General features: G+C 62.2%; 105 protein-coding genes (1 of these 105 running past the window's edge). 44 read left to right on the top strand and 61 right to left on the bottom strand.

Annotated elements, in window-relative coordinates; translation table 11 throughout:
* Positions 1-232: 232 nt before the first annotated feature.
* Genes msrQ through pssA form a run of 3 tightly spaced genes read right to left on the bottom strand, consistent with a single transcriptional unit; the run spans position 233 to position 2781 of the window.
* Positions 233-853: a protein-methionine-sulfoxide reductase heme-binding subunit MsrQ gene (gene msrQ / locus F474_RS17380; protein ID WP_097087652.1), complete on the bottom strand. Its 621-nt coding sequence runs from the start codon at positions 851-853 to the stop codon at positions 233-235.
* Positions 853-1866, bottom strand: coding sequence for a protein-methionine-sulfoxide reductase catalytic subunit MsrP (gene msrP / locus F474_RS17385; protein WP_097087650.1), 1014 nt, complete (start codon positions 1864-1866; stop codon positions 853-855). The genes msrQ and msrP overlap by 1 nt, the downstream gene beginning before the upstream one ends.
* Before the next feature lie 60 nt (positions 1867-1926).
* Positions 1927-2781: a CDP-diacylglycerol--serine O-phosphatidyltransferase gene (gene pssA / locus F474_RS17390; protein WP_097087647.1), complete on the bottom strand. Its 855-nt coding sequence runs from the start codon at positions 2779-2781 to the stop codon at positions 1927-1929.
* A gap of 286 nt (positions 2782-3067) precedes the next feature.
* On the opposite strand from pssA, the gene F474_RS17395 reads away from it, so the two are divergent.
* Positions 3068-4339 (top strand): aromatic amino acid transport family protein, encoded by a 1272-nt coding sequence (locus F474_RS17395; protein ID WP_097087644.1) that lies wholly within the window; start codon positions 3068-3070, stop codon positions 4337-4339.
* A 40-nt stretch (positions 4340-4379) separates the two neighbouring features.
* Here the strand turns inward: F474_RS17395 and pcaC are convergent, their stop codons facing one another.
* From pcaC to F474_RS17435, 8 genes are all read right to left on the bottom strand, one after another.
* On the bottom strand, positions 4380-4769 hold the full coding sequence (pcaC, locus tag F474_RS17400) for a 4-carboxymuconolactone decarboxylase (RefSeq protein WP_097087642.1): 390 nt from the start codon (positions 4767-4769) through the stop codon (positions 4380-4382).
* Positions 4770-4771: 2 nt separating this feature from the next.
* Positions 4772-5563 (bottom strand): 3-oxoadipate enol-lactonase, encoded by a 792-nt coding sequence (gene pcaD, locus F474_RS17405; protein WP_097087639.1) that lies wholly within the window; start codon positions 5561-5563, stop codon positions 4772-4774.
* A 10-nt stretch (positions 5564-5573) separates the two neighbouring features.
* Entirely contained in the window at positions 5574-6941 is a 1368-nt protein-coding gene (locus tag F474_RS17410; RefSeq protein ID WP_097087637.1) for a 3-carboxy-cis,cis-muconate cycloisomerase, read from the bottom strand.
* An 18-nt stretch (positions 6942-6959) separates the two neighbouring features.
* Positions 6960-8249, bottom strand: coding sequence for an MFS family transporter (locus F474_RS17415; protein ID WP_097087635.1), 1290 nt, complete (start codon positions 8247-8249; stop codon positions 6960-6962).
* Between the two features lie 205 nt (positions 8250-8454).
* Positions 8455-9660, bottom strand: coding sequence for a 3-oxoadipyl-CoA thiolase (gene pcaF / locus F474_RS17420; protein ID WP_176510735.1), 1206 nt, complete (start codon positions 9658-9660; stop codon positions 8455-8457).
* On the bottom strand, positions 9657-10442 hold the full coding sequence (locus tag F474_RS17425) for a CoA-transferase subunit beta (protein ID WP_097087696.1): 786 nt from the start codon (positions 10440-10442) through the stop codon (positions 9657-9659). The genes pcaF and F474_RS17425 overlap by 4 nt, the downstream gene beginning before the upstream one ends.
* An 8-nt stretch (positions 10443-10450) precedes the next feature.
* Positions 10451-11299: a CoA transferase subunit A gene (locus tag F474_RS17430; protein WP_097087631.1), complete on the bottom strand. Its 849-nt coding sequence runs from the start codon at positions 11297-11299 to the stop codon at positions 10451-10453.
* 157 nt (positions 11300-11456) lie between these two features.
* The gene (locus tag F474_RS17435; RefSeq protein ID WP_097087628.1) at positions 11457-12299 is read right to left on the bottom strand and encodes an IclR family transcriptional regulator; all 843 of its coding nucleotides are present in this window, start codon (positions 12297-12299) and stop codon (positions 11457-11459) included.
* 447 nt (positions 12300-12746) lie between these two features.
* On the opposite strand from F474_RS17435, the gene F474_RS17440 reads away from it, so the two are divergent.
* The 4 genes from F474_RS17440 to mvaT all read left to right on the top strand — a co-directional run bounded on the left by F474_RS17440 (position 12747) and on the right by mvaT (position 16367).
* The gene (locus F474_RS17440) at positions 12747-12947 is read left to right on the top strand and encodes a hypothetical protein (RefSeq protein WP_097087626.1); all 201 of its coding nucleotides are present in this window, start codon (positions 12747-12749) and stop codon (positions 12945-12947) included.
* Between the two features lie 136 nt (positions 12948-13083).
* Positions 13084-14556, top strand: coding sequence for an inorganic phosphate transporter (locus F474_RS17445; RefSeq protein WP_097087623.1), 1473 nt, complete (start codon positions 13084-13086; stop codon positions 14554-14556).
* Between the two features lie 176 nt (positions 14557-14732).
* Positions 14733-15731, top strand: a complete 999-nt coding sequence (locus F474_RS17450; protein ID WP_097087621.1) for a lysylphosphatidylglycerol synthase transmembrane domain-containing protein — start codon at positions 14733-14735, stop codon at positions 15729-15731.
* A 261-nt stretch (positions 15732-15992) separates the two neighbouring features.
* On the top strand, positions 15993-16367 hold the full coding sequence (mvaT, locus tag F474_RS17455) for a histone-like nucleoid-structuring protein MvaT (RefSeq protein WP_097087618.1): 375 nt from the start codon (positions 15993-15995) through the stop codon (positions 16365-16367).
* A gap of 47 nt (positions 16368-16414) precedes the next feature.
* Here the strand turns inward: mvaT and sbcB are convergent, their stop codons facing one another.
* On the bottom strand, positions 16415-17833 hold the full coding sequence (gene sbcB, locus F474_RS17460) for an exodeoxyribonuclease I (protein WP_097087616.1): 1419 nt from the start codon (positions 17831-17833) through the stop codon (positions 16415-16417).
* A 139-nt stretch (positions 17834-17972) separates the two neighbouring features.
* Between sbcB and F474_RS17465 the strand changes: the two genes are divergently transcribed.
* Genes F474_RS17465 through F474_RS17490 form a run of 6 tightly spaced genes read left to right on the top strand, consistent with a single transcriptional unit; the run spans position 17973 to position 24659 of the window.
* Positions 17973-18701, top strand: a complete 729-nt coding sequence (locus tag F474_RS17465) for an RDD family protein (RefSeq protein WP_097087614.1) — start codon at positions 17973-17975, stop codon at positions 18699-18701.
* A complete protein-coding gene (locus F474_RS17470) occupies positions 18698-19678 on the top strand; it encodes a stage II sporulation protein M (protein WP_097087612.1) in 981 nt (326 codons plus the stop codon). Before F474_RS17465 ends, F474_RS17470 begins: the two co-directional genes overlap by 4 nt.
* Positions 19665-21176, top strand: a complete 1512-nt coding sequence (locus F474_RS17475; RefSeq protein WP_097087610.1) for a DUF4129 domain-containing protein — start codon at positions 19665-19667, stop codon at positions 21174-21176. The genes F474_RS17470 and F474_RS17475 overlap by 14 nt, the downstream gene beginning before the upstream one ends.
* Positions 21173-22357 carry a DUF4350 domain-containing protein gene (locus tag F474_RS17480; RefSeq protein WP_097087607.1) on the top strand — a complete coding sequence of 395 codons (1185 nt, stop codon included), beginning with the start codon at positions 21173-21175 and terminating at the stop codon, positions 22355-22357. Before F474_RS17475 ends, F474_RS17480 begins: the two co-directional genes overlap by 4 nt.
* A complete protein-coding gene (locus F474_RS17485; protein ID WP_097087604.1) occupies positions 22354-23331 on the top strand; it encodes a MoxR family ATPase in 978 nt (325 codons plus the stop codon). Before F474_RS17480 ends, F474_RS17485 begins: the two co-directional genes overlap by 4 nt.
* A 2-nt stretch (positions 23332-23333) precedes the next feature.
* Positions 23334-24659, top strand: a complete 1326-nt coding sequence (locus F474_RS17490) for a DUF58 domain-containing protein (RefSeq protein ID WP_256577817.1) — start codon at positions 23334-23336, stop codon at positions 24657-24659.
* Between the two features lie 9 nt (positions 24660-24668).
* On the opposite strand, the gene F474_RS17495 is transcribed toward F474_RS17490, so the two are convergent.
* Together F474_RS17495 and F474_RS17500 are read right to left on the bottom strand one after the other, a co-directional pair.
* Positions 24669-25034 carry a PilZ domain-containing protein gene (locus F474_RS17495; RefSeq protein WP_097087600.1) on the bottom strand — a complete coding sequence of 122 codons (366 nt, stop codon included), beginning with the start codon at positions 25032-25034 and terminating at the stop codon, positions 24669-24671.
* Between the two features lie 136 nt (positions 25035-25170).
* Entirely contained in the window at positions 25171-25545 is a 375-nt protein-coding gene (locus F474_RS17500; RefSeq protein ID WP_097087597.1) for a tol-pal system YbgF family protein, read from the bottom strand.
* Positions 25546-25698: 153 nt separating this feature from the next.
* On the opposite strand from F474_RS17500, the gene pyk reads away from it, so the two are divergent.
* The gene (pyk, locus tag F474_RS17505) at positions 25699-27150 is read left to right on the top strand and encodes a pyruvate kinase (protein WP_097087595.1); all 1452 of its coding nucleotides are present in this window, start codon (positions 25699-25701) and stop codon (positions 27148-27150) included.
* Between the two features lie 78 nt (positions 27151-27228).
* Here pyk and hemB read toward each other — a convergent pair whose 3' ends face one another.
* The 10 genes from hemB to hmpA all read right to left on the bottom strand — a co-directional run bounded on the left by hemB (position 27229) and on the right by hmpA (position 38224).
* The gene (hemB, locus tag F474_RS17510) at positions 27229-28203 is read right to left on the bottom strand and encodes a porphobilinogen synthase (RefSeq protein ID WP_097087592.1); all 975 of its coding nucleotides are present in this window, start codon (positions 28201-28203) and stop codon (positions 27229-27231) included.
* Between the two features lie 19 nt (positions 28204-28222).
* On the bottom strand, positions 28223-29383 hold the full coding sequence (gene cfa / locus F474_RS17515; RefSeq protein WP_097087589.1) for a cyclopropane fatty acyl phospholipid synthase: 1161 nt from the start codon (positions 29381-29383) through the stop codon (positions 28223-28225).
* A gap of 266 nt (positions 29384-29649) precedes the next feature.
* Positions 29650-30894, bottom strand: a complete 1245-nt coding sequence (alaC, locus tag F474_RS17520) for an alanine transaminase (RefSeq protein ID WP_097087694.1) — start codon at positions 30892-30894, stop codon at positions 29650-29652.
* A gap of 154 nt (positions 30895-31048) precedes the next feature.
* A complete protein-coding gene (gene cyoE / locus F474_RS17525; protein WP_097087587.1) occupies positions 31049-31939 on the bottom strand; it encodes a heme o synthase in 891 nt (296 codons plus the stop codon).
* A gap of 11 nt (positions 31940-31950) precedes the next feature.
* The gene (gene cyoD, locus F474_RS17530; RefSeq protein ID WP_097087584.1) at positions 31951-32286 is read right to left on the bottom strand and encodes a cytochrome o ubiquinol oxidase subunit IV; all 336 of its coding nucleotides are present in this window, start codon (positions 32284-32286) and stop codon (positions 31951-31953) included.
* Positions 32286-32912: a cytochrome o ubiquinol oxidase subunit III gene (locus F474_RS17535; RefSeq protein ID WP_097087582.1), complete on the bottom strand. Its 627-nt coding sequence runs from the start codon at positions 32910-32912 to the stop codon at positions 32286-32288. Before F474_RS17535 ends, cyoD begins: the two co-directional genes overlap by 1 nt.
* A 4-nt stretch (positions 32913-32916) precedes the next feature.
* Positions 32917-34920 carry a cytochrome o ubiquinol oxidase subunit I gene (gene cyoB, locus F474_RS17540; RefSeq protein WP_097087580.1) on the bottom strand — a complete coding sequence of 668 codons (2004 nt, stop codon included), beginning with the start codon at positions 34918-34920 and terminating at the stop codon, positions 32917-32919.
* A gap of 3 nt (positions 34921-34923) precedes the next feature.
* Positions 34924-35877: a ubiquinol oxidase subunit II gene (gene cyoA / locus F474_RS17545; protein WP_097087577.1), complete on the bottom strand. Its 954-nt coding sequence runs from the start codon at positions 35875-35877 to the stop codon at positions 34924-34926.
* Between the two features lie 561 nt (positions 35878-36438).
* Entirely contained in the window at positions 36439-36951 is a 513-nt protein-coding gene (locus F474_RS17550) for a disulfide bond formation protein B (protein ID WP_097087574.1), read from the bottom strand.
* Between the two features lie 97 nt (positions 36952-37048).
* Positions 37049-38224, bottom strand: coding sequence for an NO-inducible flavohemoprotein (gene hmpA / locus F474_RS17555; protein ID WP_097087572.1), 1176 nt, complete (start codon positions 38222-38224; stop codon positions 37049-37051).
* Positions 38225-38367: 143 nt separating this feature from the next.
* On the opposite strand from hmpA, the gene norR reads away from it, so the two are divergent.
* Both norR and F474_RS17565 read left to right on the top strand, forming a co-directional pair.
* Positions 38368-39927, top strand: a complete 1560-nt coding sequence (gene norR / locus F474_RS17560; protein ID WP_097087570.1) for a nitric oxide reductase transcriptional regulator NorR — start codon at positions 38368-38370, stop codon at positions 39925-39927.
* Positions 39928-39999: 72 nt separating this feature from the next.
* On the top strand, positions 40000-40896 hold the full coding sequence (locus F474_RS17565; protein WP_097087569.1) for a chemotaxis protein: 897 nt from the start codon (positions 40000-40002) through the stop codon (positions 40894-40896).
* Here the strand turns inward: F474_RS17565 and F474_RS17570 are convergent.
* Complete coding sequence (locus F474_RS17570; protein WP_097087567.1) at positions 40886-41155, bottom strand: hypothetical protein; 270 nt, start codon at positions 41153-41155, stop codon at positions 40886-40888. The two genes, F474_RS17565 and F474_RS17570, sit on opposite strands and share 11 nt — an antisense overlap.
* A 221-nt stretch (positions 41156-41376) precedes the next feature.
* Between F474_RS17570 and F474_RS17575 the strand changes: the two genes are divergently transcribed.
* The 3 genes from F474_RS17575 (at position 41377) to F474_RS17585 (ending at position 47416) form a co-directional block, all read left to right on the top strand.
* Positions 41377-42537 carry an efflux RND transporter periplasmic adaptor subunit gene (locus F474_RS17575; protein WP_097087564.1) on the top strand — a complete coding sequence of 387 codons (1161 nt, stop codon included), beginning with the start codon at positions 41377-41379 and terminating at the stop codon, positions 42535-42537.
* Positions 42534-45599, top strand: coding sequence for a multidrug efflux RND transporter permease subunit (locus F474_RS17580; RefSeq protein WP_097087561.1), 3066 nt, complete (start codon positions 42534-42536; stop codon positions 45597-45599). Before F474_RS17575 ends, F474_RS17580 begins: the two co-directional genes overlap by 4 nt.
* Before the next feature lie 275 nt (positions 45600-45874).
* Positions 45875-47416: a diguanylate cyclase gene (locus tag F474_RS17585; RefSeq protein WP_097087559.1), complete on the top strand. Its 1542-nt coding sequence runs from the start codon at positions 45875-45877 to the stop codon at positions 47414-47416.
* 46 nt (positions 47417-47462) lie between these two features.
* On the opposite strand, the gene F474_RS17590 is transcribed toward F474_RS17585, so the two are convergent.
* The gene (locus tag F474_RS17590) at positions 47463-47918 is read right to left on the bottom strand and encodes a PA2169 family four-helix-bundle protein (protein WP_097087556.1); all 456 of its coding nucleotides are present in this window, start codon (positions 47916-47918) and stop codon (positions 47463-47465) included.
* Between F474_RS17590 and F474_RS22560 the strand changes: the two genes are divergently transcribed.
* On the top strand, positions 47917-48141 hold the full coding sequence (locus F474_RS22560) for a hypothetical protein (protein WP_125483386.1): 225 nt from the start codon (positions 47917-47919) through the stop codon (positions 48139-48141). The two genes, F474_RS17590 and F474_RS22560, sit on opposite strands and share 2 nt — an antisense overlap.
* On the top strand, positions 48122-48361 hold the full coding sequence (locus F474_RS17595; protein WP_097087553.1) for a DUF3820 family protein: 240 nt from the start codon (positions 48122-48124) through the stop codon (positions 48359-48361). Before F474_RS22560 ends, F474_RS17595 begins: the two co-directional genes overlap by 20 nt.
* 19 nt (positions 48362-48380) lie before the next feature.
* Here F474_RS17595 and F474_RS17600 read toward each other — a convergent pair whose 3' ends face one another.
* The 3 genes from F474_RS17600 to zwf are packed head-to-tail and all read right to left on the bottom strand — an operon-like array spanning position 48381 to position 51228.
* Entirely contained in the window at positions 48381-49043 is a 663-nt protein-coding gene (locus F474_RS17600) for a bifunctional 4-hydroxy-2-oxoglutarate aldolase/2-dehydro-3-deoxy-phosphogluconate aldolase (RefSeq protein ID WP_097087552.1), read from the bottom strand.
* Between the two features lie 18 nt (positions 49044-49061).
* Complete coding sequence (gene pgl / locus F474_RS17605; protein WP_097087550.1) at positions 49062-49775, bottom strand: 6-phosphogluconolactonase; 714 nt, start codon at positions 49773-49775, stop codon at positions 49062-49064.
* On the bottom strand, positions 49762-51228 hold the full coding sequence (gene zwf, locus F474_RS17610; RefSeq protein ID WP_097087547.1) for a glucose-6-phosphate dehydrogenase: 1467 nt from the start codon (positions 51226-51228) through the stop codon (positions 49762-49764). Before zwf ends, pgl begins: the two co-directional genes overlap by 14 nt.
* A 190-nt stretch (positions 51229-51418) precedes the next feature.
* Here zwf and F474_RS17615 point away from each other — a divergent pair, with 190 nt between their 5' ends.
* Both F474_RS17615 and F474_RS17620 read left to right on the top strand, forming a co-directional pair.
* The gene (locus F474_RS17615) at positions 51419-52273 is read left to right on the top strand and encodes a MurR/RpiR family transcriptional regulator (RefSeq protein WP_218191668.1); all 855 of its coding nucleotides are present in this window, start codon (positions 51419-51421) and stop codon (positions 52271-52273) included.
* Positions 52274-52384: 111 nt separating this feature from the next.
* Positions 52385-52837 (top strand): SgcJ/EcaC family oxidoreductase, encoded by a 453-nt coding sequence (locus F474_RS17620; protein WP_097087542.1) that lies wholly within the window; start codon positions 52385-52387, stop codon positions 52835-52837.
* 43 nt (positions 52838-52880) lie between these two features.
* Here F474_RS17620 and F474_RS17625 read toward each other — a convergent pair whose 3' ends face one another.
* From F474_RS17625 to edd, 9 genes are all read right to left on the bottom strand, one after another.
* Entirely contained in the window at positions 52881-54242 is a 1362-nt protein-coding gene (locus F474_RS17625) for a carbohydrate porin (protein WP_256577812.1), read from the bottom strand.
* Positions 54243-54308: 66 nt separating this feature from the next.
* Complete coding sequence (locus F474_RS17630) at positions 54309-55463, bottom strand: ABC transporter ATP-binding protein (RefSeq protein WP_097087537.1); 1155 nt, start codon at positions 55461-55463, stop codon at positions 54309-54311.
* Positions 55464-55467: 4 nt separating this feature from the next.
* On the bottom strand, positions 55468-56313 hold the full coding sequence (locus F474_RS17635; RefSeq protein WP_097087535.1) for a carbohydrate ABC transporter permease: 846 nt from the start codon (positions 56311-56313) through the stop codon (positions 55468-55470).
* Positions 56306-57217: a carbohydrate ABC transporter permease gene (locus tag F474_RS17640; protein WP_097087532.1), complete on the bottom strand. Its 912-nt coding sequence runs from the start codon at positions 57215-57217 to the stop codon at positions 56306-56308. The genes F474_RS17635 and F474_RS17640 overlap by 8 nt, the downstream gene beginning before the upstream one ends.
* Before the next feature lie 63 nt (positions 57218-57280).
* Positions 57281-58555 carry an ABC transporter substrate-binding protein gene (locus tag F474_RS17645; RefSeq protein ID WP_097087530.1) on the bottom strand — a complete coding sequence of 425 codons (1275 nt, stop codon included), beginning with the start codon at positions 58553-58555 and terminating at the stop codon, positions 57281-57283.
* Between the two features lie 160 nt (positions 58556-58715).
* Complete coding sequence (locus F474_RS17650) at positions 58716-60185, bottom strand: ATP-binding protein (RefSeq protein ID WP_097087528.1); 1470 nt, start codon at positions 60183-60185, stop codon at positions 58716-58718.
* On the bottom strand, positions 60154-60873 hold the full coding sequence (locus tag F474_RS17655) for a response regulator (RefSeq protein WP_097087527.1): 720 nt from the start codon (positions 60871-60873) through the stop codon (positions 60154-60156). Before F474_RS17655 ends, F474_RS17650 begins: the two co-directional genes overlap by 32 nt.
* A 94-nt stretch (positions 60874-60967) precedes the next feature.
* Positions 60968-61924, bottom strand: a complete 957-nt coding sequence (locus F474_RS17660) for a glucokinase (protein WP_097087524.1) — start codon at positions 61922-61924, stop codon at positions 60968-60970.
* Positions 61921-63750, bottom strand: coding sequence for a phosphogluconate dehydratase (gene edd / locus F474_RS17665; protein WP_097087522.1), 1830 nt, complete (start codon positions 63748-63750; stop codon positions 61921-61923). The genes F474_RS17660 and edd overlap by 4 nt, the downstream gene beginning before the upstream one ends.
* Before the next feature lie 251 nt (positions 63751-64001).
* Between edd and gap the strand changes: the two genes are divergently transcribed.
* The 10 genes from gap (at position 64002) to F474_RS17715 (ending at position 74411) form a co-directional block, all read left to right on the top strand.
* Positions 64002-65003, top strand: a complete 1002-nt coding sequence (gene gap, locus F474_RS17670; protein WP_097087520.1) for a type I glyceraldehyde-3-phosphate dehydrogenase — start codon at positions 64002-64004, stop codon at positions 65001-65003.
* A gap of 78 nt (positions 65004-65081) precedes the next feature.
* Positions 65082-65411, top strand: coding sequence for a DUF4880 domain-containing protein (locus F474_RS17675; RefSeq protein WP_097087518.1), 330 nt, complete (start codon positions 65082-65084; stop codon positions 65409-65411).
* 99 nt (positions 65412-65510) lie between these two features.
* The gene (locus F474_RS17680; RefSeq protein WP_097087517.1) at positions 65511-65906 is read left to right on the top strand and encodes a YbaN family protein; all 396 of its coding nucleotides are present in this window, start codon (positions 65511-65513) and stop codon (positions 65904-65906) included.
* A 49-nt stretch (positions 65907-65955) separates the two neighbouring features.
* Positions 65956-66315, top strand: a complete 360-nt coding sequence (locus F474_RS17685; RefSeq protein WP_097087515.1) for a DUF5064 family protein — start codon at positions 65956-65958, stop codon at positions 66313-66315.
* Positions 66316-66369: 54 nt separating this feature from the next.
* The gene (locus tag F474_RS17690) at positions 66370-67878 is read left to right on the top strand and encodes a sigma-54-dependent transcriptional regulator (protein WP_097087513.1); all 1509 of its coding nucleotides are present in this window, start codon (positions 66370-66372) and stop codon (positions 67876-67878) included.
* 234 nt (positions 67879-68112) lie between these two features.
* Positions 68113-68490 (top strand): glycine cleavage system protein GcvH, encoded by a 378-nt coding sequence (gcvH, locus tag F474_RS17695; protein WP_097087511.1) that lies wholly within the window; start codon positions 68113-68115, stop codon positions 68488-68490.
* 11 nt (positions 68491-68501) lie between these two features.
* The gene (gene gcvP / locus F474_RS17700) at positions 68502-71360 is read left to right on the top strand and encodes an aminomethyl-transferring glycine dehydrogenase (RefSeq protein WP_097087509.1); all 2859 of its coding nucleotides are present in this window, start codon (positions 68502-68504) and stop codon (positions 71358-71360) included.
* A 17-nt stretch (positions 71361-71377) separates the two neighbouring features.
* Positions 71378-72754 (top strand): L-serine ammonia-lyase, encoded by a 1377-nt coding sequence (locus F474_RS17705; protein WP_097087507.1) that lies wholly within the window; start codon positions 71378-71380, stop codon positions 72752-72754.
* A gap of 24 nt (positions 72755-72778) precedes the next feature.
* Positions 72779-73894: a glycine cleavage system aminomethyltransferase GcvT gene (gene gcvT / locus F474_RS17710; RefSeq protein ID WP_097087504.1), complete on the top strand. Its 1116-nt coding sequence runs from the start codon at positions 72779-72781 to the stop codon at positions 73892-73894.
* A 304-nt stretch (positions 73895-74198) separates the two neighbouring features.
* Positions 74199-74411: a cold-shock protein gene (locus F474_RS17715; RefSeq protein ID WP_097087502.1), complete on the top strand. Its 213-nt coding sequence runs from the start codon at positions 74199-74201 to the stop codon at positions 74409-74411.
* Positions 74412-74548: 137 nt separating this feature from the next.
* Here F474_RS17715 and lptG read toward each other — a convergent pair whose 3' ends face one another.
* Together lptG and lptF are read right to left on the bottom strand one after the other, a co-directional pair.
* Positions 74549-75610: an LPS export ABC transporter permease LptG gene (gene lptG, locus F474_RS17720; RefSeq protein WP_097087500.1), complete on the bottom strand. Its 1062-nt coding sequence runs from the start codon at positions 75608-75610 to the stop codon at positions 74549-74551.
* Complete coding sequence (gene lptF / locus F474_RS17725; RefSeq protein WP_097087498.1) at positions 75607-76719, bottom strand: LPS export ABC transporter permease LptF; 1113 nt, start codon at positions 76717-76719, stop codon at positions 75607-75609. Before lptF ends, lptG begins: the two co-directional genes overlap by 4 nt.
* Positions 76720-76991: 272 nt before the next feature.
* On the opposite strand from lptF, the gene F474_RS17730 reads away from it, so the two are divergent.
* The 5 genes from F474_RS17730 to rlmF all read left to right on the top strand — a co-directional run bounded on the left by F474_RS17730 (position 76992) and on the right by rlmF (position 83405).
* A complete protein-coding gene (locus F474_RS17730) occupies positions 76992-78491 on the top strand; it encodes a leucyl aminopeptidase (protein ID WP_097087496.1) in 1500 nt (499 codons plus the stop codon).
* A 34-nt stretch (positions 78492-78525) separates the two neighbouring features.
* A complete protein-coding gene (locus tag F474_RS17735; protein WP_097087495.1) occupies positions 78526-78954 on the top strand; it encodes a DNA polymerase III subunit chi in 429 nt (142 codons plus the stop codon).
* A 10-nt stretch (positions 78955-78964) separates the two neighbouring features.
* Entirely contained in the window at positions 78965-79354 is a 390-nt protein-coding gene (locus tag F474_RS17740; protein WP_097087492.1) for a DNA polymerase III subunit chi, read from the top strand.
* A 248-nt stretch (positions 79355-79602) separates the two neighbouring features.
* The gene (locus F474_RS17745) at positions 79603-82449 is read left to right on the top strand and encodes a valine--tRNA ligase (RefSeq protein ID WP_097087692.1); all 2847 of its coding nucleotides are present in this window, start codon (positions 79603-79605) and stop codon (positions 82447-82449) included.
* Between the two features lie 47 nt (positions 82450-82496).
* Positions 82497-83405, top strand: a complete 909-nt coding sequence (rlmF, locus tag F474_RS17750; protein ID WP_097087489.1) for a 23S rRNA (adenine(1618)-N(6))-methyltransferase RlmF — start codon at positions 82497-82499, stop codon at positions 83403-83405.
* 76 nt (positions 83406-83481) lie between these two features.
* Here the strand turns inward: rlmF and F474_RS17755 are convergent, their stop codons facing one another.
* Complete coding sequence (locus F474_RS17755; protein ID WP_097087486.1) at positions 83482-83763, bottom strand: HU family DNA-binding protein; 282 nt, start codon at positions 83761-83763, stop codon at positions 83482-83484.
* Positions 83764-84142: 379 nt separating this feature from the next.
* On the opposite strand from F474_RS17755, the gene yejK reads away from it, so the two are divergent.
* Positions 84143-85150 carry a nucleoid-associated protein YejK gene (yejK, locus tag F474_RS17760; RefSeq protein WP_097087484.1) on the top strand — a complete coding sequence of 336 codons (1008 nt, stop codon included), beginning with the start codon at positions 84143-84145 and terminating at the stop codon, positions 85148-85150.
* On the opposite strand, the gene F474_RS17765 is transcribed toward yejK, so the two are convergent.
* The 8 genes from F474_RS17765 to F474_RS17800 form a co-directional block, all read right to left on the bottom strand.
* A complete protein-coding gene (locus F474_RS17765) occupies positions 85131-86066 on the bottom strand; it encodes a glutathione S-transferase family protein (protein ID WP_097087481.1) in 936 nt (311 codons plus the stop codon). The genes yejK and F474_RS17765 overlap by 20 nt on opposite strands.
* A gap of 41 nt (positions 86067-86107) precedes the next feature.
* A complete protein-coding gene (locus tag F474_RS17770; protein WP_097087478.1) occupies positions 86108-86413 on the bottom strand; it encodes a GIY-YIG nuclease family protein in 306 nt (101 codons plus the stop codon).
* Positions 86379-87608 (bottom strand): MFS transporter, encoded by a 1230-nt coding sequence (locus F474_RS17775; RefSeq protein ID WP_097087476.1) that lies wholly within the window; start codon positions 87606-87608, stop codon positions 86379-86381. The genes F474_RS17770 and F474_RS17775 overlap by 35 nt, the downstream gene beginning before the upstream one ends.
* Before the next feature lie 26 nt (positions 87609-87634).
* The gene (locus F474_RS17780) at positions 87635-88297 is read right to left on the bottom strand and encodes a FadR/GntR family transcriptional regulator (RefSeq protein WP_097087474.1); all 663 of its coding nucleotides are present in this window, start codon (positions 88295-88297) and stop codon (positions 87635-87637) included.
* 84 nt (positions 88298-88381) lie between these two features.
* A complete protein-coding gene (locus F474_RS17785) occupies positions 88382-89140 on the bottom strand; it encodes an amino acid ABC transporter ATP-binding protein (protein WP_097087472.1) in 759 nt (252 codons plus the stop codon).
* A gap of 12 nt (positions 89141-89152) precedes the next feature.
* A complete protein-coding gene (locus tag F474_RS17790; RefSeq protein WP_097087470.1) occupies positions 89153-90250 on the bottom strand; it encodes an amino acid ABC transporter permease in 1098 nt (365 codons plus the stop codon).
* Between the two features lie 10 nt (positions 90251-90260).
* Positions 90261-91439, bottom strand: coding sequence for an amino acid ABC transporter permease (locus F474_RS17795; RefSeq protein ID WP_097087468.1), 1179 nt, complete (start codon positions 91437-91439; stop codon positions 90261-90263).
* Between the two features lie 148 nt (positions 91440-91587).
* Positions 91588-92616, bottom strand: coding sequence for an amino acid ABC transporter substrate-binding protein (locus F474_RS17800; protein ID WP_097087467.1), 1029 nt, complete (start codon positions 92614-92616; stop codon positions 91588-91590).
* Between the two features lie 465 nt (positions 92617-93081).
* On the opposite strand from F474_RS17800, the gene F474_RS17805 reads away from it, so the two are divergent.
* Together F474_RS17805 and rhlB are read left to right on the top strand one after the other, a co-directional pair.
* Positions 93082-93738 carry an alpha/beta hydrolase gene (locus F474_RS17805; protein ID WP_097087465.1) on the top strand — a complete coding sequence of 219 codons (657 nt, stop codon included), beginning with the start codon at positions 93082-93084 and terminating at the stop codon, positions 93736-93738.
* Positions 93739-93825: 87 nt separating this feature from the next.
* A complete protein-coding gene (gene rhlB, locus F474_RS17810; protein WP_097087463.1) occupies positions 93826-95250 on the top strand; it encodes an ATP-dependent RNA helicase RhlB in 1425 nt (474 codons plus the stop codon).
* A gap of 16 nt (positions 95251-95266) precedes the next feature.
* On the opposite strand, the gene F474_RS17815 is transcribed toward rhlB, so the two are convergent.
* The 4 genes from F474_RS17815 to F474_RS17830 all read right to left on the bottom strand — a co-directional run bounded on the left by F474_RS17815 (position 95267) and on the right by F474_RS17830 (position 99431).
* A complete protein-coding gene (locus F474_RS17815; protein ID WP_097087461.1) occupies positions 95267-95707 on the bottom strand; it encodes a thiol-disulfide oxidoreductase DCC family protein in 441 nt (146 codons plus the stop codon).
* A gap of 43 nt (positions 95708-95750) precedes the next feature.
* On the bottom strand, positions 95751-96575 hold the full coding sequence (ampE, locus tag F474_RS17820) for a regulatory signaling modulator protein AmpE (RefSeq protein WP_097087459.1): 825 nt from the start codon (positions 96573-96575) through the stop codon (positions 95751-95753).
* Positions 96572-97132 (bottom strand): 1,6-anhydro-N-acetylmuramyl-L-alanine amidase AmpD, encoded by a 561-nt coding sequence (ampD, locus tag F474_RS17825; protein ID WP_097087690.1) that lies wholly within the window; start codon positions 97130-97132, stop codon positions 96572-96574. Before ampD ends, ampE begins: the two co-directional genes overlap by 4 nt.
* An 82-nt stretch (positions 97133-97214) precedes the next feature.
* Positions 97215-99431 (bottom strand): DUF1631 domain-containing protein, encoded by a 2217-nt coding sequence (locus tag F474_RS17830; protein ID WP_097087457.1) that lies wholly within the window; start codon positions 99429-99431, stop codon positions 97215-97217.
* Positions 99432-99769: 338 nt separating this feature from the next.
* Here F474_RS17830 and nadC point away from each other — a divergent pair, with 338 nt between their 5' ends.
* Together nadC and F474_RS17840 are read left to right on the top strand one after the other, a co-directional pair.
* Positions 99770-100618 (top strand): carboxylating nicotinate-nucleotide diphosphorylase, encoded by an 849-nt coding sequence (nadC, locus tag F474_RS17835; RefSeq protein ID WP_097087455.1) that lies wholly within the window; start codon positions 99770-99772, stop codon positions 100616-100618.
* A gap of 33 nt (positions 100619-100651) precedes the next feature.
* The gene (locus tag F474_RS17840) at positions 100652-101197 is read left to right on the top strand and encodes a cupin domain-containing protein (protein WP_097087453.1); all 546 of its coding nucleotides are present in this window, start codon (positions 100652-100654) and stop codon (positions 101195-101197) included.
* 62 nt (positions 101198-101259) lie between these two features.
* Here F474_RS17840 and F474_RS17845 read toward each other — a convergent pair whose 3' ends face one another.
* The 8 genes from F474_RS17845 to F474_RS17880 all read right to left on the bottom strand — a co-directional run bounded on the left by F474_RS17845 (position 101260) and on the right by F474_RS17880 (position 110429).
* Complete coding sequence (locus F474_RS17845; RefSeq protein ID WP_097087450.1) at positions 101260-102270, bottom strand: GlxA family transcriptional regulator; 1011 nt, start codon at positions 102268-102270, stop codon at positions 101260-101262.
* A gap of 104 nt (positions 102271-102374) precedes the next feature.
* Positions 102375-103865 (bottom strand): aldehyde dehydrogenase, encoded by a 1491-nt coding sequence (locus F474_RS17850; protein WP_097087448.1) that lies wholly within the window; start codon positions 103863-103865, stop codon positions 102375-102377.
* Positions 103866-103867: 2 nt separating this feature from the next.
* Positions 103868-104770 carry a dihydrodipicolinate synthase family protein gene (locus F474_RS17855; protein WP_097087447.1) on the bottom strand — a complete coding sequence of 301 codons (903 nt, stop codon included), beginning with the start codon at positions 104768-104770 and terminating at the stop codon, positions 103868-103870.
* 68 nt (positions 104771-104838) lie between these two features.
* Complete coding sequence (locus F474_RS17860) at positions 104839-106158, bottom strand: FAD-binding oxidoreductase (RefSeq protein ID WP_097087445.1); 1320 nt, start codon at positions 106156-106158, stop codon at positions 104839-104841.
* Between the two features lie 94 nt (positions 106159-106252).
* The gene (locus tag F474_RS17865; RefSeq protein ID WP_097087443.1) at positions 106253-107293 is read right to left on the bottom strand and encodes a GlxA family transcriptional regulator; all 1041 of its coding nucleotides are present in this window, start codon (positions 107291-107293) and stop codon (positions 106253-106255) included.
* A 31-nt stretch (positions 107294-107324) separates the two neighbouring features.
* Positions 107325-108347, bottom strand: a complete 1023-nt coding sequence (gene proX / locus F474_RS17870; RefSeq protein ID WP_097087441.1) for a glycine betaine/L-proline ABC transporter substrate-binding protein ProX — start codon at positions 108345-108347, stop codon at positions 107325-107327.
* A gap of 42 nt (positions 108348-108389) precedes the next feature.
* Positions 108390-109346: a glycine betaine/L-proline ABC transporter permease ProW gene (gene proW / locus F474_RS17875; RefSeq protein WP_097087439.1), complete on the bottom strand. Its 957-nt coding sequence runs from the start codon at positions 109344-109346 to the stop codon at positions 108390-108392.
* 48 nt (positions 109347-109394) lie between these two features.
* Complete coding sequence (locus tag F474_RS17880) at positions 109395-110429, bottom strand: glycine betaine/L-proline ABC transporter ATP-binding protein (RefSeq protein WP_097087437.1); 1035 nt, start codon at positions 110427-110429, stop codon at positions 109395-109397.
* Between the two features lie 325 nt (positions 110430-110754).
* Between F474_RS17880 and F474_RS17885 the strand changes: the two genes are divergently transcribed.
* From F474_RS17885 to F474_RS17895, 3 genes are all read left to right on the top strand, one after another.
* Complete coding sequence (locus F474_RS17885; RefSeq protein ID WP_097087435.1) at positions 110755-111720, top strand: LysR substrate-binding domain-containing protein; 966 nt, start codon at positions 110755-110757, stop codon at positions 111718-111720.
* Between the two features lie 113 nt (positions 111721-111833).
* The gene (locus F474_RS17890) at positions 111834-113177 is read left to right on the top strand and encodes an MmgE/PrpD family protein (RefSeq protein WP_097087434.1); all 1344 of its coding nucleotides are present in this window, start codon (positions 111834-111836) and stop codon (positions 113175-113177) included.
* Positions 113178-113205: 28 nt separating this feature from the next.
* A protein-coding gene (locus tag F474_RS17895; RefSeq protein WP_097087431.1) for an aromatic ring-hydroxylating dioxygenase subunit alpha crosses the window boundary here: on the top strand, positions 113206-114047 show its 5' portion. Its footprint extends 394 nt past the window's final position; only the first 842 of its 1236 coding nucleotides appear in the window; the start codon lies at positions 113206-113208; its stop codon lies beyond the right edge, outside the window.

The raw sequence follows: 114047 nt of genomic DNA on the forward strand, positions 1-114047 counted from the left end.
TTTCGTTAAACTCTTGAAACATCAACCACTTGACTCGCTTCGCTGCCTCTTGAAGCGGGAGGCGAATTCTACAGCGTTACAACCTGCTGTCAACCACCTTTTTCACCGCGTTCAATCCGGAGACTGAAGCACTTCCAACCTCTTCAAAATCGCTAACTCGTTGAATCTCAAGGAGTTTAGCGTTCCGTTGTCGCTGGAAGTGGGGCGCATTATAAGGGGCTCAGAACAGGCGTCAACCTTTATTTTGAAGATTCGCCGTTTTCCTTCGCAAGCGTGGAAGGCGACGCACCACGGCAGGAATGCGCAGGGCCATCAACAGTGCACCTGCCAGCGCATATATAGACCACTCTTCGAGGTCCGCGCGGACGATCCATAGAAAATGGAGCAACCCAAGCCCCAGCACTGCGTAGGCAAGCTTGTGCAGCGTCTTCCATCGCTTGCCCAGCCGCCGCTGGCTGTATCGGTTTGAAGTGACCGCCAAGGCCAGCAACATCAACAAGGCCAGCGCCCCAACGATAATGTATGGCCTTTTGCTCAACTCTATGCCCAATTGGTCCCAGGCAAGGCCGAGCACAAAGAATAGATAAGCCGCCAGGTGCAGCACTACCCAGGCAAAACACCACAACCCCAGCTGGCGCCGGACAAACACCCAGCCTGCCCAACTCGTCATGCGCTGCAAGGGTGTCAGTGACAGAGTCACCATTAGAATGATCAGCGCACCCAGCCCTAGACGATCAACCAGCACCTTGCCGGGGTCGGGCCCGAGTGCGAAGATCCAAGCCTGATACAACCAATAGATCGGCCAGACGGCAACCACCAGGAATACGGCGCAGCGAAACCCTGCGTAACGCATCAGTAATTCACCCGCAGGTCCATGCCTGCATAAAGCGATGCCACTTCATCTGCATAGCCATTGAACATGAGCGTCTGCCGCACATTGGGGCTGAATAGGCTGCTGGGCAGGCGCCGCTCCCTCGCTTGGCTCCACCGAGGGTGGTCCACAGTGGGGTTAACGTTGGCGAAGAAACCGTACTCGCTGGGTGCGATGCGCTGCCAGGTGGTCTCTGGCTGCTTTTCGACGAGGCTGATCCGAACGATCGATTTGACCCCCTTGAACCCATATTTCCACGGGACGATCAACCGCAGCGGCGCGCCATTCTGGTTAGGCAGTTCCCGCCCATACATCCCCACCGCCAAGATGGCCAGCGGGTGCATGGCTTCATCCATACGCAGGCCTTCTACATACGGCCAGTCGATAAGCGCGAACGAGGAACGCTGGCCAGGCATCTGTGCCGGGTCGTGCAAGGTTTCGAAGCGGATATACCGAGCCTTGGAGGTAGGCTCAACTTGCTTGAGCAGATCGGCGAGTGGAAACCCCAGCCACGGGATAACCATCGACCACGCCTCCACGCACCTCAGCCGGTAGATGCGCTCCTGAAGTTGGTAAGGTTTGATGAAGTCTTCGAGGGCATACTTCCCGGGTTTGCCCACCTCCCCGTCGACTACCACGGACCAGGGCTCCGTCTTAAGCCCACCGGCGTTCTGGGCGGGGTCACCCTTGTCGGTGCCGAACTCATAGAAGTTGTTGTAGTGAGTTGCATCCCGCCAGGGTGTGATGCTCTCACCCGTCACGGTCATCGCCTGCCATTGCGTGGCAGGTAGCTTGCCAGTAAACCAGGCCGGGGGTTGGCTCGCGTCCACACCCTCGTAGCGAGACACTTCCCCCGCTCTGGCCCAGCCAGGCATCGAGGCCGCGAGCCCGCCGGCCGCCGCCGCGCCAAGCAGGTGCCGACGGGACAGGTAGGCAGATTCAGAGGTGACTTCCGATTCAAGGCAGTCGGAAGATTTGCGAGACTTGATGATCATGGGGGACTCCACAAGGCAGCAGAACGGCCGTTCAAGAAGTGTGACGCCCCCGCGCCGGTTTTATTTCCCTTGCCGGCGCTGCATTCGAATCAAATGCTGGATCGGCCCGGAGGCGGCATAACACACGAAAATGATCAACAGAATGCGCGGTGGGTCGCTGAAGACAACGGCGAAAACCAACACCACAGCCAGGATCGCCACGAAGGGTACACGTCCTTTGAGGTCGAGTTCCTTAAAGCTGTTGTACTTGATGTTGCTGACCATCAGCATGCCCGCCGCTGCCACCAGCAGGGCTACCAGAAACGACAGTTTCGAACCGGGTATGTCGAAATCGCTCAACGCCCATACCGTACCGGCCACCACCCCGGCCGCCGCTGGGCTGGCCAGGCCGATGAAATAACGCTTGTCGGCCTTGCCTACCTGGGTATTGAAACGCGCCAGGCGCAATGCGGCACCGGCCACATAGATGAAGGCCACCATCCAGCCGACCTTGCCCATATCGCCCAGTGCCCAACCAAAGGCTAGCAGCGCCGGCGCCATGCCGAACGCGATCATGTCGGACAGCGAGTCATACTCGGCACCAAAGGCGCTTTGAGTATTGGTCATCCGTGCGACTCGACCGTCGAGGCCGTCGAGCACCATGGCTACGAAGATCGCGATGGCCGCAAAGGAAAAGTACCGGGAGGCCTCGGCAGCATTGCCAGCGCTCAGCGCGCTCTGGGCGCTGATCGAGTTGATGATCGAATAGAAGCCGGCGAACAGGTTGGCGGTGGTGAACAGGTTCGGCAGCAGGTAGATCCCGCGGTGGCGCACCTTGCGCCCTTCGGCATCGTGGCCTTCCTCGATGTGCTCATCGACGGGCAGCAGGCTATCGGCGTCGGGTGCCTTGCCGGGCTCTTCGGGACGTTCGCTCATTCTCTGAATACCTTGCACAAACATGTGAAAAATTCGACAGGTGCCTACCGCCAGCGTTCGGCCACAGGCATGGCTGCTTTATACCAGATCAGTGCCTCGGCGAACGAGCGGGCGTTCATTTGGGCGCGAAGGTAACGCTCAGCATAGCCCGCCATCGGGCGACAAACGCTTTGCAAGTGCGTCCGAACAGTCCAGAATCCCCGCTTTTTTTACTGGCCGAGGCGTGAGCTGCCCGCTACATCCTCGCCGAGGCCGCGTTCCAGAGCCCTGCATACGGAGCCCCCGAATGAACAAGCAGGCCACCGGCGCCACCGCGCGCCTGGATCAAACCGCCACCTCCCAAGGGTGGGGCCGCGAAGACACCACCTGGATGCTGGGCCTGTTCGGCACAGCGATCGGTGCCGGTACTCTATTCCTGCCGATCAACGCCGGCCTTGGCGGTTTCTGGCCGCTGCTGGTGCTTGCCGTGCTGGCCTTCCCGATGACCTACTACGCTCACCGAGGCCTTACCCGCTTCGTGCTCTCCGGCAGGGGTGACGAGGACATTACCGGTGTGGTCACCGAGCACTTCGGGGCAAAGGCCGGTGCACTGATCACTCTGCTTTATTTTTTCGCGATCTTTCCGATCTTGCTGATCTACAGCGTGGCCCTGACCAACACCGTCGGCAGCTTCCTTGAGCATCAACTTCATGTGAGCGCCCCGCCTCGCGCCGCGTTGGCAGCCTTGCTGATCGTCGGCCTGATGATTGTCGTGCGGTGCGGCGAGCGAGCCACGGTCAGGGTGATGAGTTGGCTGGTCTATCCCTTCATCACAGCGCTGGTGCTGCTGGGCGTGTTCCTGGTGCCGCACTGGACTGGCGGCATTCTTTCCACCGCCACCGAACCGCCCTCCCCTTCCGGCCTGCTGGGCACTCTCTGGCTGGCGATTCCGGTCATGGTGTTCTCGTTCAACCACTCGCCGATCATTTCGGCCTTTGCAGTAGACGCCAAGCGCCGCCACGGCGAAGAGGCCGAGCCCTGCAGCAGCCAGGTTCTGGCCCGCGCACATGGCCTTATGGTGATCACGGTACTGTTCTTCGTGTTCAGCTGCGTGCTTACCCTTTCTCCAGGCCAATTGGCCGAGGCGAAGGCGCAGAACCTTTCGATCCTGTCCTACCTGGCCAACCATTTCAGCAACCCCATGATCGCCTTTGCCGCGCCACTGATTGCCTTCGTGGCGATCGCCAAATCGTTTCTTGGCCATTACATCGGCGCCAGCGAAGGCCTCAAGGGGTTGATCGTGAAAAGCGGCCTTCGGCCGGGTGAAAGAGCCCTGAACCGGGTGGTTGCCGTGGCCATGGCAGTAGTGTGCTGGGTCGTCGCTACCCTCAACCCCAGCATCCTGGGCATGATTGAAACGCTCGGCGGCCCGGTGATAGCGGCCATCTTGTTCTTGATGCCTATGTATGCCGTGCACAAGGTGCCGGCCATGCGCAGGTATGCGGGGCAATGGTCGAACGTATTCGTGGTTCTCGTAGGCCTTGTTGCCATTTCAGCCCTACTGTATTCGCTGATCTGAACCGCTACGGGCCGCGCCTGGCGCGGCCCCTTCGATCAGCCTACAGCGACTCTGTACCGAGCTCGTCCCAAACCGCTTCAGCTAGGTGAAAAGTGGCGTTGGCGGCCGGAATGCCGCAGTAGATCGCGCTCTGCAGCAGCACTTCCTTGATTTCTTCCCGTGTCACACCATTATTGCGCGCAGCACGCAGGTGCAGCTTCAACTCCCCCTCTCGGTTCATACCGATCAACATCGCGATGGTCACCAGGCTACGGGTATGGCGCGGCAGGCCCGGGCGCGTCCAGATGTCGCCCCATGCATGGCGGGTGATCATTTCCTGAAATTCGCCGTTGAACTCGGTGATGTTGCTCAGGCTGCGCTCTACGTGGGCGTCGCCGAGCACTGCACGGCGCACCTGCATGCCGGCTTCATAGCGTTGCTTCTCGTCCATGTTCAAGCCTCTTTCAAAAAGTCGATGATCGCTTGGGTGAAGGCTTCGCCTACCTCGACATTGGACAGGTGAGCGGCATCGAACTGGATATGCCGGGCGCCAGCCACACGCGTGCTGATGAAGTCGCCGTCCACCGGCGTGGTTACAGGGTCCTGGGTGCCGGAAACCACCAGCAGTGGCGCGCGAATCTGCCCCAATTGCTCGCGCAGGTCGGCATCACGAACCGCCGCACAACTGGCGGCGTAGCCTTCGGGAGAGGTGGCAGCGAGCATATCGGTGATGCGCTTGGCCGCTGCGGGGTTGGCCTGAGCAAAACCGGGGGTGAACCAGCGCGCAATGGACGCTTCACCCAGGCCCACCATGGCCGCCTCGCCCTCGCGCAGAACCGTTTCGATGCGCGGGTTCCAGACTTGCTCGCTGCCGATCTTGGCGCCGGTATTGCACAGGACCAGTTTGGCAATGCGTTCAGGCGCGTTGATTCCCAGCCACTGGCCGATCTGCCCGCCCATCGACAGCCCGCAGAAATGCACCTTGCTCAGGCCCAGTGCGTCCAGCAGCGCCAGCACGTCGCGCCCCAGTTGCTCCAACCGGTAAGGCCCAGGGGCGACCAGAGAGTTGCCATGGCCCCGGGTATCGTAGCGCAGCACCTGAAAGTGCTCTGCAAGGCCGGGAACCTGGGCATCCCACATGTGCAGGTTGGTGCCCAGTGAGTTGGAGAGCACCAACACCGGCTGGCCCTGGCGGCCATCGAGCTGGTAATAGAGTTCGCCATCGGCGAGTTTGACGCTAGCCACAAATAGCCTCCTATCGAGCGTTGAGCAGGGAATGCTCTGCCACCGCTCGATCCACCCATGCCTGGGCCAGGCCCAGGTAATGCGCAGGGTCGAGCAAGTGGTCCAATTCATCGGCACTTAATTGCGCTGCCACTTGCGGCTCATCGCCGAGCACCGCGCGCAGATGCCGCTGCTCGGCCACCGCACGCTTGCAGCATTGCTCTACCAGATGGTGAGCGGCGTCGCGGCCGATGCGTTGAGCCAGCGCAATGCTGACAGCCTCGGCCAGGACCAGGCCTTGGGTGAGCTGCAGGTTGCAAGCCATGCGCGCGGCGTCTACCTCAAGGCCATCGGCGATGACCTGTGCCTGCGCCAGGCTCCCGGCTGCCAGGCAGCACAGCTCGGGCAGCGTGTCCCATTCGGCGTGCCACAAGCCCAGGCTGCGTTCATGCTCTTGCGGCATTGCACTCAGGAGTGTCGACACCAGCCCCGGCGCGCGGGTTGCCGCGCTTATAAGGGCGGCAGCGCCCACCGGATTGCGCTTGTGCGGCATGGTCGAAGACCCCCCTTTGCCTGGCGCCGACGGCTCGAACACCTCGCCGGCCTCGGTCTGCATCAGCAGGCTGATATCGCGACCGAACTTGCCCAGGGTGCCGGCAACCAGGCCAAGCCAGGCGCCGAACTCAACAATGCGATCGCGATGCGTGTGCCATGGCTGCTCCGCAAGCGCCAGCCCCAGCTCCTGGGCCAGCGCATCGGCAACCGGCAGCGCTTGGGCGCCCAGAGCAGCGAGGGTGCCGGCAGCGCCGCCGAATTGCAGCACCAGCAAGCGAGGCTTGATCTCCTGCAAGCGTTGGCGATGCCGATTCAGCGCCCCCAGCGTGCCGGCCAGTTTCATCCCGAGAGTGACCGGCGTGGCGTGCTGCAGCCAGGTACGCCCCGGCATGGGGGTGCTTGCATGTTCAGAGGCCCGCTGCGCCACACCCGCGGCCAATTGCGCAAGCCCGGCGTCCAGTAACTCGATCGCCTGCCGCAGTTGCAGCACCAGCCCGGTGTCCATGGCGTCCTGGCTGGTGGCACCCAGGTGCACATAGCGTTCGGCCTCGGCACTGCGCAAAGCCACGCGCTTGCCCAGTGCTTTGACCAGTGGAATGGCAGAGTTGCCCGCGCTGGCGATCGCAACCGTTAACGCGTCGAAGTCATACAGCTGGGCGTTGCAAGCGGCTTCTATCGGTTCAACGCAGGCCACCGGCAACAACCCGGCCCGCGCCTCGGCGCGAGCCAGCCCGGCTTCGAAATCGAGCATGCCCTGTACACGCCCCCGGTCGCAGAACACCTCGCGCATGGCGGAGGTGGTGAAGTAGGCGTCGAACAAGCCGTTGCGGGGGCGATCAGTCATGGCAGAACCTTAGTGGCTTCAGTGGTCTTCGTGCAGGTATGAAGGTTTTTTCGGCAAGCGCAGGCTGAACAGAAACGCGATCACCATCATCACCGTCACGTACCAGTAAAAGGCGTTTTCATTGCCGGCGGATTTAAGGCTGAGCGCCACGAATTCGGCCGAGCCTCCAAAGATCGCATTGGCCACCGCATAAGAGAGGCCTACACCCAGCGCACGCACTTCCGGCGGGAACATTTCAGCCTTCACCAAGCCGCTGATGGAGGTGTAGAAGCTCACGATCGCCAAAGCGGCGACGATCAGCAGGAAGGCCAGAAACGGGCTGGTAACGGTCTTTAGGGTCAGCAGGATCGGCAGCGTGAACACTGCGCCCAGCACGCCAAACGACATCATTGAGGCACGGCGGCCAATCCGGTCGGCCAGCATGCCGAACAGCGGCTGCATGCACATGTACAGAAACAGGGCACCCGTCATGATGAAACTGGCCGTTTCCGGGGTCATCTTGGCGGTGTTGACCAGGTATTTCTGCATATAGGTAGTAAAGGTGTAGAAGATCAGCGAGCCGCCAGCGGTGTAGCCAAGCACGGTAACGAAGGCTGCGCTGTGATGCTTGAACAAGCTCGCCAGGCTGCCGGCGTTCTTGTCGTTGCGGGTCTGCGCCGTGCTGGTTTCTTCGAGCGAGCGACGCAGGAACAACGAGATCACGGCAGCCACGGCGCCGATGACGAACGGGATGCGCCAGCCGAATTCAGTCAACTCTTGCTTGGTGAAGACCTGCTGCAGGATCACCACCACCAGCACCGCCAGCAACTGCCCTCCGATCAACGTGACGTATTGGAACGAGGCAAGGAAACCACGCTGGCCGCGCAGAGCGACCTCACTCATGTACGTTGCGGTGGTGCCGTACTCGCCGCCCACCGACAACCCCTGCAGCAGGCGCGCCAGCAACAGCAGCACCGGCGCTGCCGTGCCGATGCTTGCGTAGGTCGGGAGGAAGGCGATGATCAGCGAGCCACCGCACATCATCAGCACCGAAATCATCATTGACTTGCGCCGCCCAAGCCGGTCGGCAACCCGGCCGAACAGCCAGCCACCGATCGGTCGCATCAAAAAGCCCGCCGCGAAAACCCCGGCCGTATTGACCAGCTGAACCGTGGGGTTATCAGAAGGGAAGAAAGAGGGCGCGAAGTAAAGGGCAAAGAATGCATAGACATAGAAGTCGAACCACTCCACCAGGTTGCCCGATGAAGCGCCCACGATGGCAAAGATCCGTTTACGCCGTTCTTCACTCGTGTAATGAGTCGTTGTCATGTGTTATTTCTCATTAGAGGTGACAAGGGAAACATAACGTAACACTGTGACAACGCTCTCGGGCATTCAAATTGCCATCTATGGCCGCCCGCCATCACGCCGGGGCAACAGCACTGCCAGATGGCAGCCGAACAGGGGCCGATCGTGGCATCGTCCACTGTTCGGCACTTATCGCTATCAAGCAGTGCCGGTATCCCGAACTCAGTTAGACACGTTCGACCGCCAGTGCAAGGCCTTGGCCCACCCCGACGCACATGGTCGCCAAACCCAGGCGGCCACCGGTCTTTTCAAGATGATGCACAGCCGTCAGCACCAGCCGCGCGCCGCTCATGCCCAGCGGGTGGCCGAGCGCGATTGCGCCCCCGTTAGGGTTTACTCGGTGATCGTCATCGGCCACGCCTAGGTCACGCAGCACCGCGAGGCCTTGAGCTGCGAATGCTTCATTGAGCTCGATCACATCGAAATCGCTCACCGCGATGCCCAACCGTGCTGAAAGCTTGCGCACCGCGGGCGTCGGCCCAACGCCCATCACCCGTGGCGCTACGCCGGCGCTGGCCATGCCAAGCACCTTCGCACGGGGCTTTAGGCCATGTTTCTTGACCGCGTCGGCGCTGGCCAGAATCAAGGCCGCAGCGCCGTCATTCACACCTGATGCGTTGCCGGCAGTTACCGTCTTGCCAGCACCGTTGACCGGTTTGAGCTTGGCCAGGGTTTCCAGGGTGGTATCGGCACGCGGGTGTTCATCCTGCTCCACCAGCACCTCGCCCTTCTTATTGGCGATCCGCACCGGGACAATCTCTTCGGCAAAGAACCCGGCGGCCTGTGCGGCGGCAGCACGCTGTTGGCTGCGCACGGCAAAGGCGTCCTGATCCTCACGGGATACATTCCAGTCATCGGCAACGTTGTCGGCGGTCTGCGGCATGGCGTCCACGCCGTACTGCGCTTTCATCAGCGGGTTGATGAAGCGCCAGCCGATGGTGGTGTCTTCCATTTTCATATCGCGCGAGAACGCCGTAGCGGCCTTGCCCATCACGAAAGGCGCACGCGACATCGATTCCACGCCACCGGCAATGGCCAGTTCCATTTCACCACTGGCAATGGCCCGGAACGCGGTGCCGACGGCGTCCATGCCCGAGGCGCAGAGGCGATTGAGCGTGACGCCAGGAACGCTGTCCGGCAGCCCCGCCAGCAACAATGCCATGCGCGCCACGTTGCGGTTGTCTTCGCCGGCCTGATTGGCACAGCCTAGAAAAACCTCGTCAAGCTGTGCCCAATCAACCTGTGGGTTGCGGCTGATCAGTGCCTGCAGCGGCACCGCGGCCAGGTCATCGGCGCGCGCCGCCGACAAAGCCCCTCCGAAACGGCCAATGGGCGTGCGAACGGCATCGCAGATATAAACTTCGCGCATCATGCTTCTCCCGGCGCTTGGCCATGGGCCTTGGCAGTACGTGCTTCCAGATCGCGCAGCGCCTCCAGTTCGGCTTCGCTCGGCGCCTGTGTGGTGGTCACGTGCTCGGCGAAGCGAATCGCCCAGCCGGTGGCTTCGACGATCTGCTCACGGGTGACCCCGGGGTGAATCGACGTCACGATGAACTCGTTGCTGCCTTCCTCCGGTTGCATGATGCACAGGTCGGTAATGATCGCTACCGGCCCCGCGCCCGGCAGGCCAAGGCGTTTGCGCGAGTCACCGCCTTCCCCATGCCCCACCGAGGTGATGAAGTCGAGCTTGTCGACGAAACTGCGATGCGATTGCTTGAGAATGATCAGGCAGCGCTTGGCCGACCCTGCGATTTCCGGTGCGCCGCCGGCGCCGGGCAATCGCACTTTGGGGTGGTGATAATCGCCTACCACGGTGGTGTTGATGTTGCCGAAACGGTCCACTTGAGCGGCCCCTAAAAACCCGACATCGATCCGGCCGCCCTGTAGCCAATAACGGAAAATCTCACCGGTGGGCACAACGGTGTCAGCGGTTTCCGCCAGCTCACCATCACCGATGGACAGGGGCAACACTGTAGGTTTGGCGCCAATCGGCCCGGATTCATAGATCAGCGTCACATCCGGGGAGTGGGTCAGCCGCGCCAGGTTCGCTGCCTTGGAGGGCAGGCCGATACCTACGAAGCAGACCGCTTTGTTGTCTAGCCAGCGCGAGGCGGCTACGGTCATCATTTCAGAGGTGTTGTAGTCTGTGCTCATGCTCATGCTCATGCCTCCGCCGCCAGCGATGCCTTGAATGCGTTGAAATCTTCGGTGCCACGCACGTGCTTGTCGATCCAGGCGGTGAATGCCTCGCGGGAGCGGCCGATCGGGTCCCAATCCTGGTAAAAGCGGTTGTCCCGCTCGTAGTACCCATGGGCGTAGGAAGGGTGAGCGCCGCCGGGCACCAGGCATACCGCAGCCAAAGCCCAGGTCGGCAACACGCATGCATTCATCGGGGCGTTGAGGTCATCGACCACTTCTTCCACGGTGACGATGCAACGCTTCGCCGCCAGTGCGGCTTCTTTCTGTACGCCCAGAATGCCCCACAGCAGTACGTTGCCTTTACGGTCGGCTTTCTGAGCATGAATGACGGTGACATCCGGCCGCACGGACGGCACGGCCGCCAGCACTTCGCCGGTAAAGGGGCAAGTTACGCTTTTGATCAGCGGGTTGACCTTGGGCAGGTCAGAGCCAGCATAAGCGCGCAATACCGCGAACGGTAGGCCCGAAGCCCCGGCCACATAGGCGTTGGCGAGGTCAGCATGGCTGTGCTCTTCAATTTCCATCGCATGCGGCCACTGTTTCTCAACAGCATCGCGCAGCCGGTGCAGCGACCCGACACCCGGGTTACCCCCCCACGAAAACACCAGCCGGCGTGCGCAGCCGGCGCCAATCAGCTGGTCGTAGATCAGGTCGGGGGTCATCCGCACCAGGGTCAGGTCTTTCTTGCCTTGGCGGATGATTTCATGGCCGGCGGCCGTAGGGATCAGGTGGGTGAAGCCTTCCAGGGAAACGGTATCGCCATCGTGGACGAACTGCTTCACCGCGTCGTGCAGCGAGATTATGTCAGCCATCTTGTGGACTCCAGGGCATGAGTCATTCTTGTAAGCATCGTTCAAGCGCTGTACGTGCGGCTTGAACAGCGATGGCTGAAGATTAAGGTGATGCCCCGGAGCAAAACAATTCGATAATCGACTAAGCGTTCGATAATCGAACGCATAACGCGACCCGTTAACTGAACAGCTGCGCGCTCAAGTTGCGGCTGGCAGTCAGCATACTGGGCAAAAACTTCTGCTCCAGGTCCGTGCGGCTGACCCTACCGGCGTGAGTACTGATGTTCAGCGCAGCGAGCACCTGGCCGGAGGCGTCGTAGACCGGAACGGCGATCGAGCGCAAACCTTGCTCAAGCTCTTGGTCGACGATGCACCACCCCTGTTGCCGGACACCCTGCAGGCACTCGAGCAAGGCAGCTTTGGAGGTAATGGTCTTGCTGGTCTTGGGTTGCAGCTCGACACTCTCCAGGTATTCGCTCAGGCTGGCATCGTCGAGCGCCGAGAGCAGGATGCGCCCCATCGAAGTGCAATAGGCCGGCAACCGGCCGCCGACATTCAGGTCAACGGAAATCAACCGCTGCGTTACCGCCGAACGGGCGATGTAAAGGATGTCCTCACCTTCCAGGGTTGCCATATTGCAGGCCTCATGCAGTTGTTCGCTCATGTGGTCCAGATACGGCTGCGCCGAAACCGCCAAGGGTGTGGACGACAGATACGCATGCCCCAGCGTGAGCACTTTAGGCAGTAACGAATAAGTGCGCCCGTCGGTCGTGGCATAACCCAACTTGATCAGCGTATGCAGGCAGCGCCTCACGGCGGCACGGGGAATCTCGGTACGGTGGCTGATTTGCGCGATGGTCAAGTGCCGCTTGCGTTCCTGGAATGCCTGCACCACAGCCAGGCCGCGAGCCAGCGAGGTCATGAAATCGGGGTCGCCGGCGAATGCCTGAATACGCTTGGCGGGCGAGGCCACGATGGGAGGGGCCAACGAGGCGAAGGAGTTACGCAGTTGATCGTTCATGGAACGGGCCTCCAGGCGGTGAAGAACGCCCCAAGTCGCGAGGGGCCTGCGGGCGATTATCGGACCACTGGCCGATAATCGCAATTGACCCTGATGGCCGACCGCTATACCTTTTGCCTTGCCAATCGCCCTCTGGGGCTACGGATTTCCTGGGAGAGACTGGTCAGGTACCCACCAGGGAAGTCCAAGGCAAGGCCTTGCTGGTTCAGCGAGGCCTTTTTCTTACCCGCCTTAACATTAAAGTTGGTTTCAGGTTCCAACTTGCATCTCTTCCAAGTGCGGGTGATAAAACTTTTACAGCGCTTATCGGAAACCTCTGGCAGCGTTGACGAGTCATAGATAACGCGGATAACGTTTACACCGGCCGCCCTGGCCGCCTCGCCTGCACGGGCCTATCCTGGTAGTGCGCGGCTTATTCGATATACCTCAATACCAACAGGTAAGCATGTGACCAAAGACGAACTGCGCGCGGAACTCGAGCGTCAGGAACAACGCTTCAAGGATATTTACGGTGGTGAAATCACTACCTATGCCGCCCAACCTGAGCCTGAACGCAAGCGCTGGCGCAAGCGCGCCACCGTTCAAGACAAAGCGTTCGCCCAAGAGCTGCAGAAGATGGAAAAAGAGCTGCACGAGACGGCCGAATAGCCGCTGGCACGGGCCAAATCAATGCGGGGGCTTACGCCTCTGGTCAACCGTTCGTGACTTATCGGAATGCGGGCGCTTCGGCGCAGCCACTTTTCTGTCATAATCGCGCCCCCCAAAGAACGGTCACACCACCTTCATGATTGATCTATTCAGCGGATTGGACGCCTGGGTCATCGTCAGCTTGCTGCTGGCACTGGGCTTCGTCCTGGCCTTCGAGTTCATCAACGGCTTTCACGACACCGCCAATGCGGTGGCTACTGTCATCTATACCAAGGCCATGCCGCCTCACTTGGCGGTGATCCTCTCGGGCCTGTTCAACTTCCTTGGCGTGTTGCTGGGAGGTGTGGGCGTGGCGTATGCCATCGTTCACCTGCTTCCGGTCGAGTTGTTGATCAATGTGAATACCGGCCACGGCCTGGCGATGGTGTTCTCGTTGCTGGCGGCGGCCATTGCCTGGAACCTGGGCACCTGGTACTTCGGGATACCGGCCTCCAGCTCCCATACGCTGATAGGGTCCATTCTCGGGGTGGGCCTGGCCAATGCGATGATCAATCACATCCCCTTGGGCGATGGGGTCAACTGGCAGAAGGCAATCGACATCGGCGCCTCGTTGGTAGTCTCCCCCCTGGTGGGCTTCGCAATGGCAGGCCTGTTGCTGATCGGCATGAAGAAGCTGCGCCCAGCTTCGAAGATGCACAAGACCCCAGAGCAGCGCCGGCAGATCGACGACAAGAAGCATCCGCCCTTCTGGGGCCGGCTGGGCCTGGTGTTGTCGGCGCTTGGCATGAGTTTCGTGCATGGCTCCAATGACGGGCAGAAAGGCATCGGCCTGATCATGCTGGTACTGATCGGCATCGTGCCGAGCCAGTTCGTGCTCGACCTGTCGAGCACCACCTACCAGATTGAGCGCACCCGCGATGCGACCGTGCATTTGAGCCAGTTCTACCAGCGCAACGCCTCCTCGCTCGGCGATTACCTTGCCCTGGGCAAGGCCCGCGCCAACGATCTACCGGGGCAGTTCCAGTGCGACCCCAGCCAGACCGAGCCGACCATCGCTGCACTGTTGGGCAATCTCAACAACATCAGCGACTACCACAGCATGCCACCGGAGCGCCGTATCGAAACGCGCCGCTACTTGCTGTGCCTGGACGACACCGCCCGCAAGGTTGGCAAGCTGCCTGCACTGGATGGCCGTGAAAAGGCCGACCTCGACAAGCTGCGCAAGGACCTGACCAGCACCACCGAATACTCCCCGTTCTGGGTGATCCTGGCCGTAGCCCTGGCGCTGGGCATCGGCACCATGGTTGGCTGGAAACGCGTGGTCAAGACCATCGGCGAGAAAATCGGCAAGCAAGGCATGACTTACGCTCAGGGCGTTTCGGCCCAGGTAACCGCTGTCACTGCCATCGGCCTGGCCAACGTGTTCGCCCTGCCCGTATCGACCACGCATGTGCTGTCATCCGGTGTGGCGGGCACCATGGTCGCCAACCGCAGCGGCTTGCAGGGCAGCACGGTAAAAAACATCCTCCTGGCCTGGGTGCTCACCCTGCCTGTCGCCATGTTGCTTGCGGCAAGCCTATTCTGGCTGGCGTCTCGCTTCGTTTCCTGATTATCATCGGCCCCGCCAGGCCAAGCCTGGCCGGGCTGCCGCTGATACGGCCGCCCGTGGTTGGCCCTGCCCTAGAACCTCCGTGCGCGACCAGGGTCCATGTGTGATTCCGAATCCTGAGGCACTTGGCCCGTGAAACCTGATCCATCCGGCCCTACCTGTTCACGAGGTGCACGTTGAAACGCGCCTTGTGGCTCATCCTGGCTATCGTGGCCGCCATCGGCATTCCCCTGGCTTTAGGCGGCAAGGAACTCTTCGGGCGCCTGCTGGACTTCCCTCCACACCTGCTACTGGGCATGTTCGCCATGATCCTGCTGTGCTGGGTGATCAACAGCACCCGCACTCGCCTGCTGCTGGGTGATCAGGCTCGCAACGTCGGGCCCGTGCGCTGCCTTGGCCTGGTGATGGCCACCGAGTTCGCGTACTGCGCTACCCCGGGAGGCAGTGGAGCCCCGCTGACGTTCATGGCTTTGCTTAGGCGCCATGGCATTCACCCAGCACGCGCCGGTGCGGTGTTCGCCATGGACCAGATCAATGACCTGCTGTTCTTTCTGTGCGCACTGATCGGGGTGCTGTGCTACGCCCTGCTGCATCACTTGAGCGAGCACATGCGCGGGCTGCTGGTCAGCAGCGCGGTGCTGATCGTCGCTGCACTGGTGGGCTGCGGCTTCCTTGCCCGGTACCACAGGCGCATGCTGAGCCTTTCAGGCAAGCTGCTGGCCAAGCTGCGGGTACGCCACGCCACACGCTGGCGCTGGGCACGCCGCACGTTGCATTTCAGCGCCCAGCTGGCCGACACGCTGCGCCAGCCAAAACGGCGCCTATTGTTGGCGTTCGTACTGACCTGCATACACTGGAGCCTGCGCTACAGCGTTCTGTATATCACCCTCATCGGCCTAGGTGCGGAACTCGACTGGGCCTGGAGTTTCCTGGTTCAGATGCTCGCCCTGTGTGCGGGGCAATTCAGCCTGTTGCCAGGTGGTGCGGGCGCAGCAGAACTAACCTCTGCGGCGTTGTTGGCACCGATGGTTGGCAAGGGCACTGCTGCAGCGGCGATCGTCATCTGGCGCATAGTGACTTTTTATTTCTACCTTATTGCCGGCGGCCCACTGTTCCTACTTCTGGTAGGCAAACCGCTCCTCAAACGGTTACTCCGGTGGCGTCAGGACTCATAACCGCGAGCCGCGTGGCGCAGGATGTATAACAGGCAACGGCGGATCAAACCTCAAACGCCGCTGAAAATAATTGCACCTGCAATCAAAGCATTCATCTAAGTGAACCCGGTAGCGGGGACTGCCTTTTGTGAAGATTCCGAAACATTCCCATATTCTCGGAGACTGTTTTCACCTGATTCACATTACTTGTGTTTACTCTCCCTCTCTCACTGACTATTATTGCCGCTATTGTTAAGCAACGCTCACTTCAAAAGGCCATTTATGTCGCTGATCAACGATTACCGCACCACAGAAGAAACCATCCGCGAACTACAGGCACGCCTGGCCGCTCTCAAGGAAGACAAAAACCTGCAAAGCGAACTGGAATTTGAATCCAAGCTGCGTGCGCTGATGGGTGAATATTCCAAGTCCCTGCGGGATATCGTCGCCATTCTCGATCCCAATGCGTACCCGGCCAAAGCGCCGCGCACTGCTAAAGTCGCGACCCCGAAACGCGCCCGCAAGGTCAAGCAATACAAGAACCCGCACAACGGTGAAGTCGTCGAAACCAAAGGCGGCAACCATAAAACGCTGAAAGAGTGGAAAGCCAAGTGGGGCCCGGAAGAAGTCGAGAGCTGGGCTACCCTGCTCGACTGATGCACCGCTGCAACACCGATAACGCCAGCACTGCTGGCGTTTTTCGTTTATAGCCCGAAGCGTTCACGTAGGCCGTGCACATACTCAGCCCATTGCTGCAGCACCGGCTCGGCCTCCATGTCATAGTCGGCAAGCGCGGCCTCGAACTGCGCCACGGTATGAGGCGCCCCATGCTTGGGCTCGCTCAGCCTCGCACGGCAGAAGCTCTGCCACCGTTGCCGCTCAAGCGCGTCCAGGGCTTCGGGGAAGTTTCGAGCGCGATATCGCCACAGCAACTCGGTAAGCCGGGCATCATCGAATATCCATTCAGAATTGCCCAGCGCTGACGCCGATGCACTGCGCACTTGATCACACAGGCGCCGATCCCGTTCTGCGATAAAGCCATTGTAGAGTTGCTGCTCTGGGTCTTCGCTGGTTGCGAAGTCGCTGTCTCGATACACCTGCGCCAGCAAGGAGGGCCAATCGCACGCAGCCTCCGCTAGCGCTTGGGCATGTTGTTTCAACTGCTCCATATCCAGGCCCAGGCGGCGACGATCTTGTTCGCGCAATACACTCATCGGTGCTATCACCGGGCATCGGTTTACATGAATCAACTTCAGCGGCACAGGCCGTTCGCCCTCCGCCAACTCTTCACGGCGGGTGTATAACCGCTTCGCCAGCGCCTCAGGGGTAAGTTCCCACAACACAGCGGGGTCCAGATGCAGATCGCACACAATCAGCGCATTGCGATTGACCGGGTGCCAGGCCAACGGCAGCACAACGCCCAAATAAGAGCGCGCCGCCGAGAATCGCCCGGAAATATGCACCAGCGGCTGCATCAGATGAATCTGTTGAGTAACGGCGCGCTTGCCTCGCAATTGAAAAAACCAGTCGAATAATTTGGGCTGGCGCGCTCGAATCAACTTGGCCAACGCAATCGTTGCGTATACATCGGAAAGTGCATCGTGGGCCTGGCCGTGTTCCAAGCGGTTGGCAGCAGTGAGCGCTTCCAGTTTCAGGCTCACTTGCCCATCACGTTCTGGCCACTCAATCCCGTCAGGGCGCAGGGCATAGGCGGCGCGCACGATATCGATCAAATCCCAACGGCTATTGCCCCCTTGCCACTCCCGGGCATAGGGGTCATAGAAGTTTCTGTACAAGCTGTAGCGCGTCACCTCATCGTCGAAACGCAGGGTGTTGTACCCCGCCCCGCAGGTGCCTGGCCGCGACAGCTGTTCGTGCACGCGGGCCATGAAGGCCGCTTCGCTGAGGCCGCGTGCCTGCAGTATTTGCGGGGTGATGCCGGTGATGCGGCAGGCTGCCGGATGCGGGAGGATATCGTCGCTAGGCCGGCAATAAAGGTTCAACGGCTCGTCAATCACATTGAGCTGGTGATCGGTACGCAGCCCCGCGACTTGCAGCGGGCGGTCGCAGCGAGGGTCGATGCCTGTGGTTTCATAGTCGTACCAGAAGATACTTGCGGTCACCTGGGGCTCCTGTGCACGAGGTCAAGGTGCTTATTCTGCCCCATTGCGCCGTGGCTGTGCGCCAGAAGGCACGGCTGTGCTTGCCGTGGCGAGCCGCCGCCGATAGCATCGGCGCTTTCCCAGCCTACCGACGGCCGCAATGTCTTACGTACACGCAACGCCAGGGACCGGAACGCTGCTACGCCCCCTCGACACCCTGCTGCGGGTCGAAACGCCGGAGGGCATCGACCTGTTTCTTCGCCCGGCGGGCCTTGTGCCTCGCGCATTAGCCTTCGCCATAGACTTGGCCATTCGGGGAAGCGTCCTGGGCGTGCTGGGTGCCATTTTGCTGTTTCAGGGCGACCTGGGTGTGGGCGCGCTGATGATGCTGTTCTTTCTGTTCAACTGGCTGTACATGGCGCTTTTCGAGGGCCTGCGCCAGGGCCGGTCGCCAGGCAAACAACTGATGGGCTTGCAAGTGGTGCATCGTGACGGCACACCAATCGGCTGGCCGGCGGCGCTGCTGCGCAACCTGCTACGCGCCGTTGATGCACTGCCCTTCGGCTATGCGCTGGGATTGACCTGCTGCCTGCTCGATTCGAGCTTCAGGCGCCTGGGGGACCTGGCCGCCGGCACGCAGGTGGTCTACCGGGAAGCCACACCGAAAGCACCCGACCTGCCTCAGGTACCCGCAGAACCCGCACCCTTCCCCTTGAGTGTGCAGGAGCAGCGGGCCCTGATTGAGCTGGCCGAGCGGCAGGCCAGCCTGGCCCCGGCCCGGGTTCAGGAGCTGGCGGCCCTGATGGCACCGGCTCTGGGCGTGGCTGACGACCAAGCCATGCCGCGCATTGAACGGGTAGCGCGCGCATTGGTGGGGCCAGCAGTATGAAGCAGAGCCAATTCGAGGCGCGTCATCAGGAGCAGTGGGCGGCGTTCGAAGCCACGCTTGAGCAACTGGAGCGTCGAGACCGTTCCAGCGCCGCACACGGGCACTTCAGCCAACGCTACCGGCGCCTGTGCACTGACCTGGCCTTGGCCCAGGAACGTCATTATTCAAGCCATCTGATCGAGCGCCTGCGCCACCTCGCACTGCGTGGGCATCAGCAGCTATACCGCCCCCGTAACCGCTATGCCGGCCCTATTGCGGCGTTCATCCTTCGCGGTTTTCCGCGTCAGGTTCGCGCCAACCGCGGCATCGTGCTCGGGGCCTGTGCCACCTTGTTCGGCACGCTGGCGTTGGTAGCACTGCTGGTGGCGGTGTGGCCCGATCTGGTGTACAGCGTGCTGGCGCCAGACAAAGTCAGTGAGATGGAGCAGATGTACGATGCCGGCCAGAGCCACCTGGGCCGCGCCGCAGACCGGGCCAGCACCGAAGACTGGATGATGTTCGGCTTCTACATCATGAACAACATCGGCATTGCCTTTCAGACGTTCGCCAGCGGCTTGCTGCTTGGCCTGGGCAGCTTGTTCTACCTGTTCTACAACGGCCTGCAGATTGGCGCAGTAGCCGGGCACCTGTCGGGTACACCGGCTGCCACGCCGTTCTGGTCATTCGTGATCGGCCACGGCGCCTTCGAGCTTACCGCCATTGCCCTGGCGGGTGCCGCCGGCTTGCGCCTGGGCTGGGCCCTGGTGGCGCCGGGGCGCCTCTCTCGCGGCGAGGCGTTGCGCCAGGCGGCAAGCCAGGCGTTGCAGCTGGTCTATGGCGTAGCAATGTTCCTGTTGATCGCGGCATTTCTGGAAGCCTACTGGTCATCCAAAGGCAGCATCGCACCAGCAATCAAGTTCGCCGTCGGTGCATTGCTGTGGGCATTGGTGATCGCTTATCTGTGCCTGGCGGGCCGAGGTGAACATGAACCTGACTGACGCCTCTGTCTCTATTCGCCCGCGCTCGCGGTGGGAGGCCATCGACCTGGGTTTACGCCTGGCAGGTCACCATCGACGGCTTCTGGTGGTGAGCTGGCTGTGGCTGACGATACCGACGTTGCTGCTGCTCACCGCCCTGAGCTGGCGCAGCCCCACGGTAGCGGTGGTGGTGTTCTGGTGGCTAAAGCCGGCGTTCGACGAACTGCCCCTGCACATCCTGGCGCAGGGCCTGTTCACACAGCCTCCTACCGTGCGCCAAGCTCTGCGCGCCTGGCCCCGCCTGCTGGGTAGGCACACGCTCGCCAACCTGACCTGGCGGCGCTTCAACCCCCTGCGCAGCTTTGACCTTCCGGTGGCGCAACTGGAAGGCCTACGCGGGGCCGCCTATCGCGATCGCCTGGCCCTGCTGCATCGCCAACAGGGCCGCGCTGCGAGCTGGCTTACCCTGGTAGGGATGCACGTGGAAGCCGTGTTGCTGATGGGCATCAGCACAGTCTTGCTGCTGATGATTCCCCTCAGCGATAACAGCGACTGGGAATGGTTCGACACCTTGCGCGGCATCGCCAGCCAGGAGGCCAACTGGGCTAGCCACCTTTCGAACCTGCTGTATGGGCTGGTGGTTGCGTTCTGGGAGCCTATGTATGTGGCCTGCGGTTTCACTCTCTACCTGAACCGACGCACGTGGCTTGAAGCTTGGGACCTGGAGTTGATCCTGCGCAGCCTTGGCCGAAGGCTGACGCCGGCTTTGGCCTTGGTGCTGTGGCTTGCAGCGCCCTGGGCCAGCCCGCCAGCCCAGGCCACGCAGCCCGAGCCTGCGCGCCTCACACATCAACGCCTCGACAGCGGGCAATCGCGCCAGGCGATCGATGCAATCCTTCATCAGCCACCGTTCAGCAACCCACGCACAGAGACGCGCTGGCACTGGCGTGGCGAAAAAGCGGCCCATGACAAACCCGAACCCAAGGCCGAAACGGCACCCCGCGACAAATCAGATGCAGCGTACCTTCAGGTCGTCGCACAGATGCTGCAGGCGCTGCTTTGGCTTGCACTGGTGGCTGCAATCGGCTGGCTAGCCTGGCACTACCGGCGCCTGCTGCACGGTGTTGGCCAGCGCATCACGCGCCGTCGGCCGCGTGCACCGGCAGGCCCACAGCAGCTATTTGGCCTGGACCTGGCCCCGGAGAGCCTGCCCGATGATCTGGCAAGCCATGCCGAGCGGCTCTGGCAACAAGACGCCCGCCAAGCGCTAGGCCTGCTCTATCGGGGCCTGCTCAGCCGGTTGCTCAACGACTACCACGTCCCCTTGCACGCAGCCGATACCGAGGGCCAGGTACTGCGTAGGGTCGAGCAGTTGCAACTGTCGGGGCTGGAAGACTTCAGCCAGAAACTGACCCGCCACTGGCAAGCTTTGGCATACGGCCACCAATCACCGCCCCCGCAGGTCGGTGCGGAGCTTTGCCAAGGCTGGCGAAGGCTGTTTTCGGAAGGTGAAGCATGACGCTTAAACGGGCGCTGTTCGTCCTGGCTGCGCTGGTGTGTGCCGCGTTGGGCTTCATGCTGTGGCAGCAATTGGAGCGCGTCGAAGAAGTGGTCGACCCGGGCCCCTCGGCCGAAGCCCTGGCCGACCCATACCTGGCGGCCCGCCGCTTCCTGCAGGCCCAGCGGCTCAACGTGTCGCTCACCAGCAAGCTTTCGACCTACCAAGAGCTCGCCCCCGCCGACAGCAGCCTGATGATCCTCGGCAGCCGCCGTCGTATGACACCCGGGCAAGTCCAGGGCCTGTTGGGCTGGGTGCGCAAGGGCGGCAGGCTGGTGATCGTTGGCGAGGGCTACTGGAACGCTGCCAAGGGCAGCAGCGGTGACCGGCTGCTCGATACCCTGAACATCCGCCGTGTGTACGCTGCGGGCCTGCCCGACGCCGGCAAGGCCGATAAACAGGCCCAGCCCGCCAACCGGCGCAAGCCCCCGCAGCAGGACCTCACCGAGTTGTTCATCGAAAACGAACAAGCGCCGGCCAGGCTCGGTTTCGAGCCACACAATCACCTGGAAGACCCCACCGACAAGGCCATGGCCTGGGCCAACAGCGCCCGGGCCACGCACCTGATGCAGCTGGACTGGGGCGATGGTGTGATCACCGTGCTCAGCGACGCCAACCTGTGGACCAACGCGCATGTGGGCGAACAGGATAACGCCTGGTTGCTGTGGTACCTGAACCAGGACCGCAATGTGACATTGCTGCAACGGGGCCAGAACGACTCCTGGGCCACCCTGCTCTTGCGGCATTTCCCCCAGGCCCTGTTGGCTCTGTTGCTGCTGGCCTTGGCCTGGTGCGCCTACCATGGCGTGCGGCGTGGCCCTACGGTACCGGCACCTCTGCCAAACCGCCGGAGCCTGCTGGAGCACCTTCGCGCCAGCGCCGCGTTCATGCTCCGGCATCATGGCCAGCAGTCTTTGCTGCGCACCCTGCGACAGGACCTGCATCAGCGCGCGAACCTCGTGCATCCAGGGTTCAATCAACTGCCTGTGGCCGACCAATGGCAGGTGCTTGCGCGCCTGACTCGCCACTCCACTTCCAGCATTGCGCAGGCCATGGCGCCGGGTGAAGCCGGCAAGCGCTTGCCCTTGCACCAGTTCACCCAGCAGGTAGCCCAGCTGCAAACTCTCAGGAATGCCCTATGAGCGAAAACACTTCATTGGATCTCACCTCCGCCAGCGCGCTGGCCCAGACCCTGCGCAAACAACTGCGCCAGGCGCTGATCGGCCAGGATGCGGTGATCGACGAAATCATTACCGCTTTGATCGCCGGGGGCCATGTGCTGCTCGAAGGCGTCCCGGGCCTGGGCAAAACCTTGCTGATTCGGGCGTTGGCACGCTGTTTCGGAGGTGAGTTTGCGCGTATCCAGTTCACACCTGACCTGATGCCCAGTGACGTCACCGGCCACGCGGTGTTCGACTTGCAGACCGAGCAGTTCAAGCTGCGTCGCGGGCCGATCTTCACCCACCTGTTGCTGGCCGACGAAATCAACCGCGCCCCGGCCAAAACACAGGCTGCACTGCTAGAAGCCATGCAGGAGCGCCAGGTGACGCTCGAAGGCCGTGCTTTGCCCCTGCCACAGCCCTTCATGGTGATGGCCACGCAGAACCCTATCGAGCAGGAAGGCACCTACCCCTTGCCTGAAGCTGAGCTCGACCGGTTCATGCTCAAGGTGCACATCGGCTACCCTGCCGCAGCAGATGAGCTCGAACTGGTCCGTCAGGTAAGCCGGTCTGCACGTGCCGACATGCTTGATGTGCAACCTCTGCAACGGGTACTGGACGCGCAGCAGGTCAGTAGCCTGCAGCAAGTGGCGAGCACCCTGCCAGTGGATGACCAAGTGCTCGACTACGCCGTGCGCCTGGCGCGCGCCACCCGAGAATGGCCAGGCCTGGCCGTCGGCGCCGGGCCACGTGCCTCCATTGCCCTGATCCGTTGCGGCCGTGCGCGCGCGCTGCTACGCGGGGGCGAGTTCGTCACCCCGGACGACATCAAAGGCGGTGCGCTGGCCGTGCTACGCCACCGTATCCGGTTGGCCCCGGAGCTGGACATCGACGGGCTGAGCGCCGACCAGGTGCTGGCACAGTTGCTTGACCAGATCCCGGCGCCGCGCCACTGATGCTGCGCCCGACCCGTTTGGCCCTGTGCTGGCTCGGCGTGCTGGCGCTGCTGGGCTTCGCCCAGGGCCTGCTGGCGCTCGCCGGCGTCTTCGGCGCCGCCCTGGCCCAGGTAGGCTGGGCACTGTTGGCGGCGGTGCTGATACTGATGCTGCTCGATGCGCTCCTGCTGACCCGGCGCCTGGCGCCTGAGGTCACCCGCCAGCTGCCCGGTAACCTTGCCATAGGCAACAGCAGCGAGGTGTGGCTGCATATTCGCCAGCGCAGCGCGCGTCCGCTCACTCTGGAGGTGTTTGACCACCCCCCGGCAGGGCTTGAGTTCGACCAGCTGCCGCAACAGGTCACGCTGCAACCCGGGCAGCACGTGCGCCTGGCCTATCGCCTGCGACCGCTGCGGCGTGGGCGATTTGTGTTCGAGCGCTGCGAGCTGGGGTTGCGCAGCGCACTCGGGCTCTGGAGCCAGCGCCGGTATCTGCCGGTGAGCAGTGAAGGCCGAGTGTTCCCGGATTTTGCCCGCCTCTATGGGGCTGAGCTCCGAATGATGGACGCGTGGTTGGGGAGGCTGGGAGTGCGCCAACGCCAGCGCCGCGGCGAAGGCCAGGCGTTTCATCAGTTACGGGAGTTCACAGAGGGGGACAGCCTGCGCCAGATCGACTGGAAAGCCACGGCGCGCAAACGCTCGCCCATCGTGCGCGAATACCAGGACGAACGCGACCAGCAGATCGTACTGTGGCTCGACACCAGCCGGCGCATGCGCAGCCAGGATGGCGAGCTCTCACACTTCGACCATGCACTCAATGCAGGCCTGCTTCTGGCCTATATCGCCTTGCGCCAGGGTGACGCAGTAGGCGTTCGTACGTTGGGCGCGGAGCCCTGCCGGATTCCCCCGGCCAAAGGCCAGCGGCAGCTTGGCACTTTGTTGGGCGCGGTGTACGACCTCGATAGCCATCTGGGCCACACCGATTTCAGCGAGGCGGCGACCCGCCTGCTCGCCTGGCAAAAACGCCGGGCCCTGGTCATCCTGCTGACCAACCTGCGTGATGAGGATGACGAAGAGCTGCTGCTGGCACTCAAACGCATCGGCCGCCATCATCGTGTCCTGGTGGCCAGCCTACGCGAGGAAGCACTTGACCACGTTCAACAGCGACACGTCGACAGCCCGGCGCGAGCGCTGGAGTACTGTGCAGTAGTGGACTATCAAGGGGAGCGCCGGGCGCTGCATGAGCGCTTGGCAGCGTACGGCGTGCCTGTGCTCGATGTGCGCCCGGCCGAGCTGGGAACCGCCCTGGTGGGCAAATATCTCGAATGGAAGCGCGCCGGGGTGCTATAGGCCCTCGGCCTAGGCCGAGGCGCTTATTGGCAGAAAGCTGAAGTATTCGCGCAGTGCGTCGACCAATTGCTGATACTCCACTGGCGCCTCGATCAGCATAAAACCAGAGTCGTAATGGCCAGGGGTGGCGTCTTCCTGGCACCACAGGCAACTGCCGGTCAGGTTGATCAACTGCAGCTCTCCACTGGGAAGTGGCACCTTCAACTGCAGCTCGAAATCAGGCCCGACGATCAATGGCAGCTGGCTGATGAGCATCAAGCCATCCTCGGAAACGTTGCCCAGGTAGCCGATCTGCCGGTCGGTGTAGCGGTTGTACACCTTGAGGAAATAAGGCAGCTGATGCCTTTCGATGCGCCGCTGCAGGTATCGAGTCATGTGTAGGGTTCCCTGACCTGTTGCAAAAGGTCGGACTCACAGCAGCCAACCGAAGTGCGAAAAATTAACTTCATGTGTTGAGCTTAACGGATGGCTAGCAAACTGCCAGCCTTATCACATGACGTTTCATTTAAATTCACAACGTCGCCGGGCGCGGCACCGTGATTGCGGCCGGGCGCAAATGCCCGGTCTGCTCCAGGGTATCCAGGCGCGCCTTGGCGCGGAAGGCATATTGGCTGGAGGGGTACTGGAAGAGAATCCACTGGTAGGTCTGTGCCGCATCGACGAACAGGTTCTGCCGCTCAAGGCATTGCCCGCGCAGCAACGCAGCCTCTGGGCGAATATAGGGGCGCGAGACCGTCTTGCGGTCCACTTGCGACAATTCCAACAGCACCTTGTCGCAATCGCCATCGGTGTAGGCGCGGTAGGCACTGTTCAGGTGCTGGTCGGCAGACCAACGGTTGCAGCCGGCCAGGCAGGCCAGCAGTGTGACAGCAACGAGCATTCGCATGGCAATCTCCTGGAATACTTTCGATATCGGCCCGAACGGAAAATTCTTCAGTCATATCGCGCAGGCAAAATCTTGGCCGTAGTGCAGTTGAACGATGACTACAGCCCCTTAGAGGAGTAGCCTTTCGCTGCGCGTCAATAAAGGAGCCAGTGCATGACCGTACGCCGTACCAAAATCGTCGCCACCCTGGGCCCGGCCAGCAACTCGCCGGACGTTCTGGAACAGCTGATACTGGCTGGCCTCGACGTCGCTCGCCTGAACTTCTCTCACGGCACCCCGGATGAGCACAAGGCTCGCGCCCGCTTGATCCGCGACCTGGCGGCCAAGCACGGCCGGTACGTGGCGCTGCTGGGCGACCTGCAAGGTCCCAAGATCCGCATCGCCAAATTCGCCAACAAACGCATCGAACTCAAAGTCGGCGATCGCTTCACCTTTTCCACCAGCCACCCGCTCACCGATGGCAACCAGGAAGTGGTGGGCATCGATTACCCCGACTTGGTCAAAGACTGCGGCGTGGGTGATGAACTGCTGCTCGACGATGGCCGCGTGGTCATGCGGGTCGACACCGCTACCGAAGACGCACTGCACTGCGTCGTTCTGGTCGGCGGCCCGCTCTCTGATCACAAGGGCATCAACCGCAGAGGTGGCGGGTTGACCGCCCCTGCGCTGACCGAAAAAGACAAGGCCGACATCAAGTTGGCTGCGGAAATGGAAGTCGACTACGTCGCGGTGAGCTTCCCGCGCGACGCCGCCGATATGGAATACGCCCGGCGCCTGCTGACCGAGGCCGGCGGCACCGCCTGGCTGGTGGCCAAGATCGAGCGCGCCGAAGCGGTAGCCGACGATGAAAGCCTCGACGGCTTGATCCGCGCCAGTGACGCCGTGATGGTCGCCCGTGGTGACCTGGGTGTGGAAATCGGTGATGCCGAACTGGTCGCGATCCAGAAGAAAATCATCCAGCACGCCCGCCGCAATAACAAGGCGGTGATCGTGGCGACCCAAATGATGGAGTCGATGATCCAGAACCCGATGCCTACACGCGCCGAAGTCTCGGACGTGGCCAACGCGGTCCTCGATTACACCGACGCGGTGATGCTGTCGGCCGAAAGCGCCGCCGGTGCTTACCCGATCGAAGCGGTGCAGGCCATGGCGCGCGTGTGCCTGGGCGCTGAAAAACACCCAACCAGCAAAAAGTCCAGCCATCGCCTCTACACCCAGTTCGAGCGCTGCGACCAGAGCATCGCGCTCGCCGCCATGTACACCGCCAATCACTTCCCGGGCGTAAAGGCGATCATCGCCCTGACCGAGAGTGGCTACACCCCGCTGATCATGTCGCGTATCCGCTCGTCGGTACCGATTTTCGCCTTCTCCCCGCACCGTGAAACCCAGGCGCGCGTGGCGATGTTCCGTGGCGTGTACACCATTCCGTTCGACCCAGCGGCGCTACCGCTGGGCGAAGTCAGCCAGGCGGCTGTCGACGAGCTGCTCAAGCGCGGCCTGGTCGAGCAAGGCGACTGGGTCATCCTTACCAAAGGTGACAGCTATCACACGGTCGGCGGCACCAACGGCATGAAGCTGCTGCACGTGGGCGACCCACTGGTGTAACTACCGCGTCGCTGACGAAAACGCCCCGTAAAGGGGCGTTTTCATTACTGCCGGGTTTTGGCCGATTCGCGCCTTGGCCTAGATACCGTCGCGTGCAATGTCCATCGCGAAATAGGTCAGAATCTGGTCGGCACCGGCGCGTTTGATCGCACCAAGGCTCTCGCGCATTACCCGCGCCTCGTCGACCGCTCCGGCCAGCGCACCGAACTTGATCATCGCGTATTCCCCACTGACCTGGTAAGCCGCCAAGGGCAGGCGTGAAGCTTCGCGAATGTCACGAATCACGTCCAGGTAGGCGCCTGCAGGCTTGACCATCAGCACGTCGGCACCTTCGGCCTCATCCAGCAGCGATTCGCGCACCGCTTCACGGCGGTTCATCGGGTTCATCTGGTAAGCCTTGCGATCACCCTTCAGTGCGGTCCCCCCGGCTTCGCGGAAGGGGCCGTACAACGCGGACGCGAACTTGGTCGAATAGGCCATGATGGCGGTATTGTGAAACCCTGCCCCATCCAGTGCGCTGCGAATGGCCTGTACCTGCCCATCCATAGCAGCCGAAGGCGAGATGAAATCGGCACCCGCACGCGCAGCGGCCACGGCCTGCTTGCCCAGGTTCACGAGTGTGGCGTCGTTGTCGACCTCACAATCGTGTAGCACCCCGCAGTGACCATGGGAGGTGTATTCGCAAAAGCAGGTGTCGGACATAACGATCATTTCCGGCACCGCTTCACGGGTGGTGCGCACCAGCCGCGACACCAGCCCATTCTCAGCCCAGGTATCGCTGCCAGTGGCATCGAGGTGGTGAGAAACGCCGAACAGCATCACCGAACGGATGCCAGCGCGCGCATAACGCTCAATCTCGCTGGCGAGTTTTTTCTCGGGAATACGATTCACACCAGGCATGCTGGTGATCGGCACGAAGTCGTCGATCTCTTCTTCGACGAAGATCGGCAGCACCAGATCCTCGAGGCGGAATTCCGTTTCCTGGTAGACCGAACGAAGGGCTTCGGAGCGCCGCAGGCGGCGGGGGCGGCTGACTGGAAACTGGCTGCTCATGGTAATGCTCTTGAACCTCTCAACTGACTCGCTCATAGCCTCCGAGTACGCCCTGTTTGGACAGCACCCATTGCCAGAGCTGAATATCGCGGGCCCTGAATGCACCCGCGCACGACAACAGATAGTAACGCCACATACGGAAGAAACGCTCGCCCATCGCTTCGCGGAATTGCGGCCACGCCTTTTCGAAGTTGGCGCACCATGCCATGAGGGTCTTGTCGTAGTCGGCGCCGAAATTATGCATGTCTTCAGCGACGAACAGGCCATCGATGGCATCGCCGACCTGCCCTACAGATGGCAGGTCGCCGTTGGGAAAGATGTATTTGTCGATCCAGGGGTCGGGCGTGCTGTGGCGGCGGTTCTTGCCAATGGTATGTAGCAGGAAAAGCCCTTCCTCCTTCAGGCAGCGATGGGCTGCTTCCATATAGATACGGTGGTTCTTGCGGCCCACATGCTCGAACATGCCGACACTGACTACATGATCGAACTGCTCGTCGAGCTCACGGTAATCCTGCAGGCGAAATTCCAACGGCAGGTCAGGGTAGCGCGCTTTGGCCCATTGGCACTGCTCTCGGGAGATGGTAACCCCTACGCACTCCACGCCATAGTGCTGCGCAGCATAGGACATGAAACTACCCCAGCCGCAACCGATGTCGAGCACCCGCTGGCCGGGCTTGAGGCCCAGTTTGCGGCAGATCAGATCCAGTTTGGCTTCCTGCGCCTGTTCCAGATTCTGCGCATGCTTCCAGTACCCGCAGGTATAGGTCATACGCGCATCGAGCATTTGCTCGTAGAAATCGTTGCCAATGTCGTAATGCTGTTCGCCAACCTTGAGTGAGCGCGCCTTGGTTTGCAGGTTGACGAATTTTGCCTTGACCGCATGAAAGAGCAACGCGGCAGGGTTCACCAGGTCGGCAATCCCAGCGCGCAGGAGCCTGGCGAAGAATTCGTCCAGCTGGCGGGCATCCCACTCACCGTTCATGTACGCCTCGCCCAGGCCCAGGTTACCTTCTGCCAACACCTTTTCCGGTACATGCACATCATTGAGCGTCATGTCCCAAGGAGCGTGCCCTTCCATGCCGATGCCTGCTTTGCCTAGCAACTCGCGCGCGAACTTGAAAGACCGAGTGGTGCGGGAACTGCTTGATGACGGGGATGAACCAGAAAACTTGGTCTGCATGACGATCTCCTGTTCAAGACGGGCTCAATCGGTGCGGCGAGATTCCAGGGTCAACAAGTGATCAGCACTACGCGGTGCCTAGGGTGTATGGGCGCTAGGCGTCAAAGGCTTGCCGCAGCTGCCGCAGGCTGACGTTTAACCGTCGCGGCAAGGGGTACGAGGCAAGCTTAAGCGCAGAAATGGCCCAGGCAAAGCCTGGGCCGGGAAAAATGTAGTTACAAAGTTGGCAACAATGCGCCGGCGTCAACTTCCACCGGCGCAGGCCGTCATTGCTGCGCGGGCTTGGCTTTGCGCCCAGCCTGGCCTTGAGCGCCGAAGCCATCGGCTCGAAACATCTGCCGAATACCGCGCACCGCCTGGCGGATGCGGTCCTGGTTCTCGATCAGTGCGAAGCGAACGTGGTCATCGCCATAATCACCAAAACCGATACCGGGAGAAACGCACACCTTGGCTTCGGCCAGCAGCTTCTTGGCAAATTCCAGCGACCCCAAATGCGCGTAAGCCTCGGGTATCTTCGCCCAGACGTACATCGACGCCTTGGGGTTTTCGACCATCCAGCCGATTTCGTGCAGGCCTTTGACCAGCGTATTGCGGCGCTGCCGATACTGCTCCGCGATGTCCCGCACACACTGCTGGTCGCCCTCCAATGCCGCGATGGCAGCCACCTGCAACGGCGTGAAGGTGCCGTAGTCGTGGTAGCTCTTGATACGTGCCAGTGCACTTACCAATTCGGGGTTGCCCACCATGAAACCGATTCGCCAACCGGCCATGTTGTAGCTCTTGGACAAGGTGAAAAACTCGACCGCAATGTCCTTCGCGCCAGGTACCTGCATGATCGAGGGCGCCTTCCAGCCGTCATAGACGATGTCGGCGTAAGCCAGGTCGTGAATCACAAGCACGTCATAGCGCTTGGCCAATGCGACCACACGCTCGAAGAAATCCAGCTCCACGCATTGCGAGGTGGGGTTGGAGGGGAAACCCAGGATCATCATCTTGGGCTTCGGAATAGCCTCGCGAATGGCCCGCTCCAGCTCCTCGAAAAAGTCGACCCCTGGCACCAGCGGCACTGAGCGCACCTGGGCGCCGGCAATCACGGCACCGTAGATATGAATCGGGTAGCTTGGGTTAGGCACCAGCACCGTATCGCCATGGTCAAGGGTGGCGAGCATCAGGTGCGCCAGCCCTTCTTTCGAGCCGATGGTGACGATAGCCTCGCTTTCCGGGTCGATGGTCACATCGTAGCGGTCGGCGTACCACCGCGAAATGGCGCGGCGAAGCCTGGGGATACCCCGTGAGGTCGAATAACCGTGGGTGTCTTCACGCTGGGCAACGCTCACCAGCTTTTCGACGATATGTGGCGGCGTGGCACCATCAGGGTTGCCCATCGACAGGTCGATGATGTCCTCGCCACGGCGACGTGCGGCCATCTTGAGTTCGGCTGTGATGTTGAATACATAGGGTGGGAGACGATCGATGCGCGCGAAACGGCGCGGCGGACGGGAGTCAGCCATGTAAACCTCGGAATGTACGTAAGCGCCCGGAACCGTCCGAGCGACGCTGGCCATTGCATTGGCCTGCCGGCAAAGTAATCCCAAGGCTTGCAGCCTGTAAAGCCCGGAAAAGAAAAAACCCGGCACAAGGCCGGGTTTTTCAATCACTTCATGCTCAGGGCGCCGCGTAGGTCAGCAGCAGTTCGCTGGGCGTCTTGAAATCCAGAGACATCGCCACACTCAGTGCGGTAATGGTGAAGATCGAGAACACGAACAGCTTGCGTGCCCAGACGCGGTCATCGGCAGCCTTGTAGCCGGTCCAGGCCATGTACAGCCAGTACATGCCCATCGCAGCGGCCACTGCCAGGTAGCTCATGCCGGCATAGCCACCGAACGTGAGCATCAGGGTGGCCAGCAGGAAGGCGAAGGTGTAGACCAGGATGTGCTTCTTGGCGACTCGAATGCCCCGCTTCACCGGCAGCACCGGAATGGATGCGGCCAGGTAATCATTGAAACGAAAGATCGCGATCGCGTAGGAATGCGGCATCTGCCACAGGCTGAACATCACCAGCAACGTCAGTGCAGCGAGGTCGAAGGTTCCGCTGACCGCCACATAGCCGATCACCGGCGGCATCGCCCCGGAAAGGCTCCCAACCAGGGTGCCATGAACCGACTTTCGCTTCAGGTACAGGCTGTAGAGGCCAACGTAGATCACGAAACCGATCAGGGCGAACAATGCTGCCAACAGATTGGCTTGCCAGTACAGCAGGCCAAGGCCTGCAACGCCGAGCACCGTGGCATACGCCAGGGCAACAGGGGCCGGAATCAGCCCTTGTACCATGGCGCGGTTCTTGGTGCGTTCCATCTTCACGTCGATGTCGCGGTCAATGCAGTTGTTGAACACGCAACCCGACGCCACCACCAATGACGTACCGATCAGCGTGGCCAGCAACAATGCCAGGCTGACATGCCCTTGCGAGGCCAGGAAGAAACCACCCGCCGCCGAAAGCACGTTACCGAAAATGATCCCCGGTTTGGTGATTTGGATAAAGTGCTTTACGGACATGCCGGTGTTCCTCACTTCGCCATCATGAAGTGGTGGATGCTGAACATGATCCACAGCGACAGGCCGACCAGGAACGCGATGATCAGCGCCGAGAACACGAACGCGATCACGTTCCAGCGCTGTTCAGATGAGCGGTCCAGGTGCAGGAAGTAGATCAGGTGAACGATCACCTGAACCACTGCGAAGCCCAGGATTGTCAGCAGCACAGCGTCCTTGGACATGAAGCCGGGCACCATCACCAGGCCAAACGGGATCACCGTCAGGATAACCGACAGTATGAAACCGACCATGTAGGACTTGAAGCTGCCGTGGCTCGCGCCGCCAGCCGAATGATTGGAGTTAGCCATTACAGGGCCCCCATCAGGTATACAACGGTAAACACGCAGATCCAGACGACATCCAGGAAGTGCCAGAACAGGCTCAGGCAGCTCATGCGAGTCTGGTTGGTATCGGTCAGGCCCTTCTTGGCGATCTGGGCCATCATCACGGCCATCCACAGCAGGCCGCTGCTCACGTGCAGGCCGTGGGTACCTACCAGGGTAAAGAAGCCGGACAGGAAGCCGCTCTTGTCTGGGCCATAACCTTCGACGATCAACTTGTGGAACTCGTTGATCTCCATGCCGATGAAGCCGGCACCGAACAGGAAGGTGATGAACAGCCAGAACAGCACGCCGCTCTTGTTGCCCTTGTGCATGGCCAGCATCGAGAACCCGAAGGTGATCGAGCTGAACAGCAGCAGGAAGGTCTCGACCAGGACGTAGTCCAGCTCGAAGATCTCGTGGCCCGACGGGCCACCTGCAACGTTCCCGGCCAGCACCGCGTACGCGGCGAACAGGCACGAGAACAGAATGCAGTCCGTCATCAGGTAGATCCAGAAGCCGAAGACGGTCATGCCCCCGGCGTCGTGGTGGTGTTCGTCGTGCCCATGGTCGTGGCCGTGGGCAACATCACCGTGAGTAACTGTATTGGACATGGTGTTAAGCCTTCTCCACTCGCGCCATACCGGCGTTGGCGTTAGCCAGAGTTTTCAAACGTTCAGCCTCGATGCGCTCTACTTCGTCAACTGGCACGTAGTAGTCGATGTCATCGTCGTAGCTGCGGACGATCAGGGTCACGATCATGCCGACGAAGCCTACACCGACCGCCCACCAGATGTGCCAGATGAAGGCGAAGCCGAACACCAGGCTGAAGGCAGCGATCAGCACGCCCATGCCGGTGTTGCGTGGCATGTGAATCGGCGCGTAGCGAGCCACTTTTTCGGTCGCCTGGGAGCGTTCTTTCATGCCCCAGTAAGCATCCAGATCAGCAACTGCCGGTACTTCGGCGAAGTTGTAGAACGGGGGCGGCGAAGAGGTCGACCACTCGAGGGTACGGCCATCCCATGGGTCGCCAGTGACGTCCAGGTTCTTGTTGCGATCGCGGATCGACACGTACAGCTGGATCAGCTGGCAAGCGATACCGACGGCGATGAACAGGGCACCGACCATGGCGATGATCAGCCACGGGGTCCACTCGGGGTTGTCGGTGTGGTTCAGGCGACGGGTCATGCCCATGAAGCCCAGCACGTACAGCGGCATGAACGCCAGGTAGAAGCCGACCAGCCAGAACCAGAAGGACGCCTTGCCCCAACGCTCGTTCAGAGTGAAGCCGAAGGCTTTCGGGAACCAGAAGGCAAAGCCTGCCAGGTAACCGAATACGGCACCGCCGATGATCACGTTGTGGAAGTGGGCGATCAGGAACAGGCTGTTGTGCAGAACGAAGTCGGCACCCGGCACCGCCAGCAGCACGCCGGTCATACCGCCGATACTGAAGGTCACGATGAAACCTACCGTCCACAGCATCGGGGATTTGAACTCGATGCGGCCGCGGTACATGGTGAACAGCCAGGTGAAGATCTTCACCCCTGTCGGAATCGCGATCACCATCGTCATGATGCCGAAGAAGGCGTTGACGTTGGCACCCGAACCCATGGTGAAGAAGTGGTGCAGCCAGACGATGAACGACAGGACCGTAATGGCCACCGTTGCCCACACCAGCGAGACATAGCCGAACAGGCGCTTCTTGGAGAACGTCGATGTGACTTCCGAGAACACACCGAATGCCGGCAGAATCAGGATGTATACCTCGGGGTGGCCCCAAGCCCAGAACAGGTTGACGTACATCATCGGGTTGCCACCAAGCTCGTTGGTGAAGAAGTGCATACCCAGATAACGGTCAAGCGACAGCAGGAACAGCGTAGCGGTCAGGATCGGGAAGGAAGCAGCGATCAGGACGGCGGTGCACAGGCAGTTCCAGGTGAACACCGGCATCTTCATCAACGTCATGCCAGGGGCACGCATTTTCAGAATGGTCACGATGAAGTTCACGCCGGTCAGCAGTGTACCCAGGCCGGATATCTGCAGCGCCCAGATGTAGTAGTCGACCCCCACGCCCGGGCTGTATTGCAACCCCGCTAGCGGCGGATAGGCTACCCAGCCGGTCTTGGCGAATTCGCCCACACCCAGGGAGATGTTGACCAGCAGCACGCCGACGACGAAGAACCAGAAGCTCACCGAGTTCAGGAACGGGAAGGCCACGTCACGGGCGCCGATCTGCAGCGGCACGACGATGTTCATCAGGCCGATCATGAACGGCATCGCCATGAAGATGATCATGATCACACCGTGGGCGGTGAAGATCTGGTCATAGTGCTCAGGCGGCAGGTAACCGGTGGAGCCGCCGGTAGCGACAGCCAGTTGCGACCGCATCATGATGGCGTCGGCGAAGCCGCGCAGCAGCATGATCATCGCCACGGCGATGTACATCACGCCGATCTTCTTGTGGTCGACCGAAGTGAACCACTCTTTCCACAGGTAACCCCACTTCTTGAAGTAGGTGACTGCAGAGACAACACCCAGGCCAAGAACCGCTACGATGGCGAGGGTCACCATCACTATCGGTTCATGGAAGGGTATCGCTTCCAGACTCAGTTTACCGAACATCTCTTACTCCTCTGCCCCAGCAGCTGCGTGCTTGCTCATGTCCATCCCGCCCATGTCGGCCGAACCTTCTTTCTTGTGCTCGGTGCCGTGCTCGCCATGGCCCTTACCTGGGTTCATGCCTTCGTACTTGTCGACGATGGTCTGGAACAGGTTAGGGGCGTAGGAGCTGTACAGCTCGACAGGGTTGTTCTCGCTCGGTTTGAGCAAGGCGCTGTAAGTCGCTGCGTCGAGCGACTTGGACGAACCTTTGACTTCGTTGACCCAGGCGTTGAAATCAGCCTCGGAGGTGGCCACTGCCTTGAACTTCATGCCGGTGAAGCCCGCGCCGCTGTAGTTGGCGGAGATACCGTCGAATTCACCGTTCTCGTTGGCAATCAGGTGCAGCTGCGTGGTCATGCCGGCCATCGCGTAGATCTGGCCGCCCAGTGCCGGAATGAAGAACGAGTTCATCACCGAGTCGGAGGTGATGCGGAAGTTGACCGGGGTATTGGCCGGGAAGACGATCTTGTTGACCGTTGCAATGCCCTGCTCCGGATAGATGAACAGCCATTTCCAGTCCAGCGAGACAACCTGGATGGTGACCGGCTTGGCTTCGTGGTCCAGGGGGCGGTAGGGGTCGAGGCTGTGAGTGGTAACGTAGGTCACGCCGCCCAGTGCGATGATGATCAGCAGCGGGATACCCCACACGACCATTTCGATTTTGGTGGAGTGGGCCCACTCAGGCGCGTAGGTGGCGCTCTTGTTGGAAGCACGATACTTCCAGGCGAACGCGAAGGCCATGACGATCACCGGCACGACGACCAGCAGCATCAAGCCGAAGGCGATGAGGATCAGGTTACGCTCTTCGATCCCGATCTGCCCCTTGGGGTTGAGCAGGGTCCAGTCGCACCCACTGAGAAAAAGCATGCCGATGAACGGCAATATGCCAAATAGTCTGGGGTAACGCTTTTTACTCATCTCACGACCTCTAAGCAGCTTGCTTCATTGCAATGGTGTGTTGTGATCGCCAACACTTCGTCCTGCCAAGCGTCAGCATTTCTCGAGATTGACAACGGGCATGCCCAGGATCCGCTACTGCGGTAGGCAGACCTGTTCGGTACTCTCTGCTATGACTCGTCGATTATAGGCAAGTCGCCCGTTCGCGCCCCATTCCTTTGGTGCGGACAATCATTGAAGGGTATCAACCCGGGTTTCCACGGAGCTGGCCAGACGCTGGCAACCAGAGGCTACAGCCTTGATTTCAGCGGCTCGCAGGGGTTAGCCCGAGTAGAAATTGCCGCGATTGTAGTGAGCTAACCCCGCATTGAATATGGCTTATTTAGCAACAGTAACTTGCGGATTATGCAACAACGCAGGCGCTTTTCAAGCCCTTGCGACACGATGTCGCAGCGCCTCAACCGGGCCCGCAGGCCTTGTGCGGCGCGGCCTTGAGCAGGCTGGCGACGGCCGGCGGCGGTGCGATTGCCCTGCGACAGTGCAAGCCATTGTCGCAGTTTGGGCATGATTCATGACAAGGCATCACGCCGATGCGCGGCGCCTGTTGCGGATGACGCCCAATGGCACAAGGATGGCCGTCAGTACGAATGAAAGCAGCGCCCATTGGGCCAGGGACAACCCCAGGATCGGTGGGTACGGCGTGGTGCAGAAACCCTGTACCTCGAAGACGGTTGGCCACCAACGGGCGAACGGCAACCCATCGACGATCGGTTGCAAGGTATCGACGCCGCAACTCGAGAGCGGGTGTGCCAGCACCCAGGCGTGATTACCTGCCGCCACGACGCCGCCCAACGCGCTGAGTACCACCAGTGCTTCGAACACCGTCAGCGCCCGCCGCCCAGGCATCGCTGCACCAATGAAGGCAAACAGCGCGATCAGCAGCAATGCGTAACGTTGCAGGATGCACAAAGGGCATGGCATTTCGCCCAGCGCTATCTGCATGTAGAGCGCACCGCCGACAAGCGCCAGGCAGATGATGCCCAACAACACAAGAAAGCGGCGTTCACGCCCTAATCGCACAGCTTCGTCACGCATGGTTCAATCCTGAAATGGGCAATGGCTGAAGGGCGGCTACGGTACCACCGATGGCCGTGCCCAGTTAAGGTGTGCCCTGTTAAAGGCACATTAAGGCCTAGCATTGCTGCAAGGCCTTGGCCGGGCCGAAAAACTCCCAATGGCATCGCGCGGCCGGCACCCCCAACTCGGCCAGCCAATCTTTCACATCCGCCATGAACGCTTCGGGCCCCAGGAAGTAGGCATCCAGTTCGTTGCCTCCGGGCAACCAGCGGCGCAGTAGCTCGCCATCCAGGCGGCCGCAGGCATCGCACTGATTACCCTGCCCGTGCACGCGGTAATAGAAGAGCTGCCCAGGGTGCTGGCCAGCCTGCGCTTGCAGCCATGGGCCAAAGGCTTGCGTTAGCGCATCACGGGCGCAATGGATGAAATACACAGTGCGGCCCTGCGCAAGCGCCGCCTGCATCATCGGCAACATGGGGGTGATGCCAACGCCTGCACTGATCAGCGCTACCGGCCCTGTACCAGGCTGCAACACGAACGCGCCCGCCGGCGGAAACAACTCAAGGGTATCGCCTACCGCCAGGTGGTCGTGCAAATAGTTCGAAACCCGCCCGCCAGGCTCGCGCTTGACGCTGATCCGGTACCCGCCATCGCCGCTGGGCGCCGACAGCGAATAGTTGCGCCGTGCCTCGCCCTCCAGCATTACACGCAGGCCAATGTATTGGCCGGGCAGCGCCGGCACTACGGGTTTGCCATCGACCGGCACAAAATAAAACGAGGTGATGTGCGTGCTTTCCTCGACCCGGCGCGCCAGCCGAAATAGCCGCCCACCGCGCCACCCCCCATGGGCCTGTGCCAAGCGCGCATATTCCCCCTCCTCTGCGCCGATCAGGATGTCGGCAAGTTGGGCGTAGGCGGCCGCCCACGCATCCAGCACCTCATCGGTAGCCACCTGCTCACCCAGCACCTGGCGGATGGAGGTCAACAGGCACGTGCCCACGATCGGGTAATGCTCGGGCAGAATCTGCAGTGCAACGTGCTTCTGCACGATTTGCGTCACCAATGGGCCCAGCGCCTCCAGGCGATCGATATTACGGGCGTACATCAGCACTGCATTGGCCAAGGCGCGAGGTTGATCGCCCCGTGCTTGATGCGCCGGATTGAATAGCGCCTTGACGTGCGGATATTGCTCGAACATCAGCTGGTAAAAATGCCGGGCAAGCGTTTCGCCGCCGGTTTCGAGCATAGGCACGGTGTCACGAATGATGTCTCGGTGGGCTGAACTGAGCATGGGGTGATTTCCAAGGGTTGAACATGCCATGGCTTTACATAACCCATGCCAACCTTCAGCACCCCTATTTCAAAGGATCAGAGCTTTATGTAGTCATAGCGACTACACTGCCGAGGAAGTCTTAAAGACTACAGGCAGTCATAATGACCTCGAACGCACTCCTGACCGCGCTTCTCCCCTTGGTTACCGACCTGGCACGCGACCTGCCCGAGCGTGAACGCTACCGGCGCCTGTTACAGAGCCTGAGGCTGGTACTGCCTTGCGACGCGGCCGCGCTGCTGCGCCTGGACGGTAGCCATCTTCAACCCATGGCGGTAGACGGCCTGAGCATCGATACGCTCGGCCGGCGATTCAAAGTTGCCGACCACCCACGCTTGCAGATTCTGCTCGACTCGCCAGCACCCACTCGCTTTCCCAGCGACAGCCCTTTGCCGGACCCCTACGACGGCCTCATAGAAGGCTTGGGCGACGAGCTGCACGTACACGATTGCATGGGCTGCCCACTCTACATTGACGACCGCCCTTGGGGGTTGCTCACCCTGGATGCCCTGACCGCTGACAGCTTCCCCGCGCATGCCTCAGCGACACTGCAGGCGTTTGCCGCCCTCGCCGCTGCCACCGTACGCGTCGCCGAGCACATTGAGCGGCTGGCGACCCGTGCCGAGCATGAACGTCAGCGCGCCGACAGCTACGTTGCGCAGGCACTGAGCGCCCCGATGATGGGCCAAAGCCTAGCCATGGAACACCTGCGCCAGGAGATCGAAACCGTGGCCAGCACGCACTTGACGGTGCTGGTCACCGGTGAGACGGGCGTTGGCAAGGAACTGGTCGCGCAGGCCCTGCACCGCGGTTCGACACGCGCTGGCCGCCCTTTGGTCAGCCTCAACTGCGCGGCCTTGCCCGATACACTCGTGGAAAGCGAGTTGTTTGGCCACGTGCGCGGTGCCTTCACCGGCGCTACCAACGACCGGCGTGGCAAGTTCGAGCTTGCCGACGGTGGCACCTTGCTGCTCGACGAGGTGGGCGAGTTGCCACTCCCGGTCCAGGCCAAGCTATTGCGCGTATTGCAGAGCGGGCAACTGCAGCGTGTAGGTTCGGACCGGGAGCATCGCGTGGATGTACGAGTGATCGCAGCGACCAACCGCGACCTGGCGGAGCGTACGCGTGCAGGGCTGTTCAGGGATGACCTGTATCATCGCCTGAGCGTTTATCCGATCCGAGTACCCCCCTTGCGCGAGCGAGGCCGCGACGTGTTGCTGCTGGCAGGGTACTTTCTCGAACAGAACCGAGGCCGCCTGGGCCTTGCCGGGTTGCGCCTTTCAAGCGATGCACAAACCGCGCTACTGGACTATCCGTGGCCAGGCAATGTGCGTGAGCTGGAGCATTCGATCAGCCGCGCCGTGCTGCGTGCACGGCCGCGAGACGCCAAGCCGGCCAGCGTAGTGACGTTGACCGGGCAAACACTGGGCCTCGCTGCCTCCGAAAGCATGCCGCAGGCCAACCCTGCCCGCGCTTGCGAACTGCCTATCCACGGGCCAGGGTTGCGAGAGGCCGTGGACGATTTCCAACGCGGCCTGATACAGCGCACGTTGGAGCAGCACCATATGCAATGGGCCAGCACTGCTCGGGCGCTGGGCATAGACCGCGCCAACCTTAACCGGCTGGCACAGCGGCTGAAGATCAAACCAGCCCAGGGCAACTGACGCGCCTAGCGAACCGCTCAAGCCTGGGCGAGCGCAGCCGATAGCCTGCTACCAGATTGGAAGAATGCCCCTATGTCTAGCATCAAGGCCCATGCCGACGCGCTGTCGCTGCTGCTGTTTACCCTGCGAAGCGGAAAACTGATGGCCATCAACTTGCTGAAGGTCAGTGAGATCATCACCTGCCCACCGCTGACGCGGCTGCCCGAGTCGCACCCGTTCGTCAAAGGTGTGGCCACACTGCGCGGAGCGACCTTGTCGGTCATCGACCTCAGCAGGGCCATCGGCGAACGGCCCTTGGCCAACCCCGACGAAGGTTGCCTGATCGTTACCGACGTTAGCCGGTCCCGCCAGGGCCTGCATGTGCAGGCGGTGAGCAGGATCATCCACTGCCTCACCACTGATATTCGCCCACGCCCTTATGCCACCGGCGACCGCTCGTTCATCACCGGGGTCACGGAGGTGGATGGCGCGCTGGTGCAAGTGCTGGACATCGAAAAGGTCATCCACAGCATAGCGCCCGCCGAGATTGCCCCGTCCAAGGAGCAAGCGTTGAGCGCTGAAGAAGCCGGGCTGCTCGCCCAGGCGCGCATCCTGGTGGTGGACGACAGCCAGGTCGCCTTGCAGCAGTCGACCCTCACTTTGCGCAACCTGGGCCTGGAGTGCCGAACCGCGCGCAGTGCAAGGGAGGCGCTGGACGTGCTACTGGAGCTTCAGGGCACCCCGGGGCAGATCAACGTTCTGGTCAGCGACATCGAGATGTCGGAGATGGACGGTTTTGCATTGGCCAGAACCCTGCGCGATACCCCGGACTTTCACGACCTCTATATATTGCTGCACACCTCACTGGACAGCGCCATGAACGCAGAGCGCGCCAAGGCCGCCGGGGCCAATGCTGTGTTGACGAAGTTTTCCTCGCCAGACTTGACCGACTCGCTGGTGCTCGCTGCGCGCACGGTGCTCAAAGGGTAATCAACCACCCGCCCAGCACCACCAGACGTTCGCCCAGCCACTGATTGGCCTGCGCGTGCATCAACACTCCGCCGATTGCGGCCCCCACCGATAACCAGCCCAACGAGGGCAGCCGCTGGCGGGCGGCGACCCAGGCCCCGGCCGCGCCCCCGGCCAGCGCCAGGGAATCATGGAGGCCGCCTGCAGCCGGCAGGTTGCCGAGAACGCTGTACACACACTGCCATACACAGGGTGAAAGGCCAGATACGACATTGATCATCAACGGCTTCCCCGCCACGGAAAGCACTAAGTTTCATGACTCGGTTTTTCGGCAGCTATTAGATGATTCCGATAACTCTGTAGGAAAATGGGTAAATTCTCCCTTAAACGCTTTAGCTTCCCTCGCGGCATGATTCTTCAGCTGTCAGTGATGTCATTTTCACGGCACACTTGGCGCCTGCGCGATGCGCTGCCCCCCCTATCCACCGGTTCGGTTTCTCGATGCGTACCCTGACTCGCTCGATCCTCGCCTGCACCGTCCTTGCCGTGCTGGCCAGCGCTGCGCTCTGGCATAACTCTGCCAACGAAAGCCCGGCCGGCCATCCCGTAAAAGCGGTGCCGGTCAAAGTGGCGACCGTCGAACAGGCCGATATCCCTCGCCGTGTCAGCGGCATCGGCACGGTGCACGCCTTGCAGAGTGTGGTGATCCGCCCACAACTGGACGGCACACTGATGCGGCTTTGGGTCAAGGAAGGCCAGTTCGTGGAAAAGGGCCAGCTACTGGCAACCCTTGACGATCGCGACTGGCGCGCGCAACTGGCACAGGCTCAGGCAGGGCTAGCCCAAACCCGTGCCGAGTTGCGCGCGGCCGAGGCCGACCTGGGCCGGTACAAAGCCTTGAGCAAGGACGACGGTATCTCGCGCCAGCAGCTCGATCAGCAACAAGCCCAGCGCGATCGATTGGCCGCCACCCTGCTCGGCAACCAGGCAGCTGTGCAGGTAGCCACGGTGAAGCTGTCGTTCACCCAGATTCACTCGCCGCTGGCGGGCCGCGTCGGCATCCGCAACGTTGACGTAGGCAACTTTCTGCGCGTCAGCGATGCCCAGGGGCTGTTCAGCGTCACGCAACTGGACCCTATCGCCGTGGAGTTCGCCCTGCCCCAGCAGCAGCTGCCCACCTTGCAAGCCTTGCTGCGCGCCCCAACCCCAGCCCCGGTGCTGGCGTTGCCAAGCGGCGAGCTGGCGGCCAGCACACCGCTTGCCACCGGCTACTTGCAGGTGATCGACAATCAGGTTTCAAGCAGCACAGGCACGCTGCGTGCGAAGGCCGAATTCGCCAACCCCAACCTGGCGCTATGGCCGGGGCAACTGGTCAATATTCAACTGCAAACGCAGGTCTACAAAGGGGCGCTGGTGATTCCCAGCCGAGTTCTGCAACGCGGAATCGACGGCACCTTCGTGTACCGCGTCAGGAACGATCTGGCCGAAGCGGTGCCGGTCAAGGTACTGGACCAGAACAGCGAAGTGATCGTGGTCGAGGGCGTTGCAGCGGGTGACCTGCTGATCAGCGACGGGCAGTCTCGCGTGCGCCCCGGTGCACAGGTGCAAGTGATCGCGGATGAGCCTGCGCCAGACCCTGCTGCGCTGAGCGCGCAGCCGTGAGCCGCTCTCCCTCCGCCTGGTGCATTCGCCATCCGGTCGCCACCCTTCTGCTCAGTGCCGCGCTGGTACTACTGGGCGCCTTGGCATTTGGGCGGCTTGCGCTGGCGCCGCTGCCCGAGGCGGAATTCCCCACGCTGCAGGTCAGCGCCCAGTTGCCCGGCGCCAGCCCGCAAACCATGGCCAGCTCCGTGGCCACGCCGTTGGAGGTGCAGTTCAGCGCCATCCCCGGCATCACCCAGATGACCTCCAACAGCGCATTGGGCTCCACCACCCTGACGCTGATGTTCAACCTCAGCAAGAACATCGATGCAGCCGCACAGGAAGTGCAGGCCGCGATCAACACCGCTGCCGGCAAGCTACCACGCGACCTCCCGAGCCTGCCGACCTGGCGCAAGGTGAACCCGGCCGACAGCCCTGTGCTGATACTGGGCGTCAGCTCACGCAGCCTGACCGGCCCGCAACTGAGCGATGCGGTCGAAAACCTGCTAGCTCGGCAGATCAGCCAGATCGAAGGTGTTGGCCAAGTCAATATCGTCGGCCAGCAACGCCCTGCCATCCGTGTACAAGCCAAGGCCGATCGCCTGGCAAGCCTTGGCCTGACCCTAGCCGACCTGCGCCTGGCCATCCAGGCAACAAGCCTGAACCTGGCCAAGGGTGCGCTCTACGGCGACAGCCGCCTTTCTACCTTCAGTGCCAACGACCAATTGTTCAAGCCAGAAGAGTACGCCGACCTGATTGTGGCCTACCGCGGCGGCGCGGCCATTCGCCTGGCCGATGTTGCCACCGTGAGCGCAGGTGCCGAAAACGACTACGTGCAAGCGTGGTCGGCAGACCAGCCAGGGGTGAACCTGGTCATCTCGCGCCAGCCCGGCGCCAACATCGTCGATACCGTCGAACGCATCCAGGCTGCACTGCCCGCCCTCAGAGCCGGCTTGCCGGCGACCCTGGACATCGAGACGCTCAACGACCGGACCCAGACCATCCGCGCCTCGCTGCATGAAGTCGAGCTTACCCTGGCCATCGCCATTGCCTTGGTGATCGCGGTAATGGCGCTGTTCCTTCGGCAACTGTCGGCCACCTTGATTGTCTGCGCGGTGTTGGGTGTATCGCTGGTGGCGACTTTTGCATTGATGTATGTGATGGGTTTCACCCTGAACAACCTGACGCTTATGGCAATCGTGATTGCCGTCGGTTTCGTGGTGGACGACGCGATCGTGGTGGTGGAGAACATCCATCGCCACCTGGAAGCAGGGGAGTCGCGCCTGGAGGCAGCCCTCAAAGGCAGCGCTGAAATCGGCTTCACCGTGGTATCGATCAGCTTCTCGCTGATCGCCGCCTTCATTCCGTTGCTGTTCATGGGCGGGGTGGTCGGCCGTTTGTTCAAGGAGTTTGCACTGACCGCGACAGGCACCATCCTGGTGTCGGTGCTCGTCTCGCTCACCGTGGCGCCGACGCTCGCAGCGCTGTTCATGAAGGCTCCCAAACCCCATGCGCACGGCAGGCGCGGTGCCAGCGAAAGGCTGCTGGCCGGATACGAGCGGTTGCTCGACAGCGCACTGGGGCATCCGCGTACGCTGCTGACCCTGTTCGCAGCCTCGCTGGTGCTGGCGATGGCCGGCTACCTGTACATCCCCAAGGGTTTCTTCCCGGTTCAGGACACAGGCTTTGTGCTCGGCACCAGTGAGGCGGCGGCCGACATCTCCTACCCCGACATGATGGCCAAGCACCAGGCGTTAGCGCGAATCATCGCCGTCGACCCTGCAGTGCGCACCTGGTCGCACTCGGTGGGCGTCAGTGGCAGCAACCAGACCGTCGCCAACGGTCGCTTCTGGATTTCGCTCAAACCCCGTGAGCAACGCGATGTGTCGGCCAGTGAATTCATTGATCGGATCCGCAGCAAGCTTGCCCAGGTGCCCGGCATCGTGCTCTACCTGCGCGCCGGCCAAGACATCAACCTGGGTTCAGGCCCCAGCCGCAGCCAGTACCAGTACGTGCTCAAGAGCAATGATGGCGCTGCGCTCAACTACTGGGCCGCGCGGCTGACCGATACACTGCGCCAGATGCCCGCATTTCGTGACCTTTCCAACGACCTGCAACTGGGTGCGAACGTGACGCCGATCGACATTGACCGACGCGCGGCCGCCCGTTTCGGCATCACTACCGCCGATGTGGATCAGGCGCTCTACGACGCCTTTGGCCAGCGACAGATCAGCGAATTCCAGACCGACACCAACCAATACAAAGTGATTCTGGAGCTCGACGCAGCCCAGCGTGGCCAGGCGCAAAGCCTGAATTGGTTCTACCTGCGCTCGCCGCTGACCGGCGAGCAGGTGCCACTGGCCGCCCTGGCGCATGTGGGCACACCGCAAAATGGGCCGTTGTCGATTGCACATGACGGTATGTTTCCGGCCGCCAACTTGTCGTTCAACCTGGCGCCCGGCGTGGCGCTGGGCGATGCGGTGGACCAGCTACAGCAGGCGCAGAAACAGATCGGCATGCCGGCAAACGTCACCGGTAGCTTTCAGGGCGCCGCGCAGGCGTTTCGCAGTTCGTTGGCCAGCCAGCCCTGGCTGATCCTGGCGGCCTTGGTGGCGGTGTACATCATCCTGGGCGTGCTCTACGAAAGCCTCGTGCACCCGCTGACGATCATCTCCACCCTGCCTTTAGCGGGCCTGGGGGCCCTCGCACTGCTCTGGCTGAGCGGGCAGAGCTTCACCATCATGGCGTTGATCGGGCTGGTGCTGCTGATCGGTATCGTCAAGAAAAACGGCATATTGCTGATCGACTTTGCCCTCAACGCTCAGCGTGAGGCCAGCCTCACGCCGCACGAGGCGATCCGCCAAGCGTGCCTTGCGCGGGTCCGGCCCATCGTGATGACGACCCTCGCCGCGTTATTGGGGGCGGTGCCGTTGATGCTCGGCTATGGTAGCGGTGCGGAGCTGCGCCAACCGCTGGGCATTGCGGTGGTGGGGGGCCTTATGGTGAGTCAGTTGCTGACGTTGTTCACCACGCCGATCATCTACCTGCAACTTGAGCGCTGGTTTCACCGGCGAGGCCGGTGAGGGGCGAACACCGCGCCTGCTTTCATCAGCGAGCCACCCAGCCAGCGCCAAGGGCGGGTTAACGTTTATTTTCGAACGTACGTTCGCACCAATACGGGGGCCAGGCACGTGTAACGCCCCTGTAACGCGTTAAAAATAAAGGTAAAACCAGGCTTCTGGTGCGCAAAGAAGTTGCCGGTGACCTGAAAGATCGCCGAAACCCGCTGAATGTGCAGCTTGTGAGGGGGCGACGCGCTCCCTATCATACCGCCCCCAACCAACGGCCAGTGCGCCCTATGCCCATTACCACGACCTCGCATAATGCCCGCGCACAGCGGCTACTGGCAGCCGGATGCCTGGCGGGGATCTTGGCAATTGTCGGGTTAGTGGCATTTCTGCTGGCTCGCGAGCATAGCCTTGCGCGAGCATCGGCGGTACGCAACGCAGCTAACATTGCGCAGCTGATAGAGGCTGATGTACAGCGTAACGCCGAGCTCTACGACCTGGCCCTGCAGGGGCTGGCCGAAACCGTGAGTAACCCCGACTTTGCACATATTCCTCCGCGCCTGCGCCACCAGATGCTGTTCGGCCGTGCCATCGCTGCCCCGCTGCGTGGCGACGTACTATGGCTCGATACCCAGGGCAACGTGGTCGCAGACTCGGTAGCCTCGCCACCGCGGCCCGGCAATTTCGGGGCTTGGCCAGGGTTTCAGTACCTGCGCGATCATCCCGGCAATGCCTTGAACATCAGCCCGCCGTTCCGCGACACGCTGGGCGAGCTGGGCTGGTGCATCAGTTTCAGCCGTCGCATCGAGGCCCCGGACGGAACATTCCTGGGCGTTGCCACCGGCGCGTTGCGCTTGGATTACTTCAATCACTTGTTTCGTGACCTGAACATCGGCGTGGACAGCAGCATCAGCCTCATCAGCGATGCTGGTTATATCCTGGCGCGCGAACCCCTCACAGGCAACGATGAAGTGGTGGGGCAGAACTTCAGCCACGCACCGGGCATGCGGCAGTTTCTCGACGGCGGCCGCACAGGCAGTGTCACCCGAATGTCCGGGCTGGACGGCAAGGAGCGCGTGTACACCTATACCCAGGTGGGCAAGCTGCCCATGAGGGTGGTGGTGGGCGTCTCTACCGAGCAGGTATTCGGGCCCTGGCGGCGCACCGCAGCCATGGTGGGCGCAGCCACCGTTGCGCTATGCCTGGGCATCTTCGTGCTTACGCTGCTGCTGCGCCGTGAGCTCAACCGCCGACAGCGCGCCGAGTTGAACCTGGCGAACCTTGCAATGACCGACGGCCTTACCGGGCTTGCGAATCGGCGCCGCCTGGATCAGACACTCGCCGTGGAGTGGCTGCGTGCTCAGCGCAATCGCGACACGGTGGCGTTGCTGATGATCGACGTGGACCACTTCAAGGTGTTCAACGAACGCCATGGCCATCACGGCGGCGACAGCGCGCTGCGAGGTGTTGCCCAGATCATCGGCAACTGCATCCACCGCCCTGCCGACTTGGCGGCCCGTTATGGCGGCGAAGAGTTCGTGGTGGTGCTCGCACAAACCGATCTCTATGGGGCTCTGGTGCTAGCCGAGGCCATTCGCAAGGCTGTGCAAATTCACCCGCCAATGGGGCCTGGGCTTTCCAAAGTAACGGTGAGTATCGGCGTCAGCGCCCTGCGCGCTCGGCCCAGCGTGCCACTGAGCACCTTGCTATGCAGTGCCGACCAGGCGCTTTACCAAGCCAAGGCGCAAGGCCGCAATCGCGTCTGCTCTCATGAGGATGAATTGCTTCAGAACCCGGCCATAAAAAAAGCGCCGGCAGAGCCGGCGCAATGAGGGATCCAGCATGTGCTGGCACGAGCGATGATCGGTAAATCGGTAATCAGCTGGCGCGGGCGATGTTGCGCAAGGCCTTGATTTGGTCGTGGTTACGCTGCACGCCGTGGTACTGGCGCTCCACGATGGAGAACACATTTGCGGGGAGCGGTTCGTCCAGGGCCTCTTTGTAGGCTTTGAGCGCTACGTCTTCACCACGCTCAACTTCATTGAGAATGGCCTCTTCACTTTTACCGGTGACCAGAGATTTCAGGTCTACCCAGCGGCGATGCAGGTCACCGGAGAAGCTAGTTGAATCCTCTGGCGTGCCGCCCAGCAGAGTCACTGCCTCCTGCAGCTCGCCAGCGGCCACTTCGCATTCGATGGCGCGTTTGAGAAACAGGTTCTTGAGCTCAGCATTTTTCACGTCATCAGCGCAGGTTCTAAACCCTTCTTGGCCGTCTTTGCAGGTTTCGATAAGGTGGTTGAGCACTGATACAACGTCTTTGCCAGACTTGGTCATGAAGCTGTCCTCTGATGAGATGATGCTTAACAACTCTGCAGAAGACGTGCCAAGAACTGATCAGCCAAAAAGCTTATTTAAATCATGGATTTGGGAAAACGACTTGAAAGAAGCGTCAGTTGTTCTGCACTACTCCAAAGAAATTGCATTGCAAAATGCAATTCCAAATCCAACATTCGTCGCAGTATTTAAAGTGCCAGATAATGAACCCCGAGATGCTTGAACAGCTTGTAACTCAGCCCATGCCGTTCGGCAAATATAAGGGCAGGTTACTTGCCGACCTCCCCGGCCACTACCTGGCATGGTTCGCTCGAGAAGGCTTTCCAAAGGGCCAGCTGGGTACTTTGCTGGCCCTGATGCACGAGATCGACCACAACGGCCTGAAAAGTTTACTGGACCCTTTGCGCAGGCAAAAAAATGGGGCGCCGACCAAGCGCCCCTAAAAGCCATGAAACAAATTTTTTAGTCCAGCAACGCCAGCGCTTCGCGGCTGCATCGCTCGACCTGCTCCCATTGGCCAGCCTCGATCCAGGCTTTATCCAGCATCCAAGTGCCGCCTACACACATCACGTTCTTAAGGCGCATATAGGTATTGAGGTTGGTGGTGTTGACCCCGCCCGTCGGGCAGAAGCGTACGTCGCCAAAAGGCCCGGCGAACGCTTTGATCGCGCCTATACCACCGCTGATCTCAGCGGGAAACAGCTTGAAACGGCGATAGCCCAGGGCATATCCCATCATGATTTCCGAGGCGGTTGCCACGCCCGGCAGCAAGGGGATCGGGCTGTCGACACCCGCCTCGAGCATGTCCTGAGTGCAACCTGGGGTCACCACGAACTGTGCGCCCACGTCCTCGACAGCCTTGAGCATGTCGCGGTCCAGCACGGTGCCGGCGCCTACCAGCAAATTGGGGCGATGCTCGCGCAGCAGCTTGATAGCCTTCAGGCCATACTGCGAGCGCAGTGTGACCTCCAGCGCAGTCAGCCCGCCGGCGGCCAGTGCGTCGGCCAGCGGCAGAATTTCGCTTTCCGAATTGATCACGATGACCGGCAGGATCCGCGCAGTGGCGGCCAGGGTGTCGATCTGTTTGATCTTGTCCTGCATCAGGGCTTTGCGTTCAGGCGTCATGGCGACTGATCCTTGTTTTCAGGGGCACCAGAAGATGTCCAGTGGAGCGTTCAGGAAAGCGCGAACCGGCATCTGCGCCAGGTCGTCCCCGGCCAGCGCCGTGCGCAGCGTGTCGAGTTTGCCCTGCCCTTGGATGGACAGGATCGGGTAACGCGCACCCGCCAGCAGAGAGCGGGTCATGCTCAGCCGCTGGTGCGGCACACTCGGTGCCAACATGGGCACACAGCGCCGCGGGTTATCTTCGGCCAGCGCCTCGGCAAGGCCAGGGCTTGCAGGGAACAGGGAGGCGGTGTGGCCATCGTCGCCCATGCCCAGCACCAGCACGTCGATCTCGCCGAGTTCAGCCAGGGCGTGGTCCGCCTGGGCTGCGGATTCTTCCTGGCTGTCAGTGGCACGGTAGAGCCCGATGAAGTGCGCCTTGGCCACCGGACCTTGCAGAAGATAGCGTTTGACCAACCCTTCGTTGCTGTCGGCATGGGTGACAGGAACCCAACGCTCATCAGCCAGGGTGATGGTGACTTTGCTCCAGTCCAGCACCAGCCGGGCTAGCGCCTGGAAGAACATCACCGGGCTACGGCCGCCGGACACCACCAACGCTGCGTGGCCGCGCGCCTCGATCCCGTCACGCAGCCGCTCGACCACCCGCTCGGCCAATGACTCGGCCAGCAGCGGTGGGCTTGTGAATTCATGGGCTGCCAGGTGCTTGGGCAGCTTCAGTTCAGATATCGCCATACCAGGATCTCCCGTCGCGGGTAATCAGTGCGATGGAGCTCATCGGCCCCCAGGAGCCCGCCGCATAGGGCTTGGGCACGTCGCCGGAACGTTTCCAACCGGCGATCAACTGGTCGCACCATTTCCACGAGTATTCGATTTCGTCTTTGCGGACGAACAGATTTTGGTTGCCCTGCATCACTTCCAGTAACAGCCGCTCGTACGCGTCAGGGATTCGCGCACTGCGGTAGGCATCGGAGAAATTCAACTGCAGTGGGCCACTGCGAAGTTGCATCCCCTTGTCCAGCCCCTGTTCCTTGGTCATTACCCGCAGAGAAATGCTTTCGTCGGGCTGCAAGCGAATGATCAGTTTGTTGCTGATCTGCATACGCTGCTCCGGGGCGAAGATGTAGTGCGGGGGTTCCTTGAAGTGAATCACGATCTGCGACAGCTTCTGCGGCATGCGTTTGCCGGTACGCAAGTAGAAGGGCACCCCGGCCCAGCGCCAGTTGCGGATGTCGGCACGCAGGGCCACGAAGGTTTCCGTGTCGCTGTGAGGGTTGGAGTTTTCTTCTTCCAGGTAGCCGGGAACGGCACGGCCCTCACTGTAGCCGGCGATGTATTGACCCCGCACCACATGGGTGTGCAGGGCTTCGCCTGTAATCGGCTGCAGGGCCTTGAGCACCTTCACCTTTTCGTCGCGGATAGCGTCGGCGGACAAGTCCGCTGGCGGGTCCATGGCAATCAGGCACAGCAGCTGCACCAGGTGGTTCTGGATCATGTCTCGCAGCTGGCCAGCCTTGTCGAAGTAACCCCAGCGCCCCTCGATGCCTACTTTCTCGGCCACGGTGATTTCCACGTGGGAGATGTAATTCTGGTTCCACTGGGTCTCGAACAGGCTGTTGGCGAAGCGCAGCGCGATCAGGTTCTGAACCGTCTCTTTCCCTAGGTAGTGGTCGATGCGGTAAACGCGGTTCTCGGGAAAGTAACGCGCTACGGCATCATTGACCGTGCGCGAGGATTCCAGGTCATGGCCGATGGGTTTTTCCAGCACAGCACGCGTGCGGTCAGCCAGGCCCACCTTAGCGAGGTTTTCACAAATCGCCCCATACACGGCAGCAGGTGTCGCGAAGTAGGCAATCACGGTGCCGCTGTCGCCGATGCGCTCGGCGAGTGTCACGTAGTCGTCGGCCTTGAGAAAATCCACGTGTACGTATTCAAGCCGCGCCTTGAAGCGCGCAAGAGCAGTTTCTTCGAGCTGCTCGGCTGGCACGAACTCTCGCAGGTGCTCTTCGATCTGCCCCAGGTGATACGCCGCATCGCCCGCCTCTCGTGCCAACGCCAACAGGCGTGTGTTCTCATGCAGCAGCTCCGCACGGTCGAGCTGGAACAGCGCTGGAAACAGCTTGCGCAACGCCAGGTCTCCCATAGCGCCGAACAAGGCAAAGGTGCAAGGCTCAGAAATCGAAATCATGATATGAATTCTTTTATCAAGTTGAACAAGTATTACGGTTTTGCTCGCAAGCCTCAAGGCCAAATGTAGTAATAAAACAACAAAGCGAGCATGCTAACAGAATGCAGTGGTGAACCTGCCTACCCCCCAGTACGATAGACCACCCGCGAAGACAGCCTCACAAACGCCCAAGGAGCCCAGCATGGAGCGAGTGCGTAACCTCCTCGAACAGATCCAGGAACGCCTCGATCACTTGAACAAGGCAGAACGCAAAGTCGCCGAGGTTATCCTGCAAAACCCTCAGCAAGCCACCCGCTACAGCATTGCTGCGCTGGCCCAGGCGGCATCGGTCAGTGAGCCGACGGTCAATCGTTTCTGTCGCTCTTTCAATGTGAGTGGCTATCCCGAGCTCAAGTTGCAACTGGCGCAGAGCCTGGCCAGTGGCGCCGCCTACGTGAGCCGCGCAGTCTCCGCCGATGACGAGCCGGCCGCCTATACGCAAAAAATCTTCGCCAGCGCCATCGCTTCGCTGGACACCGCCTGCCAGCAGATCGACCCGCGCCAGGTGAGCCGCGCGGTGGACATGATGATCCAGGCCAGGCAAATCCACTTCTTTGGCCTGGGCGCCTCTGCGCCCGTGGCACAGGATGCGCTGCACAAGTTTTTTCGTTTCAACCTGCCTGTCAGCGCTCATGCAGACGTTCTGATGCAGCGCATGCTTGCCTCGGTAGCGCACACCGGAGAACTGTTCGTGATCATTTCCTACACCGGTCGCACGCGGGAACTGGTGGAGGTAGCGCGAACGGCCCGAGAAAACGGCGCCTCGGTGCTGGGCCTGACAGCCGCCGGCTCGCCATTGGACCAAGCCTGCAGCGCCAGCGTGAACATTCCCTTGCCAGAAGACACCGACATCTACATGCCCATGACATCGCGAATCATCCAGCTCACGGTGCTCGACGTTCTGGCCACGGGCATGACCCTGCGCCGAGGCTCTGATTTCCAGCCGCACTTGCGCAAGATAAAAGAAAGCCTCAATGCCAGCCGCTACCCCCTGGAGCAGGGCTAGCACTGGCTGCACGGCAGCAGCCGACCAACGTTTCGGCATTGCAGAGTGTTCTGATAGGTAATGCTGGCTTCTATCGCTAACGTGGCCTCCGTTTTTCATCGGAGGTCATACATGAAACGTTCTAGCATCGCGATCGGGTTGGCATTGGCAGGATTCAGTGCCATGGCCCACGCGCAATCCACCACCTGTGCCAGCCTGAGCGATCAGCAGATCCACGCGCTTTTCGACACTTGGAACCAAACCCTGGCAACCCGAGATGCGGGCAAGATGGCTGGCTTGTACGCCCCGGACGCCGTACTGCTGCCCACCCTTTCGAATGAACTGCGTAACGACCGTGCGTCAATCGCGGACTATTTCGAGCACTTCCTGGCCAAAGGGCCCAGCGGCGCCATAGATGAGCGCTTTGTCGTCAGCGGGTGCAACAAGGCAACAGACGTCGGTACTTACACGTTCTCGTTCGCCGATGGCAGCCAGGCCAAGGCGCGCTACAGCTACGTGTACCGCTACCGCGATGGGCAATGGCTGATCAGCCATCATCACTCTTCGGTAATGCCTGAAGGCTGACCTGCCCCGGCATGAGCTGCCGAGACAGGTGCCAGGGCAGTTGTCAGAACTTCGACTGCACCTTCAGGCCCACGACTACAGCGTCGTCAACCTGATCCACACCGCCCGGATGCTTGATGTACTGAACGTTCGGGCGCACGGTCAGCCAGTTGGTGACGTGGAAGCCGTAGTACAGCTCAGCATCGTACTCGGTGTCCTGCACCGGCACGAACGCCGGGTTGTCGTAGTCACCGATGCCGTTGAGGGTATTGATCAGGTCTGCGCGGCGGCGGGCATCGTCGTTGACGTGAATGCGTGCTACGCCAACGCCGATGTCATCCTTCGGCCGGCCATCGAGCAAGCCCTTGTACACCAGGCCTACCTGCTGGTAGTTGTCGATGAAGTTGGTCGCCTTGTCGTGCACCGTGGCGTTGGCGAACACGCTCAAGCCGCGGCTGGCATCGCCGTTGTGCGAAGTGAGCTGCTGCTGCGCAACCACCCACCAGCCGTGCTTGCTGCCGTGGCTCTTGAAGTCACCGCCGGTGACCGCCTGCTGTTGGCCATTGACATCCTCGGAGACATCATCGGCTTTGGCGGTGCTGTAGTAGTAGCCGAGGCGGTATTCGCCCGGCAGGCCATTCACGCGAGGCGACCACACCAGCTCCACGGGGAAGATGGTGCCCTTGGTGCCGCTGCCGTTAAGCTTGAAGCCGTTGCCGGTTTCCAGGTTCGACGGGTTCTGGTTGAAGGCACCCACCTGGGCATAAAGCTCGGGGTTGAAGTTCCACTTCACCCGCGCAGCCCACTGGCTCACTGGCCAGTTGTACCAGATGCCGCCGACCCAGTTGCCCACTTGCGAACCGCAGAACGCCAAGTTCTGGAAATCGCACGGGAAGCTGTTGAAGTCTTCACCCGGCCCGAAGCGGCCGACCTTCACGTCGAGCTTGTCGTCCAGGTAGCGCTGGCGGTACCACATTTGGGTCAGGCGCCAGGTCTGGCCACGGCCCCAGACTTCCTGCGGCGAGCTGAACATACCTGCTCGCGGGTCGCTGATGCGGTCGTTGCCAACGTTGCGCCCACTACGCTCGGTCACAGTGAACCGGAAGTCCGCGCCTTGCCAGCCCAGAATCTTCTCAAGGTCCATTTTCACGCCCAGTGCGAACTGGTCACTGTAGCGCGCAGTGGTGTCGTGGTCGTAGCCGCCCTTGACGTTACTGGCCGCTTCGCCGACGTACTCAAGGGTAAAGTCGTAGCCCTTGTCGTACAGGTCCTTGCGCAGCCCGCCCCAATCGCCCGTGGCGTATTGCGAGGCATCGAACTGGCCGAATTCGCCGGCAGCCTGAGCACTGACCGCCAGGCTCATGGCGCCAAGCACGAACAGGCTGCGAGCCACGCGTGTGTGTTTGGCAGATGTGTGATTACGCATGTTCATCCCTTGATCACCCTCATTATTGTTTGCGTTTATTGTTGTTATCGCCGGGCGTACCGCCCCTCACCGCCCTTTGAACTGCGCGATGTTGCCGGCCGATGGTTCAGCCGGTGTGTTGCTCTGGATGGCCAGGCGTTCGCCGCTCTTGGCGTCGAACAGCAGGGCCTTGCCGGCATCGAAACCGACCACCATGGCAGCGCCCACGGCAGGCGCCTGGTCGGGTGCGACACGGCAGCACACTTTGGTGCCGTTGATGGTGACGAACACCAAAGTGTCGGGGCCGGTGGGCTCGGTCACGTCCACCTTGGCCGGGAGCCGCACGGTCGTGCCCTCCACGGCCAACGCCAGTTGCTCGGGGCGCAGGCCCAGGATCAGCTCGCGGCCTGTCAGGTCATGATCGCTGTTGCCCAGGGCCAGGTTCAGCTGGCCCTGGCCGCTGTCCAGCGGCGCAACCCACTGCCCGCCTTCACGCACAGGCTTGACCGGAATGAAGTTCATTGGAGGTGAACCAATGAAGCTGGCCACGAACAGGTTGGCCGGCTCGTTGTAGATCTCGCTGGGCGTTCCGAACTGTTGGATGATGCCGTCCTTCATCACCGCGACTTTGTCACCCAGCGTCATGGCCTCGATCTGGTCGTGGGTCACGTACACCGTAGTGGTCTTCAGGCGCTGGTGCATCAGCTTCATTTCGGTGCGCATTTCAACGCGCAACTTGGCGTCCAGGTTCGACAGAGGTTCGTCGAACAGGTAGATCTTAGGCCGGCGTGCCAGGGCCCGGCCCATCGCCACGCGCTGTTGTTGCCCCCCGGACAGCTGGCTGGGCTTGCGACCAAGCAGGTGTTCGATCTGCAGCAGCTTGGCGACCCGTGCGACTTCCTGGTCGATTTCAGTGGCCGGGATCTTGCGGATCTTGAGGCCGAACTCGATGTTCTGGCGCACGGTCATGGTCGGGTACAGCGCGTAGGACTGAAACACCATGGCGATGTCGCGGTCCTTGGGGCTCATGCGGCTGATATCGGCCCCGTCGACCAGAATTTCGCCGCCGGTGATGTTCTCCAGGCCGGCGATGCAGTTCATCAGGGTCGACTTACCGCAGCCAGAGGGGCCGACCAGAATCAGGAACTCTCCCGAGTCGATACTCAGTTGAATGTTCTTCAGGGTGTCCGGCAGCCCGCTGCCGTAGGACTTGTTGACGTTGCGCAGTTCAAGCGTTGCCATTGCGTTACCCCTTTACCGCGCCGGCAGTCAGCCCGCGCAGGAAATACTTGCCCGCCAGCACATACACCAGCAGGGTCGGCAGCCCGGCGATCATCGCCGCGGCCATGTCTACGTTGTATTCCTTGACCCCCGTGCTGGTATTGACCAGGTTGTTCAGCGCCACGGTGATCGGCTGTGCATCACCACTGGCGAACACCACGCCGAAAAGGAAGTCGTTCCAGATCTGGGTGAACTGCCAGATCACGCAGACCATGATGGTCGGCACCGACATCGGCAGCAGGATCTTGCCAAAGATGGTGAAGAACCCTGCGCCATCGAGCCGCGCCGCCTTGACCAGTGCCTCGGGTACGGCGACGTAGAAGTTGCGGAAGAACAGCGTGGTGAAGGCGATGCCATACACAACGTGCATGATCACCAGGCCCGCCGTAGTGTTGGCCAGCCCCATCTTGCCGAGGGTGAAAGAGGCCGGCAGCAGCACGGTTTGAAACGGCAGAAAGCAGCCGAACAGCAGTAGCCCGAAGAACAACTGCGAGCCGCGAAAGCGCCACATCGACAGTACATACCCGTTGAGCGCGCCGACGGCCGTGGAGATCAGCACCGCTGGCACCGCGAAGCGCACCGAGTTCCAGAAGTAGCCATGCACCGAGGCCCAGGCTTTTTCCCAACCGATGGTCGTGAAGGCGGCCGGTAGGCTCAGCAGGTTCCCGGTGCTGATATCGTCAGGCGTCTTGAAGCTGGTGAGCAGCATTACCGCCAGCGGCACCAGATAGACCAGGCATGCCAGGATCAGAATTGCGTAGATCAACACGCGGCTGGGGGTCAGCGCCGGCTTGAGTGCTGTGCTAGTCATGGCGCTTGCCTCGCAATTCCGAATACAGGTAAGGCACCAGGATTGCCAGGATCGCCGCCAGCATCAGCATGGCGCTCGCCGACCCCATGCCCATCTGCCCACGGCTGAAGGTGAACGAGTACATGAACACCGCCGGCAGGTCAGAGGAATAGCCCGGGCCGCCTGCGGTCATGGCCATGACCAGGTCGAAACTCTTGATCGCGATGTGGGCAAGGATCATGAAGGCACTGAAGAACACCGGGCGCAGGCTAGGCAGCACGATCTTGAGGTAGATGGTCGGCAGGCTTGCGCCGTCGACCTGTGCAGCCTTGATGATCGAGCTGTCGACGCCGCGCAGCCCTGCCAGGAACATCGCCATGACGAAGCCGGACGCCTGCCATACCGCCGCGATCACCACACAGTAGATCACCCGGTCCTGGTTGATCAGCCAGTCGAAGGTGAAGCCGGTCCAGCCCCAGTCACGCAGGAGCTTGTCCAGGCCCATGCCGGGGTTGAGCAGCCATTTCCAGGCAGTGCCGGTGACGATCATCGACAGCGCCATTGGATACAGATACACGGTGCGGATGAAGCCTTCACGGCGAATGCGCTGGTCCAGCAGCACTGCCAGCAGCACCCCCACTACCAGGCTGACCAGAATGAACAGGCCACCGAACACCAGCAGGTTCTTGCTCGCCACCCACCAGCGGTCGTTGTCCCACAGGCGCATGTACTGGGCAAGCCCGACGAACTTGTAGCTGGGCATGAAACTTGAATTGGTGAACGACAGCAGGAACGTCCACCCGATGTAGGCGTAGAAACCCACCAGCACCACAACCATGCTCGGCGCCAGCACCAGCTTGGGAAGCCAAGCCTGCAGGCGGTCAAGCACGGGCGTTGCCTTGGGCAATGCAGCGACGGAACTCATCGGCACTTACTCATGAAGGTGTGTACCGCCCGGCGCGCAGCACCGGGCGGGAAAGCCAGGCGCTTACTGCGCCGCCTTGATCGCGGCGCCCAGTTGCTGGGCAGCCTTGGCCGGGTCGGCGTTCTTGTCGCTGATGAACGCATTCACCGTGTCGAACACCGCACCCTGCACGGCCAGGTTGGTGGCCATGTTATGGGCCATGCTCGGCTGGGCACCGTCGCCTTTGCTGGCTTCGGCGAAGTCTTTGGCCGAGGCCTGGGCGCACTCGTCAAATTGCTTCATGTCGATGTCGTTGCGCACGGGGATCGAGCCCTTGTTCTGGTTGAACACGGTCTGGAAGTGAGTGCCCAAGGCGATCTTGGCAACATCTTTCTGCGCTGCCACGGTGCCCTCGTCCTTGACCTTGAACATGGCCAGGGAGTCGACGTTGTAGGTGTAGCTGCCAGCAGTACCTGGGAACGGTACGCACTGGTAGTCTTTACCGGCGACTTTCCTGGCGCTGGTCCACTCGCTCTTGGCCCAGTCGCCCATGGCTTGCATGCCGGCCTTGCCCTGGATCACCTGGGCAGTGGCCTGGTTCCAGTCCTGAGGGCCGCGGTTAGGGTCCATGTAGGTAGTGAGCTTTTTAAGCGCGGCGAAGGATTTCGCCATCTCGGCACCGGTGAGGGTTTTCTGGTCGAGCTCGACGAAGGCCTTGTGATAGCCCTCAGGGCCCATTACCGCCAGCACGATGTCTTCGAACACCGTGGAGTTCTGCCAAGGCTGGTCACCGTGGGCGATCGGGATGATGCCTGCGGCCTTGAGCTTGTCAGCGGCGGCGAACAGTTCGTCGAGGGTGGTCGGCGCCTTGGCAATGCCAGCCTTCTTGAAGGCTTCGGGGTTGATCCACAGCCAGTTCACGCGGTGAATGTTGAACGGCACCGCTACGTAATGGCCATCGTACTGAACGATCTTGGCGACGGTCGGCGACAGCAGCTTGTCCCAGCCCTCGCTCTTGGCGACGTCGTCCAGGCCGTCTTCGGTCAGCAGGCCCAGTTGGCCCCAGTCCTGAATGTCCGGGCCCTTGATCTGGGCGGCACCTGGTGGGTTACCCGACACGGCGCGGGTCTTGAGGACGGTCATCGCCGCCGCGCCACCGCCACCGGCCACCGCGTTGTCTTTCCAGGTGAAGCCATCGGCCTTGACCTGGTTACGCAACACGTCCATCGCAGCGCTTTCGCCCGCGCTGGTCCACCAGTGAGTGACTTCGATCGTACCTTTGGAATCGGCTGCCAGAGCGGCAAGGGGGAACAACGAGGCAAGGGAAATTACCGCAGCCAAACGGGTGGTGGCTTTCATAACGAATCCTTTTGTTGTTTTTATCAACAGCGAGCTTCAAGGCTCGCGCTGATCGGGAGTGTAAACAGGGCATGCAAGCCCATGCGTAACGAAGGGCTGTGAAAATGTCACTACATAGTGACATTCGTGAGCGGCTGGGCGGGGGCCCTTCTGCGGTCGATCAAACGTCCAGGCCTTCACGCCGCGGTAGCGTCAGGGTGACTCGCAAGCCGCCCTCTGGCAGGTTCTGCAGAGTGACTTCTCCCCCGTGGCTGTGGGCAATGTTTCGGGCGATACCCAGCCCAAGCCCGTAACCTTGCTGATGGCCTGCCAGGCGGAAGTGAGGTTCGAAGACTTTTTCCAGGCGCTGCTGAGGCACGCCAGGGCCTTCATCATCCACGTGAAGTACAAAACGCTCTGCGTTGTCTTCGATGTGAAGATGGGCGCGATGGCCGTATTTGAGCGCGTTGTCGATCAGGTTGCCCATGCAGCGGCGCAGCGCCAACGACTTTCCTGGGTAGGGCTTGCGCGCCTGGCCAGCGAGGGTGACGCGGCCATCGCCCTCCGGCGCCAGGTAGGGCTCTATTACGCATAGCAAGCTGCGGTTAAGGTCCACCGGCTCGATATTCTCGTGGATGTCGGTGTCCTTGACGCACTGCAAAGCCCCTTTGACCAGCAGGTCAAGCTCATCCAGGTCTCGTGTGAACTTCTCCTGCAGAGCTTCGTCTTCCAGCAACTCGACCCGCAGCCGCAAGCGGGTGATGGGTGTGCGCAAGTCGTGGGAGATAGCGCTGAACAGCTGGCTGCGCTCGGTGAGGTAACGGCTGATACGTTGGCGCATGGTATTGAGCGCTCGGCTCACTTCGACGACTTCGCTACCGCCGCCGGCCTCCTCCAGCATCGCAGCGTCGTCACCGAGCGACAGGTCGCGCGCCGCGCGCGCCAGGCGCTTGAGCGGCCGGCTCTGCCAGTGCACCAGCACGCCAGTGAACAACAGCAGAAACGCCCCGGTCAGCACGATGAACCAAAGCTGGGGCGTAGGGATATGCTCTTGCTCCAGGCTGGTGTAGGGCTCGGGCAGCAGGGAGGCGATGAACAACCATTCACCCTCGCTCAGGCGGATCTGCGTCACCAGCACCGGTGGGTTGAGCGGCTCCAGGGTCAGCGCGTAATAGGCCCAGGACCGTGGCAATTCATCGAGCTTGAGCCCGCTGTTGAACAACCGCAGGTCGTCGGGGCTGACGAATGCCACCGAAATCTCCATCCCATTGCCCAACTGCGCGCGCAGGCCCTCGTTGACCGCGTCGATGACCAGCTGGCTGCGCGAGGTGAGCGGCCGTGTCTGCATCTGCAACGCCCGGTCGTTGAGCGAAGTGAAGAAGCGTGTGCCCCCCATGCTGCGCAGCTGGTCGAGCACCAGCGGCCGATAGGCAACCGGCAACGAGCGAAAGTAACTGACGCTGGCAGCCATCGAGTGCGCCAGGCTGCGAGCGCTGGCCTGCAGGCCTTCCTCTTCGCTGGTACGCAATTGGGACAACCACACCGCGCTGGAGAGTGCCTGGGCAAGCAACACCGCCAGCAACGACAGCAGCAGCATGCGCCCCAGCAGCGAGCGCGGTTTAAACAGGCGCAACCTGGGCCGCCAGCACATAGCCACTGCCGCGAACGGTGCGAATCAGCCGAGGCGGTTTTTCGGTGTCGCGCAGCCGCTGGCGCAGCCGGCTGACGGCCATGTCGACGATCCGGTCCAGCGGCATCGGCTCGCGCCCGCGTGTGGCGTTGCCAATGGTGTCGCGGTCGAGGATCTGCTGCGGGTGATCGAGAAACAGCTTGAGCAAGGCAAAGTCAGCGCCTGAAAGCAGCACTTCTTCGCCGTCTGCATGGAACAACCGGTGGCTGACGGTATCGAGCCGCCAGTCTTCGAAACTCAGCACATCACCCGAGCGCTCCTGGCCGAACTGCGCGCGGCGCAGCAGCGCCTTGATCCGCGCCTGCAGCTCGCGAGGGCTGAAGGGTTTGCCCAAGTAGTCGTCTGCACCCAGCTCCAAACCCACGATGCGGTCAGCCTCGTCGGAGCTGGCGGTGAGCATGATGATCGGCACATGGGGCTGGCGTGGGTGCTGGCGCACCCACCTGCACAGGCTGAAACCGTCTTCGTCGGGCAGCATGACGTCGAGGATCACCAGGTCTGGCAGGGAAGCATCGTAGGAGGAGCGAAAACGCTCGCCGTCGGCGGCCGCCTGGACGGTGAAGCCGGCACGGCCCAGGTAGGTTTGCAGTAACTCGCGAATGTCCTGGTCGTCATCGACCAGCAATATGGTTTTGCCCGCAGTGGTCAAGGGTCACCTGCATAGGGTCAGGGGTCAGCGACCGGTGGTGTCGTGGACGCAGCCTAAGGGCACGCCCCGCCTTTGTCGAGACGGGCGTGCCAATTCAACCCAAGTGTTGCTGCAGGGCAACGCCGGCGCCGGTCAGGCCCGGGAATTCGGCGGTGACCACCCACACCGGGATGCCCTCGAAGTAATGGCTCATGCAGCCTTTGTCGCTGAAGCTGTCGTTGAAACCGCTGCACAGAAACAGTTCGAGGAACCGCGGGATCACGCCGCCGACGATATACACCCCGCCGCGGCCGCCAACGGTGAGGACATTGTTGCCCGCTACCCGGCCCAGGAAGCGGCTGAACTGCTCGACAGTCTGCAGGGCCACGGCCTCACCGGCCAGGGCGCCTTGGGTTACCTCGGCTTGATTGGCAAACATAGGCACCCGGCCATCCACCGCGCAGATCGCCTGGTACAACCGCAGCAAGCCACCCCCGCTCAGAATGGTCTCGGCGCTGACATGGCCGATCAACCCTTCGATGTGCTGGCGCAATGCGGCCTCACGGGCATTGCCCACTGGCAGGTCGACATGGCCGCCCTCCCCTGGCAAGGCCATGTATCGGCCGCCCGGCAGGCTCAGCAGGGTACCCACCCCCAGGCCCGTCCCAGGGCCGATCACCACCGCCGGCCGTGCCGGGTCAGGCTGGCCAGGGCGCACCGCCTGGAATTCGCCGGGCTTCAGACGTGTCATCCCCAAGGCCATGGCGGTGAAGTCATTGACCAGCGACAGATGATCGACCTTCAACGCCTGGCAGAACGCCTTGCGCTCGATACGCCAATGGTTGTTGGTGAAGCGGAATTCGTCACCACCGACGGGGCCGGCGACCGAAAGGCACACTGAACCGACGTCGCCCAGCGCAAGGCCCTGGGCCTTGAAATATTCGCCGATCGCCTGCTCGGGGCTGCTGTAATCAGCGGTGGCGTACACCTGTACCGAATGCAGCGCGTTATCTTCCCACAGTGCGAAGCGCGCATTGGTCCCGCCAATGTCGCCCACCAGTGCCAATTTCATTTGAGGGCTCCCAAGGCCGAGGTAAAGGCGCTGGCGCCTTGCTCGGCCGAGCTGAACGCCATGCGCATGAAGCTGAACAGTTCCCGCCCGCAGCCTTGGCTGCTGTCGATGGTTGGCTGTGCCACCTCACGGGCGGCAAACACTGCCGGTTCGACCAGCACCTGCAGGGTGCCGTTCACCCCGTCGACGCGGATCACATCGCCGTCGCGCACACGGGCGAGCGGGCCGCCGTCCACCGCTTCGGGGCAGACATGGATGGCGGCGGGAATCTTGCCTGAGGCACCCGACATCCGTCCATCGGTGACCAGCGCCACCTTGAAACCTCGATCCTGGAGCACCCCCAGGAAAGGCGTCATCTTGTGCAGCTCCGGCATGCCATTGGCGCGCGGGCCCTGGAAGCGCACCACGGCCACCACATCGCGCTCCAGCTCGCCTGCCTTGAACGCTGCCGCCAGCTCGGCCTGGTCTTCGAACACCCGTGCCGGTGCTTCTACCACCTGGTGCTCGGGTGCTACCGCCGAGACTTTCATCACGCCGCGGCCCACGTTGCCTTCCATCACCCGCAGGCCACCTTCCGGCGAGAACGGCCGCGCCACCGGGCGCAAGATGCTTTCGTCCAGGCTTTGAGACGGCCCCTCTCGCCACACCACACGCTGGCCGTCGAGAAACGGCTCCTGGGTATAGCGGCGCAGCCCGGGGCCGGCCACGGTGTTGACGTCCTCGTGCAGCAGCCCGGCGTCCAGCAGCTGGCCGATCAGGAACGCCATGCCTCCGGCGGCCTGGAAGTGATTGATGTCGGCCTTGCCGTTGGGATAGACGTGAGCCAGGGTCGGCACCACTTCGGAGAGGTCGGCCATGTCCTGCCAGGTCAGTTCGATGCCGGCAGCCAGCGCAATGGCAGGCAGGTGCAAGGTGTGGTTGGTCGAGCCGCCTGTGGCGTGCAGCGCCACCGTGGCATTGACCAGCGCTTTTTCATCCACAATGCGCCCCAGAGGCATGAAGCTGGCGCCGCTGGCTTTGGTCATGCGGGTGACCTGCTGCGCAGCTTCGACGGTCAGGGCATCTCGCAACGGGGTGTTGGGGTTGATGAACGAGCTGCCTGGCAGGTGCAGGCCCATCACTTCCATCACCAGCTGGTTGGTATTGGCCGTGCCGTAGAAGGTGCAGGTACCCGGGCCGTGGTAGCTCTTCATTTCTGATTCGAGCAATTCTTCACGGCTGGCCTTACCTTCGGCGTAGCGCTGGCGCACCTCGGCCTTTTCCTTGTTCGAAAGCCCGGTAGGCATTGGGCCGCCGGGTACGAAGATCGTAGGCAGGTGGCCAAAGCGCAAGGCGCCCATCATCAGGCCCGGCACGATCTTGTCGCAGATGCCCAGGCACAGCGTGGCATCGAACATGTTGTGCGACAGCGCCACGGCCGTGGAAAGCGCGATGGTTTCTCGGCTGGCGATGGCCAGCTCCATACCGGCCTCGCCCTGGGTCACGCCATCGCACATCGCCGGCACGCCGCCTGCGAACTGGCCGACCGAATGCACTTCACGCAGCGCCTGCTTGATCAGCGCGGGGAAGGTTTCGTAAGGCTGGTGCGCCGAGAGCATGTCGTTGTAGGCCGAGACGATCGCAACGTTGGCCGCGTTCAGCAGGCGCAGCGTGTCCTTGTCATCGCTGCCACAGCCAGCCACGCCATGGGCGAAGTTGGCGCACTGAAGCTTGCCACGCTGGGGGCCCTCGCTGGCGGCGGCATCTATCATCTGCAGATAACGCTGGCGGGTGGCTTGGCTGCGCTGAACCAGCCGCTGGGTAACCTCAAGAACGCGGGGATGCATGGGAAGACTCCAGGCTAATCAGGGTGACTTTGGCCGGCCAGGCGGTAGCGGATCAGATTCAACCAACGCCATTGCCATGGATCAAAACAACATGCCGAACCGGTCACTCGTTGTAGATAAAACAAAATACTGCCATCAAAAGGGCTTGTTTTCTATTTTTATGCGCATAATCTTGTAATTCCTACAACAAAACAGATTCGTGACCTGGCCCGGCGGGGCAACCTTCACTCATCTGACAGCAGGTACTGCCAATGACTATTCGCATCGCAATCAACGGCTTCGGGCGTATCGGCCGCAACGTACTGCGCGCACTCTATACCCAGAACTACCGCCAGCATCTGCAGGTCGTCGCCATCAACGACCTGGGCGACAGCAAGATCAACGCCCATCTGCTCAAGTACGACACCGTGCACGGCGCATTCGATGCCACTGTTGAGCATGATCATGAAAGCCTGACTGTCAATGGTGACCGCATTGCTGTCAGTGCCGTTCGCAATCCGGCAGAGCTGCCATGGAAAGCGCATCAGGTCGATGTAGTGTTCGAATGCACCGGCCTGTTCACCGACCGTGACAAAGCGGCCGCTCACCTGGCTGCCGGTGCCGCCAAGGTCATCATCTCTGCCCCGGCCAAAGGCGCAGACGCCACCGTGGTATACGGTGTGAACCACGATGTGCTGCGTGCCTCGCACCAGGTGATCTCCAATGCCTCCTGCACCACCAACTGCCTGGCGCCGGTAGCTCAAGTGCTGCACCGTGAGTTCGGCATCGAGCAAGGCCTGATGACCACCGTGCACGCCTTCACCAACGATCAGACCCTGATCGACAGCTATCACAGCGACCCCTTCCGCGCCCGCGCGGCCACCCAGTCGATGATCCCGAGCAAGACCGGTGCCGCCGAGGCAGTAGGCCTTGTGCTACCGGAGCTTGCCGGCAAGCTGACTGGCATGGCCGTTCGCGTACCGGTGATCAACGTATCGCTGGTCGACCTGACCATCAACCTGGCCCGTGAAGCCACTGCCGAAGAGGTCAATGCGGTGCTCAAGGCCGCAGCTGCACAGTCCAAGGTACTGGGTTACAACGACCTGCCGCTGGTCTCCAGCGATTTCAATCACAACCCGCTTTCGTCTATCTTCGACGCCAACCACACCAAGGCCAACGGCAAGCTGCTCAAGGTCATGGCCTGGTACGACAACGAGTGGGGCTTCTCGAACCGCATGCTCGACAACTGCCTGGCGCTGTTCAACGCCCAGTGACGCACCGGGGAAAAGCGTTGGCAGCGGCGGCGATTTTTTTTGCTAAGCTCAGCCCAGCGCTTCACTTCAGGAGGCTTCATGAGCGACACCGGCACCGCGCGAGCGCCCAGCGAAGAGGTGATGGACCAGGCGATCGACTGGATCATCGCCCTCAAGGCACCGACACCCCGGCAATGTCAGGGCTTCGATGCCTGGCTGGCCGAAGACCCGATGCATGCGCACGCCTATGCCCGTGCCGCCGCCCTGTGGGACGGCAGTGTGGCCGAGGAGGTTCGCCAGGTGCTGGCTCGCCAGTGCCAGCCCGCGAAAAAGCACGCGCGGCGTGGTCGCTGGATGGTTGCACTGGCGTTGCTGGCTATTGCAGCGCCAGTGGCGGCCCTGTGGCTAGGCGGTGCAGTGCTGCACTAAGGCTGGATTTTTACAGGCAAAGGGCCGACACTCGGTGCGTTTCGCCGTCCAAAGCGCCAACCGCGGCGCGGCGCGGCCACCGTCTCTCAGGCCTGCACCATGTCTTACGTTCCACCCGTTCGCTCCCGCCTGGCCCGTGCGCTCTACGGCATTCTCGCCTATACGAGCCTGGCCATAGGCATCATCGCCATTTTCATACCCGGCTTGCCGACCACCGAGTTCGTGCTGCTGTCGGCCTGGGCCGCTACCCGCAGCTCGCCGCGCCTGGCCGCTTGGCTCGCCCGGCACAAGCTGTTCGGGCCGATGATCGAGAACTGGCACAACGGCAAGCGCATCGCGCGCAAAGCCAAGATCAGCGCTACCCTGAGCATGATTTTGTGCGCGGTGATCATGTGGTTAACGCTACGCCACTATTGGCCCATCTACGCTGCTATCGGCGGTATGGTGCTGGTCAATCTGTGGATCTGGTCGCGCCCGGAGCCAGAGGCGCAGTAATGCCGCGCCCCGGCCTGGCGCGACCGCTCACCCTGTTGGAGACAGGCTTATGTTCAAACCCGGCCATCTACATCTGGAACACAGCCCCGTGCAGAAGCAGGACGTTGCCTACCAGCTGGACGTCCACTATGAACCGCAGACCACCGATCAAGGCCCCGGCATGCACTTTCGGGTCACCGGCACCATCGCCGGCAACCCCGTGGACGCAAGCTTTGACCTACCCCGCGAGATGGCGGTGAACTTCGCCAGCCATATCGACCGCATCGCCCGGCAGCACGGCCTGCCGAAAACCCAGGTGGTGCCGGTGAGCCTGCACCGGCAATACGACGAGATGTTCAACGACATCCGCGCCAAGCTGAAGCTGCACAGTGGCGACGCCTTGAGCGCCGAGCGCCTCGACCGCCTGTAAAGCCCGGCGGCTTGCTTCTACAATAGGGGCCTTTCTCACTCTGGCCCCTGCCTCATGCGCATCCACGTAAGTTTCCATGACCGCGTCGGTATCACCCAGGAAGTGCTGGCCTTGCTGGGTGCACGCAACCTGAACCTGGATGCGGTGGAAATGGTGCCGCCGAACGTCTACATCGATGCGCCGACCTTGAGCGCCCAAGTGCTCGACGAGTTGCGCGGGGCGTTGCTGGCCATCGCTGGGGTGCAGGCGGTTACGGTGGTCGACATCCTCCCTGGCCAGCGCCGCCACTTGCAACTCGACGCACTGCTGGCCGCGATGGGCGACCCGGTGCTGGCCCTCGACAGCGCCGGCAAGGTGCTGTTGGCCAACCCCGCGATGGTCGCGCTTTACTGCCGGGACCCTGCTGGCGAGCCCATAGATACCGTGTGCGCCACCCCCGGCCTGCTCACCGCCTTGCAAGAGCAGGGTTTTCGCCTGCCAGTGCGCGAGGTTACCGTCAACGGCGAAACCCTGCTGCTCGATGCCACCCCCATCCCCCATGCCGGCGCCCTGGTCACGCTCTATCCCCCCAACCGCATGGGTGAACGCCTGGCCGCGCTGCACCACGGCCACGCCGAAGGGTTCGACGCGCTGCTGGGCGAGGCCCCGGTCATACGCCAGCTCAAAGCGCGGGCACAGCGTGTGGCCGCGCTCGACGCCCCCTTGTTGATCCAGGGCGAAACCGGCACAGGCAAGGAGCTGGTCGCACGCGCCTGCCACGCTGCAAGCCCTCGGCACAATGCGCCGTTCCTGGCACTCAACTGCGCCGCCTTGCCGGAAAACCTCGCTGAAAGCGAGCTGTTCGGCTATGCACCCGGCGCCTTCACCGGCGCGCAACGGGGCGGTAAACCGGGGCTGGTAGAGTTGGCCCACAAGGGCACGGTGTTTCTTGATGAGATCGGCGAGATGTCGCCCTATCTGCAGGCCAAGTTGCTGCGCTTTCTCAATGATGGCAGCTTCCGCCGGGTCGGCGGCGAACGTGAGGTGCGCGTCGACGTGCGCATTCTGAGCGCCACCCACCGCGACCTGGCGCGGCGCGTGGCCGAAGGCAGCTTTCGCGAAGACCTCTATTACCGCTTGAACGTGCTGAACCTCGAAGTGCCGCCATTGCGCGAGCGCGGCCAGGACATCCTCTTGCTGGCCCGTTGGTTCATGCGACAGGCCTGCACTCAGATTGGCCGGCCTATCTGCCGCCTGGCGCCGGCAACCTACCCTGCCCTGCTCGGCAACCGCTGGCCGGGCAATGTGCGCCAGTTGCAGAACGTGATTTTCCGCGCCGCGGCCATCTGCGATGCCAACGTAGTCGATATCGGCGACCTCGACATCGCCGGCACCTCGGTGGCCGCCTCGGGCGAGCGCGACGTGGTGAGCCTTGAACAAGCGGTAGACGATTTTGAGCGGGCGCTGCTGGAAAAACTCTATGAGCAGCACCCTTCCAGCCGCCAATTGGCCTCTCGGTTGCAGACCTCACACACGGCCATTGCCAATCGCCTACGCAAATACGGTATCGGCCTGAGACCGTAATGAATGCTTTACATCGTAATGAAATCATTACAGATGCGTTGATGTCGCCCATGATCAACGCCCTGTCGCAGGTAGACGCTTTCCGGCGGCGTGTTTGTAACGATAGCTTTACAGGCTGCCTGGCGTGGCCTGCGGCCAACCCCTCGTAAACTGGGCCATCGCGCTATTGGCAACATCCTTGCAATGCAAACGGCATAAGGCCGCTGGGCCATCAGCATCGTCCGAGGAGTTTGCATGAGCGAGTTGCGTTTCACCGCTGAACACGAATGGCTGCGGGTAGAAGAAAACGGCCAGGTTACGGTCGGCATCACGGTGTTCGCCCAGGAAGCGTTGGGCGACGTGGTGTATGTACAGTTGCCGGAACTGCAACGGTTCAGTGCCCATGCCGAAGTGTCAGTGGTGGAGTCGGTCAAGGCCGCCAGCAGCATCTACATGCCACTCGATGGCGAGATCACCGAGGTCAATGAGGCGCTGGCCGATACGCCTGAGCTGGTCAACGAAGCGCCGCTGGCCGAAGGCTGGTTCTTTCGTTTCGTGCCGGCAGACCCTTCACAATTGGCCGGGCTACTCGATGCCGCTGGCTATGATCAACTGATCTCGACCCAGGCTTGAGGAGGCCCACCATGCCCATTCGCACACCCTTGACCTGCGACAACGAATTCATCGAACGCCATATCGGCCCCAACGAGCAGGAAACCGGGCACATGCTCGAGCTGCTGGGTTTTGCTTCGCTCGATGAGCTCACTGCAGCCGTGCTGCCCCCCAGCATTCAGGGGAGCAGCGTCATGGATCTGCCTGCCGGCCAGAGCGAGGCGGCGGCACTCGCCGCGCTCAAGGCCATTGCCCAGCGCAACCAACCCATGAAGAGCTGGATCGGGCAGGGCTACTACAACACCCATACCCCTGCGCCCATTCTGCGCAACCTGCTGGAAAACCCCGCCTGGTACACCGCCTACACGCCCTACCAGCCCGAGATCTCCCAAGGCCGGCTTGAGGCGCTGCTCAATTTCCAGACCCTGGTCAGCGACCTGACCGGCTTGCCCATCGCCAATGCCTCGTTGCTCGACGAAGCGACCGCAGCCGCCGAGGCGATGACCTTCAGCAAACGCCTGTCGAAAAATAAGGCTGCCAACGCCTTTTTCGCGTCCAGCCACTGCCACCCGCAAACCCTGGCGGTGCTGCGCACTCGCGCCGAGCCATTGGGTATCGAAGTGGTCGTGGCCGATGAGCGCGAGCTAGCGGGCACCGAACGCTTCTTCGGGGCGCTGCTGCAATACCCGGCGAGCCTGGGTGAGGTGTTCGACTATCGCGCACTGGTGGAGCAGTTCCACCAGGCAGGGGCACTGGTAACGGTGGCCGCAGACCTGCTGGCGCTGGCGCTGCTCACCCCGCCAGGCGAGTTCGGTGCCGACGTGGCTATCGGCTCGGCACAACGCTTCGGCGTGCCACTGGGCTTCGGCGGGCCCCACGCAGCGTTCTTCGCTACCCGCGACGCCTTCAAGCGCGACATGCCCGGCCGCTTGGTCGGGGTATCGATCGACCGCCACGGCCAGCCGGCCTACCGCCTGGCCATGCAAACTCGCGAGCAGCACATCCGCCGCGAAAAGGCCACGAGCAACATCTGCACCGCACAGGTGCTGCTGGCCAACATCGCCAGCATGTTTGCCGTTTACCACGGCCCGGACGGGGTGCGCCGCATTGCCGAGCGCACTCATGCCCTGACCGCGATCCTGGCTGCAGGCCTGGAGCAACTGGGCGTGCAGGTGCTTTCGCAGGCGTTCTTCGACACCCTGGCACTGCACACCGGCCCACGCACGGCAGCCTTCGCCGGCAAGGCCCGCGCTGCCGGGATCAACCTGCGCGAAGTAGACGACGCACACTTGGCCATCTCGCTGGATGAAACGGCGCTGCAAGCCGACGTCCAGGCGCTGTGGCAGGTATTCGCCGATGGCGAGCTTCCCGATTTCGACGCACTTCAGGCCAATGCGACCCGCTGCTTGCCGCAAGCCCTGCTGCGCAGTTCTGCGATTTTGCAGTTCCCGGTGTTCAACCGCTATCACAGCGAAACAGAGCTGATGCGCTACCTGCGCAAACTGGCCGACAAAGACCTCGCGCTGGACCGCAGCATGATCCCGCTTGGCTCTTGCACCATGAAACTCAACGCCGCCAGCGAAATGCTGCCGGTGACCTGGAGCGAGTTCTCCAACCTCCACCCCTTCGTGCCTGCCGACCAAGCCCAGGGTTACAAGGCCATGGTCGACGAGCTGGAGCAGATGCTCTGCCAAGCCACCGGCTACGATGCCGTTTCGCTGCAGCCCAACGCCGGTTCTCAAGGTGAATATGCCGGCCTGCTGGCGATCAGGGCCTGGCACCAGAGCCGCGGTGAAGCCCACCGCGACATTTGCCTGATCCCTTCTTCGGCCCACGGCACCAACCCGGCCACCGCCCATATGGCCGGTATGCGGGTGGTGGTCACCGCCTGCGACGCGCGGGGCAACGTCGATATCGACGACCTGCGGGCCAAGGCGCTGGAGCACCGTGACCGGCTGGCGGCATTGATGATCACCTACCCTTCCACCCACGGTGTGTTCGAGGAAGGTATCAAGGAGATCTGCGCCATCGTTCACGACAACGGCGGCCAGGTATACATCGACGGCGCCAACATGAACGCCATGGTCGGCCTCTGCGCACCGGGCCGCTTCGGTGGCGACGTATCGCACCTGAACCTGCACAAAACCTTCTGCATCCCTCACGGCGGTGGCGGCCCAGGCGTCGGCCCGGTAGCGGTCAAGTCGCACCTGGCCCCGTTCCTGCCCGGTCACGGCGAGCTGGCCCGCCAGGAGGGCGCTGTGTCGGCCGCGCCCTTCGGCAGCGCCAGCATTTTGCCGATCACCTGGATGTACATCCGCATGATGGGTGGCGAAGGCCTCAAGCGCGCCTCGCAGGTGGCGATCCTCAATGCCAACTACATCGCTCGGCGGTTGGAGGAGCACTACCCGGTGCTCTACACCGGCAACACCGGCCTGGTGGCCCACGAGTGCATCCTGGACCTGCGCCCCCTCAAGGACAGCAGCGGCATCAGTGTCGACGACGTGGCCAAGCGCCTGATCGACTTCGGTTTCCACGCGCCGACCATGTCGTTCCCGGTGGCAGGCACGCTGATGATCGAGCCAACCGAAAGCGAATCACTCGAAGAGCTGGAGCGGTTCTGCGCAGCGATGATCGCCATCCGTGAAGAAATCCGCGCCATCGAAGCTGGCACGCTGGATAAAGACGACAACCCGCTGAAAAACGCTCCACACACGGCCCACGAGCTGACTGGCCACTGGCCTCACGGCTACAGCCGCGAGCAGGCCGTGTTCCCGCTGGCGTCACTGGTTGAGGGCAAATACTGGCCGCCCGTCGGCCGCGTGGACAACGTCTACGGTGATCGCAACCTAGTGTGCGCCTGCCCACCGATCGATGCGTATCAAGACGCCTGACCCACAAGGAGCCTGCCATGGCGCTTTCGGTGTTTGACCTGTTCAAGGTGGGAATCGGCCCGTCCAGCTCCCACACCGTCGGCCCGATGCGCGCCGCTGCGCGCTTCGCCGCCGGGCTCAAGCGCGACGGGCTGCTGGGCACCACCGCCCAGGTTCGTGCCGAGCTACACGGTTCGCTGGGGGCAACAGGCAAAGGGCACGGCAGCGACGTGGCGGTGCTGATGGGCCTGGAAGGCGAAGAGCCCGACACCATCGACACCGCCAGCGTGCAGCCGCGGGTTGCGGCGATTCGCCAGCAGGGCAGGCTTACCCTGCTGGGCGAGCACCCGATCGGCTTTGTGGAAAAGCAGCACCTGGCGTTGATTCGCAAGCCCTTACCCTATCACCCCAACGGCATGATCTTCCGCGCCTTCGATGCCGCCGGGCTGCAATTGCGCAGCCGCGAGTACTACTCGGTAGGCGGCGGCTTCGTGGTCGATGAGCAGGCTGTGGGCGTGGACCGCATCGTGGCGGACCAGACCCCACTGGCCTTTGCGTTCACGACAGGGCGGCAGCTTCTGGCGCACTGCAGTGAGCAAGGGCAGTCGATCGCGGCGATCATGCTCGCCAACGAAGCGGCCTGGCGGCCGGAAAGTGAAACCCGCGCGGGGCTGCTGCGCATCTGGAAGGTCATGCAGGATTGCGTGCAGGCCGGCTGCCAGAACGAAGGCATCCTGCCGGGCGGGCTCAAGGTGCGGCGCCGTGCCGCTGCGCTGTTTCGCCAACTCAGTAGCCAACCCCAGGCAAGCTTGCGTGACAGCCTCACAGTGCTCGACTGGGTAAACCTCTATGCACTGGCGGTCAACGAAGAAAACGCTGCCGGCGGCCGCGTGGTCACGGCCCCGACCAACGGCGCGGCGGGAATCGTACCTGCCGTCCTGCATTACTACTGGCACTTCTGCCCTGGGGCCACCGAAGACGGCATTGTTCGTTTTTTGCTCACCGCAGCGGCGATCGGCATTCTTTACAAGGAAAACGCTTCGATTTCCGGCGCCGAGGTCGGGTGCCAGGGTGAGGTGGGCGTTGCCTGCTCCATGGCGGCCGGCGGTTTGTGCGAGGTGTTGGGCGGTACTGCCCAGCAGGTGGAAAACGCAGCCGAAATCGGTATGGAGCACAACCTGGGGCTTACCTGCGACCCGATCGGTGGGTTGGTGCAGGTGCCCTGTATCGAGCGCAACGCCATGGGCTCGGTCAAGGCCATCAATGCCGTTCGCATGGCGCTGCGCGGCGATGGCGTGCACCACGTCTCCCTCGACAAAGTGATCCGCACCATGCGCCAGACCGGCGCCGACATGAAAAGCAAATACAAAGAAACGGCCCGAGGCGGCCTGGCGGTCAACATCATCGAATGCTGACCACACATTCAATTGGAGTTATCGATGAGCGACACCCTCAAGCGCACACCGCTGCACGCACTGCACCTGGAGCAAGGCGCGCGCATGGTGCCCTTCGCCGGCTATGACATGCCCGTGCAATACCCATTGGGCGTAATGAAGGAACACCTGCACACTCGCGCGCAGGCTGGGCTTTTCGACGTGTCGCACATGGGCCAGATTCGCCTGCGTGGCCAGGGGGTCGCCCAGGCGCTGGAGCAGCTGGTGCCTGTAGACATCGTGGACCTGCCGGTGGGCCTGCAGCGTTATGCGCTGTTCACCAACGAAGAAGGCGGCATCCTCGATGACCTGATGGTTGCGCGCCTGGCCGATGATGAATTGATGTTGGTGGTCAACGCCGCCTGCAAGGAGGCAGACCTTGCCCACCTGCGCGCGCACCTGGGTGCTGCCGTGACGATCGAGCCCCTGTTCGAAAGCCGGGCGCTGCTGGCGCTGCAGGGGCCGGCTGCGGTTACGGCACTGGCGCGCCTGGCGCCGGAAGTGGCCAGCATGACCTTCATGCAGTACCGCCCCGTGGAACTGGCCGGCCAGCCTTGCTATGTAAGCCGCTCAGGCTACACCGGCGAGGACGGCTACGAGATATCGGTGCCTGCCGAGGCGGCCGAAACCTTCGCTCGCCGCCTGCTCGAAGAACCGGAGGTGGCGCTGATTGGCCTGGGTGCGCGCGACTCGCTGCGCCTGGAAGCCGGGCTGTGCCTCTATGGGCACGACATGAATACCCAGACCACGCCCGCCGAGGCCAGCTTGGGTTGGGCCATCTCCAAGGCTCGGCGGGCCGGCGGTGCCCGTGCCGGCGGCTTCCCCGGCGCGGACCGGCTCGGCGCAGCGCTTACCCGCAAGCGGGTGGGGTTGCTGCCTCAGGAGCGCACGCCCGTGCGCGAAGGTTGCTCGGTGACCGATGCGGCAGGCCAAGTCATAGGGCAAGTCTGCAGCGGCGGTTTCGGGCCATCGTTGGGCGGCCCCCTGGCGATGGCTTACCTGGCCATAGAGCACTGTGAACCGGGCACGTTGGTCAATGCACTGGTTCGGGGCAAGGCGGTACCGATGAAGGTGGTGAACATGCCGTTCGTACCTACCCGTTACTATCGCGGCAAGGCCTGAAACACCGCTGTCATCTACCCGTGCTGTACTGGCCTGCCCTGTGCCAACAGGCAGCGCTGGCGCACCGCAAATGTGCGGCTTGTGCTCGTTCAACCGGCCGGTGCACAACTGGTTTCGAACAGGCGTAAAAAAGGTATAAAAGGTAGCGATTCGGGACTTGTCTTTGTAACCAAAGTTGGCGTAGAGTCCACGACACTGTGATTGCATGGGGTGCTTAGGGCTTTCCTGCAACCCCAGCAACAGTGATCTTTCATTCAGAAAGAAGCTGACATCAAATTAGATAGAGCTTCAAGGAAATAAGACAATGGCTGAGCGTCAGACCGGTACCGTCAAGTGGTTCAACGACGAAAAGGGTTTTGGTTTTATCACGCCTCAGAGCGGTCCGGATCTGTTCGTACACTTCCGCGCCATCGAAGGTAACGGCTTCAAGAGCCTGAAAGAAGGCCAGACAGTTACGTTCGAAGCTGTGCAGGGCCAGAAAGGCATGCAAGCTGACAAGGTTCGCACTGACGGCTGATCGCCCTCGTCGAGATCCAAAAAAAACGGTCGCCAAGGCGACCGTTTTTTTTTGCTTTCAAATCAAGCCCGGCGCCGGGTTTGAAACAGGCAGCGCCCTGGCGGGCCCGCTAAGGGTGCGGGCCTATCGGGGCGGCGTCAGCCCGCCCGCCGCAGCAACCACACGCCGGCCAGGGCGCAGATCGCTCCCGGGACCACGACGGCCAACAGCGGTGGGAAACCGAACACCAGGCTCGACGGCCCGAGCAGGTCCTGGGCGATGCGAAACACAAAGCCCACCAGCACCCCGGTGAACACGCGCTGGCCCAAAGTCACAGACCGCAACGGGCCGAAGATGAATGAAATCGCCATCAGCACCAGCGCAGCGGTCACCAGCGGTTGCAGCACCTTGGTCCAGAACGCCAGCCAATACTTGCCGTTGGAAAGCCCCTGCTGGGACAGATAGTGGATATAGCCCCAAAGGCCACTGATCGACAGCGACTCGGGTGCCAGTACCACCGTATTGAGCAGTTGCGGGGTAAGTGAAACTTGCCACGTTTCACTTGGGGCGGCCGACACCTCGGTACGGTCACCCAGAAAACGGGTCGAGCTCACGTCGTCCAGCAGCCACTTGCCATCTTCATAGCGGGCCCGCTTGGCGAAGCTGGCCTGCTCCAGATGGCGCTGGTCGTCGAAATGATAGCGCGTGACCCCATACAGCAAACCGTTGGGCTGCACCGTATTGATGTGGATGAACTCGTTACCCTGGCGGTGCCACACACCATGGCGGCCGGTTTGCGCATCACCGCTGCCCTGAGCGAGCGAACGTGCCGCCTGGGCGACGTTTTCCGCAGGCGGCGCAACGTATTCACCGATCAGCAGGCCTGCCACCATGATCAGCAGCATGGGGCGCATCACTGCCCAGACGATCCGCCCGATCGATACGCCGGCCGCGCGCATGATGGTCAGCTCGCTGCTACTGGCAAGGCTGCCAAGGCCGATCAGGCAACCAATCAGGGCCGCCATCGGCAGCATGTCGTAGAGCCGCCGGGGCGCGGTGAACAGCACGTAATGGCCGGCATCGAGCACCGAATAGGTCTGGCTGACGTCGCTCATCTCATCGATGAAGGCGAACAGCGATGCCAAGCCCAGGATAATCCCCAGCACCGCCAGAATGGCCACCAGCACGCTGCGGCCAATGTAGTTGTCGAGCTTTCTCACTGGGCAGCCTCCAGGGTGTCACGGCGGCGAGCACGCCAATGCTTGAGCGGCTCCCAGTAGAAAATCGCAAGGCCAATGAGCAGGAACAGCCCGTGCACCCACCACATGCCCACGTGCATGCGGCCTTTCTCCAGGGCGCCACGCACGGCGATCAGCAGGGTGAGGTAGGCCATGTAGAGCAGGATCGCCGGCAGCAGTTTGAGGAAGCGGCCCTGGCGTGGGTTCACCTTGGCCAACGGTACGGCCAGCAAGGTCACGATGAACACCAGCAAAGGCAACGACAGGCGCCATTGCAGCTCGGCACGGTCGGCCTTTTCCGAAGAGCCCCACAGGGCGCTGGTCGGCATGGCCTCGCGGGCGGTGATGTCTTCGCTCACATCAGGCTTAGGCAGCATCACACCGTAGGTGTCGTACTGGATGACCCGGTAATTGGCCTGGCCAGGCAGGCCATCATAGCGGTAGCCCTTGTCGAGAATCAGGTACCGGCTGCCATCGGGGCGCATTTCCTGGCGGCCCTTATCGGCGACCAGCAAGGAGATCTGCGGCTCCTTCTTGCTATCGGTAGCCTCCTTGCGCTCGGAGATGAATACCCCGCCCAGGCGCACACGGTCTTCCGACAGGGTTTCGGTGTAGGTGACTCGGGTACCGTCGCGCAAGCTCTGGAAGCGACCCGGCTCGAGCGTGTCGAACTCGGTGAGGGCATCCTGCTGGTTGAGGATCTGCTGCACTCGGGTCACACCCGCCGGGGCCAGGCTCAGGCTCAGCCAGGCCACCAGCAGCGCCACGAGGGTAGCCGGGGCCAGGGTCATGGCAAGCAGGCGGCGCGGGCTCATGCCGGTCGCCGACAGCACGGTCATCTCGCTTTCCAGATACAGCCGGCCATACGCCAGCAGGATACCGAGGAATAGCCCCAGCGGCAGGATCAGCTGCAGGAAGCCAGGCAGGCGATAGCCCATGATCTGAAACAGCACGCCCGGGTCCAGCGCGCCGCTGGCCGCCTGGGCCAGGTACTTGATGAAGCGCCCGCTCATGATGATCACCAGCAGCACGGCGCTCACGGCGCTGAGGGTGGTCAGGACCTCGCGGGACAGATAACGGAAAACGATCAAACCAGATTACTCCCGGGATGACGGCAAATGGCTGAGGAACGTAGGCAGCCCGGCCGTGGGGCAACCGGCCCTATGGACAGCGGCTCGGACAAAATTGCGCGCATTATCCTGTGATTGAGCCCTGCTGTCGATTCGCCAACGCATCGTGCAGCAGGAAAGGAATCCCTTGCGGGGTTGCCGCGACCGTCTGTCCCGAGCACACTGGGGCCTTTGGCACCGTTGTGCCCCGGCGATCCAGGCATCGCCGCCGTAGCCATCCGATGAGGGTCCCCATGGAACTGGTCGTAAAGAGCGTCAACCCTGAAACCCTGAAAACCGCCACTTTGGTGGTCGCTGTGGGCGAAAACCGCGCCTTGGGCAAAGTTGCCGGCAAGCTCGATGAGCTCAGTGGTGGTGCAATCAGTGCGGTCCTCAAGCGTGGGGACATCGCCGGCAAGGCCGGCCAGACCTTGCTGCTGCACAGTGTTCCCAACCTCAAGGCCGAGCGCGTGCTGCTGCTGGGCACGGGCGCCGAGCCCATGGGTGATCGGGCCTGGCGCAAAGCCATCGCCAGCGTGATCGGCACCCTCAAGGGCCTGGGCGGCACTGATGCCGTGCTGGCGCTGGATGAAGTCGAGGTCAAGCAGCGCGATGCCTATGCCAAGGCCCGCCTGGCCGCCGAAACCCTGCTCGACGCAGGCTACGTATTCGATCGCTACAAGAGCAGCAAGGCCGAGCCGCGTGCCTTGGCGAAGCTCACATTGGTCACCACCAAAAGTAACAGCGCCGCCGTCGAGCGTGCCGTAGCCGAAGCCCGCGCGATCAACATGGGCACTACGCTGGCCCGCGACCTGGGTAACCTGCCTCCGAACATCTGCACCCCGGTGTTTTTGGGTGAGCTGGCGAATAAGCTGGGCAAAGAGCACAAGGGCCTGAAGGTCGAGGTGCTGGACGAGAAAAAGCTCGCCCAACTGGGCATGGGGTCGTTCCTGGCCGTTGGCCAGGGCAGTGAGAACCCGCCGCGGCTGATCGTCGCGCAGTACCAGGGCGGCAAGAAGGGTGAGCAGCCCTATGCACTGGTGGGCAAGGGCATCACCTTTGATACCGGCGGCATCAGCATCAAGCCGTCGGCCAACATGGACGAAATGAAATTCGACATGTGCGGCGCCGCCAGCGTGTTCGGCACCTTGCGCGCCGTGCTGGAGCTCGAATTGCCGATCAACCTGGTGTGCCTGATGGCGTGCGCTGAAAACATGCCCAGCGGCAAGGCCACACGCCCGGGCGACATCGTCACAACCCTCTCGGGCCAGACCGTCGAAATCCTCAACACCGATGCCGAAGGCCGTTTGGTGCTGTGCGACACCCTCACCTACGCCGAGCGCTTCAAGCCCAAGGCCGTGGTCGACATCGCGACCCTGACCGGTGCCTGCATCGTCGCACTGGGCTCCAACACCTCGGGCCTGATGGGCAACAGTGATACGTTGGTCGAACAGCTGCTGGCCGCCGGCAAGCAGGCCGACGACCGCGCCTGGCAACTGCCGCTGTTCGACGAGTATCAAGACCAGCTCGACAGCCCCTTCGCCGACATCGCCAACATCGGTGGGCCCAAGGCGGGCACCATCACGGCGGGTTGTTTCCTGTCGCGCTTCGCCAAGGCCTACGAGTGGGCGCACCTGGACATCGCCGGCACGGCGTGGATCAGCGGCGGCAAGGACAAAGGCGCTACCGGCCGGCCCGTTCCGCTGTTGACGCAATACCTGCTCGACCGTGCCCGCGACGGCGCGCGTGGTTGAGTGAGTGGCGCCCGGAAACGGGCGCCGCGTTTCCATGCCCCAAGTAGACTTCTATGTACTGCCCAGCGCGGACGACCAGGCGCGGGTGGATTTCGCCTGCAAGTTGGTGGAGAAGGCTTGGCGCCTGGGCCATCGTGTCTACGTGAACTGCACTGATGCTGCCCAAAGCCAGGCACTCGACGACCGCCTGTGGCGGTTCAAGGGCGAAGCCTTCATTCCCCATGCCCTGGCCGACTGCGACGCCGATGCCCCGATACTGCTCGGGCACGGTGAACCACCCAAGGCCCATGAAGACCTGTTGGTGAACCTCACCGACCAGGTCCCAGCCGCTCACCCTCGCTTCAATCGGGTAGCCGAAATCGTCACCGAAGCGCCTGCTGCACGCCAGGCGGCACGCGAGCGTTTCCGTTTCTACCGGGAACAGGGCTATGCTCTGCAAGACCACCGTCTGACACGTTTTTGAGCCTTTCCCCATGAGCAAGCCCCCTGCGTTGCCCGAGTCGCATCAGTTGCTCGATGACCTCGAGTCCATCCGTGCACTGCTTGGCGACGATACCCTCGAGCCGCCGTTGCTGACCGATACGGTACACGCCGAGCCTGAGCCGCTTCCGCTGGACGAAGACAGCATCCCGCTGCTTTCGGAGGCGGTTACCGTTTCAGATCCAGTACCGGTTGCCGAGGCACCTGCCCAGCCCACCCCTGCGCAAAACCGCCAGGCCACGATGTTGCACCTCGATGCCGACCTGCGCGATGCAGCGCGCAAGATCATGCAGGATGTGATCGATGACTTCGCGCCCCATATCGAAACTGAAATTCGCCGGCGCCTCGAAGCACGCATGGCGCATATCCTGAAAGGCCAATAGCTTTTTAGGATTTCGCCCAACAGCCAGGCGGGGGGTTGCCTCCTAGAATGGTCAGCGGCTCCGGTTCCCCATCCCTGGAGCCGCTTATGCCTCCGGCCCGTCCCCTCCAGGGCGCCCACGCCCGCTTTAAGTGGCCGGAGGCCTTTTTTCTATATCCGCGCCGGCCCACGGCGAGCCTACACCCACACAGGCTTCCCCGTTATACTGTCCGGCTTTCCGAATCAATGCCGAAACAGGGCCTGCCACGCATGGACAAGACCTACCAGCCACACGCCATCGAATCCGCCTGGTACACCACCTGGGAATCGCAGAACTACTTCGCCCCCCAAGGTGCTGGTGAGCCCTACACCATCATGATCCCGCCGCCTAACGTGACCGGCAGCTTGCACATGGGTCACGGTTTCAATAACGCGATCATGGACGCCCTCATCCGCTTCCGCCGCATGCAGGGCCGCAACACCCTGTGGCAGCCAGGTACCGACCACGCCGGCATTGCGACCCAAATGCTGGTCGAGCGCCGCCTCGAGGCCCAGGGCCAGAGCCGCCATGACCTCGGCCGCGAGGCGTTTCTCGACAAGGTCTGGGAATGGAAAGCCGAGTCCGGCGGCAACATCAGCCGGCAGATCCGCCGCCTGGGTTCGTCAGTCGACTGGTCGCGCGAGCGGTTCACCATGGACGACGGCCTGTCCGAAGCGGTCAAGGAAGCCTTCGTACGCCTGCATGAAGACGGCCTGATCTACCGCGGCAAGCGCCTGGTGAACTGGGACACCAAGCTGCACACCGCCATTTCCGACCTCGAAGTCGAGAGCCACGACGAAAAAGGCCACCTGTGGAACCTACGCTACCCGCTGGCCGATGGCGCCCGCACCGCCGAAGGCAAGGGTTACCTGGTCGTGGCCACCACTCGCCCGGAAACCCTGCTGGGCGACGCCGCAGTGGCCGTGAACCCTAACGATGAGCGCTACCAGGCCTTGATCGGCCAGTTCGTCGAGCTGCCGCTGGTGGGCCGGCGCATTCCGATCATCGCCGACGACTACTGCGATCCCGAGTTCGGCACTGGCTGCGTGAAGATGACCCCAGCGCACGACTTCAACGACTACGAAGTCGGCAAGCGCCACAACCTGCCGCTGATCAACATCTTCGACAAGAACGCCCAGGTGCTGGCCAGCGCCCAGGTGTTCAACCTCGATGGCAGCGTGAACGATCAACTCGATACAGCCCTGCCGGCCGCCTATGCGGGCCTGGACCGCTTCGAGGCCCGCAAGCGCATCGTCGCCGACATGGACGCCGCCGGCCTGCTGGTGAGCATCGACGACCACGCGCTGAAGGTGCCCAAGGGCGACCGCTCCGGGACCGTGATCGAACCCTGGCTGACCGACCAGTGGTACGTCTCCACCAAGCCTCTGGCCGAGCCTGCCATCGCCGCAGTCGAGGATGGCCGCATTCAGTTCGTGCCCAAACAGTACGAGAACATGTATTTCTCCTGGATGCGCGACATCCAGGATTGGTGCATCAGCCGCCAGCTCTGGTGGGGCCATCGCATACCGGCCTGGTACGACGATGCCGGCAATGTGTACGTCGGCCGTAACGAAGCCGAGGTGCGCGCCAAGCACAACCTGGGCGAGAGCGTTGCGCTGCAGCAAGACAACGATGTGCTCGACACCTGGTTCAGCTCGGGCCTGTGGACCTTCTCCACCCTGGGCTGGCCGGAGCAGACCGAGTTCCTCAAGACCTTCCACTCCACCGACGTGCTGGTCACCGGCTTCGACATCATCTTCTTCTGGGTCGCCCGGATGATCATGCTGACCATGCATCTGGTGAAAAACGAAGACGGTACGCCGCAGGTACCGTTCAAGACCGTCTATGTGCACGGCCTGGTGCGCGACGGCCAGGGCCAGAAGATGTCCAAGTCCAAGGGCAATGTGCTCGACCCACTGGACATCGTCGACGGCATCAGCCTCGAGGCGTTGCTCGACAAGCGCACCAGCGGCCTGATGCAGCCAAAGCTTGCCGACAAGATCGCCAAGCAGACCAAAGCCGAGTTCCCCGAAGGCATCGCCAGCTACGGCACTGACGCCCTGCGTTTCACCTTCTGCTCGCTAGCCTCTACCGGGCGCGACATCAAGTTCGACATGGGCCGTGTCGAGGGCTACCGCAACTTCTGCAACAAGATCTGGAACGCGGCCCGCTACGTGCTCGACAAGGGCGAAGACTGCGGCCAGAACGGCGAGGCCGTCGAGCTGTCGCTGGCCGACCGCTGGATCATCTCGCAACTGCAGCGTACCGAAGCCGAAGTCACCCGCCAGCTCGACCAGTTCCGTTTCGACCTGGCGGCCCAGGCGCTCTACGAGTTCATCTGGAACCAGTACTGCGACTGGTACCTGGAGCTGTCCAAGCCGGTGCTGTGGGATGAAAACGCCCCCGTCGAGCGCCAGCGCGGCACCCGCCGCACCCTGGTGCGCGTACTGGAAGTGGCCCTTCGGCTGGCCCACCCCTTCATGCCCTTCATCACCGAGGAAATCTGGCAGCGCCTGGCGCCATTGGCCGGTATCGAAGGCAAGACGCTGATGCTGCAACCTTGGCCAGTGGCTAACGAAGCGCGCATCGACGAGGCCGCCGAGCGTGATATCGAGTGGGTCAAGGAACTGATGCTGGGCGTGCGCAACATCCGTGGCGAAATGAACATCGGCCCGGGCAAGCCGCTGGCGCTGTTCCTGAAAAACGCCAGTGCCGACGATCAACGCCGCCTTGCCGAAAACGAGCCGCTGCTGCGCAAGCTGGCCAAAATCGAGTCGTTCACGGTGCTTGCCGAAGGCGACGAAGCACCGCTGGCCGCTACCGCGCTGGTCGGTGAGCTCGAAGTGCTGGTGCCGATGGCAGGGCTGATCGACAAAGGCGCTGAGCTGGCTCGCCTGGACAAGGAAATCCAGCGTTTGCAAGGCGAGGTGCAACGCGTAGGGGGCAAGCTTTCGAACGCCGCGTTCGTAGACAAAGCCCCGCCGGCGGTGATCGAGAAGGAGCGCGCCAAGCTGGCCGAGTCCGAGCAGGCCCTGGCCAAGCTCGCCGAGCAGCACGCCCGTATCGCCAGCCTCTGACCCCTTGGCCCGCCCCTATCGGGGCGGGCAATTCCCACGGCGGCACCATGACTCCCGAAAAACCCAGCCTGCATCCGCGCAACCGTCATCAAGGCCGTTACGATTTTCCCGCGTTGATTCGCCAATGTCCCGAGCTCGGCGAGTTCGTGATCATCAACCCCTACGGCAAGCAAAGCATCGACTTCGCCAACCCTGCGGCGGTGAAGGTGTTCAACCGGGCCTTGCTCAAAACCCTCTATGGCATTGAGTGGTGGGACATCCCCGAAGGCTACCTCTGCCCACCCGTACCCGGCCGCGCGGATTACCTGCATGGCCTGGCCGACCTGCTCGCAGCCGGGGGGGAGGTCCCGCGCGGTGCCCAGGTGCGGGTGCTGGATGTCGGCACCGGCGCCAACTGCATCTACCCCCTGCTCGGCCATGCCGACTATCGCTGGAAGTTCGTTGGTACCGACATCGACCGCGTCGCGCTCGCGTCGGCACGCCAGGTGCTGCAGGCCAACGGCCTGGCCAAAGCCATAGAGCTGCGCCACCAAGCCAACCCCCGGCACATCCTTCAAGGCATCATCGGGCCGGGCGAGCGCTTCGACCTGACCCTGTGCAACCCGCCGTTTCATGCAAGCCCAGGCGAGGCCGCGCGGGGTAGCGAGCGCAAGTGGCGCAACCTGGGCAAGCTCGACCCCAAGCGCACGTTGCCGGTGCTCAACTTCGGCGGCCAAAGTAACGAGCTGTGGTGCGAAGGCGGCGAACTGGGTTTTCTCGGGCGGCTGGTGGACGAGAGCGCGGCGTTCGGCATGCAGGTCGGCTGGTTCAGCAGCCTGGTGTCCAAGAGCGCCAACCTGGCACCGCTCAAAGCACGACTACAGCGTGCGGGGGCAACCCAGGTACAGGTGGGTGAGATGGGCCAGGGGCAAAAACGCAGCCGGTTTTTGGCTTGGCGGTTCAGCCCGGCAGGGTAGCTCCCCGGCCTACGGCCACAAAAAAACCGCGCCCCTGCCTGCGGCAGCGAGCGCGGTTTTCAGTGAAGGCAATGCCTTACTTGTTGACCGCGTCGGTCAGCGCCTTGGCCGGCACGAACTTGACGACTTTCTTGGCGGCGATTTCGATGGCGGCGCCGGTCGACGGGTTACGGCCAGTGCGAGCAGGGCGCTCGGCGATTTTCAGTTTACCGATACCTGGCAAAGTGATTTCTTCGCCATTTTCCAGCTGATCCGCAACGATCTGGCCCAGTTGATCCAGAGCGTTCTTGGCGGTGGCCTTCGGTGCCGAGATGGATTCGGCAATGTCGGCGATCAGTTGGTCTTTGGTCAGTGCCATGTGGATGTTCCTTCCTGTCAATATTCAAGAGTGTGCGAAGCGGTTTCAGCCCATGGGCAAATGGCGATACGAAAGCCCCGGCCCATGCCTCGCCGAACGGGCATGTAGAGGCTCGAAAACGGGTTTGGTTCGCTGCAAATGCGCAGGCTTCGCAGGGCTATACGGCGCGGATTCCGGGGCTTTGCCGGCCCGCTCCGGTAGACGGGGGAAAACTAGCACAGCACTGGGCAAATATCCGCCTTTATTCCGATAAATACTGAATTAAATTGCTCTTTTGTTTAAAAATTAAACAACTCGAGTGCCCTGTTGCTTCACGGCTGCCTCTGGCCCGAACAACTTGCGTTAAACTCTTGCCCTTTCGAGCCTTCCCGAGAGTGCCATGCCGATCCGCCACTGCATCGTCCACCTGATCGACAAGAAACCCGACGGCAGCCCTGCCGTCCTGCACGCCCGCGACTCGGCGCTGCAAGCCTCACAGGCGCTGGAGAACCTGCTGGCCGATCTCAACGAAAGCTATAACGCCAAGCAAGGTAAAGCCTGGGGTTTGTTCCACGCAGAATCCGGCGCTTACCCTTTCAGTGGCTGGCTCAAAAGCTACCTCGACGAGGAGCAGGATTTCACCGCTTTTAGCCGCCAGGCCGTCGAACACCTGCAGAAGCTCATGGAAGAGTCCAACCTCTCGGTAGGGGGGCATGTGCTGTTCGCCCACTACAACCAAGGTATGACCGAGTACTTGGCCATTGCATTGCTGCACCATAGCGAAGGCGTCGCGGTCAACGCCGAGCTGGACGTCACACCCTCCAGGCACCTTGACCTGTCGCAGTTGCACCTGGCTGCGCGGGTGAACCTGTCGGAGTGGCGCAACAACGCGCAATCCAAGCAGTACATCTCGTTCATCAAGGGCAAGAATGGCAAGAAGGTCTCGGATTACTTCCGTGATTTCATCGGTTGCCAGGAAGGCATCGACGGCCCCGGGGAAACCCGCACGCTGCTCAAGGCCTTCAGCGACTACGTCGAAAGCGAAGACTTGCCCGAGGAAGCCGCGCGCGAGAAAACCAACACCCTGGTCGAATACGCCACTACCCAAAGCAAATTGGGCGAGCCGGTAACCCTGCAAGAGCTCTCGGAACTGATTGACGAAGACCGCCCGCAGGCGTTCTACGACCACATTCGCAACAAAGACTACGGCCTGTCACCGGAAATCCCGGCCGACAAGCGCACGATCAATCAATTCCGCCGCTTCACCGGCCGTGCCGAGGGGCTCTCGATCAGCTTCGAGGCGCACCTGCTTGGCTCGAAGATCGAATACGACGAAGAAGCCGGCACGCTGACCATCAAGGGCGTGCCGACCCAGTTGGCCGATCAGCTCAAGCGCCGGCAGGGCTGACGCGAAAGCCCAAGCGCGGGAAGTGCACGTTGACCGTCCCGGCGCGTGGGTCTTGGCGCTGCACGATCAATTCCTCAGCACCGCAGTACAGCAAGGTACCGGCAACCGCCTCCACACCGTAATCGGTCGCGGCCACTTCCACGGCCTGCCCCACCAATGGGCCTTGATCCGCCGGGCCCTCCGGCAGCGCCGCCGGTGTGCCGGCCCGGGCGATCTCGATGGCTTCGGCAGCACTCAATTCGCTGCTTGCACCATGCCCGAAACCCAGCACTCGGCCCACCCAGGCGGCTGCCTCCGGGTAAAGATCGACCAAGGGCGCGGTAACCGGTGTGCCTTTGAGAAACCACAGGCAGTGCGCGAGGGCAAAGTCGGCATAGGTCGCCTCCCCCAGCAGGAAATCGCCCTCGGCATGCGACAATTGGCGCTCCAGGCGCGCCATGATCGCACCCCACTCCACGCTCGCCTGCTCAAGTGGAACCCGCTGGGCGTTGCCACCGCTGAACAGCTTGGCGCGGTCGGCCAGAAATGCCTGGCGCTGCTCTTCGGTGAAACGAGCGAACCGAACCGCGGCGGACTCGGGCTGGAAGACCAGCGAAACCGCACGAGGGAACACCTGGGTATCGGCCCAGGCAGCAAAGCCGCTGATCACGGCATCCAGGTGCTGTGGAAAAAGCGCTGGCTGGGTTTTTTCCTGCTCCAGCCGGCGAGCGATCAGTGCAGTGTCGCAATAGATGTCGGCACCGACCTGCAGCACCGGCGTTTTGCGGTAGCCGCCGGTCAAGGCGGTGAGATCGGGCTTGGGCATCATCGGCGGGATGCTTACCGAGCGCCATGACAACCCCTTGAAACCCAGCATCAACCGCGCCTTTTCAGCGTAGGGGGAAGTGGGATAGTGGTGCAGAATCAACTCGCTCATGGCAGCGCCCTTGGCAGTGAAATGGGCCCTGAGCTTACGCGCTAATCTTGGTAGGCCGCTACCAGTGCTTCCTTGGCCGGCTTGCGCAGGGCCTTGATCATCCGCTCGTGGCGCAACGCTTCGCCCTTGCTGCCCCACGCCTCGACATACACGAGCGCCACGGCGCGGCTGGAGGCGAAAAAACGCGCGCCCTGCCCTCTCTGGTGCGCCTTCAGGCGGCGCACCGGGTTATCGCTGATGCCGCAGTACAATGCGCCGTTCTCGGCGCGAACCAGGTAAACGAACCATGGCCTGGGGGGCCCGAAGAATGGCTCAGGCACCGACGGCCTCGCTGCGCACCTGCACATGCAACGCACGGCCTGCGCCCAAACCAAAGCCGATCGCGAGCACGCCAATCACGGCGAACAACCACCCCACCGCACTCCAGCCGCCGGTCCAGTCGTGAATGACCCCCACCAGCAAAGGCCCCAGGGACGCCAGCGTATAACCAACCCCCTGCGCCATGCCCGACAGCGCCGAGGCGACATGGGCATCGCTGGCGCGCAGCACGATCAAGCTCAAGGCCACTGCGAACATAGCACCCTGCCCCAGCCCCAATAGCACCGCCCAGCCCCAAAGCCCGCCCAGAGGGGCGTAAAGGCAGCCAAACAGGCCCGCCAGCGTCAGGCACATCACCACAACCACCGCCAGGCGCTGGTCTCGCCCACGGGTTGCCAGCCAGGGGGCTGTGAGCGAGCTGGCCATCTGCACCAGGATCGACACTGAAGTCACCAGGCCTGCTTGCTCTGGCGACAACCCGCGCGCCACCAAAATCGACGGCAGCCAGCCGAAAACGATGTACGCCAGCGAAGACTGCGAGCCCATGTACAGCGTCACCTGCCAGGCCAGGCGGTCACGCAGCAAGCCGCGCACCTGGAAACGCCCGCGATGTGCCTGGCCGTGCCGGCGGGTATGCGGCCACCAGGCCAGTGCCGCCACCACCACCGGCACTACCCAGAAACCCAGGCCGAAACGCCAGCTGCCACCACTGGCGTGGGCCAGCGGCACGCTTGCACCGGCAGCCAGGGCCGCGCCCATGCACAGCGCCATGGTGTACACACCGGTCAAGGTGCCGGCATGCTGCGGAAAGTCGCGCTTGACGATACCCGGCAGCAACACCCCGATCACGCCGATGCTGGCGCCGCTGACCAGGCTGCCCGCAAACAAACCTAGGGGGCCGGCCAGCGTACGCAGCAAAATGCCCAACCCCAGGCAGCACAGCACCACCAGCACCACCCGCTCGGCACCGAAGCGCCGCGCCAGCCCTGGCGCCAAGGGCGCGAACAGCCCCAGGCACAGCACCGGCAAGGTGGTCAGCAAGCCCGCACTGGCGCCTGACAACCCCAGTTCGGTAGTCACCTGCCCCAACAGCGGGGCTAGGCTCGACAACGCAGGGCGCAGGTTCAGTGCCACGAGCACCAGCCCAACCAGCAACCAGGCGGGGCTGAACTTCGGGGCCAGCGGCGTATCGGCAGGCGGGGTTTCGCGCAAAGGGGCAGTCATGGGCAGGGGCTCTCAGGTCAGAGGTTTCAGTGGTCTGTGCCACTGTCGATCAGTTCACGGCACAGGCGTGCGGCCTTAGCTCCGTCGCGGGCCTCGACCGCATCGACCATACCGGCGTGCAGGTCGAAAATGGATTGCTCGCGCTGCCGCGGATGCAGCGTCAGGCGCAGCGAGCCCGCCACCACCTGCGAGAAATAACGATAGAGCTGGCTCAGCATCGGATTGTGGGCGGCGTCTACCAGGCGCTGGTGGAACACCATGTCGCAGGCGATGTAACGCTCCAGGTCGCGGTGGTAGTGCTCGCCACTGTTGGCCAGGGCCGCTCGCAGTGCAGCAAGGTCATCGGCCGTGCGCCGGGTACAGGCCAGCATGATCGCCTCGACCTCGATGATACGGCGGGTTTCACGGGCCTGGTCGAGGGTGCAGCCCGACATCGCCTTGAGCGCCTCCGACGGGTCGGCACGCCCGCGAAGGTAACTGCCGTCACCCTGGCGGATTTCGATCAACCCGCTGAACGCCAGCACACGCATGGCTTCGCGGACGGTATTGCGGCTTATGCCCAACTCCAGCGCCAGCTCCGGTTCGGTGGGCAACCGCTCGCCGACGGCCCAGTGGCCTTGTGCGATGCGCTCGCGTAATCGCTCAAGGGCCTGGTCGACCAGCGAGCGTTTGAGAAGAGGTTCGGGCATTTCGTCCAATCATCGGATGAATAGGCTCGAAAGCATAAGCGCGTGTGCACCGGGCCGCAACCCGGTACCCACGCGCTGTGGGGGTTAGTGCAGGATCTGACCCAGGAACAACTTGGTGCGCTCGTTCTGCGGCCGGTCGAAGAAGTCGTCAGGCTTGGCCTGCTCGACGATCTCGCCTTTGTCCATGAAGATCACGCGGTCGGCCACGGTGCGGGCAAAGCCCATTTCGTGAGTCACGCACAGCATGGTCATGCCGTCTTTGGCCAGGCCCACCATGGTGTCGAGCACCTCCTTGACCATTTCCGGGTCCAGCGCCGAGGTGGGCTCGTCGAACAGCATGATCTTGGGCTTCATGCACAGCGCACGCGCGATAGCCACGCGTTGCTGCTGGCCACCGGAAAGCTGGCCTGGGTATTTGTTGGCCTGCTCGGGGATGCGCACGCGCTGCAGGTAGTGCATGGCGATCTCCTCGGCCTCCTTCTTCGGCATCTTGCGCACCCACATCGGCGCCAGGGTGCAGTTCTGCAAGATGGTCAGGTGCGGGAACAGGTTGAAGTGCTGAAACACCATGCCCACTTCGCGGCGCACGTTCTCGATCTGCTTGAGGTCGTCGGTCAGTTCGATGCCATCGACCACAATGCTGCCGCGCTGATGCTCTTCCAGGCGGTTGATGCAACGGATGGTGGTCGACTTGCCTGAGCCGGACGGCCCGCACAGCACGATGCGCTCGCCCTGGCGAACGTTCAGGTTGATGTCCTTGAGCACGTGGAACTGGCCGTACCACTTGTTCACACCATCCATGCGGATGATGCCTTCGGCGCCAGGCTGTTTGTTATCAGTCATCTCAATTCACTCCTAACGCTTGTGGCCAGTGTCCAGCTTGCGCTCCAGGTACTGGGAGTAGCGGGACATGCCGAAACAGAAGATCCAGAACACCAGGGCAGCGAATGCGTAGCCCTCGGTGGCCATGCCGAGCCATTTAGGGTCGGCGGAAGCTTGTTTGACGCTGTTGAGCAACTCGAACAAGCCCACGATGTAGACCAGCGAGGTGTCCTTGAACAGCGCGATGAAGGTGTTTACCAGCCCTGGAATGGTCATCTTCAGGGCCTGAGGCAGGATCACCAGCCCCATGCTCCGCCAGTAACCCAGCGCCATGGCCGAAGCCGCTTCATACTGGCCCTTTGGAATGGCCTGCATGCCGCCTCGCACCACTTCTGCCACGTAGGCAGACTCGAACAGGATGATGCCAATCAGCGCCCGCAGCAGCTTGTCGAAGCTCATGCCCTCGGGCAGGAACAACGGCAGCATCACCGAGGCCATGAACAGCACCGTGATCAACGGCACGCCACGCCAGAACTCGATGAAGGTCACGCAGACCACCTTCACCGCCGGCAGCTTGGAGCGCCGCCCCAACGCCAGCAGGATGCCCAGGGGCAAGGCGCCAGCGATGCCGACCACGGCCAGGATCAGGTTGAGTGTCAGGCCGCCCCATGCCGAGGTGGGCACATGCTCAAGGCCCAGCACACCGCCCGACAACAGGAAGAAAGCGACAATCGGATAGAGCACGATGAAGGCAATGCCGTACTTCGCTTTGGGCGTGAACTGCCGCACGAAAAGCGGTGCCACCCCGACAATGGCCAACAGCACAGTCAGGTCTACCCGCCAACGTAGCTCGGGAGGGTAGTAGCCGTAGATGAACTGGCCGAAGCGCTGCTCGATGAACAGCCAGCAGGCGTCACCTCCGGTGCATTGTTCGCGGGTATCGCCCAGCCAGGTGGCGTCGAAGATCGCCCAGCTCAGCAGTGGCGGCACGATCAACCAGATCAGGTAGATCGCCAGCAGCGACATCAGGGTGTTGAACCAGCTGGAGAACAGGTTGTTGCGAAGCCACGCCACAGGGCCAAAGGTCTTGGCCGGTGGCGGCAGGTCAGGCTTGAATTGATGGGTGCTCATGCGCGTGTCCTCACCGCTCGATCAGCGCAATGCGCTTGTTGTACCAGTTCATCAGCAAGGAAATGCTGATACTGATCGCCAGGTACACCGTCATGGTGATTGCCATTACCTCAGGCGCCTGGCCGGTCTGGTTGAGCACCGTGCCGGAAAACAGCGAAACCATTTCCGGGTAGCCCACCGCCGCAGCCAGCGACGAGTTCTTCATCAGGTTCAGGTACTGGCTGGTCAGCGGCGGCACGATCACCCGCAAGGCTTGCGGGATGATGACCTTGCGCAAGGTCGGCCCATTGCGCAGGCCCAGCGAGTGGGCCGCTTCGCTCTGGCCATGGCTGACCGAGCGAATACCGGAGCGAACGATCTCGGCGATGAACGCTGCGGTATAGATCGACAGCGACAGCACCACCGCCAGCAGCTCGGGAATCAGCACCCAGCCACCGGTGAAGTTGAAGCCCCGAAGCTCTGGAACATCCCAGTGGACAGGGGCGCCGAACACCAGGACCGACAGCCCCGGCAGCACGATCAGGATGGCAAGCCCTACCCAGAATTTATGGAACGGCTGGCCGGTTTCATCGAAGCGCTTGTTAGCCCACTTGGCCATCAGCACCACCCCGACTACCGCCAACACCACTGCAACCAGAAAGGCACGCATGCCTTCGGCGGGCACCGCACCGGGCATGTTCAGCCCCCGGGCACTGACGAAGAACAGGTCCATGAAGCTGTGCGCCTGGCGTGGGCCGGGCAGGCTGAGAAAAATTGCGAAGTACCAGAAGAGGATCTGCAGCAACGGGGGAATGTTGCGGAAGGTCTCGATGTACACCGTGGCCAGCTTGTTGATCAGCCAGTTCTTCGACAGCCGTGCCACCCCGAGGGTAAAACCGAGCAAGGTCGCCAGCACGATGCCGATGACGCTCACCAACAAGGTGTTGAGGATGCCGATCACCAGGACACGGGAATACGTATCGGCCTCGGTGTAGTCGATCAGGTGCTGAGCGATACCGAAGCCGGCAGAGTTCTGGAAAAAGCCAAAGCCGGAGGTGATGCCCCGGTGTTGCTGGTTGACCTGCATGTTGTGAAACAGGTACCAGCCGATGCCGATCACCAGAACGACAGTGAGAATCTGGAATATCCAGGCTCGCGCACGCGGGTCGGTCAGCAAAGAACCTTTAGGTGCGCCAGATGTGTTATGCATGGGATGCCCCGACGAATATGTATCAAAACTAGAGCAAGCGAAAACAGCAAGGCAGGGCACGGCCAATGGGCCGCATCCCTGCGCCTGCTTTCAGTCGATTTCGATTACCCGTACCAGCGCGCGACGGTGCCGCGCGCTGGTGGAGGCATCAACGCACGGGCGGTGCGTACTGGATGCCGCCGTTCTTCCACAGGGCATTCATGCCGCGGTCGATTTCCAGCGGTGTGCCTTTGCCGAGGTTGCGCTCGAAGATTTCGCCGTAGTTACCCACCTGCTTGACGATCTGCACCATCCAGTCTTTGGGCAGTTGCAGGTCCTTGCCGAACTCGCCGTCAGCACCGAGCATGCGGCGCACGTCAGGGTTGGTGCTGCTCTTGGCCATTTCTTCGACGTTCTTCGAGGTGATACCGGCTTCTTCGGCATCGACCATGGCGAACAGCGACCACTTGACCACGTTCAGCCACTCGTCGTCACCCTTGCGCACCAGCGGGCCCAGAGGCTCCTTGGAGATGGTCTCGGGCATTACGACGTAATCAGTAGGCTTGGACAGCTTGGAGCGTTGTGCGTACAGCTGCGATTTATCAGAGGTCAGCACATCGCAACGGCCGCTTTCAAGCGACTTGGCGCTTTCGTCGGAGGTTTCGAAGGTGATGGGGGTGTACTTGAGGTTATTGGCGCGGAAGTAGTCAGAGACGTTCAGCTCGGTGGTGGTGCCCGCCTGGATGCAGATGGTGGCGCCATCGAGTTCCTTGGCACTGGAAACGCCGAGTTTCTTGCTTACCAGGAAGCCTTGGCCGTCATAGTAGGTGACACCTGCGAAGATCAGGCCCATGCCCGCATCGCGAGAGCTGGTCCAGGTGGTGTTACGCGAAAGCACGTCGATTTCGCCCGATTGCAGGGCAGTGAAGCGCTCCTTGGCGTTCAGCTGGCTGAACTTGACCTTGCTGGCGTCACCGAATACCGCTGCGGCGACCGCACGGCAGACATCGGCATCGATACCGACGATCTTGCCCGAAGCGTCTGGAACGGAGAAGCCCGGAAGGCCATCGCTGACGCCGCACTGGACGAAGCCCTTTTTCTTCACGCTGTCCAGGGTGGCCCCTGCCTGAGCCATGCCGCTTGCGCCGAAGGCGACTGCGACGGCCAGTACTGCCAGGGTGGATTTCAACATCTTCATTCAAACCTCCAATGGGCTCTGTGTTGTGTCCGAGCTTTAAAATTACGCCATGCCCTTGTGAGGCAGTTGCCGGCCCTGTGCTGGCTTGTTATTGGGCCGAGTGGCGCAACGAGCGTGTAGCGATCGGGAAAAGGTGTGCGCCTTACCCTGGAAAATCACTGCCTCGTCGCGCCGCAGGTTGTCTGCTGACGCTAGCCCCTCTGTACGCTTGCGTCGGTGCGAGGCGTGGCAAAGAAGCCGGGTACACAGTCTCCGATCCGTTTGTTACCGGCTGACGAGAAATGCGCACTCTTGATTGCTATAGCAAAGCCCATACCAGACCGGCTCAAAAAACCCTTTGCATGCACGTCAAGCGGCAAAGTTGTAACCTTGCGACAACTTGTTCAGTTATCCCTACCTCACGCCCCGTTCCAGTGCACCGAACAGTGCACTGCCCGGTAACGTCGGCACCGTTTTGGAGCAATCATGACCCCACCTCTGATCCTTGAACCCGCGCAACCGGCAGACGCCTGTGTCATCTGGTTGCACGGCTTGGGCGCAAGCCGCACCGATTTCGAGCCGGTTGCCCGCATGCTGCAGCAGCGCCTGCCCACGACACGCTTTGTGTTGCCTCAGGCCCCTACCCGCCCGGTGACGATCAACCAGGGCTACCCGATGCCAAGCTGGTACGACATTCGGGCCATGAGCCCGGATCGCGCGATCGACCAGCCCCAACTGGAAGCGTCTGCGCACCAGGTGCTGAACCTGCTCAGCGAGCAGCAGGCCCAGGGCATCAACCCCGCACGCTCACTGCTGGCCGGCTTTTCCCAAGGCGGCGCAGTGGTGCTGCACACCGCCTATATAGAAGCAGACCTGCCGCTGGGCGGCGTGCTCGCACTCTCGACCTACGCCCCCACCTTCGACGAAAGCGTCGCCCTGAGTGACGTCCAGCGTGCCATCCCGCTGCTGAGCCTGCATGGCAGCCACGATGGCGTCGTGCTGCGGTCGATGGGCCGCTCGGCCTTCGACAAACTCGAGGCGGCAGGCGTCAGCGCTCAATGGCGCGAGTACCCGATGGAACACGAGGTGGTGATGGAAGAGATCCAGGACATCGGTGACTGGCTGGCTGCGCGACTGGGGTAACGCCATGCAGGGTGCGGCACTACGCTGCGCCCGGTTCTTGCATTACACTGCCCGGCGTACATTCCTTAACCAATCGATGAGAAGACCGTGCTCAAGGCACTCAAAAAAATATTCAACAAGGGTGAGGCCGAGCCATTGCCGGCCGCCCCGGCGCCTGTAGTGGCGCCCACTTCCGAGGCGCCCCTTTCGCCTACCGCTGCGCAACCTACAGCCCCGGCAGCCGAAACCCGGCCAGCCCAGCCGCGCCGCGAACGCGCGCGCAAGCCGCGCCCACCCAAACCTGCCGCCCCTGCCTGGCGCCCGGAAGATTTCACCGTCGAGCCGCAGGAAGGCAAAACCCGCTTCCACGACTTTCCGCTCGGCAACGAGCTGATGCGCGCCATTCACGAGCTGGGTTTTCCCTATTGCACGCCGATCCAGGCGCAGGTGCTGGGGTACACCCTCAAAGGGCAGGATGCGATAGGCCGCGCACAAACCGGTACGGGCAAGACCGCAGCGTTCCTGATTTCCACCATCAAGCAGTTGCTGCAAACCCCACCCCCCGCGGAACGCTTCATGGGCGAGCCCCGGGCGCTGATCATCGCCCCAACGCGCGAACTGGTGGTACAGATCGCCAAGGACGCCGAGGCACTGACTCGCTACGCCCCGCTGAACGTCATGACCTTCGTCGGCGGCATGGACTTCGACAAGCAGCTCAAGCAGCTCGAAAGCCGCTACTGCGACATCCTGGTGGCCACGCCGGGCCGCCTGCTGGACTTCCAGCAACGCGGCGAGGTTCACCTGGACATGGTTGAGGTGATGGTGCTCGACGAGGCCGACCGCATGCTCGACATGGGTTTCATCCCGCAGGTGCGCTCGATCATTCGCCAGACCCCGCCCAAGAGCGAACGCCAGACCCTGCTGTTCTCCGCCACCTTCACCGATGACGTGATGAACCTTGCGCGGCAATGGACGGTAAACCCGGCCATCGTCGAAATCGAGCCGGAAAACGTGGCGAGCGAGACGGTGGAACAGCACGTTTATGCCGTGGCCGCCGCCGACAAGTACAAACTGCTCTACAACCTGGTCAGTGACAACGGCTGGGAGCGGGTGATGGTGTTCGCCAACCGCAAGGATGAAGTGCGCCGGGTAGAGGAGCGCCTGGTGCGTGACGGCGTCAACGCTGCCCAGCTTTCCGGGGATGTACCGCAGCACAAGCGCATCAAGACCCTCGAAGCCTTCCGCTCGGGGCAGATCCGCGTGCTGGTGGCCACCGATGTGGCAGGCCGCGGCATCCACATCGACGGTATCAGCCACGTGATCAACTTCACCCTGCCCGAAGACCCGGACGACTACGTGCACCGAATAGGCCGTACTGGCCGTGCGGGCACCTCTGGGGTCTCGATCAGCTTCGCAGGCGAAGACGATGCCTACCAATTACCGGCCATCGAGGCGCTTCTAGGCCGCAAGATCGGCTGCGAAATGCCGCCCGACGAGTTGCTGCGGCCGGTAGCCCGCAAGGCAAGGGCCTAGCGCCTCAGAGCGAGCCCTAGAGAAACCGGCCAGCATGGTCCGGGCTGGGTACCATGCAGCTGGAGTGCTTGCCGAACCACCGGTAGCGATTGCGCGCGACGCGGTCATAGAGCCAGTCGCGCACTCCAAGTGGGCATAGCCGCAGCACGCGCAGCAGCGGCCAAGGCGCAGGCAAGCGGCTGACCACTTCGAAGAACGCCTCCGAGCGCACCCAGTAATGGCGGCCGTTGATCACCGCCATGGTGTCGAAGTCATTGAGGGGCAAACCTGCCCACTCGAGCAAAGCCTGCCCTTGCGGCGACTGCACCGCCGCCAGGCGTACGCGCCGGTGGTGGTCGTGGCGCATCAGGAATTTTGCCCAGCCATTGCAGAGCTTGCAGACGCCATCGAAGAGCACCACGGTTTCACCGGGTGCCAGTAGGGGGGCACATACAGGGCGAGTGAGAGATTCCGGCATTATGGCCTCTGAATTACGGCTAGGTTTTGCCAGGGGCCAGCCCCTAGTTGAGCAACGTCGCTATCGCCAGCACCACATACCAGAGCACTGCTGCCCGCTGCAGCAGAGACCACAGGGCATCCAGGCCCGCCACAGGCTGCTCGGGTTCTGCGCCAATGGCCAATTGGCCGGCCTGGCCCACCAGCTCACGGGCGCTGATGTACCAGTGCAGCAGCTCCTGAAGCATCAGGCGCATGACCGCAATGAAATTACCGACCAGGGCAAAGCTGGCACCCAGCAGCCGCGCGGGTAGCCAGTCCAGCGCATGGCGCAGCTGTGCGGCACGCTCCACCAGGGGGGCGTGACGGCTATGCTCGGCAACCAGCGCCACCAACCGATACCCCAACGCCATGACAGGCCCCAGCAAGGCGTACCAGAACACGACGGTGAAAAAGCTTTCCAGCGCACGCCACAGCAGCCAGCCTTGCACCTGCTCGGCCAACTGCGCGGGGGTTTCAGCGCGCTCGCCGATATCGCGCTCGGCAACATGCAGGGCCGCGGTGTCGTCGCCACGGCGCCAGGCATCGCGTAGAGGCCCAAGCGCAGCTTTAAGGTCACCCCGGCCAAGGCTGTAGCCCAGCACAAGCAGGTGAACCGGCAGGGCCAGCAGGCCATAGCCAACCGGCTTGATCACCACCAGCAACAGCCCCAGCACGGCCATCGGCACACCTGCCAGAATCAACAGTATCAGCCATGGCTCACGGGCCAGAGCAGGCATTCGCTCAAGGCGTGCCAGCTCGCCCAGCAGGAAGCCGTCGCGTTGCAGGCGCTGGCGCAGGGCCGAGAATTTCTCGATCCAGACAACGATCAGCAGCACCAGAAAAGTCATTGCCCCTCCCCTTCGAACACATCAGCGCGGTAGCGCACCCAATCGAAACAATTGCCAGGGTCCGTCTTGCGCCCCGGCGCGATATCGCTATGGCCTGTCACGCGGGCGGCATCGATGGCTGGAAAACAGCGGATCAACTCAGCCGTCAGCACCTTCAGGCAATCATACTGGGCCTCGGTGAAAGGCAAGTCATCGGTTCCCTCCAGCTCGACCCCCAAGGAAAAGTCGTTGCAGCCTTCCCGCCCTTCGAAACGCGACACACCTGCATGCCAGGCGCGCTGATGACAGCCTACGAACTGGGTCAACGCGCCATCGCGCTCGATCAGAAAGTGCGCTGACACCCGCAGGTGCGCAATACCTTCGAAATAGGGATGCTCGGCAGGGTCAAGGCGGTTCTGAAACAGCGCCGCCGGCCGCCCGGTGCCAAACTGCCCTGGAGGAAGGCTGATGTTGTGAATCACCAACAACGACACTTCACCGCTGGGGCGTTCGTTGAAATTGGGAGAGGGGCAGTGCCGCGCGCCGTGGCACCAGCCCGTTTCGGGATCCAGCCGGATCGCCTGGGGAAGCATAAACCGTCCTTGCCGTTAAACCGCGTTGCGCCCGAGTATGCCGCGCAAGGGCGGCATCATAAAGGGCTCAGGCGCTCTTTAGCAGGCGCAGGCGGCCCACCACGGCGTCCATGGCACGGTCGACCAGCAAGTTGTCATCCAGCACGCGCAACTCATTGCGCTGGATCGCCAACGCCAGCGACGCAGCCGTGCGCTCCAGCACCTTCATGCCCGTGCGGTTGACGAACACGTACTTGCCGGTGCTTTCGATGATGGTCGTCAGCTTGCAGCGCAGCGGCTCGCCATCTTCTTCCAGCAGCTCGACCCACGTCCCTGGCCTGAGTGCGGCGGCCTGCTGAACGGCAGGGTCCGCCTCCGGCAAGGCGGGCGGCGCGTCGGGAGCCTTTGCCGGGCCTTGGCCGTCCAGCACGATTTCGCTCTCTACCTTAACCAGCGCGATGTCGTCGTCAGCCTGCAGCGTCGCCTCGGTCAGAGAGGTGCGCTGAATAGCCTGCACGTGCAGGGTTTCGAGCTGGCTGAAGAAGTCACTCGTGGCGAAAGGGTCGAACGCCGCGCTGGTCAGGCCTTCGCGCAGTGCCTTGAGCAAGCCGGGCACCAGGCTCAACAACCGGTTACGCGCTTGGGCGCCATCGTGGGGCTCTACGCTCCAGACCAGATCGTCCATGGTCGCCAGCGCCGCCTGCCATTCAGGTGCCTGCTCGCCATGCTTGAGCCAGGTGAGCAACAGCACCTTGCTCCAGGCCTCCTCCAGCAAGCGCACCACTACCTGCGGCAGGGTTTTACCCAGCAGGCGACGGTTGAGCTCGAACTGAACGTGCAGGCGCGCCAGCTCGGCACGGGCACGGCCCTCTTCGGCGTCACGGGTGCGCTGCTCCAATAGCTCGCTGCGCCGGCGCTCCTCGGCAGTGAACGCCAGGAAGTCCACCAGCAACTCGGAGAACAGCGAAGTGTCATCGACAAAATCATTGAGCAAGCGCTGTACGATCTGGTCGATGCGCCCGTGCAGCGCATCGCGCTGAAAGTCGTCACGGCCGCTCCAGCCCATGGCAGCCTGGGCGATCTCGTTGAGCAAGCGCCGCGCTGGGTGGTTGGAGCGGGCGAAGAAGCTTTTGTCGAGCACAGCAACTTTCAGGATCGGGATCTGCAAGCGGCCAATCAGTGCGCGCAACGAGTCAGGCAGGTTGCGGTCGTCGAGAATGAACTCGAACAACATCGCGACCAGGTTGATCACATCTTCATCTACAGTGCCGACAACCCGGGCCTTGCCGCTCTTGAGGCTCACCCGATTGAGCAGCTGCTCCAATTGCATGCGCAGGTCGTAATCCTCGGCCTGCTCAGGTTGCTGAGGCACGTATTGCTGCAGGTGCGAGAGCAGACGCATCAGGTCGTTGGTCGAAATCGGCAGTACCGTAGCAGCAGGCTCGCGGCGCGCCGGCTTCAGGCTACGCACCTGATGAACCAGCTCCTGCAGCGCGGTGAACACTTCCCGGACGCTCTCCTCCAGCGGCTCTTCCAGCGGGGCTACCTGTGCCGGGGCGTTGTCGTCTTCCGGAGCACGGCGGCGGCCGGGTCGGTCATCGGCACGGCGCGCCGGAGCCACTTTCAGCTCGGGGAGAATACCCGTAGCGATGAGCAACTGGTTGGCATCGAAGTACAAGTGGTCGGTGTCGGCCAGGACATAACGGTCGAACAGCTTGAGGATGATCAGCTTGACCTTGATCTCCACGCCCAAGGTCTGCCCCGCCTGCACGAAGTAATCGCACAGCATGGCGGGGCCCAGGGGGTTGCTGTCGTCGGTCAGCACCCGCGGAACCAGTGCATTGAGGCGCGTGGTCAGCTGGGTGAGTGCCAGGCCATCGCGGGCCAGCACTTTGTTGACCATAGAGTCCAGCGCCACCGTGCGCTCCAATTCTTCGTTGGGCACCAGCGCGAGCTTGTCGTAGTTCATCGGTGCCGGGCGTGCCTGGCCCACGTCGTACTGGCCAACGCGCACGAAGGCCTCGTAGAACTTGTCGAGAAAACCCCGCTCGATGTTCTTGCGCTTTAGGCGCAGGTCACGCATGGCTTCGAAGAACAGGTTTTGCTCATTGTTGCTGGAGGCCTTGTCGGCCATCTCGAACAAGGTATCGTCAGCATTATCGAACAGCGCTTGCAAGCCCTCACGCAACTGCTGGGCGGCCTTGTCGCGCACCTGCAGCACCACCACCGGCAAACGTGCCAGCGGCGCGCTAGCGGCGAGGTCCGCCGCAGCATTGAGGTGCACTACTTTGCCGTCGTTTTGCATGCTCGGCTCCTTGATCGGCGAATCCATGCCGCAGTGGATGAACAGCCGCGCAGGGCGCGGCCAGAAAGGTTTCGTGCAACTTTGAGAGGCGAATCTGAAGTTGGTTTCATCCACTCGGCGGAAAGCGCCATCAAAAAAGCGCCAATTTAACGGCGCATCGAATTGGGATGAAGGCGGTACTCTCGTGGAATGATTGACAACGGAAATTGCGTTTTGCTCCGTCGTTCCGATCAAAGGCATCACACTGGCCTGGGAAAATCATTCGATGGCAGGCGCCGAGGGTTCGCGCTCCTGGCTTGCTGCCCTATAATCCGCCGCACTTTGCCTTGGAGCCCCCCATGCCGAACCTCAGCCTTGCCTCCCTCAGCGCCGAGATCGACGCCAACGTGCGCCGGGCACTGGCCGAAGATGTCGGCGCCGGAGACATCACTGCCCAGCTCATTCCGCAGAATCGGCTGGCCAGCGCTGCGGTGATCACCCGCCAGCCCTGCGTGATCGCCGGTAGTGCCTGGGTAGACGCCGTGTTCCGCACCCTCGACCCGCGCGTTGCCGTGCACTGGCAGGTAGGCGACGGCGACCGGGCAGAGGCCGACCAAGTGCTGTTTCGCCTGGAGGGCCCTGCCCGGTCATTGCTCACCGGGGAGCGCAGTGCACTGAACTTCCTGCAACTGCTCAGCGGCGTCGCAACCCGTGCCCAGGCGCTGGCCGACCAGGTGGCGCACACCGGCGTGCGGCTGCTCGACACCCGTAAAACCTTGCCTGGCCTGCGCCTTGCGCAGAAATACGCCGTCACTTGCGGCGGCTGCCATAACCACCGCATCGGGCTCTACGACGCTTTTTTGATCAAGGAAAACCACATTGCCGCCTGTGGCGGCATCGCCCAGGCGGTGGAGGCGGCTCACCGCATCGCGCCGGGCAAGCCCGTGGAGGTCGAGGTCGAAAGCCTTGCCGAACTCGAGCAGGCCCTGGTCGCCGGCGCCGACATCATCATGCTCGATGAGCTGAGCCTCGAAGACATGCGTACCGCTGTAGCGATCACCGCAGGCCGAGCCAAGCTCGAAGCCAGCGGCGGCATCAATGACGCCACCTTGAAGGTGATCGCCGAAACCGGCGTGGACTACATTTCCATCGGAGCCCTGACCAAGGACGTAAAGGCAGTCGACCTGTCGATGCGCCTGTCGTTGTGATCGGCCTTTCCTCTTTCTGACATCAAGGGTGCTATGGACATCGGGCCACGACTGAAAACCGTACGTGAACGCCATCAACTCTCGCAGCGCGAGCTGGCGCGGCGCAGTGGAGTCACCAACGCAACCATTTCGCTGATCGAACAGAATCGGGTCAGCCCTTCGGTCAGTTCCCTGAAGAAGCTGCTCGAAGGCATCCCCATGACCTTGGCGGATTTTTTCGCAAGCGACGAACCGCCCGCCGACAACCCCTACATCTACCGCGCCGGCAGCCAGCCCGACCTGGGCCGCCGCGGCGTTCGCCTGCTGCTGGTAGGCGCCACGGTCAAGGATCGGCAGATGCGCATGCTGCGTGAGCTCTACGCACCCGGCGCCGACAGCGGCGAGCCGATCGTGCACCCTGAGGGCGAAGAGTGCGGGCTGGTCACCCGCGGCACTATCGAGCTAACCATCGATGGCGAGGTCAGCATCCTGCAGGCCGGCGACGGCTACTACTTTCCCACCACCCTGCCCCACAGCTTCAAGAACATCGGCCAGGACGAAGCAGAAATCATCAGCGCCAATACACCGGCCAACTTCTGACCGGCGTGGCCGGGGCTTCGCACCTGGCCAAGCGAAGGGCGGCCGGCGCGCCCCGCCAGCGCTCAAAACTCCATGCGCTTCTCCTTCGACGGCGGATGCCCGAAATACGAGGTGTAGCATTTACTGAAGTGGCTCGGCGACACGAACCCGCACGCCACCGCCACCTGCACGATCGACAGCGTCGAATGCTGGAGCAAGCGCCGGCCTTCGGTCACGCGCAACTCCAGGTAATAGCGCAGCGGGGTGGTGTTGAGCTGGTCTTTGAATAGCCGCTCGATCTGGCGCCGGGAGCGGCCGATGTAGCCGGAGATCTGCTCGAGGTCCAATGGCTCCTCGAGGTTCACCTCCATCAGCTTTACCACATCGCGCAGCGGCGCGGTCATTTTCACCCGCAGCTTCGGGTTCACCCGCCGGTAACGCGACGCCTCGAAGGCAAGGATATCGACGATGCCATCCACAAGGTCAGTACCCTGATGCAGGCCAATCCACTCCAGCACCATGTAGAACGCCCCGTTCGGGCTGGCGGCGGTGAAGCGATCACGGTCGACCATGTAGCTTTCGCTGGTGACCTGGCTGTGCTGAGCGGTTTCGGCCAGGGCCGGGCGATGCTCGGGATGAATGGCACAGCGGTAGCCATCGAGCAGCCCAGCCTGGCCGATGAACCAGGCGCCGTTCCACAGCCCACCCAAGGCAATGCCCTTCTCTGATGCCTTGCGCAGCAGCCCCTTGAGTTCTGCATGAGCACGCAGCGGCGTGCGCAGGCCGCCACAGATCACCAACAAGCTCAAGCCATCGAGGTTAGCGGCGCTCAACAACTGGTCGGGGCGAATGATAATGCCCAGGTCACTGGGCACCTCCTGCGCCTGAAGGCTGAAGGTGGTGGTGCGGAACAGGTTGGGGCGCAGCAGATTGGCCGTCACCAGGGTGTCCAGGGCCTGGGTGAATGCCGGCAGGGAGAAGTGATCGAGCAACACGAACCCTACATGCGTGCAGCTAGGGGGCGGCACCTGCCCGCCTTGCAGGTAGCGCAGGTTCTTGCCCTTGATGCCGCCGCTGAAAGTACGCCGCTCCATGATCGCTCCCTACAAAAACTGGCAGTACGCCTGAAATCAAGACCGCCGCTGAAACAGCGGCGGCCATACACACAGGTGAACGCATCAGGCAACGCGCGCACGTATCACGAAGCGTCGATCCAGATGGTCTTGAGCTCAGTGTACTGGTCGTGTGCCCATTGTGATTTATCCCGGCCGCCGAAGCCCGACTCCTTGTAGCCGCCGAACGGCGTGGAGGCATCACCCTCACCGAAACAGTTGATGGTGACGATACCCGCCCGAATACCCCGCGACAGCTTGAGCGCATTACGCAGGTTGCCGGTGTATGCAGAAGCGGCCAGCCCGTAGTGGGTGTCGTTGGCCAGCTCGATTGCCTCTTCGAGCGTGTCGAACGTGGTCACGCTCAACACGGGGCCGAAGATCTCTTCCTTGAACAGGCGGCTGTCTGGGCTGACACCGTCGACGATGGTGGGCTGCACATACACGCCCTGCTCAGTCTGGCCGCCGGTGACCACCTTGAGATTGGCCTCGCTGGCGTGTTCAAGGTAAGAGCGCACCTTGTCGAAGTGAGCCTTGCTGACCATCGAGCCCAAGCGGTTTTCCGGGTCCATCGGGTCGCCCAGCTTCCAGTCGCGCAGGTGCACCTGCACGCGCTCGAGCAGCTGATCCTTCACCTGGCTGTGCACGATCAGCCGCGAGGAAGCAGAGCAGTTCTCGCCCATGTTCCAGAACGCGCCATTTACCACGTGCTGTGCGACCTGATCGATGTCTTCGACGTCGTTCATGACCACGGCCGGGTTCTTGCCACCCAACTCCAGCACCACCCGCTTGAGGTTCGATTCGGCAGCGTACTTGAGGAACAACCGGCCAGTGTCGGTGGAACCGGTGAAGCTGACGCCGGCGATGTCCGGGTGCCGGCCGATGGGCTCACCGGCTTCCTTGCCGCTGCCCGGCACCACGTTGAACACCCCCGCCGGCACGCCGGCCTGGTGCGCCAGCTCTGCTACGCGCAGCGCGGTAAGTGTCGTTTCTTTCGCAGGCTTGACCACGATCGAACATCCCGCAGCCAATGAGGGGCCGATTTTCCAGGCCAGCATGAGCAACGGGAAGTTCCAGGGCAGCACCAGGCCCACTACACCGATCGGCTCGCGCACCACCATCGTGACGGCGCCGCTGCCAACCGGCGCAGTGGCGTCGTAGATCTTGTCGATCAGCTCGGCATGCCAGCGCAGGGTGTGGATGGTTTCCGGTACATCGATGTTCTGGCATTCGCGGATTGGCTTGCCACTGTCCAGGCTCTCCAGCACAGCCAGCTCGTGAGCGTTGTCTTCGAGCAGCTGGGCGAACTGTTGCAGCACCGACTTGCGCGCCGTGGGGTGCAGGCCACTCCAGCGGCCATCTTCAAACGCCGCCTTGGCCGCTGCGACCGCAACGTCTACGTCCTGGCTGTCACAGGCGCTGACCCGCGCCAGCTCGGCACCGGTGGCGGGGTTGGTGGTCACGAACGTGTTGCCGCTCTTGGCAGCGACGAACCGGCCGTCGATGAATGCCTGGGTGCGCAGCTCAAGGCTTGCAGCAATGTCGGCATAGGCTTGTTTGCTCAGCAGGTCGGCCATGGTCAGGCTCCTTGGGTGATCAGTGAGACGTTCTTCTTGAGCTGGGCGACGACCTGCTCGAGCGCGGCTTTTTCCTCGGCAGCCAGCCCCTTGAGCGGGGCGCGTACGCCGCCGCTGGGCAGGCCGGCCAGTTCGCAGCCGTACTTGATCGACTGCACGAACTTACCCCCTTCCAGGTGATCCATCAGCGGCAGCATGGCGGCCATGATGCGCCGGCCCTTGTCGAAGTCCTTTTCGATCACACAGGCTTCGTACAGCGCCACGTGCTCGCGCGGCACGAAGTTGGAGCCGGCGCACACCCAGCTGCGCGCGCCCCAGGCGAAGAACTCCAGCGCTTGGTCGTCCCAGCCGCATGAGAGCTGCACGTTCGGCTGGCAGGTGGCAAGGCGATGCAAGCTGGCCATGTCACCCGAGCTTTCCTTGATCGCCTGGATGTTCGTGCAACCGGCTACGGCGTCGAAGAATTCAGGGCCCATGGCCATGTTCATGCGGCCGGGATAGTTGTAAAGCATGATCGGCAGGCCTGCGGCCTTGTCTACGGCCAGCACGTGCTCGGCAATTTCCTGCTGGGTGGGCAGCGCATAGGGCGGCGTGCCGACCAGGATGGCATCGGCCTTCTGCGCCTTGGCGGCCTCGGCGAACAGGATCGAGTCTTCAGTACGAATCGCACCGGTGCCGATCACCAGTGGAATGCGGTTGCCGACCACATCGCGAGCCTGGGCGATCAACGCCAGCCGCTCTTCGTTGGAGTGGGCGTAGTACTCGCCGGTGGAGCCGCCGACCACGATGCCGTGCACCTTGGCTTCGATCAGGTATTCCAACACCTGGGCGAAACCTGCGTGGTCGATCTGGCCACTGGCCTGCAGCGGAGTGATCGCGGGGGTGAAGATGCCGTCGAAGTTCACAGTGTTGCCTCCATCAAGTCATGCGTAATAAGGCAGGGGGCGCCCTGCCACTTGGCAGTGCGCTGGCCTCAGCTTTCCCGCCCTGCGCGGCGTTGCCCCCACATCAGGTTGAGGTTCACCCCCGCCGACAGAAACGGCTGCGGCGGGTTGGCGTTCGGGCCGGGTGAGGCCAGCAGAAAATCGGTCAGGTCGTTGCTCTGCCCCGCCAGCCAATCGGCCAGCAAGGCACCGGTGATGGTGCCGCGGGTGACGCCCAGCCCGTTGCAACCCAGCGCGCCATACACGTTGGGCGCCAGTTGGCCGAAGAAGCCGCTGTGGTTACGGGTCATCGCCAGGGCGCCGCCCCAGGTGTACTGGAAGTCAACGTTCGGCAGCATCGGGAAGCGCCGGGCGAACGACGCCTTGTGGCGTTGCAGGAAGCGCTGCAGGTATTTGGGGTTGCTGCGCCCGTCGGGGTTGAAGCTGAAGCTGTTGCGGATCAGCAAGCGGTGGTCGGGCGTGCGCCGAACCGTGGTGCCGAACGGGTCGGCGGGGATGGCGCCCCAGTAGGGCTTGCCACCCAGGCGCGCCTGCTCCTCTTCGGTCAGCGGGCGAGTGATGCTGCCGTAGGTGAAGATCGGCAGCATGCGCCCTTGCAGGAAGCCAAAGTGCTGGCCGAAGGAATTATTGGCCAGCACCAGCCGGTGTGCGGTGATCGAGCCGCCGGCATGGGTAAGCCGGGTGCGGTCATAGCCGTAATCCACATCCAGGATCGGCGTGCGCTCGTAAAGCGTAACGTTCGCCGGCAGGCTGTCGGCAAGGCCTTTGACGAGCGCCGACGGCTGCACCAGCACGGCGCCCGGCGTGTACAGCGCCCGGCGGTAGAAATGCGTGCCAAGGTGTTGCGGCAGCTCCTGCTCGCCGAGCATCTGATAGGGCTGCTCGAGCTTGTCGAGGCCGCCCCGGTAGGCGTCGAGCACTGCCAGGCCGCGCTCTTCCACTGCCGCCTGGTATTTACCGCAGGCGGTCATCTGGCAGTCGATGCCGTTGGCCTCCACCTGCTGGCGGAGCAAGGTTTGCCCGGCCAGGTTCAGCTTGAGCACGATCTTGGCCACGGCGATGTCGCCGATGTAATCCGGCGCGCCGATGTCGTGCGGCAGGTCGATAGCAAAGCCTGCATTGCGCCCGGAGGGGCCAAGGCCCACTTCCTGGGCCTCGACCAGCACAACCTCGTCGTTGGGAAAATTCAGCGCCAGCTGCCGTGCGGCGGCAAGCCCGGTAAAGCCTGCACCCACCACGACCCAAGGGGCTTCGCTGTGGCCACGGTGGCTGGGCCGCGGCGTGCGCGGGGCGCTCAAGTGGAACCAGCCACAGCTGGCGTCATCGGCGGGCAGAGAGTGAACTTTCATCGTACTTAGCCATGTTCGTCTGGGTGTGGGCCTGTTCGCAGGGCGAACAGGGCTACCCCTCCCGGTTCTCGGGCGGGCCTGGTTGTGTGTGCTGTCAGTTCATCGCCAGCGCCGGTGTGGCCTGGGGCCTTCTGAATTGCGGGCTGTGCGTGTCGCGAAACTCCATCGGCGGCAAGCCGAAGAGGTCTTTGAAGCGGCGATAGAAATGCGGGTAGCTGATGAACCCCGTCGCCAGGGCAACATCTGTGAGCGAGCGGTCGCTATTGACGATCAATTGCCGCGCACGAGCCAGCCGCAGCTCCAGGTAGTACCGCACCGGAGGAGCTTGCAGATAGCGGGCGAAGCGCCGTTCCAGCTGGCGGCGGGAAACGCCGATACGCCCGGCGATCTGGTCGATGTCCAACGGTTCTTCGATGTGCTCCTCCATGAGCGCTATCGCAGCGCTGAGCGGCCTCGGCAAAGCCCGGGCCGGTTGAAGGGCCGCTATCTGCTCCGGTTGATGCAGGCGCTTGACGGCCCCGGCATCTACCAATGGGCGGCCCTGGCTGATCAACGCGCGCACCTCAAGCATCAACCCGAGCGCTGCGCTGGCCTCGGCACAGGTGCCGACGCGGCCGCTGAGCACATGGCCGGTGCTGCCCAGGGCGAGTGCCGGGTGATATTCCTTGATCGGGCCGCCGCTGTCGGGGTGGCTCACGCAGGGGCGCCCGTGCAGCAACCCGGCCTGGGCCAGCTGAAAGGCGCCATTCCACAACCCGCACACCACCACACGATCCGCGGCGGCGCTGCGCAGCACTCGGCTGAGCGCAGGGTCCGGCGCCAACTTCACCCGGTGCCCGCCCACCACCACCAGCACATCGTGGTGCCAATGGCCAGGTACGATGGCGTGGGTGTCGAGGTTTACGCCTACGTCGCTACGAACCGGGCCGCCCGGCATGGACCAGCAGCTGATCTGATAATCGATGCCATCGAGCTCGGCGCTGGTGTCGAGGGCATCCAGTGCGGTGGAAAACGCGGTAAGTGAAAACCGCTCAGGCAGGATGAACGCCACACGCACGCAACGGCTGGCGGCTACCAGGCTCAGCCGGTAGCCAGGGTTGCGGGTTGCCGCCGAGGATTTGTTCGAGCCGTTCATGCGATCACCTGCCTGTGCCTGCCTGGGGGGGTTACTTCTGCGCCGCTGCCCGCGCGTCCTTGAGCCAACCATCCCATTGCGTCTGGTGCGCCTTGATCCACTCCTGGGCTTGTTTCTTGATGTCGTCCAGCGACTTTTCACCCTTTTGCATGCGCAGGTTCTGGGCGCTTTCATCGCCGGTGGCGATCTGCACTTCGGAGAGGAAGGTGCGGGCGGCAGGGTTCTTCTCGGCGAAATCCTTGTTCAGCACGGCCTTGACGGTGTCGATCGGCGCGCCGAGGTTCTTGCCTTCGAAGGTGGTGTTCACATCGTTCTTGCCGTCGGGCAGAGAGGTGAACGGCACCGGCAGCCACACGACGTCGCGGCCCTCGACCAGCACGCCGGAAATCCACTGTGGCACCCAGGTGTAGTAGAGGATCGGCTTGCCTTCCTTGTAACGGGCGATGGTGTCGGCCATCAGCGCGAAATAGGAGCCGCGGTTATCCACCACGGTGTCGGTCAGGCCGTAGGCCTTGAGCTGATGCTCGACGATCAGCTCGCAACCCCACCCGGGGTTGCAGCCGGTGAGGTCGGCCTTGCCGTCACCATTGCTGTCGAACAGCTTGGCGATCTCGGGCTTCTTCAAGTCCGAAACGTCTTTGATGTTGTATTTCTCGGCGGTTTTCTTATCGATCATGAAGCCCTGGAGCACGCCAGGCATCACATCCCCCACCTTGACCATCGCATCGTCGCCGCCGGCCTTTTCATAAAAGGCAGCGTGCAGCTTGTCCCACATGTGCACGGTAAAGTCGGCGTCGCCGTAGGCCAGCGCCAGGAACAATGCCGGGTAGTCGGTTTCCTTTGGCGGCTGGACGTCGTAACCCAAGGCTTTCAGGCCTGCGATGGCGATCTCGCCGCGAAAGCGCTCTTCGGCAATGGTCGGGAAGATCGGCGTGACCTTCACCCCTTCGCCGGGCTTTTCAGCACTGGCCTGCGCTGTGGTCGCCAGCGCCAGCCCCAATACCGAGGCGGCCACGCTGGCCAGAATTGCGTTCTTGCACTTGGAAAAAGTCATGAATCACCTGCTTGAGTTTTTTGAGTTAGGTGAAAGGCAAGTTCAGTGGGTTACAGGGTGTGCTACTGCTTTCTTCTTTTTTGTAAAGCGCATTACCAGCCCGACGGGCCCGGTGTGATACCAGCGCTGGCCGACGCCCAAGTGAGCGCTGCGCTCACCCAACGCCTGGGTGAAGCGGTCGAGAAAGATCGCCAGCAACACCAGGCCGATCCCGCCGACACTGGCCAGGCCCATGTCCAGGCGGCCGATGCCGCTGAGCACCATCAGGCCGAGCCCGCCGACCGAAATCATCGACGCCACCACCACCATCGACAGCGCCAGCATCAGGGTCTGGTTCACGCCGGCCATGATGGTGGGCGCGGCCAACGGCAGTTGCACCCTCATCAGCATCTGCAACGGTGTACAGCCGAAGGCGCGCGCCGCTTCGACTTTGTCTTCCGGCACTTGGCGGATGCCCAGGTTGGTCAGCCGTACCAGGGGCGACACCGAAAAAATGATGGTAACGATGACGCCCGGCACGTTGCCGATGCCGAACAGCATCACCACCGGCACCAGGTACACGAAGGCCGGCAGTGTCTGCATGGCGTCGAGCACAGGGCGAATGACCATCTCCAGCCGGTCGCTGCGGGCACAGATGATGCCCAGCGGAATACCGATCACTGCACAGAAGAACAGCGACGTGAGCACCAGGGCCAGGGTGACCATCGCATCGCTCCACACACCGATCAGGCCCAGCGCGGTCAGCAGCGCCACGGTGAGAATGCCGATGCGCCGCCCACCGACCTGCCAGGCCAGCAGCCCGGCCAGCACGATGAACAACGTCGGCGGAACCGCCATCAAGGCACCTTGAACGCCATCAAGTACCTGGTCGACCGGCCAGCGAATCGAGCGAAACACATCACGAAAGTTGTGTACCAAGTAACGCAATGCACTTTCAATCCACGAGCCCAGTGGCACATTGATCGATTTGAAAGGGTCAAGAATATTGAAATCCGACATGAACGATACCTCGGGGCCCTTAAACGTGGGCCAGTGAAAAACCCGCGATCAATGGCCGCCTAGATAGCTCAGCAAACGGCCCTGAGAGATGCTGCCTTTATAAGTGCCTACTTCATCTACCACTGGCACCGGCGCTGTGGCCTGGGCCAGGATGTTGAAGATGTCCTTGATCGGCGTCTCTGCCTTGAGCGGTGTTTGCCGCCCGGGCTCGTAGTGGATCTGTGTATCGACTTGCGCGATATCGCCAGCTTTGAGGATGCGGCTGGCGTCGAAGCCATTGAAGAAAGTGCGTACGTAATCGTTGGCGGGGTTGCAGAGCAGATCGCGCGGTGTACCGATCTGCACCACTTTGCCGCCTTCCATGATTGCGATACGGTGGCCAATGCGCACGGCCTCTTCGATGTCGTGGGAAATGAAGATAATGGTGCGGTTCTGCTCTTTCTGCAGTTTGATCAGCTCACCCTGCATTTCGCTGCGAATCAGCGGGTCGAGGGCTGAAAAGGCCTCGTCCATCAGCAGGATCGCCGGGTCGTTGGCCAGTGCCCGGGCCAGCCCCACGCGCTGCTGCATGCCACCGGAGAGCTGATGGGGAAAGCAGTGCTCCTGGCCAGCCAGGCCGACCTGGCGGAGGGCATCCAGTGAGCGCCGGTTGCGTTCTTTCTCGCCGACACCGCTGATCTGCAAGCCAAAGCCGACGTTGTCGAGCACGGTCATGTGCGGCATCAAGGCGAAAGATTGAAACACCATGCCCATGTCTTTGCGGCGAACTTGCAAGAGTGCCTTATCGCCCAGGCCGGTAATTTCCTTGCCGTTGAGAAAGATCGAACCGGCACTGGGCTCGATCAGGCGGTTGAACAAACGCACCATGGTCGACTTGCCCGAGCCGGACAGCCCCATGATCACGAAGATCTCGCCACGCATCACAGAAAAGTTGGCGTCGAACACGCCGATGACATGGCCGGTTTTTTCGAACACTTCAGCTTTGGAGGCACCGGCCTTGACCATCGCCAGCGCAACTTCAGGTTGCGGCCCGAATACTTTGTAGATGTTTCGGACGGAAATAATTTCGTCGGCGCGACTCATTGCATGCCTCCTTCGTAGCCCACGCGGGCGCTTTCGCCTAACGCGTAGTTATGAAAAATGTATCTTGCTGGGCAGGAGTAATGCGTCTGTATCTTCACGACGAAATTCCTATTGTTATTGTTTGCCCGCGGAATAGGGCTTTCAGGCAAATCTATAGCTTGAGCCTGTGCAAATCCAACAACATTTCCAGAGGCGATTTGATAACCTCAGGTTATTGGTCGCTAACAGGCTAAAAAGCGCCGCCAGTGGGGATGTCGCCCCGGCCGCCCCTCCCTAACCTGCCAAGGCCATGCCCGCCGCCACTTCGCCCATGCCGAGGCCCAAGATGTCCAAGCACGTCGACCCTGATGCCCTACTGCTGAAAATGCCCTCGCTGCGTGCGGTAAAGGCGTTCGTGGCGGCAGCCAAATATGAAAGCTTCACCCGCGCTGCCGAAGCCTTGTGCGTGTCACAAGCGGCCATCAGCCGGCAGATTCGGGAGCTTGAAAGCTACTTGGGTGCACAGCTGTTCAGTCGCGTGGGCCGAGCAGTGACGCTCACCAGTGCCGGTGAGCTGTTTTTCGATGCAGCGCAGTTATCGTTCGTCAACATCGCCCAGGCCGCCGAGCGTATCCGCACCAACCAGAATGCCAAGCGGATGCTGACGCTCTGCTGCTCGCCGGCGTTTTCGGCACTGTGGCTGTCGCATCACCTGCCGGACTTTTTTGCCCAGCACCCGGACATTGAGCTGAACCTGGTCACTACCCAGAGCTTTATGACGATGGAGCCCGGGGTGCAGCCGGATGTGTTCATCACGAAGTTGCCCAAGGTTCGCGAGGGCTACCGCAGTACCGCCCTGTTTCATGACGTGATCTACCCGGTGTGCTCGCCCACCTATCTGGAGCGCAACCCACAGATCGCAACGCTCGAAGGCGTGCGCGAAGCCGCGCTGCTCAACCTCAGCCCATACGGGCGCTCGCAAGTGGCCGAGCATGTCGACTGGGGCGTATGGCTGGCATTCCAGGGTGTGGACGTCGACGACCGCCCGGCCAGCAGCCCGCAGATCTTCAACGCCAATGACTACAACCTGATCATCAGCATGGTGCTGACCCACCAGGGTGTAGCGTTGGGCTGGAACCACCTGGTGGCGGCACTGCTCGAGCAAGGGCTGTTGGTGCGGCCGATCGAGGAGCAGGTGGTGCTGCGCAACAGCCGCCATTACCTGTCGGTACGCGAGGAAGCCGAAGACACCGAGGCGGTGAGGCGCTTTCAGCAGTGGCTGCTGGGCCGGCTGGCACAACGCAACGCCTGAGCTGCGGTTATCGTTTGAGTGCCGAAAAAGTCGCTGGAGCGCAGCAGGCGCCCACGCCATCTTAACGCTCGAATACTGCCGCCCTGAAACCTACAACAACGAGGTGCTGCTGCATGTCGCTCTACGCGTTTTGCCGCGATTTTTCGTTCGCGCACGTTCCCGCGCCTACCCAGGCCATCGTCAAGAAGAGTGTGCTGGATATCGTCGGCGTGATGGCCGGTGCGGTTTCCAACCAGACCACCCAGGCGCTTTACCGGTATGCGCGGCTACATTACCCGAGCGGCCAGCTCACCAGCCGGCTGCCGTTCGACGGTGAGCGCGTGGGCCTGCTGGGCGCAGGCTGGGCCGGTGGCTTCAGCGCAGACAGCCTCGATGCCCATGAAGGCCACTTCACCTCCAAAGGCCACGCCGGCGCGACCGTGGTGCCTGCGCTGTTGGCGCTGGCCGATGCCCTGCACCACCAAGGCCAACCCATCACCGGCGTGCAATTGCTGGAGGCGCTGTGCCTGGGCTATGAAACGGGCCTGCGCGCCGGTGTTTCATTGATCTCTACCTCGCCAACCTACCATGCCTCGGGCGGCTTCTCTGCCATCGGCGTAGTGTGCGGCGGTGCCCGCTTGCTGGGGCTGGACGAAGCCACCTTCAACCATGCTCTGGGCATCGCCGAATACTTCAGCGCGCGCTGCCCGATGATGCGGTTGATCCAGCACCCCACCATGCTGCGCGACGCCCATGGGGCTGGGGCCTATGTGGGCCTCAACGCCCTGATGATGGCTCGTGAAGGTATCACCGGCGCCCCTGCCGAGACGGTGACCGCTGATATCGCCCAGCCCTACTGGCACGATTTGGGCGAACGCTGGGAAATCGACGCGCAATATTTCAAGCCCTGGCCCGTATGTCGCTGGGCGCAGCCGGCGTTGACGGCGATGACCGCGCTGATGGCCGAGCATCCGGCCATCAGCGCCGACACGGTCGAGTCGATCCGCGTGGAAACCTTCTGGGAGTCCATGTGCCTGCAGGGCCACCGCCCCACCGATGCCGACCAAGCGCAATACGCACTGGCTTTCCCGCTCGCCGCGCTGATCGCGCGGGGCCAGGTGGGGCCGAACGAGGTGACCGGTGAATCGATCCACGCGCCCGACATACTGGCAGTGAGCGACCGGATCGAGGTGGTCGAGGCTGCGGACATTTCTGCACGCTTCCCTGAAGAGATTCTGTCGCGGGTGAGGGTGACGCTGAAAAACGCAGAGTGCTTCGAGTCGCCGATCACCGCCGCACTGGGTGACCCGGAGCGGCCCATGACGCCTGCGGATATCGACGCCAAATTCGACCTGTTCGCCGGGGTAAACCTGAGCCCGCCGGCGTGCGCCGAAGTGAAGCGGGCCGTGAAGAGCCTGGAAAGCGCCGCTTCTGCCATCGATGCGCTGGCCCCTCTGTTCGCACCTGCCACCCGCTGACCCTCACGCCCCGCTCCGGAGAACCGCGATGAACGATGAGCAAACCGTGATCGACCTGATTGCCCAACGCAAACCCCGCCACTCGCTGCCGCGCGAGCTTTACAGCGACCCTAAAGTGTTCCGCCAGGACCTCGAACAGCTCTGGCACAAGGATTGGATATTCGCAGGCCATACGTTCGAGATCGAAAAGCCTGGCCAGTACTTCACGCTGCAGATCGGTGATTACCCCGTCGCTGTGGTGCGCAGCAAGGGCGGCCAGGTGCGCGCCTTCCACAACGCTTGCCGCCACCGCGGCGCCAAGGTGTGCGAACACGAGCAGGGCAAGGTGGCCAAGCTGGTGTGCCCCTACCACAAATGGACATACGAACTGGACGGCAACTTACTGTTCGCCGGCAACATGGGGCCTGACTTCGATAAGGCGCAGTACAACCTCAAGCCCGTGCATGTAGAGGTGGTCGAAAGCTACATTTATGTATGCGTCGCTGCGAAGGCACCCGACTTCGAAGCCTTTCGTGCCTCGGTTCGCCCGTTCCTCAAGCCGCATTGGCTGGACAATTGCAAAGTCGCGTTCAAGGCCGACCTGGTCGAGAAAGCCAACTGGAAGCTGGTGTTCGAGAACAACCGCGAGTGCTACCACTGCGACGGTACGCACCCCGAGCTGCTCAACTCCTTCGTTGAAAACCTGTCGGTGGCCGGCGTCGGCGGTGATGACGGCCCCGAATTGGCTGCACACTGGGCCCGCTGTGAGCGCGCCGGGCTGCCGAGCAAGCTGGTGATGGACATCAACGGGCGGTTTCGCATGACCCGCATTCCGCTGGCCAAGGGCGCGGTGAGCTACACCATGGACGGCCAACCTGCCGTGAACGGGCG

It is taken from the genome of Pseudomonas sp. URIL14HWK12:I12 (assembly GCF_003097135.1).
Taxonomy (GTDB): Bacteria; Pseudomonadota; Gammaproteobacteria; order Pseudomonadales; family Pseudomonadaceae; genus Aquipseudomonas.

What these genes read in the sequence shown, in the direction of transcription:
- cyoE (WP_097087587.1), bottom strand. Translation starts at nt 31,939, where the DNA reads ATGTCCGTAAAGCACTTTATCCAAATCACCAAACCGGGGATCATTTTC.
- F474_RS17735 (WP_097087495.1), top strand. Translation starts at nt 78,526, where the DNA reads ATGCCCCAAGTAGACTTCTATGTACTGCCCAGCGCGGACGACCAGGCG.
- F474_RS17495 (WP_097087600.1), bottom strand. Translation starts at nt 25,034, where the DNA reads ATGACTCGATACCTGCAGCGGCGCATCGAAAGGCATCAGCTGCCTTAT.
- F474_RS17785 (WP_097087472.1), bottom strand. Translation starts at nt 89,140, where the DNA reads ATGACTGATAACAAACAGCCTGGCGCCGAAGGCATCATCCGCATGGAT.
- msrQ (WP_097087652.1), bottom strand. Translation starts at nt 853, where the DNA reads ATGCGTTACGCAGGGTTTCGCTGCGCCGTATTCCTGGTGGTTGCCGTC.
- F474_RS17480 (WP_097087607.1), top strand. Translation starts at nt 21,173, where the DNA reads ATGACGCTTAAACGGGCGCTGTTCGTCCTGGCTGCGCTGGTGTGTGCC.
- F474_RS17425 (WP_097087696.1), bottom strand. Translation starts at nt 10,442, where the DNA reads ATGAGCACAGACTACAACACCTCTGAAATGATGACCGTAGCCGCCTCG.
- F474_RS17660 (WP_097087524.1), bottom strand. Translation starts at nt 61,924, where the DNA reads ATGAAATTGGCACTGGTGGGCGACATTGGCGGGACCAATGCGCGCTTC.
- F474_RS17475 (WP_097087610.1), top strand. Translation starts at nt 19,665, where the DNA reads ATGAACCTGACTGACGCCTCTGTCTCTATTCGCCCGCGCTCGCGGTGG.
- F474_RS17840 (WP_097087453.1), top strand. Translation starts at nt 100,652, where the DNA reads ATGGACATCGGGCCACGACTGAAAACCGTACGTGAACGCCATCAACTC.
- F474_RS17630 (WP_097087537.1), bottom strand. Translation starts at nt 55,463, where the DNA reads ATGGCAACGCTTGAACTGCGCAACGTCAACAAGTCCTACGGCAGCGGG.
- F474_RS17830 (WP_097087457.1), bottom strand. Translation starts at nt 99,431, where the DNA reads ATGCAAAACGACGGCAAAGTAGTGCACCTCAATGCTGCGGCGGACCTC.
- nadC (WP_097087455.1), top strand. Translation starts at nt 99,770, where the DNA reads ATGCCGAACCTCAGCCTTGCCTCCCTCAGCGCCGAGATCGACGCCAAC.
- pcaF (WP_176510735.1), bottom strand. Translation starts at nt 9,660, where the DNA reads ATGATGCGCGAAGTTTATATCTGCGATGCCGTTCGCACGCCCATTGGC.
- pssA (WP_097087647.1), bottom strand. Translation starts at nt 2,781, where the DNA reads ATGAGCGAACGTCCCGAAGAGCCCGGCAAGGCACCCGACGCCGATAGC.
- norR (WP_097087570.1), top strand. Translation starts at nt 38,368, where the DNA reads ATGACCTCGAACGCACTCCTGACCGCGCTTCTCCCCTTGGTTACCGAC.
- F474_RS17470 (WP_097087612.1), top strand. Translation starts at nt 18,698, where the DNA reads ATGAAGCAGAGCCAATTCGAGGCGCGTCATCAGGAGCAGTGGGCGGCG.
- mvaT (WP_097087618.1), top strand. Translation starts at nt 15,993, where the DNA reads ATGTCGCTGATCAACGATTACCGCACCACAGAAGAAACCATCCGCGAA.
- F474_RS17755 (WP_097087486.1), bottom strand. Translation starts at nt 83,763, where the DNA reads ATGGCACTGACCAAAGACCAACTGATCGCCGACATTGCCGAATCCATC.
- edd (WP_097087522.1), bottom strand. Translation starts at nt 63,750, where the DNA reads ATGCATCCCCGCGTTCTTGAGGTTACCCAGCGGCTGGTTCAGCGCAGC.
- F474_RS17770 (WP_097087478.1), bottom strand. Translation starts at nt 86,413, where the DNA reads ATGTGCAGGTGCGCAGCGAGGCCGTCGGTGCCTGAGCCATTCTTCGGG.
- proW (WP_097087439.1), bottom strand. Translation starts at nt 109,346, where the DNA reads ATGTCGGATTTCAATATTCTTGACCCTTTCAAATCGATCAATGTGCCA.
- F474_RS17740 (WP_097087492.1), top strand. Translation starts at nt 78,965, where the DNA reads ATGAGCAAGCCCCCTGCGTTGCCCGAGTCGCATCAGTTGCTCGATGAC.
- F474_RS17445 (WP_097087623.1), top strand. Translation starts at nt 13,084, where the DNA reads ATGATTGATCTATTCAGCGGATTGGACGCCTGGGTCATCGTCAGCTTG.
- F474_RS17880 (WP_097087437.1), bottom strand. Translation starts at nt 110,429, where the DNA reads ATGAGTCGCGCCGACGAAATTATTTCCGTCCGAAACATCTACAAAGTA.
- cyoD (WP_097087584.1), bottom strand. Translation starts at nt 32,286, where the DNA reads ATGGCTAACTCCAATCATTCGGCTGGCGGCGCGAGCCACGGCAGCTTC.
- F474_RS17595 (WP_097087553.1), top strand. Translation starts at nt 48,122, where the DNA reads ATGAACCCCGAGATGCTTGAACAGCTTGTAACTCAGCCCATGCCGTTC.
- F474_RS17500 (WP_097087597.1), bottom strand. Translation starts at nt 25,545, where the DNA reads ATGCGAATGCTCGTTGCTGTCACACTGCTGGCCTGCCTGGCCGGCTGC.
- F474_RS17690 (WP_097087513.1), top strand. Translation starts at nt 66,370, where the DNA reads ATGCGCATCCACGTAAGTTTCCATGACCGCGTCGGTATCACCCAGGAA.
- F474_RS17485 (WP_097087604.1), top strand. Translation starts at nt 22,354, where the DNA reads ATGAGCGAAAACACTTCATTGGATCTCACCTCCGCCAGCGCGCTGGCC.
- cyoB (WP_097087580.1), bottom strand. Translation starts at nt 34,920, where the DNA reads ATGTTCGGTAAACTGAGTCTGGAAGCGATACCCTTCCATGAACCGATA.
- F474_RS17890 (WP_097087434.1), top strand. Translation starts at nt 111,834, where the DNA reads ATGTCGCTCTACGCGTTTTGCCGCGATTTTTCGTTCGCGCACGTTCCC.
- gcvT (WP_097087504.1), top strand. Translation starts at nt 72,779, where the DNA reads ATGAGCGACACCCTCAAGCGCACACCGCTGCACGCACTGCACCTGGAG.
- pcaC (WP_097087642.1), bottom strand. Translation starts at nt 4,769, where the DNA reads ATGGACGAGAAGCAACGCTATGAAGCCGGCATGCAGGTGCGCCGTGCA.
- F474_RS17410 (WP_097087637.1), bottom strand. Translation starts at nt 6,941, where the DNA reads ATGACTGATCGCCCCCGCAACGGCTTGTTCGACGCCTACTTCACCACC.
- F474_RS17575 (WP_097087564.1), top strand. Translation starts at nt 41,377, where the DNA reads ATGCGTACCCTGACTCGCTCGATCCTCGCCTGCACCGTCCTTGCCGTG.
- pgl (WP_097087550.1), bottom strand. Translation starts at nt 49,775, where the DNA reads ATGGCGATATCTGAACTGAAGCTGCCCAAGCACCTGGCAGCCCATGAA.
- F474_RS17645 (WP_097087530.1), bottom strand. Translation starts at nt 58,555, where the DNA reads ATGAAAGCCACCACCCGTTTGGCTGCGGTAATTTCCCTTGCCTCGTTG.
- F474_RS17805 (WP_097087465.1), top strand. Translation starts at nt 93,082, where the DNA reads ATGACCCCACCTCTGATCCTTGAACCCGCGCAACCGGCAGACGCCTGT.
- msrP (WP_097087650.1), bottom strand. Translation starts at nt 1,866, where the DNA reads ATGATCATCAAGTCTCGCAAATCTTCCGACTGCCTTGAATCGGAAGTC.
- F474_RS17415 (WP_097087635.1), bottom strand. Translation starts at nt 8,249, where the DNA reads ATGACAACGACTCATTACACGAGTGAAGAACGGCGTAAACGGATCTTT.
- gcvH (WP_097087511.1), top strand. Translation starts at nt 68,113, where the DNA reads ATGAGCGAGTTGCGTTTCACCGCTGAACACGAATGGCTGCGGGTAGAA.
- F474_RS17625 (WP_256577812.1), bottom strand. Translation starts at nt 54,242, where the DNA reads ATGCGTAATCACACATCTGCCAAACACACACGCGTGGCTCGCAGCCTG.
- gcvP (WP_097087509.1), top strand. Translation starts at nt 68,502, where the DNA reads ATGCCCATTCGCACACCCTTGACCTGCGACAACGAATTCATCGAACGC.
- F474_RS22560 (WP_125483386.1), top strand. Translation starts at nt 47,917, where the DNA reads ATGAAGCTGTCCTCTGATGAGATGATGCTTAACAACTCTGCAGAAGAC.
- F474_RS17600 (WP_097087552.1), bottom strand. Translation starts at nt 49,043, where the DNA reads ATGACGCCTGAACGCAAAGCCCTGATGCAGGACAAGATCAAACAGATC.
- F474_RS17640 (WP_097087532.1), bottom strand. Translation starts at nt 57,217, where the DNA reads ATGAGTTCCGTCGCTGCATTGCCCAAGGCAACGCCCGTGCTTGACCGC.
- F474_RS17635 (WP_097087535.1), bottom strand. Translation starts at nt 56,313, where the DNA reads ATGACTAGCACAGCACTCAAGCCGGCGCTGACCCCCAGCCGCGTGTTG.
- F474_RS17680 (WP_097087517.1), top strand. Translation starts at nt 65,511, where the DNA reads ATGTCTTACGTTCCACCCGTTCGCTCCCGCCTGGCCCGTGCGCTCTAC.
- F474_RS17430 (WP_097087631.1), bottom strand. Translation starts at nt 11,299, where the DNA reads ATGGCTGACATAATCTCGCTGCACGACGCGGTGAAGCAGTTCGTCCAC.
- cyoA (WP_097087577.1), bottom strand. Translation starts at nt 35,877, where the DNA reads ATGAGTAAAAAGCGTTACCCCAGACTATTTGGCATATTGCCGTTCATC.
- F474_RS17850 (WP_097087448.1), bottom strand. Translation starts at nt 103,865, where the DNA reads ATGGCCGACCTGCTGAGCAAACAAGCCTATGCCGACATTGCTGCAAGC.
- yejK (WP_097087484.1), top strand. Translation starts at nt 84,143, where the DNA reads ATGCCGATCCGCCACTGCATCGTCCACCTGATCGACAAGAAACCCGAC.
- F474_RS17775 (WP_097087476.1), bottom strand. Translation starts at nt 87,608, where the DNA reads ATGACTGCCCCTTTGCGCGAAACCCCGCCTGCCGATACGCCGCTGGCC.
- hemB (WP_097087592.1), bottom strand. Translation starts at nt 28,203, where the DNA reads ATGAGCAGCCAGTTTCCAGTCAGCCGCCCCCGCCGCCTGCGGCGCTCC.
- F474_RS17865 (WP_097087443.1), bottom strand. Translation starts at nt 107,293, where the DNA reads ATGAACGGCTCGAACAAATCCTCGGCGGCAACCCGCAACCCTGGCTAC.
- F474_RS17435 (WP_097087628.1), bottom strand. Translation starts at nt 12,299, where the DNA reads ATGAACGATCAACTGCGTAACTCCTTCGCCTCGTTGGCCCCTCCCATC.
- F474_RS17800 (WP_097087467.1), bottom strand. Translation starts at nt 92,616, where the DNA reads ATGAAGATGTTGAAATCCACCCTGGCAGTACTGGCCGTCGCAGTCGCC.
- hmpA (WP_097087572.1), bottom strand. Translation starts at nt 38,224, where the DNA reads ATGCTCAGTTCAGCCCACCGAGACATCATTCGTGACACCGTGCCTATG.
- alaC (WP_097087694.1), bottom strand. Translation starts at nt 30,894, where the DNA reads ATGGCTGACTCCCGTCCGCCGCGCCGTTTCGCGCGCATCGATCGTCTC.
- F474_RS17550 (WP_097087574.1), bottom strand. Translation starts at nt 36,951, where the DNA reads ATGCGTGACGAAGCTGTGCGATTAGGGCGTGAACGCCGCTTTCTTGTG.
- F474_RS17815 (WP_097087461.1), bottom strand. Translation starts at nt 95,707, where the DNA reads ATGCCGGAATCTCTCACTCGCCCTGTATGTGCCCCCCTACTGGCACCC.
- F474_RS17860 (WP_097087445.1), bottom strand. Translation starts at nt 106,158, where the DNA reads ATGAAAGTTCACTCTCTGCCCGCCGATGACGCCAGCTGTGGCTGGTTC.
- F474_RS17570 (WP_097087567.1), bottom strand. Translation starts at nt 41,155, where the DNA reads ATGATCAATGTCGTATCTGGCCTTTCACCCTGTGTATGGCAGTGTGTG.
- ampE (WP_097087459.1), bottom strand. Translation starts at nt 96,575, where the DNA reads ATGACTTTTCTGGTGCTGCTGATCGTTGTCTGGATCGAGAAATTCTCG.
- pyk (WP_097087595.1), top strand. Translation starts at nt 25,699, where the DNA reads ATGACCGTACGCCGTACCAAAATCGTCGCCACCCTGGGCCCGGCCAGC.
- proX (WP_097087441.1), bottom strand. Translation starts at nt 108,347, where the DNA reads ATGACTTTTTCCAAGTGCAAGAACGCAATTCTGGCCAGCGTGGCCGCC.
- F474_RS17780 (WP_097087474.1), bottom strand. Translation starts at nt 88,297, where the DNA reads ATGCCCGAACCTCTTCTCAAACGCTCGCTGGTCGACCAGGCCCTTGAG.
- F474_RS17795 (WP_097087468.1), bottom strand. Translation starts at nt 91,439, where the DNA reads ATGCATAACACATCTGGCGCACCTAAAGGTTCTTTGCTGACCGACCCG.
- F474_RS17585 (WP_097087559.1), top strand. Translation starts at nt 45,875, where the DNA reads ATGCCCATTACCACGACCTCGCATAATGCCCGCGCACAGCGGCTACTG.
- F474_RS17885 (WP_097087435.1), top strand. Translation starts at nt 110,755, where the DNA reads ATGTCCAAGCACGTCGACCCTGATGCCCTACTGCTGAAAATGCCCTCG.
- rlmF (WP_097087489.1), top strand. Translation starts at nt 82,497, where the DNA reads ATGACTCCCGAAAAACCCAGCCTGCATCCGCGCAACCGTCATCAAGGC.
- F474_RS17565 (WP_097087569.1), top strand. Translation starts at nt 40,000, where the DNA reads ATGTCTAGCATCAAGGCCCATGCCGACGCGCTGTCGCTGCTGCTGTTT.
- F474_RS17685 (WP_097087515.1), top strand. Translation starts at nt 65,956, where the DNA reads ATGTTCAAACCCGGCCATCTACATCTGGAACACAGCCCCGTGCAGAAG.
- F474_RS17705 (WP_097087507.1), top strand. Translation starts at nt 71,378, where the DNA reads ATGGCGCTTTCGGTGTTTGACCTGTTCAAGGTGGGAATCGGCCCGTCC.
- F474_RS17535 (WP_097087582.1), bottom strand. Translation starts at nt 32,912, where the DNA reads ATGTCCAATACAGTTACTCACGGTGATGTTGCCCACGGCCACGACCAT.
- F474_RS17675 (WP_097087518.1), top strand. Translation starts at nt 65,082, where the DNA reads ATGAGCGACACCGGCACCGCGCGAGCGCCCAGCGAAGAGGTGATGGAC.
- F474_RS17715 (WP_097087502.1), top strand. Translation starts at nt 74,199, where the DNA reads ATGGCTGAGCGTCAGACCGGTACCGTCAAGTGGTTCAACGACGAAAAG.
- F474_RS17465 (WP_097087614.1), top strand. Translation starts at nt 17,973, where the DNA reads ATGTCTTACGTACACGCAACGCCAGGGACCGGAACGCTGCTACGCCCC.
- F474_RS17765 (WP_097087481.1), bottom strand. Translation starts at nt 86,066, where the DNA reads ATGAGCGAGTTGATTCTGCACCACTATCCCACTTCCCCCTACGCTGAA.
- F474_RS17845 (WP_097087450.1), bottom strand. Translation starts at nt 102,270, where the DNA reads ATGGAGCGGCGTACTTTCAGCGGCGGCATCAAGGGCAAGAACCTGCGC.
- F474_RS17395 (WP_097087644.1), top strand. Translation starts at nt 3,068, where the DNA reads ATGAACAAGCAGGCCACCGGCGCCACCGCGCGCCTGGATCAAACCGCC.
- cfa (WP_097087589.1), bottom strand. Translation starts at nt 29,383, where the DNA reads ATGCAGACCAAGTTTTCTGGTTCATCCCCGTCATCAAGCAGTTCCCGC.
- F474_RS17730 (WP_097087496.1), top strand. Translation starts at nt 76,992, where the DNA reads ATGGAACTGGTCGTAAAGAGCGTCAACCCTGAAACCCTGAAAACCGCC.
- F474_RS17745 (WP_097087692.1), top strand. Translation starts at nt 79,603, where the DNA reads ATGGACAAGACCTACCAGCCACACGCCATCGAATCCGCCTGGTACACC.
- F474_RS17650 (WP_097087528.1), bottom strand. Translation starts at nt 60,185, where the DNA reads ATGTGCTGGCGGCCCAGGTTGCGCCTGTTTAAACCGCGCTCGCTGCTG.
- F474_RS17790 (WP_097087470.1), bottom strand. Translation starts at nt 90,250, where the DNA reads ATGAGCACCCATCAATTCAAGCCTGACCTGCCGCCACCGGCCAAGACC.
- F474_RS17590 (WP_097087556.1), bottom strand. Translation starts at nt 47,918, where the DNA reads ATGACCAAGTCTGGCAAAGACGTTGTATCAGTGCTCAACCACCTTATC.
- gap (WP_097087520.1), top strand. Translation starts at nt 64,002, where the DNA reads ATGACTATTCGCATCGCAATCAACGGCTTCGGGCGTATCGGCCGCAAC.
- F474_RS17620 (WP_097087542.1), top strand. Translation starts at nt 52,385, where the DNA reads ATGAAACGTTCTAGCATCGCGATCGGGTTGGCATTGGCAGGATTCAGT.
- zwf (WP_097087547.1), bottom strand. Translation starts at nt 51,228, where the DNA reads ATGATTTCGATTTCTGAGCCTTGCACCTTTGCCTTGTTCGGCGCTATG.